Source organism: Streptomyces sp. NPDC047017 (assembly GCF_040644175.1).
GTDB lineage: Bacteria > Actinomycetota > Actinomycetes > Streptomycetales > Streptomycetaceae > Streptomyces.
Genome location: NZ_JBEYVW010000006.1, coordinates 56499 through 171841 on the forward strand (window position 1 = coordinate 56499; position 115343 = coordinate 171841).

At 72.9% G+C, this 115343-nt stretch carries 93 protein-coding genes (1 of these 93 only partly in view); 35 read left to right on the forward strand and 58 right to left on the reverse strand.

Going from position 1 to position 115343, the window contains the following annotated elements:
• Positions 1–27: 27 nt before the first annotated feature.
• From ABZ858_RS12145 to ABZ858_RS12210, 14 genes are all read right to left on the reverse strand, one after another.
• A complete protein-coding gene (locus tag ABZ858_RS12145; RefSeq protein WP_361375426.1) occupies positions 28–1005 on the reverse strand; it encodes an aminoglycoside phosphotransferase family protein in 978 nt (325 codons plus the stop codon).
• Positions 1006–1048: 43 nt separating this feature from the next.
• The gene (locus ABZ858_RS12150; protein ID WP_361375428.1) at positions 1049–2170 is read right to left on the reverse strand and encodes an aminopeptidase P family protein; all 1122 of its coding nucleotides are present in this window, start codon (positions 2168–2170) and stop codon (positions 1049–1051) included.
• Between the two features lie 319 nt (positions 2171–2489).
• Positions 2490–3035: a PDZ domain-containing protein gene (locus ABZ858_RS12155; RefSeq protein WP_361375430.1), complete on the reverse strand. Its 546-nt coding sequence runs from the start codon at positions 3033–3035 to the stop codon at positions 2490–2492.
• 46 nt (positions 3036–3081) lie between these two features.
• Positions 3082–5247, reverse strand: coding sequence for a germacradienol/geosmin synthase Cyc2 (gene cyc2 / locus ABZ858_RS12160; protein WP_361375432.1), 2166 nt, complete (start codon positions 5245–5247; stop codon positions 3082–3084).
• 172 nt (positions 5248–5419) lie between these two features.
• Positions 5420–6067, reverse strand: a complete 648-nt coding sequence (locus tag ABZ858_RS12165) for a ScbR family autoregulator-binding transcription factor (protein WP_361375434.1) — start codon at positions 6065–6067, stop codon at positions 5420–5422.
• A gap of 786 nt (positions 6068–6853) precedes the next feature.
• Entirely contained in the window at positions 6854–7810 is a 957-nt protein-coding gene (locus ABZ858_RS12170; protein ID WP_361375436.1) for an ABC transporter substrate-binding protein, read from the reverse strand.
• A 263-nt stretch (positions 7811–8073) separates the two neighbouring features.
• Positions 8074–8730 (reverse strand): ABC transporter permease, encoded by a 657-nt coding sequence (locus ABZ858_RS12175; protein ID WP_361375438.1) that lies wholly within the window; start codon positions 8728–8730, stop codon positions 8074–8076.
• Positions 8727–9449 carry an ABC transporter permease subunit gene (locus ABZ858_RS12180; RefSeq protein WP_361375440.1) on the reverse strand — a complete coding sequence of 241 codons (723 nt, stop codon included), beginning with the start codon at positions 9447–9449 and terminating at the stop codon, positions 8727–8729. The genes ABZ858_RS12175 and ABZ858_RS12180 overlap by 4 nt, the downstream gene beginning before the upstream one ends.
• Positions 9446–10573: an ATP-binding cassette domain-containing protein gene (locus tag ABZ858_RS12185; RefSeq protein ID WP_361375442.1), complete on the reverse strand. Its 1128-nt coding sequence runs from the start codon at positions 10571–10573 to the stop codon at positions 9446–9448. Before ABZ858_RS12185 ends, ABZ858_RS12180 begins: the two co-directional genes overlap by 4 nt.
• A 222-nt stretch (positions 10574–10795) precedes the next feature.
• Complete coding sequence (locus ABZ858_RS12190; RefSeq protein WP_361375444.1) at positions 10796–11167, reverse strand: DUF6479 family protein; 372 nt, start codon at positions 11165–11167, stop codon at positions 10796–10798.
• 149 nt (positions 11168–11316) lie between these two features.
• Positions 11317–11724, reverse strand: a complete 408-nt coding sequence (gene msrB, locus ABZ858_RS12195) for a peptide-methionine (R)-S-oxide reductase MsrB (protein WP_361375446.1) — start codon at positions 11722–11724, stop codon at positions 11317–11319.
• A gap of 18 nt (positions 11725–11742) precedes the next feature.
• On the reverse strand, positions 11743–13134 hold the full coding sequence (gene murC, locus ABZ858_RS12200) for a UDP-N-acetylmuramate--L-alanine ligase (protein ID WP_361375448.1): 1392 nt from the start codon (positions 13132–13134) through the stop codon (positions 11743–11745).
• Positions 13135–13207: 73 nt separating this feature from the next.
• Positions 13208–13681: an indole-3-glycerol phosphate synthase gene (locus tag ABZ858_RS12205; RefSeq protein ID WP_361375450.1), complete on the reverse strand. Its 474-nt coding sequence runs from the start codon at positions 13679–13681 to the stop codon at positions 13208–13210.
• Between the two features lie 228 nt (positions 13682–13909).
• Positions 13910–14737 (reverse strand): pyrimidine reductase family protein, encoded by an 828-nt coding sequence (locus ABZ858_RS12210; RefSeq protein ID WP_361375452.1) that lies wholly within the window; start codon positions 14735–14737, stop codon positions 13910–13912.
• Positions 14738–14774: 37 nt separating this feature from the next.
• Between ABZ858_RS12210 and zapE the strand changes: the two genes are divergently transcribed.
• The 8 genes from zapE to ABZ858_RS12250 all read left to right on the forward strand — a co-directional run bounded on the left by zapE (position 14775) and on the right by ABZ858_RS12250 (position 22803).
• A complete protein-coding gene (gene zapE / locus ABZ858_RS12215) occupies positions 14775–15878 on the forward strand; it encodes a cell division protein ZapE (RefSeq protein WP_361375454.1) in 1104 nt (367 codons plus the stop codon).
• Between the two features lie 254 nt (positions 15879–16132).
• Positions 16133–16477 carry a hypothetical protein gene (locus tag ABZ858_RS12220; RefSeq protein ID WP_361375456.1) on the forward strand — a complete coding sequence of 115 codons (345 nt, stop codon included), beginning with the start codon at positions 16133–16135 and terminating at the stop codon, positions 16475–16477.
• Between the two features lie 74 nt (positions 16478–16551).
• On the forward strand, positions 16552–17130 hold the full coding sequence (locus ABZ858_RS12225) for a carbonic anhydrase (protein WP_361375458.1): 579 nt from the start codon (positions 16552–16554) through the stop codon (positions 17128–17130).
• Entirely contained in the window at positions 17127–18611 is a 1485-nt protein-coding gene (locus tag ABZ858_RS12230; protein WP_361375460.1) for a SulP family inorganic anion transporter, read from the forward strand. Before ABZ858_RS12225 ends, ABZ858_RS12230 begins: the two co-directional genes overlap by 4 nt.
• A 144-nt stretch (positions 18612–18755) precedes the next feature.
• Positions 18756–19943, forward strand: a complete 1188-nt coding sequence (locus ABZ858_RS12235; RefSeq protein ID WP_361375462.1) for an SPFH domain-containing protein — start codon at positions 18756–18758, stop codon at positions 19941–19943.
• Between the two features lie 147 nt (positions 19944–20090).
• The gene (locus tag ABZ858_RS12240) at positions 20091–21626 is read left to right on the forward strand and encodes an FAD-dependent oxidoreductase (protein WP_361375464.1); all 1536 of its coding nucleotides are present in this window, start codon (positions 20091–20093) and stop codon (positions 21624–21626) included.
• 72 nt (positions 21627–21698) lie between these two features.
• Complete coding sequence (locus ABZ858_RS12245; protein ID WP_361375466.1) at positions 21699–22583, forward strand: polysaccharide deacetylase family protein; 885 nt, start codon at positions 21699–21701, stop codon at positions 22581–22583.
• A gap of 52 nt (positions 22584–22635) precedes the next feature.
• The gene (locus tag ABZ858_RS12250) at positions 22636–22803 is read left to right on the forward strand and encodes a hypothetical protein (RefSeq protein ID WP_361375468.1); all 168 of its coding nucleotides are present in this window, start codon (positions 22636–22638) and stop codon (positions 22801–22803) included.
• On the opposite strand, the gene ABZ858_RS12255 is transcribed toward ABZ858_RS12250, so the two are convergent.
• Complete coding sequence (locus ABZ858_RS12255; protein WP_361375470.1) at positions 22795–23466, reverse strand: ABC transporter; 672 nt, start codon at positions 23464–23466, stop codon at positions 22795–22797. The two genes, ABZ858_RS12250 and ABZ858_RS12255, sit on opposite strands and share 9 nt — an antisense overlap.
• On the reverse strand, positions 23463–24329 hold the full coding sequence (locus tag ABZ858_RS12260; protein ID WP_361375472.1) for an ATP-binding cassette domain-containing protein: 867 nt from the start codon (positions 24327–24329) through the stop codon (positions 23463–23465). The genes ABZ858_RS12255 and ABZ858_RS12260 overlap by 4 nt, the downstream gene beginning before the upstream one ends.
• 45 nt (positions 24330–24374) lie before the next feature.
• Between ABZ858_RS12260 and ABZ858_RS12265 the strand changes: the two genes are divergently transcribed.
• From ABZ858_RS12265 to ABZ858_RS12285, 5 genes are all read left to right on the forward strand, one after another.
• A complete protein-coding gene (locus ABZ858_RS12265) occupies positions 24375–25115 on the forward strand; it encodes a peptidyl-tRNA hydrolase (RefSeq protein WP_361375474.1) in 741 nt (246 codons plus the stop codon).
• Positions 25116–25227: 112 nt separating this feature from the next.
• On the forward strand, positions 25228–26577 hold the full coding sequence (locus ABZ858_RS12270) for a DUF692 family multinuclear iron-containing protein (protein WP_361375476.1): 1350 nt from the start codon (positions 25228–25230) through the stop codon (positions 26575–26577).
• Positions 26578–26788: 211 nt separating this feature from the next.
• Positions 26789–27436: a DUF4142 domain-containing protein gene (locus ABZ858_RS12275; RefSeq protein WP_361375478.1), complete on the forward strand. Its 648-nt coding sequence runs from the start codon at positions 26789–26791 to the stop codon at positions 27434–27436.
• A 97-nt stretch (positions 27437–27533) separates the two neighbouring features.
• On the forward strand, positions 27534–28319 hold the full coding sequence (locus ABZ858_RS12280; RefSeq protein WP_361375480.1) for a TIGR04222 domain-containing membrane protein: 786 nt from the start codon (positions 27534–27536) through the stop codon (positions 28317–28319).
• A gap of 326 nt (positions 28320–28645) precedes the next feature.
• A complete protein-coding gene (locus tag ABZ858_RS12285) occupies positions 28646–30313 on the forward strand; it encodes an alpha/beta hydrolase (RefSeq protein WP_361375482.1) in 1668 nt (555 codons plus the stop codon).
• Here the strand turns inward: ABZ858_RS12285 and hemQ are convergent, their stop codons facing one another.
• Together hemQ and hemG are read right to left on the reverse strand one after the other, a co-directional pair.
• Positions 30314–31045 carry a hydrogen peroxide-dependent heme synthase gene (gene hemQ, locus ABZ858_RS12290; RefSeq protein ID WP_361375484.1) on the reverse strand — a complete coding sequence of 244 codons (732 nt, stop codon included), beginning with the start codon at positions 31043–31045 and terminating at the stop codon, positions 30314–30316.
• A 4-nt stretch (positions 31046–31049) separates the two neighbouring features.
• Positions 31050–32522 (reverse strand): protoporphyrinogen oxidase, encoded by a 1473-nt coding sequence (gene hemG / locus ABZ858_RS12295; protein WP_361375486.1) that lies wholly within the window; start codon positions 32520–32522, stop codon positions 31050–31052.
• Positions 32523–32642: 120 nt separating this feature from the next.
• Here hemG and ABZ858_RS12300 point away from each other — a divergent pair, with 120 nt between their 5' ends.
• Both ABZ858_RS12300 and ABZ858_RS12305 read left to right on the forward strand, forming a co-directional pair.
• Complete coding sequence (locus tag ABZ858_RS12300; RefSeq protein WP_361375488.1) at positions 32643–34055, forward strand: FAD-dependent oxidoreductase; 1413 nt, start codon at positions 32643–32645, stop codon at positions 34053–34055.
• 69 nt (positions 34056–34124) lie between these two features.
• A complete protein-coding gene (locus tag ABZ858_RS12305) occupies positions 34125–34979 on the forward strand; it encodes a rhomboid family intramembrane serine protease (RefSeq protein WP_361375490.1) in 855 nt (284 codons plus the stop codon).
• A gap of 93 nt (positions 34980–35072) precedes the next feature.
• On the opposite strand, the gene hemE is transcribed toward ABZ858_RS12305, so the two are convergent.
• Positions 35073–36143: a uroporphyrinogen decarboxylase gene (gene hemE / locus ABZ858_RS12310; protein WP_361375492.1), complete on the reverse strand. Its 1071-nt coding sequence runs from the start codon at positions 36141–36143 to the stop codon at positions 35073–35075.
• Positions 36144–36268: 125 nt separating this feature from the next.
• Between hemE and ABZ858_RS12315 the strand changes: the two genes are divergently transcribed.
• The 6 genes from ABZ858_RS12315 (at position 36269) to ABZ858_RS12340 (ending at position 43616) form a co-directional block, all read left to right on the forward strand.
• Positions 36269–36943 carry a DUF3000 domain-containing protein gene (locus tag ABZ858_RS12315; protein ID WP_361375494.1) on the forward strand — a complete coding sequence of 225 codons (675 nt, stop codon included), beginning with the start codon at positions 36269–36271 and terminating at the stop codon, positions 36941–36943.
• A gap of 430 nt (positions 36944–37373) precedes the next feature.
• Positions 37374–38030: a response regulator transcription factor gene (locus ABZ858_RS12320; protein ID WP_361375496.1), complete on the forward strand. Its 657-nt coding sequence runs from the start codon at positions 37374–37376 to the stop codon at positions 38028–38030.
• A gap of 245 nt (positions 38031–38275) precedes the next feature.
• A complete protein-coding gene (locus ABZ858_RS12325; protein ID WP_361375498.1) occupies positions 38276–39577 on the forward strand; it encodes a ribonuclease D in 1302 nt (433 codons plus the stop codon).
• Positions 39578–39791: 214 nt separating this feature from the next.
• On the forward strand, positions 39792–41012 hold the full coding sequence (locus ABZ858_RS12330) for an acetyl-CoA C-acyltransferase (protein ID WP_361375500.1): 1221 nt from the start codon (positions 39792–39794) through the stop codon (positions 41010–41012).
• Entirely contained in the window at positions 41009–43138 is a 2130-nt protein-coding gene (locus tag ABZ858_RS12335; RefSeq protein ID WP_361375502.1) for a 3-hydroxyacyl-CoA dehydrogenase NAD-binding domain-containing protein, read from the forward strand. Before ABZ858_RS12330 ends, ABZ858_RS12335 begins: the two co-directional genes overlap by 4 nt.
• 82 nt (positions 43139–43220) lie before the next feature.
• Positions 43221–43616 (forward strand): NTP pyrophosphohydrolase, encoded by a 396-nt coding sequence (locus ABZ858_RS12340; protein WP_361375504.1) that lies wholly within the window; start codon positions 43221–43223, stop codon positions 43614–43616.
• 156 nt (positions 43617–43772) lie between these two features.
• Here the strand turns inward: ABZ858_RS12340 and ABZ858_RS12345 are convergent, their stop codons facing one another.
• The 9 genes from ABZ858_RS12345 to ngcE form a co-directional block, all read right to left on the reverse strand.
• A complete protein-coding gene (locus tag ABZ858_RS12345; RefSeq protein ID WP_361375506.1) occupies positions 43773–45299 on the reverse strand; it encodes an amino acid permease in 1527 nt (508 codons plus the stop codon).
• Positions 45300–45462: 163 nt separating this feature from the next.
• Positions 45463–47394, reverse strand: coding sequence for a 1-deoxy-D-xylulose-5-phosphate synthase (gene dxs, locus ABZ858_RS12350; RefSeq protein ID WP_361375508.1), 1932 nt, complete (start codon positions 47392–47394; stop codon positions 45463–45465).
• A gap of 221 nt (positions 47395–47615) precedes the next feature.
• Complete coding sequence (locus tag ABZ858_RS12355) at positions 47616–48905, reverse strand: sugar ABC transporter permease (protein WP_361375510.1); 1290 nt, start codon at positions 48903–48905, stop codon at positions 47616–47618.
• Positions 48902–49693 (reverse strand): ATP-binding cassette domain-containing protein, encoded by a 792-nt coding sequence (locus ABZ858_RS12360; protein WP_361375512.1) that lies wholly within the window; start codon positions 49691–49693, stop codon positions 48902–48904. The genes ABZ858_RS12355 and ABZ858_RS12360 overlap by 4 nt, the downstream gene beginning before the upstream one ends.
• A gap of 182 nt (positions 49694–49875) precedes the next feature.
• Positions 49876–50976, reverse strand: coding sequence for a sugar ABC transporter substrate-binding protein (locus ABZ858_RS12365; RefSeq protein WP_361376164.1), 1101 nt, complete (start codon positions 50974–50976; stop codon positions 49876–49878).
• A 134-nt stretch (positions 50977–51110) separates the two neighbouring features.
• Positions 51111–52310, reverse strand: a complete 1200-nt coding sequence (locus ABZ858_RS12370; protein WP_361375513.1) for an ROK family transcriptional regulator — start codon at positions 52308–52310, stop codon at positions 51111–51113.
• A gap of 226 nt (positions 52311–52536) precedes the next feature.
• The gene (locus tag ABZ858_RS12375; RefSeq protein ID WP_361375515.1) at positions 52537–53460 is read right to left on the reverse strand and encodes a carbohydrate ABC transporter permease; all 924 of its coding nucleotides are present in this window, start codon (positions 53458–53460) and stop codon (positions 52537–52539) included.
• Between the two features lie 2 nt (positions 53461–53462).
• Positions 53463–54389 carry a sugar ABC transporter permease gene (locus ABZ858_RS12380; protein WP_361375517.1) on the reverse strand — a complete coding sequence of 309 codons (927 nt, stop codon included), beginning with the start codon at positions 54387–54389 and terminating at the stop codon, positions 53463–53465.
• Between the two features lie 91 nt (positions 54390–54480).
• Positions 54481–55926 (reverse strand): N-acetylglucosamine/diacetylchitobiose ABC transporter substrate-binding protein, encoded by a 1446-nt coding sequence (ngcE, locus tag ABZ858_RS12385; RefSeq protein ID WP_361375519.1) that lies wholly within the window; start codon positions 55924–55926, stop codon positions 54481–54483.
• 522 nt (positions 55927–56448) lie between these two features.
• On the opposite strand from ngcE, the gene ABZ858_RS12390 reads away from it, so the two are divergent.
• Positions 56449–60192 (forward strand): GH92 family glycosyl hydrolase, encoded by a 3744-nt coding sequence (locus ABZ858_RS12390; protein WP_361375521.1) that lies wholly within the window; start codon positions 56449–56451, stop codon positions 60190–60192.
• Positions 60193–60258: 66 nt separating this feature from the next.
• Here the strand turns inward: ABZ858_RS12390 and ABZ858_RS12395 are convergent, their stop codons facing one another.
• Positions 60259–63543, reverse strand: a complete 3285-nt coding sequence (locus ABZ858_RS12395) for a GH92 family glycosyl hydrolase (protein ID WP_361375523.1) — start codon at positions 63541–63543, stop codon at positions 60259–60261.
• 389 nt (positions 63544–63932) lie between these two features.
• On the reverse strand, positions 63933–66665 hold the full coding sequence (acnA, locus tag ABZ858_RS12400) for an aconitate hydratase AcnA (protein WP_361375525.1): 2733 nt from the start codon (positions 66663–66665) through the stop codon (positions 63933–63935).
• Positions 66666–67061: 396 nt separating this feature from the next.
• Here acnA and ABZ858_RS12405 point away from each other — a divergent pair, with 396 nt between their 5' ends.
• Together ABZ858_RS12405 and ABZ858_RS12410 are read left to right on the forward strand one after the other, a co-directional pair.
• The gene (locus tag ABZ858_RS12405) at positions 67062–67598 is read left to right on the forward strand and encodes a hypothetical protein (RefSeq protein WP_361375528.1); all 537 of its coding nucleotides are present in this window, start codon (positions 67062–67064) and stop codon (positions 67596–67598) included.
• A 552-nt stretch (positions 67599–68150) separates the two neighbouring features.
• On the forward strand, positions 68151–69680 hold the full coding sequence (locus tag ABZ858_RS12410) for a UDP-N-acetylglucosamine 1-carboxyvinyltransferase (RefSeq protein ID WP_361375531.1): 1530 nt from the start codon (positions 68151–68153) through the stop codon (positions 69678–69680).
• A gap of 113 nt (positions 69681–69793) precedes the next feature.
• On the opposite strand, the gene ABZ858_RS12415 is transcribed toward ABZ858_RS12410, so the two are convergent.
• The 9 genes from ABZ858_RS12415 to ABZ858_RS12455 all read right to left on the reverse strand — a co-directional run bounded on the left by ABZ858_RS12415 (position 69794) and on the right by ABZ858_RS12455 (position 79222).
• A complete protein-coding gene (locus ABZ858_RS12415; RefSeq protein ID WP_361375533.1) occupies positions 69794–70861 on the reverse strand; it encodes a hypothetical protein in 1068 nt (355 codons plus the stop codon).
• A gap of 77 nt (positions 70862–70938) precedes the next feature.
• Positions 70939–71211, reverse strand: a complete 273-nt coding sequence (locus ABZ858_RS12420) for a DNA-binding protein (protein ID WP_361375536.1) — start codon at positions 71209–71211, stop codon at positions 70939–70941.
• The gene (locus tag ABZ858_RS12425; protein ID WP_361375539.1) at positions 71208–71936 is read right to left on the reverse strand and encodes a hypothetical protein; all 729 of its coding nucleotides are present in this window, start codon (positions 71934–71936) and stop codon (positions 71208–71210) included. Before ABZ858_RS12425 ends, ABZ858_RS12420 begins: the two co-directional genes overlap by 4 nt.
• Positions 71937–71948: 12 nt before the next feature.
• Positions 71949–73979: a hypothetical protein gene (locus ABZ858_RS12430; protein ID WP_361375542.1), complete on the reverse strand. Its 2031-nt coding sequence runs from the start codon at positions 73977–73979 to the stop codon at positions 71949–71951.
• Entirely contained in the window at positions 73966–74211 is a 246-nt protein-coding gene (locus ABZ858_RS12435; protein ID WP_361375545.1) for an S-type pyocin domain-containing protein, read from the reverse strand. Before ABZ858_RS12435 ends, ABZ858_RS12430 begins: the two co-directional genes overlap by 14 nt.
• A gap of 226 nt (positions 74212–74437) precedes the next feature.
• Positions 74438–75322 carry a hypothetical protein gene (locus ABZ858_RS12440; protein WP_361375548.1) on the reverse strand — a complete coding sequence of 295 codons (885 nt, stop codon included), beginning with the start codon at positions 75320–75322 and terminating at the stop codon, positions 74438–74440.
• A complete protein-coding gene (locus tag ABZ858_RS12445) occupies positions 75319–77496 on the reverse strand; it encodes a hypothetical protein (RefSeq protein ID WP_361375551.1) in 2178 nt (725 codons plus the stop codon). Before ABZ858_RS12445 ends, ABZ858_RS12440 begins: the two co-directional genes overlap by 4 nt.
• A complete protein-coding gene (locus ABZ858_RS12450; protein WP_361375554.1) occupies positions 77493–78416 on the reverse strand; it encodes a hypothetical protein in 924 nt (307 codons plus the stop codon). The genes ABZ858_RS12445 and ABZ858_RS12450 overlap by 4 nt, the downstream gene beginning before the upstream one ends.
• A 137-nt stretch (positions 78417–78553) precedes the next feature.
• Complete coding sequence (locus ABZ858_RS12455; protein WP_361375557.1) at positions 78554–79222, reverse strand: Crp/Fnr family transcriptional regulator; 669 nt, start codon at positions 79220–79222, stop codon at positions 78554–78556.
• A gap of 717 nt (positions 79223–79939) precedes the next feature.
• Here ABZ858_RS12455 and ABZ858_RS12460 point away from each other — a divergent pair.
• The 4 genes from ABZ858_RS12460 (at position 79940) to ABZ858_RS12475 (ending at position 85496) form a co-directional block, all read left to right on the forward strand.
• Entirely contained in the window at positions 79940–81430 is a 1491-nt protein-coding gene (locus tag ABZ858_RS12460) for an FAD binding domain-containing protein (RefSeq protein WP_361375560.1), read from the forward strand.
• Positions 81427–83838 carry a xanthine dehydrogenase molybdopterin binding subunit gene (xdhB, locus tag ABZ858_RS12465; protein WP_361375563.1) on the forward strand — a complete coding sequence of 804 codons (2412 nt, stop codon included), beginning with the start codon at positions 81427–81429 and terminating at the stop codon, positions 83836–83838. The genes ABZ858_RS12460 and xdhB overlap by 4 nt, the downstream gene beginning before the upstream one ends.
• 1 nt (position 83839) lies before the next feature.
• A complete protein-coding gene (gene xdhC / locus ABZ858_RS12470) occupies positions 83840–84652 on the forward strand; it encodes a xanthine dehydrogenase accessory protein XdhC (protein WP_361376167.1) in 813 nt (270 codons plus the stop codon).
• Between the two features lie 334 nt (positions 84653–84986).
• Positions 84987–85496: a nucleoside deaminase gene (locus ABZ858_RS12475; RefSeq protein ID WP_361375566.1), complete on the forward strand. Its 510-nt coding sequence runs from the start codon at positions 84987–84989 to the stop codon at positions 85494–85496.
• Positions 85497–85588: 92 nt separating this feature from the next.
• On the opposite strand, the gene ABZ858_RS12480 is transcribed toward ABZ858_RS12475, so the two are convergent.
• The 6 genes from ABZ858_RS12480 to ABZ858_RS12505 form a co-directional block, all read right to left on the reverse strand.
• Positions 85589–87019 (reverse strand): MFS transporter, encoded by a 1431-nt coding sequence (locus ABZ858_RS12480; protein ID WP_361375569.1) that lies wholly within the window; start codon positions 87017–87019, stop codon positions 85589–85591.
• A 206-nt stretch (positions 87020–87225) separates the two neighbouring features.
• Positions 87226–88068 carry an alpha-L-glutamate ligase gene (locus tag ABZ858_RS12485; protein WP_361375572.1) on the reverse strand — a complete coding sequence of 281 codons (843 nt, stop codon included), beginning with the start codon at positions 88066–88068 and terminating at the stop codon, positions 87226–87228.
• The gene (locus tag ABZ858_RS12490; protein WP_361375575.1) at positions 88065–89009 is read right to left on the reverse strand and encodes a hypothetical protein; all 945 of its coding nucleotides are present in this window, start codon (positions 89007–89009) and stop codon (positions 88065–88067) included. The genes ABZ858_RS12485 and ABZ858_RS12490 overlap by 4 nt, the downstream gene beginning before the upstream one ends.
• Positions 89010–89199: 190 nt before the next feature.
• A complete protein-coding gene (locus ABZ858_RS12495; protein ID WP_361375577.1) occupies positions 89200–89652 on the reverse strand; it encodes a DUF6299 family protein in 453 nt (150 codons plus the stop codon).
• Between the two features lie 172 nt (positions 89653–89824).
• The gene (locus tag ABZ858_RS12500; RefSeq protein WP_361375580.1) at positions 89825–90223 is read right to left on the reverse strand and encodes a RidA family protein; all 399 of its coding nucleotides are present in this window, start codon (positions 90221–90223) and stop codon (positions 89825–89827) included.
• A complete protein-coding gene (locus ABZ858_RS12505) occupies positions 90220–91395 on the reverse strand; it encodes an acyl-CoA dehydrogenase family protein (RefSeq protein ID WP_361375583.1) in 1176 nt (391 codons plus the stop codon). The genes ABZ858_RS12500 and ABZ858_RS12505 overlap by 4 nt, the downstream gene beginning before the upstream one ends.
• A gap of 268 nt (positions 91396–91663) precedes the next feature.
• Here ABZ858_RS12505 and ABZ858_RS12510 point away from each other — a divergent pair, with 268 nt between their 5' ends.
• Both ABZ858_RS12510 and ABZ858_RS12515 read left to right on the forward strand, forming a co-directional pair.
• Entirely contained in the window at positions 91664–93304 is a 1641-nt protein-coding gene (locus ABZ858_RS12510; RefSeq protein ID WP_361376170.1) for an AMP-binding protein, read from the forward strand.
• A gap of 15 nt (positions 93305–93319) precedes the next feature.
• Positions 93320–94150 (forward strand): PaaX family transcriptional regulator C-terminal domain-containing protein, encoded by an 831-nt coding sequence (locus ABZ858_RS12515; protein ID WP_361375586.1) that lies wholly within the window; start codon positions 93320–93322, stop codon positions 94148–94150.
• Positions 94151–94183: 33 nt separating this feature from the next.
• On the opposite strand, the gene ABZ858_RS12520 is transcribed toward ABZ858_RS12515, so the two are convergent.
• Together ABZ858_RS12520 and ABZ858_RS12525 are read right to left on the reverse strand one after the other, a co-directional pair.
• Positions 94184–96466, reverse strand: coding sequence for a bifunctional salicylyl-CoA 5-hydroxylase/oxidoreductase (locus ABZ858_RS12520; protein WP_361375589.1), 2283 nt, complete (start codon positions 96464–96466; stop codon positions 94184–94186).
• A 7-nt stretch (positions 96467–96473) separates the two neighbouring features.
• Positions 96474–97301 carry an enoyl-CoA hydratase family protein gene (locus tag ABZ858_RS12525; protein WP_361375592.1) on the reverse strand — a complete coding sequence of 276 codons (828 nt, stop codon included), beginning with the start codon at positions 97299–97301 and terminating at the stop codon, positions 96474–96476.
• A gap of 363 nt (positions 97302–97664) precedes the next feature.
• Here ABZ858_RS12525 and ABZ858_RS12530 point away from each other — a divergent pair, with 363 nt between their 5' ends.
• The gene (locus ABZ858_RS12530) at positions 97665–98144 is read left to right on the forward strand and encodes an ATP-binding protein (protein WP_361375595.1); all 480 of its coding nucleotides are present in this window, start codon (positions 97665–97667) and stop codon (positions 98142–98144) included.
• Here ABZ858_RS12530 and ABZ858_RS12535 read toward each other — a convergent pair.
• The 5 genes from ABZ858_RS12535 to ABZ858_RS12555 form a co-directional block, all read right to left on the reverse strand.
• Complete coding sequence (locus tag ABZ858_RS12535) at positions 98104–99573, reverse strand: amino acid permease (protein ID WP_361375598.1); 1470 nt, start codon at positions 99571–99573, stop codon at positions 98104–98106. The two genes, ABZ858_RS12530 and ABZ858_RS12535, sit on opposite strands and share 41 nt — an antisense overlap.
• Before the next feature lie 147 nt (positions 99574–99720).
• On the reverse strand, positions 99721–100728 hold the full coding sequence (gene argF / locus ABZ858_RS12540) for an ornithine carbamoyltransferase (protein WP_361375601.1): 1008 nt from the start codon (positions 100726–100728) through the stop codon (positions 99721–99723).
• Positions 100729–100860: 132 nt separating this feature from the next.
• The gene (locus tag ABZ858_RS12545; RefSeq protein WP_361375604.1) at positions 100861–102087 is read right to left on the reverse strand and encodes an arginine deiminase; all 1227 of its coding nucleotides are present in this window, start codon (positions 102085–102087) and stop codon (positions 100861–100863) included.
• A 136-nt stretch (positions 102088–102223) separates the two neighbouring features.
• On the reverse strand, positions 102224–104827 hold the full coding sequence (locus ABZ858_RS12550; RefSeq protein ID WP_361375607.1) for a polynucleotide kinase-phosphatase: 2604 nt from the start codon (positions 104825–104827) through the stop codon (positions 102224–102226).
• Positions 104824–106419 carry a 3' terminal RNA ribose 2'-O-methyltransferase Hen1 gene (locus ABZ858_RS12555; RefSeq protein WP_361375610.1) on the reverse strand — a complete coding sequence of 532 codons (1596 nt, stop codon included), beginning with the start codon at positions 106417–106419 and terminating at the stop codon, positions 104824–104826. The genes ABZ858_RS12550 and ABZ858_RS12555 overlap by 4 nt, the downstream gene beginning before the upstream one ends.
• A gap of 257 nt (positions 106420–106676) precedes the next feature.
• Between ABZ858_RS12555 and ABZ858_RS12560 the strand changes: the two genes are divergently transcribed.
• Positions 106677–107165: an NUDIX hydrolase gene (locus ABZ858_RS12560; protein WP_361375613.1), complete on the forward strand. Its 489-nt coding sequence runs from the start codon at positions 106677–106679 to the stop codon at positions 107163–107165.
• A gap of 137 nt (positions 107166–107302) precedes the next feature.
• On the opposite strand, the gene ABZ858_RS12565 is transcribed toward ABZ858_RS12560, so the two are convergent.
• From ABZ858_RS12565 to ABZ858_RS12585, 5 genes are all read right to left on the reverse strand, one after another.
• A complete protein-coding gene (locus ABZ858_RS12565) occupies positions 107303–108226 on the reverse strand; it encodes an LLM class F420-dependent oxidoreductase (protein WP_361375616.1) in 924 nt (307 codons plus the stop codon).
• A 136-nt stretch (positions 108227–108362) separates the two neighbouring features.
• The gene (locus ABZ858_RS12570; RefSeq protein ID WP_361375619.1) at positions 108363–108845 is read right to left on the reverse strand and encodes a DUF6099 family protein; all 483 of its coding nucleotides are present in this window, start codon (positions 108843–108845) and stop codon (positions 108363–108365) included.
• A 170-nt stretch (positions 108846–109015) separates the two neighbouring features.
• Positions 109016–109360 carry a nucleotide pyrophosphohydrolase gene (locus ABZ858_RS12575; protein WP_361376173.1) on the reverse strand — a complete coding sequence of 115 codons (345 nt, stop codon included), beginning with the start codon at positions 109358–109360 and terminating at the stop codon, positions 109016–109018.
• A gap of 65 nt (positions 109361–109425) precedes the next feature.
• Positions 109426–110634 carry an ATP-binding protein gene (locus tag ABZ858_RS12580; RefSeq protein ID WP_361375622.1) on the reverse strand — a complete coding sequence of 403 codons (1209 nt, stop codon included), beginning with the start codon at positions 110632–110634 and terminating at the stop codon, positions 109426–109428.
• Positions 110635–110916: 282 nt separating this feature from the next.
• Complete coding sequence (locus ABZ858_RS12585; RefSeq protein ID WP_361375624.1) at positions 110917–111306, reverse strand: cell division protein SepF; 390 nt, start codon at positions 111304–111306, stop codon at positions 110917–110919.
• Between the two features lie 164 nt (positions 111307–111470).
• Here ABZ858_RS12585 and ABZ858_RS12590 point away from each other — a divergent pair, with 164 nt between their 5' ends.
• The gene (locus ABZ858_RS12590) at positions 111471–112841 is read left to right on the forward strand and encodes an MFS transporter (protein ID WP_361375627.1); all 1371 of its coding nucleotides are present in this window, start codon (positions 111471–111473) and stop codon (positions 112839–112841) included.
• On the opposite strand, the gene ABZ858_RS12595 is transcribed toward ABZ858_RS12590, so the two are convergent.
• Complete coding sequence (locus tag ABZ858_RS12595; RefSeq protein WP_361375630.1) at positions 112814–113692, reverse strand: DUF3152 domain-containing protein; 879 nt, start codon at positions 113690–113692, stop codon at positions 112814–112816. The two genes, ABZ858_RS12590 and ABZ858_RS12595, sit on opposite strands and share 28 nt — an antisense overlap.
• Before the next feature lie 173 nt (positions 113693–113865).
• Between ABZ858_RS12595 and ABZ858_RS12600 the strand changes: the two genes are divergently transcribed.
• Together ABZ858_RS12600 and ABZ858_RS12605 are read left to right on the forward strand one after the other, a co-directional pair.
• Positions 113866–114555: a response regulator transcription factor gene (locus ABZ858_RS12600; protein ID WP_361375632.1), complete on the forward strand. Its 690-nt coding sequence runs from the start codon at positions 113866–113868 to the stop codon at positions 114553–114555.
• A gap of 34 nt (positions 114556–114589) precedes the next feature.
• Positions 114590–115343, forward strand: the 5' end (the start) of a protein-coding gene (locus tag ABZ858_RS12605; RefSeq protein WP_361375635.1) for a HAMP domain-containing sensor histidine kinase. 815 nt of this gene lie beyond the right edge of the window; 754 of the gene's 1569 nt are visible here — the first part of the coding sequence; the start codon lies at positions 114590–114592; its stop codon lies off the right edge, out of view.

Genomic DNA, 115343 nt, shown 5'->3' on the forward strand with positions numbered 1-115343 from the left:
GGTGCGGGACCGGGCGGGGGGCGAGGCTCACTCCCCGTCCTCGTCGCCCCGGCCCGCCTCGCCCTCTCCGTCCCTCTCGCCCTCCTCCCGGAACTCCGTGGCCCGCTCCAGGAGGATCGCCTCCCAGGCGTGTCCCAGTTGCGTCCGCAGCAGCGGCAGGGGGCTGTCGTCGCGGCCCGCCAGGCGGTCGGCGAGCCGGATCACGGTGTCGCAGCGGGCCAGCCACAGGCCGCGCAGGCAGGGGCGGGCCCCGTAACCGGCGAGGGTGGCGGCGCGCACCGCGGCGGGCGAGCCGACGGCGAGGGCGAGACCGGCGATGTCCTCGGCGGGGTCGCCGATCACCGCGTCGGTCCAGTCCAGGACGCCCCGCACCCGGCCGTCGGCGGAGACCATCAGGTGCTCGCCCTTGAGGTCGTGGTGGACGAGGACCGCGCCGCCGGGCTGGGCGGCCAGCTGGGCCGCGGCGGGCGCGGTGAGCTGGGCGGTCCTGGCCGGGTCGAACTCGTCGGCCGCCCCGAGGCGTTCGGCGGCGTGCACGGCCATCCGGCGCAGCGCCTCCAGGGAGCGGGGCGCGGCCCGCGGGACGCCGAGCGTCTCGGCCTGGCGGACGGGCACCTGGCGCAGTCCGGAGAGCAGCCCGGCCAGGTCGTCCTCGCCGAGGGCGGAGACCTCGTGTTCACCGGCCGTGCCGCCGGGGATCCTGGTGTCCAGGGTGTACGCCAGTCCGGGCGCCCATTCGCCGTGCGCGACGCTCGCCGGGAGCGCGACCGGCAGGTGCGGGCGGGCCAGGTCGCGCAGGCGCAGTTCGCGGCGCCGGCGCAGGGAGGTGTCCCGGTCGGGGGCGAGGCGCAGCACCTGGCGGGTGCCGACCCACCAGGTGGAGTGCTCGCCGCCCTCGGCGACGGGCCGGACGTCGGGTCCGGCCGCGCCCTGGCGGCCGTCCTGGGTGAGGGTGCTCAGCAGCCGCCGGACGGTGTCCGCGGTGGGTGTCGGTGCCTGGGTCATGGTCGCGCCGTGTCGTTCAGTCGCGGGTGGGGTCGGCCGGTGGTCAGTCCACCATGACCAGCTCCCGGGTCGTGTCGTTGAGGCGGCGGCCGCCGTCCTCGGTGACGGTGACGATGTCCTCGATGCGCACCCCGAAGCGGCCGGGCAGGTAGATGCCGGGCTCCACGGAGAAGCACATGCCGGGCACCAGGGGCTGTTCCTCCCCTTCGATCATGTACGGCGGTTCGTGGGTGGTGACGCCGATGCCGTGGCCGGTGCGGTGGATGAAGTACTCGCCGTACCCGGCGTCCGCGATGACCGCGCGGGCGGCCCGGTCGATCTCCTGGCAGGCGACGCCGGGGCGTACGGCCCGGCAGCCGGCCTCCTGGGCCGCGCGCACGATGTCGTGCACCCGGCGTTCCTCGTCGGTGGGCTCGCCGACGTGCACGGTGCGGGTGGTGTCGGAGCCGTAGCCGTCCTTGAGGCCGCCGAAGTCGAGGACGACCATGTCGCCGCGTTCGATGACCCGGTCGCCCGTCTCGTGGTGCGGGTTGGCGCCGTTGGGGCCGGAGCCGACGATGGTGAAGTCGACCTGCTCGTGCCCGAACCGGCGCAGCAGGGCGGCGAGGTCGGCGCCGACCTCGGACTCGTGGCGGCCGGCGAAGGGCAGCGTGCGGATCTCCTCGAAGGTCCGGTCGGCGGCGGCTCCCGCGGCCGCCACCAGCGCGAGTTCGGCCTCGTCCTTGACGGCGCGCAGCATCGGCAGGGCCTCGGTGAGGGAGGCGTAGGAGCTGTCCGGCAGGGTCTTCTGCAGGCCGAGCAGGTGCAGGGCCCAGGTGCTGTCGCTGACGCCGAACCGGCCGCCGCCGTCGAGGAGGGCCGCGGTGACGGCGTAGGGGTCCTTGCCGTCGGTCCAGTCGCGCAGGGTCAGCGCGCAGGCGCCCGTGGCGCGCTCGGCGTCCGGGGCCTCCAGGGTGGGGACGACGAGGACGGGGTCCTGTCCGGCGGCCAGGACGAGCAGGGTGAGCCGTTCGGTGGCGGCGGTGGGCGCGTAGCCGGTGAGCCACACGAGGTCCGGTCCCGGCGCCACCAGCACTCCGGCCAGTCCCGCGTCGGCCGCCGCCCGGGCGGCGCGGGCCATCCTGGCCCGGTAGTCGTCGGCGGTGAAGGGCGCGGTGCCGGTCATCCGGGCCTCCGTGTGCGGCTGAAGGGGTGTGCGGGACGAGCAGGGGTTCCTGCCAGCATCCTGCCCGCGCGGCGGGGGCCGCGCGAGCCGGTCGGCGGGGGCCGGCCGGGCTACGGGCACCATCCTCGCCGCTCGGCGGCCCGCCGGACCACCGCTTTCCGGGATTCACGCCACCGCCGGAGCCCCGCCCGGGCAGGGGACGCGGCGGCTGATCACCGCCGAGGACCACTGCCGGGCGTAGGGCGCGCCCGGGGCGGGCATGCGGCCGTGCCCGTCATCGGCCGCCTCCGTGTCGTCACCCGTGTCGTCATCCGTGTCGTCAGGTGAGGACGCCGGGGGTGATCCGCACCTGTCGGTAGCCGCCGCGGTGCCGCACGGTGAGGGCCACCTCGCGGCCCGGACGGGCCCCGGCGACCGCGCGGGCGAGGCCCGCCGCCGAGTCGATCCGGGTCCGCCCGAACACGAGCAGGACGTCACCGCGGACCAGCCCCGCCGCGTCGCCGGGACCGGACGTGTCGACCCCGGTGATCCGGGCGCCGGGCCCGGTGTCGTCCACCGCCGCCAGGCCGAGGGTCGGACCCGCAGGCGCGGGGGCGGGCACGGACACCGGGGCCGGTGCGGCCGGTGCCGCGCCCGCCCCGCCCACCGTCTGCCGCTCCAGCTCGGCGAGCCGGCTCACGCCGATCACCGTGGCGCCCACCGCGCCCAGGCCGACCCCCGCCAGCAGCAGCACCAGCCCGGCGCACAGGCCGCACAGCGCGGCGGCGAACCGGCGGCCCCGGTGGTGCCCGGTGTGCGGGCGGGCGGCCCCGCCCGACGTGCCCCCGCCGGGCATCGGCTTGGGACGCAAAGCAGTCTGTTCCATCGTTTCCCTCGCTCTCCTCCGGCTGGTCCCTGCCCGGCGCCCCGGCTCAGCCGGTCGTCAGGGCCGGGGCGGGCGGGTGGTCCGGGAGGAAGGCGTGGGCGCGGCGGGCCAGCCACTCGGCCTTGTAGCGGTTCACGCTCGCATGCCAGTTGAGGATGCCGGCCATCCAGTTCTGCAGGTCGGTGACATAGCCGCGCAGGGCCGCACGGGCTTGTTCCGACAGCTCGAAGTCATCGCACACGATGGGCAGTTCATGGGCGACGACGTGCTGGAACTGGCGCATCCGCTGGGTCGTCAGGTCGTGCACCACGGCGAGCGCGGCCGGGTAGTCGATGCCGAAGAAGTGCTGGACGACGAGGATCGCGTTGTGGATCTCGCCCTCGTACTCGATCTCCTTCTGGTACGAGAAGATGTCGTTGAGCAGGCAGGCGTAGTCGACGGCCGCGTTCTCCAGGGAGCGGACCGGGCCGGTGCGGTAGACCTCCGGCGGGATCGCCGGGCCGTGGCCCGCCCGGCACAGGCTCAGGGTGAGGTCGGAGCCGAAGGTGGCGCGCCGCATCTCCAGGTAGTCGACGGGGTCGGGGACGCGGTTCTGCGATTGGTTGGACAGCTCCCACACCCAGCTCTCGGTCATCGAGTCGACCGCGTGCTTGAGGGTGCGCCGCTGGTCGGGGGTCATCTCCGCGGTGGTCCGCGCCCACAGATCGGTCAGCGCGCGTTCCATGGCGTCGCGCGGGACGACGACCCGCTCCTCGCCGTCCACCGGCATGCAGCCCGACAGGCGCGCGGTGGTCACCCTGGCCGCGACGAGATCACGGCGGTGGCCGTACACCAGGGGGTAGTAGTCGTCGCCGTAGGTGCCGAAGGCCAGCCACTGGGCGCTCAGGTCGAGCGCCTCGGGCGTGGCGTCCGGGTCCAGCCCGGCCGAGCACAGCGCGAGGTCGTAGGCGTCGAGCTTGTCCTCGTCCCACACGCCCTCCGCCAGGATGCCCATGCGGTGGCACCAGTCGAGCAGCGTCCGGCGCGAGCGGTCCAGGTGCGGGCTCAGCCGCAGCTCGTAGGGCATACACATGTCGGGGATGCGGGACGGGCCGACCTTCTCGTAGGGCACGTGGGTGTAGGCCCGCAGGCGTTCGGCGCCGGCCGCGGCGAGCAGCGCGCCCACGTCGGCCGCCGAGGTGCCGGGCCCGGCCGGGCGCTGCCAGGGGCTGGTGGAGCGGGCCCCCTTGTTCATGTAGCGGCTGGAGCGCAGGTGCCATTCATGGCCGCCGGACTGCCAGTCCTGCAGGCCCTTGGCGTAGGCCGCGACCGCGGCGACCTCATCGGGGGTGAGCCCGTTCTCCACGGCGAGGGCGGGCACCTCGGTGAGCGCGGTGTGCTCGAACTGGTGCAGGCGCGAGGTGAGGACGTCGTTGACGGCGTCGGCGGCCTCCTGGGTGGTGCAGCCGAAGAAGGTCTCCAGGACCAGCACACCGTTGCTCAGCTCCCCCTCGTCCTCCACCTCCCGCTGGTAGGAGAACAGGTCGTTGCGCAGGTGCACGGCGTCGGAGAAGGTCTCCATGAGCACCCGCGGCGGCCGGGCCCCGGCGACGCGCGCGGGCACCTCGGCGGTGGCGTACTCCACGAGCCCGGCCGACCAGGGGGCGCCGCCGACCTTGCGGCGCATCTCGATGTACTCGACGGGGTTGGCGATCCGCCCCTCGTTGATGTTGGACAGCTCCCACAGGGACTCGTTCAGCAGGTGCTCGGTGGCGAGCGCGAACCGGCGCCGCCAGTCGGCCGACATGGACGGCACCGTGCGCGCCCACAGGTCGCCGAGGCCGGCCTCGACCGGGTTCTGCGGCTCGGGCACCTCGGTGGCCAGGTCGAGCGGCATGAACAGGGGCAGCCGGTCCAGGTACGCCTTGCCACCGGCGCGGTCCTGGCTGCGCTTGAAGGTCTCCAGGAAGTGGTCGTCGAAGAAGAAGACCCACACGTACCAGTCGGTGATCAGCGAGAGGGCGGGGCCGTCGCAGTCGGGGTGGGTGTAGGCGCAGAGCAGGCCGTAGTCGTGCGCGTCGAGGTCGGACCGCTCCCAGATCCCGGAGCCCTCCAGCATGCCCATGTCGCGCGCCCACCGCGTCGAGTGGGCGCGGGCCTCCTCGACGTGCGGGTTCAGCCGCGCGGGGTACGGCATGTAGAAGTGCGGGAGTTCGAAGGGCTGCTGCGTCATGGCCGGGCCCTACCCGGGACGTTCCGGCCCCATCCTCCGGCACGCATCCGATCACACCATCGCGTGAATCACCGCCGAAGCGGCCCCTGGGCAGCGGCCCGTGCTTCCCCAGAGCAGTGGCCCGTGCTCCCCCGTCCCCTCCCCCGCCCCGTCAGACCGCTCCCCCGCCCCTTCAGACCGCGTTGATCTCGCGTTCCAGCCGGGAGGTGAGTGTCATGTAGGGCGGGCGCCGGTGCACGGGCACCAGGCCACGGAGCAGCAGGTGCCACATCTCGGCGGTGCGGCGGGGCAGCCGGGCCACCGACTCCTGGGGCTTGCCCGTGATCGCCGTGCCGATGAAGCAGGAGACGAGAGAGTGCGCGACCGCCTCCACGTCCGTGTCGGCGCGCACGTCGGACTCCCTGATCGCGCCGTGCAGCCGGACCGCGGCGATGTCACGCCACTCGGTGAAGGGGTGCCGCAGCGGCGGCCGCACCTCCACCTGGCTGGTGGCGAGCCGCAGCCCCGCGCGGGAGATGGGGCCCTGGACGGAGAGCCGGGTGAACGTGAAGGTGATCCGCATCAGGGCCTCCAAGGACGAGTAGCCCTCCCGGTCTATGTCGGCCGCCACCTGGCGCGAGACCCCGGACTGCAACTCCAGGATGGCGTGCGCCAGATCCTCCTTGGCCGCGAAGTGGAAGTAGAGGGCGCCCTTGGTGACCCGCGCGTGCTCGACGATGTCGGCGAGGCTGGTCCCCTCGTAGCCGTACCGGTCGAACAGGTCGGCCGCGGCCGTGATGATCGTCGCGCGCGTCCGCTCGGCGCGTAGCTGTCTCGTCATCGGCGGAACACTCCAGGGTCGTGAAGAAGGGGGTGCGCACAGACGCCCTTCCCCGGGCTCGTCAGTGCGACGCGGCCACCGTGCGCGGGACGTGGTCCGCGTTCCGCGGCGGGCCCGGCCGGCCTGCCCGCGGCCATGAGTCCTCGGCCGGGGCCGGCCGGAAGGCGGCGGACCGCGCCACGACACCGAAGTCGTACGCCGTCACGGGCGACAGCCGGCCGTCGGGTTCCGGTCGCCGTGTAAGAGGGCGGGGACGGCACACGCCGCTCCCCGCGGCCGGGTCAGGCGGCCGGCGCGGGGCGCGCACACCGTACCGACGAGGCGGCGGAGCAAGCTCCACCGCACAGGCACAGGCACAGGCACAGGCACGGGCTTCGGCAGAGTGGAGAAGGCCACGGGACCGGCGGACCCGGGCCGGTGACGGCCGGGTCTGAGGCGCCCGGGCTCGCAGCGGCCGGTTCCGAGGCGGCTGCCGGGGGCGGCCCGCCGGGCGTGCTCCGGCAGGCGGGGTGTGCCACGCCGGCACCGACACCCCGCCAGGGCGACCGGACCCGCTCCGGGGACCCTCCGCGCCCTGCGTCGTACTCCACGCGTCGCCATGCGCAAGATCGTAGCGAGGAGGCCCGGCCCACGGCCAACGGACCCCCGGACCGGTCCCGTTCACGGGTTCTCGGCCGGGGGCCCGCCGTAGGCCGGTACGTCGAGTACGTCGGTGTGCCGGTACGTCGCGCGCCGGTGCGTCAGTACGCCGTACGTCGGCCCGTCAGTACGTCGTGCGCCGGTGCGTCAGGCCAGACCGGCCGACTTCAGCCAGGCCTTGGCCACGTCCAGCGGGTCCTTGTGCCCCGACTGCACCTGGGTGTCCAGGTCGAGCAGGGCGGCCGTGTCCAGCTTGGCGGAGACCGCGTCGAGCGCGGCGGTGCCCTTCTGGTCCAGGCCGCCCTTGCGGACCAGCGGCTGGACGTTCTGGAACCCGAAGAGGTTCTTGGGGTCCTGGAGGACGACGAACTTCTCCTTGGCGATCGTCGGGTCCGTGGAGAAGACGTCGGCGACCTGCACGGTGTCCTTCTTGAGCGCCTCCTGGGTCAGCGGACCGCCCGCGTCCAGCGCCTTGAAGGACTTGAACTCCAGGCCGTACAGCGACTTCAGGCCCGCCAGGCCCTGCTGCCGGGTCTGGAACTCCGGCGAGCCGCCGATCACCAGATCCTTGGCGGCGGCCTTGAGGTCCGCGATGGAGGACTTGGCGGTGAGGCCGTACTTCGCCGCCGCCCCGGCGTTGACGGTGACCGAGTCCTTGTCCTGCGCGGGCGAGGGCTTCAGCAGCGTGAGCTTCGGGTCCAGCTTGGCGTTGATCGCGGCCGTCGTGGCGTCGACCGACTTCGGCGCGGCCTGCTTGTCGAGATAGGCCAGCAGCGCGCCGTTGTACTCGGGCAGCACGGTGACGGCGCCGTTCTTGAGCAGGCCGTACGTGGTCTCGCGGCTGCCGATGTTGGGCTTGTAGGTGACCTTGACGCCCTTGGCCTTGAGGGCCTCGCCGTAGATGTCGGCGAGCAGGATGCTCTCGGCGAAGTTGTTGGAGCCGACGACCACCTCACCGTTCTTCGCCGCACCGCCCGAGAGCGGGTCGCCGCCCGACTTGCCGTCGGAACACCCGGCGACGAGGGCCACGGCGGCGGCGAGTGCGACGGCGGCCACGCCGACGTTCCTCGTGCTGGACCTGATGCTCTTCGCGTAAGAAGTCACAATTCCCGTTCCGGGGTCGGTAAGTTCGCTGGTCAAGGGCGGGGCAGGGGCGCACGGCGCAGGGGACGCCGCACGGTACTGATCCAATCCAGCCACTTCTCGATCGGTCAAGAGCGGCCGGGTCACCGATCGGACTCGATCCCCGTGCGGTGCCCCCGTGCGGTCGGAAGGCGTCTGCCCCGCGCCCGCCGCCTCACACGCCACGCCACCCGCGCCGGGCCTCACACGTCCTGCCTCACACGCCCCGCCGCACCCGGCACACCTCACACACCGCGCCGCACCCCCCGCGACACCGTGGCCCGGGCCAGGGCCCAGAAGAGCGCGAGCGTCACCAGCGCCAGCGCGGCCACCAGGGTGGCCCCGCCCACCACCTTCTCGTAGTCGCGCTGGTAGAGGCCGTCGATGACATAGCGGCCCAGGCCGCCGATGCCGACGTAGGCGGCGATGGTGGCGGTGGAGACGATCTGGATGGCCGCCGAGCGCAGTCCGCTGAAGATCAGCGGGAGCGCCACGGGCAGTTCGACCTGGAACAGGATCCGCGACTCCTGCATGCCCATGCCCCGGGCGGCGTCCACCGGCGAGGGGTCCACGGACCGCACCGACTCGTAGGTGGTGACCAGGATCGGCGGGACGGCGAGGACGACCAGCGGCACCATGACGGGCAGCAGCCCGAAGCCGGCCAGGATGGTCATCAGCACCAGCAGGCCGAAGCTGGGCAGGGCCCGGCCGGCGGTGGCCAGGAAGGCGAGCGTGTTGCCGCCGCGTCCGTAGTGCCCGGTGACCAGCCCGACCGGCAGTGCGACGGCGAGCGCGATCAGGCAGTAGCGCAGGTGCTCGGCCAGGCGCGCGGGGATGCCGTCGTAGCCGTGCCAGTGGGCGCCGTCGCTGAAGAAGGCGTTGACGAAGTGGAGTACGTTCACCGGACGGCGTCCTCCAGAGCGGGCGACGTGGCCGGTTCGGGCCGGGCCCCGGCGTCCGGTTCGGGTGCGCGGCGGCGGCTGCCGCGCGGCATCCAGGGGGTCAGCAGAAGGCGTACGCCGACCAGCGCGGCGTCGGCGAGGACGGCCAGGACGGCGGTGGTGAGCACGGAGTTCACCGCCAGTTCGGGCCGGTGGTAGAGGTTCGCGTCGTTGAGCAGGTTGCCCAGCGCGCCCTGGTTGCCGATCAGCATACCGACGCTGACCAGGGAGATGCTGGAGACGGTGGCCACCCGCAGCCCGGCGATGATGGCGGGCACGGCGATCGGCAGCTGCACCTGGAAGTAGCGGCGTACGGGCCCCAGGCCCAGGGCGGTGGCGGCGGCGAGCGTCTCCTGCGGCACCGAGCGGACCCCGTCGACGATGGCGGGGACCAGCACCACCAGGCTGTAGACGGCGAGCGGGATCATCACGGTCAGCTCGGTCTGGCCGGTGTAGTCGATGAGGACGACGAAGAAGGCCAGCGAGGGGATGGCGTACAGGACGGTCGTCAGCCCCAGCACGGGCGGGTAGAGCCAGCGGAAGCGCACGCACAGCTGGGCGATCGGCAGCGAGACGGCCAGGCCCGCCAGGACCGGCAGCAGCGCCTCGCGCAGATGCAGCCCGATCAGCCCGAACCAGCTGTTCTGCAGGTCGCTGGGGAGGTCGAAGAAGTGGTTCATCCGGCGACCTCGGCGGTCGGCCGGCCCTCGGCGTGGGCGGCGCGGATCGCCTCGCCGATGGTCTGCTGCGAGACCACGCCGACCGCCTTGCCGGTGCCGTCCACGGCGACCGCCCAGCCGGTGGGCGAGAGCACGGCGCAGTCGAGGGCGGCGCGCAGCGACTCGGCGCCGTGCTCGAAGGGGCGTCCGCAGGGCAGCAGGCGGCCGGGGTCCACGGCGCCGGCGGTGAGGCCGTCCGGCTCGGCCCAGCCGAGCGGTCTGCCGTCGGGCCCGGTGACCAGGAGGTAGGGCGCGTCGTCGGCGGCGCGGGCGAGCTGCTCGGCGGTGGCGTCGGCGGTGACGACCGGGGCGGTCAGCAGTTCCAGGTCGCCGGTGCCGAAGAAGGACAGCCGGCGGATGCCGCGGTCGGTGCCGAGGAAGCCCTCGACGAAGGCGTCGGCGGGGGCGGTCAGCAGGTCGGCGGGCCGGGCGTACTGGGCGAGCCGGCCGCCGGTGCGCAGCACCGCGACCATGGTGCCCAGCTTGATGGCCTCGTCGATGTCGTGGGTGACGAAGACGATGGTCTTGCCCAGTTCGTCCTGGAGGCGCAGCAGTTCGTCCTGGAGGCCCTTGCGCACCACCGGGTCGACGGCCGAGAACGGTTCGTCCATCAGCAGCACCGGCGGGTCCGCGGCGAGCGCCCGGGCCACGCCGACGCGCTGCTGCTGGCCGCCGGAGAGCTGGTACGGGTAGCGCTTGGCGAGTGCGGGGTCGAGGCCGACGCGTTCCATCAGCTCGGCCGCCCGGGCTCGGGACTTCTGCTTGCCCCAGCCCAGCAGCCGGGGCACGGTCGCGATGTTGTCGGCGATGGTGCGGTGCTGGAAGAGCCCGGCGTTCTGGATGACGTACCCCATGGCACGGCGCAGGGTGTTGACGGGCTGGGCGCGGATGTCGGTGCCGTCGAGGAGGATGGTGCCCTCGCTGGGCTCCACCATCCGGTTGATCATGCGCAGGGTGGTGGTCTTGCCGCAGCCGGACGGCCCGACGAGGACGGTGATCGAGCGGTCCGGTATCTCCAGCGAGAGTCCGTCGACCGCCACCGTGCCGTCCGGGTACCGCTTGGTGACTGAATCTATCCGTATCAAGGCGCCGCATACCCTTCGGGTCCTGGGACGGCCCGCTCTGGCCACGGTCGCGCGGGCCGATGCCCGGAGAGTCTAGACGGCCGGGGCCCGGACCCGTCGGAGGCACGGTTGCGGGGCGTGCCCCTTTGGCCAAGGACACGCCCCGTGAGGGAGGCCGCACAGGGACCGGCACGGCCGAGCGGTGCGGTCGGGCGATGCGGTAGACCGGTACGGCCGGGCGCGTCAGTGGGCGCCGGGGCCGCCGCTGCCGAAGGAGCCGCTGCCGCCCGGTGCCCAGCGGTGCCGGTGCTGGTCCTGGCTGCGCCGGGTGCCGGCCCCGTGCATCTCGTGCGGCAGGATCCGCTTGCCGTCCTCGCCGCAGTGCACCTCGTCCGGCTCGCGCATCTCGCTGATCTCCTCGACGGCGCCGGTGACGGGGAGGTGCGGCTGCTCGGACGCCTCGGGCCGCTCGGGCTCGCGGCGCATCACGCCGATGCCCATCCCGACGGCCCACACGAGCGCGCACACGACGACGAGTCCGCCGATGAACGCGCCGAGCGTGGCCCATACGTGCGGCGCCGCGGCCAGGACCACGACATGGGAGGCTGTGACCATGTTTTCCACCCGCCTCTGCGGAGATGCGGCGTAAGAACCGGTGCCGTCGGCGACGGCACCTGTGTCCATATTGTCCCACCGCGCCCAGGCCACTGCAAAGCGTCCCCGGGGGTCACGCACCGCTGCCGGCCGCTCCCTGGGGCCCCGCGTCAGCCCTCGGCGGGGGCGAGCCGCAAGGAGATCGAGTTGATGCAGTACCGCTGGTCGGTGGGGGTCGGGTAGCCCTCGCCCTCGAAGACGTGCCCGAGGTGGGAGCCGCAGCGGGCGCAGCGGACCTCGGTGCGGACCATGCCGTGCGAGCGGTCCTCGATCAGTTCCACCGCGTCGGTGTCCTTGGGGTCGTAGAAGGACGGCCAGCCGCAGTGCGAGGCGAACTTGGTGGTGGAGGTGAACAGCTCGGCGCCGCAGGCCCGGCAGGAGTAGACGCCCTCGGTCTTCGTGTCCGTGTACTCACCGGTGAAGGCGGGTTCCGTGCCGGCCTGCCGCAGGACGGCGTACTCGGCCGGGTCCAGCTCCGCGCGCCACTGCTCGTCCGGCTTCTCGACGTCGTAGGACATGAGCCCTCAGCCCCTCACTCAGTTGTGCTGCAGTCGGTCCAGGACGCGCGGTCCGAGGTCGGTGACGTCGCCCGCGCCCATGGTGAGAACGAGATCGCCGGGCTTGGCCATTCCCGCGATCACGTCCGGGACCTCGCTCTTGTCGTGGACGGCGGTGACGTCGGCGCCGGCGGCGCGGGCGGAGTCGATGATCAGCTCGCTGGTGACACCGGGGATCGGGTCCTCGCGGGCCGGGTAGATGTCGAGGACGACGGAGGCGTCGGCGAGGGCCAGCGCCTGGCCCATCTCCTTGCCCAGCTCCTGGGTGCGGGAGAACAGGTGCGGCTGGAAGACGACGAGGATCCGGGCGTCGCCCGCGGCGGCGCGCATCGCCTCCAGGTCGGCGGTCATCTCGGTGGGGTGGTGGGCGTAGGAGTCGATCACCTGGACGCCGGCGGCCTCGCCCTTGAGCTGGAGGCGCCGCTTGACGCCGGTGTAGGCGGCGAGCGCGGGGGCCAGTTCGGCGGCCGGGACGCCGAGGGCGGCGCCGGCGGCCAGCGCGGCTACCGCGTTGTGCGCGTAGTGGCGGCCGGGGACGGAGACCCCGAAGGTCAGCTCGGTGCCGTCCAGCAGGACGGTGACCTCGCTCCTGAGTCCCTGCGGCACCACGGACAGGACCCGCACGTCGGCGTCGGGCGACTCGCCGTACGTCACCGTGCGGACCGAGCCCGCCAGGCGCCGGGCCAGCTCGCGGGCGCCCTCGTGGTCGGCGGAGATCACCAGTGTGCCGCCGGGCACGATCTTCCCCGCGAAGGTCTCGAAGGACTCGTAGATCTCGTCCATCGAGGCGTAGTTGGCGTGGTGGTCGAGTTCGACGTTGAGGACGATGGCGACCTCGGGGGCGTACTTGTGGAAGCTGCGGTCCGATTCGTCCGCCTCGGCGACGAAGATCTCGCCGGTGCCGTGCAGCGCGTTGGAGCCGGGGGCGTCCAAGTCGCCGCCGATCGCGTAGGAGGGGTCCAGGCCCAGCTCGCCGAGGCAGACGGCCAGCATCGAGGTGGTGGTCGTCTTGCCGTGGGTGCCGGCCACCGCGATCGGGCGCAGGCCCTCCATCAGGGCGGCCAGCGCGTCGGAGCGGTGCACGACCGGGATGCCCAGCTCGGCCGCCCGGACCAGCTCCGGGTTGTCGGCGCGGATCGCCGAGGAGACCACGACGCAGCTCGCGTCGCCGGCGAGGTGCCCGGCCGCGTGCCCGATGTGCACGGTGACACCCAGCGCGCGCAGCGCCTCGGCGGTCGCGGACTCCTTGGCGTCGCTGCCGGCCACCTCGGCGCCGCGCTGGGCGAGGATCTTGGCGATGCCCGACATTCCGGCGCCGCCGATGCCGATGAAGTGCGGTCGGTCCATGGCGGTAGGAAGGCCGGGTGCCATGCGCTGTTCTCCCCAGGTGGTGCGGCGTCGGTACGAGCGGGCGCGCACCGCGGGCGCGGGACGCCGCCCCAGCCTAAGCCTTGCTGTGGGAGAACAGCTTCAGCACCGGTACGCCGACCTTGTGCCGGGCCCGCGAGGCCCAGTCGCGGTGGAAGAACTCCTCCACGTAGTGCGGATCGGTCAGCACGATCACCTCGTCCGCGCCCACCTCGGCGACCAGGGACTTGAGGGCGTCCAGCGGGTGCTCCTCGACGAGCCGGCCCGTGGCCTCGCGGCCCGCGGCGTGCAGCGCGGTCAGGGACACCTCCAGCGCCCGCTGCCCCTCCGGCTTGGCCGCGTCGCCCTCCGGGGTGCCGCCCTCGCGGGCCGCCTCGTCGATCTCACCGAGGGCGATGTCGTCGATGGCCCGCAGCAGCCGGTCGGCCTGGTCGCCGCGCGGCTGGAGCAGCACGTGGAAGGAGACCTCCTCCTCCCCGTGCAAGGTGGTGACGAACTCCACGTCGGCGGACGTCAGGGCCTTCTCGATCATCAGTACGCTTGTGAACACCAGACGCCCTTTCTCGTATGAGGTTCTCGGCCGAGGGCCGTACCCTCTCGCTACCTCCAGGTGGGCCGGAAACAGCCCCCGCAGAAACCATCCTGCCCTGTGATCGCACGGGTATCGCCGGAATCGTCGTGCCTTCCACCTCCTGAACGGAATTACCAATTCCGATTACCTGACATCGCCCGCCTCACCTGACACCGCCCGCCGCCCGCTCCGGCGCGCCGCCCGCCGTCAGGTGCGCCGGTAGCGGCTGAACAGGAAGCCCTCCTCCTCCAGGAGCGAGGCCAGGGCGAAGCGGTGCGGAACGGCGACCGAGGGGCCGCCGGCGATGCGCTGGGCGTCGCCCGCGGTGAGCATCGGCGAGACGGTCAGGCACAGCTCGTCGAGGACGCCGGAGGCCGCCAGCTGCCCGAGCAGGCGCGGGCCGCCCTCGGTCAGCAGCCGGGTGTGGCCGAGACCGGCCAGGGCCCGCACCGCGCGCGGCGGGTCGATGCCCATGCCGTCACCGGCGACGACCACGCGGGCGCCCGCCTTCTCCGCGGCGGCGACCCGGTCCGGGGCCGCGGCGGCGCCGGTCAGGACCAGCGTGGGCACCAGCGGGGAGGTGAACAGCGGCAGGGAGAAGTCCAGCTCCAGGCTGGCGGTGACGACCGCGATCGCCGGGGCGGGCGCCTGCCCGGCCGCCTCCCGCGGCGCCGCGAACTCCGCCCGCGCGCGGGCCGGGCGGTACCCCTCCTGCCGTACCGTCTCGGCGCCGACCACCACCACGTCGGCCAGCGCGCGCAGGGTGCCGAAGATCCGCATGTCGGCGGCGCTGGAGATGGGCTGCGAGCGGCCCTCGTGCTGGGCCGCGCCGTCGAGCGTGGAGACCATGTTGGCGCGCAGCCACGGCTCCCGGCCGCCGGGCGCGGGGTCCGGGTACGCGTAGGCGGCGGCCAGCTCGGCCAGGGTCCACTCCCGGTCCGCGAGGGCGCCGGGTACGCCCGGGGCGCCGGTGGCGCGGGTGCCCGGCGGGTCCTGGGCTGGTGTTTCGTCGGTCACAGGGAACAGGCGTCGCATGCCGTGCAGTGTTCCACGCGCCTTACCATGGGGAACCGTGTCGTCCTCCACAGCCGCCTCCCGGCTCAGCCCCGTGACCGGTGCCACCCCGCTCTCCCTGTGCGCCCGCGAGCCCCATGTGCCGGCGGACCGGCTGGTCGCCGAGATGGTGCCGCCGCCGCGGTTCGACTCGGTGCGCTTCGCGACGTACCTCCCGGACCCGAACCAGCCCAGCCAGAGCGAGGCCGTGCGGGTCCTGGCGGACTTCGCCGCCGGGCTCGGCGGGGCACCGGCGGCGGGCGGCAGGCGCGGGCTGTTCGGCTTCGGGCGCGGCAAGGCCCCCAGGACCCCGGCCGGCCCCCGCGGCGTCTACCTGGACGGCGGCTACGGCGTCGGCAAGACCCACCTGCTGGCCTCCCTGTGGCACGCCACCGAGGCCGAGCCGGCGCGCAAGGCGTTCGGCACCTTCGTGGAGCTGACCAACCTCGTCGGCGCGCTCGGCTTCCAGAAGACCGTCGAGACCCTGTCCGGCCACCGGCTGCTGTGCATCGACGAGTTCGAACTGGACGATCCGGGCGACACCGTGCTCGTCTCCACCCTGCTCGGCCGCCTGGTCGACGCGGGGGTCGCGCTGGCCGCCACCTCCAACACGCTGCCGGGCAAGCTCGGCGAGGGCCGCTTCGCCGCCGCCGACTTCCTGCGCGAGATCCAGGGTCTGTCCGCGCACTTCCGCGCGCTGCGCATCGACGGCGAGGACTACCGCCACCGCGGCCTGCCCGAGGCGCCGGCGCCGTTCTCCGACGAGCAGGTCACCCGGGCGGCGCAGGCCACCGACAACGCCTCGCTCGACGACTTCACGGACCTGCTCGATCACCTGGCCCGCGTGCACCCCAGCCGCTACGGCGCCCTCGCCGACGGCCTGGGGGCCGTGTGCCTGACCGGGGTGCGGCCGGTGCCGGACCAGTCGACCGCGCTGCGCCTCGTCGTGCTCGCGGACCGGCTCTACGACCGCGAGGTGCCCGTCCTGGCCTCCGGGCTGCCCTTCGACCGGCTGTTCAGCGAGGAGATGCTGAAGGGCGGCTACCGGAAGAAGTACTTCCGGGCGATATCCCGGCTGACCGCGCTCGCCCGGGACGCCAAGGGGCTCGTCGAGACCGACTGACCGACCGGCCGGCCGACCGACCCGAACGACCGGCTGACCGGCCCGGACAACCGGCTGACCAGCCCGAACAGTCGAGCGACCGATGCCCGGCCAGGCATCGGTTCACGCCAACCAGCCGCCCTTTTCGGGCACACTTCGCCGCGTAACGTGCCGTTAACCCTGCGCACACCTCCACCCGGCTACCGTATCTCTTGACCATTCCTTGACTTGTCATTGGCGTGCAGTAGAGATACCTGCGGTGGGGAGGGGGGCGCATGTTCCCGGGTACCGCGGTCCGGGCCGGACTCGGCCCCCTGGTGGCCGCCCTGTTCGCCCTCCTCTTCCTCGCGTTCCTCGCGCCCTCCGCTTCCACCGCGTTCGCGCGCGACGAACGGGCGGCCCACCACGAACGCACCCCCGCCGGCGGTACCGCCGGCCCCCTGCGCACCCGGGACCGCCAGCGAGCCGACGACGGGGCACCCGAGCCGTCCGTCCGGCCCGCGACCGGACAGGAGCCGCCGGCCGCCCACGAAGCGGCCGCGCCCTGCCCCGCGCCCTGCCCCGGACCGAGACCGGCCCACAGCCGCACCCCGGCCGCGCTCCAGGTCTTCCGCCACTGAGCGGCGCCACGCCGCCGCCCCCTCACCATGCCGTGCCGGCCCGACGCGCCTTCGCGCGCCAGGAGGAATCACCCATGCAGCCCCTCATCGACCATGCCCGTACGTTCGGACAGCGGCCCGAGGAGTTCGCCCGACTCGCCGCGGGCCAGTCCCCCGAGGTCCTGTTCATCACCTGCTCCGACTCCCGGGTCGTCCCGGCCCTGATCACCGGCGCCCGCCCCGGCCAGCTGTTCGAGCTGCGCACCGCGGGCGACATCGTGCCCCCGTACGACTCCGCGCACCCGAGCGGCGAGGCCGCCACCATCGAGTACGCCGTCGAGGTCCTCGGGGTGCGCGACATCGTCGTCTGCGGCCACTCGCACTGCGGTGCCGTGGGCGCGCTGGTCCGCGGCGACGACCTCGACGCGGTGCCCGCCGTGCGCGACTGGCTGGCCGGCGCCACCCCCCGGCCGCGGGGACCCGCCGAGGACCCCTGCGTCGCCGCCGCGGTGCAGAGCCACGTCCTGACGCAGCTGCTGCGGCTGCGCTCCTACCCGTGCGTCGAACGGAGACTGGCCGCGGGCTCGCTGGCCCTGCACGGCTGGTACTACGAGGTGCACACCGGGGCCGTGCTCGCCCACCGCCCGCACTCCGACACCTTCACGGCCCTGTGAGCGCCGCCGTGCCGGGCGCGATAGCCAGGTTCCCGTTCCTGCGGCAGGACGTCGCCGCCTCCCTCGTCGTCTTCCTGGTCGCGCTCCCGCTGTGCGTCGGCGTGGCCGTCGCCTCCGGGGTGCCGGCCGAGCTGGGGCTCGTCACCGGGATCGTCGGTGGCCTGGTCACCGGGCTGCTCCCCGGCAGCAGCCTCCAGGTGTCGGGTCCGGCCGCCGGACTGACCGTGCTCGTCTTCGAGGCGGTCCGGGCCTTCGGACTGCCCGCGCTGGGCGTGCTCGTACTGATCGCCGGGCTGCTCCAGCTCGTCACGGGGGCGCTGCGGCTCGGCCGCTGGTTCCGGGCCATCTCCGTGTCGGTGGTCGAGGGGATGCTGGCCGGCATCGGGCTGGTGATCATCGCCGGCCAGCTGTACACGGCGGCGGGGCTGACCGCCCCGGCGTCCGGCACCGGCAAGCTCGCCGGGCTGCCCGGGGCGTTCGTCCGCGCCGTGGGCAGTACCGAGGCGCTGGCCTCCCTCGCGCTCGGCGCGGGCACCGTCGCCGTGCTGGTGCTCTGGCGGCGGCTGCCCCCGCGGGTGCGGGCCGTGCCGGGCGCGCTGGCCGCCGTGCTGCTGGCCGCACTCGCCTCGCTCACGCTCTCGCTGCCGGTCGCCACGGTCGAGGTGCACGGCCTGCTCGGCGCCGTCCGGCCGCCCGGCGCCGCGTCCTTCGGCCTGCTGACCGATGCCGCGGTCTGGGGCACCGTCCTCGCCTTCGCGCTCATCGCGTCGGCGGAGAGCCTGTTCAGCGCGGCGGCGGTGGACCGGCTGCACGACGGGCCGCGCACCCGCTACGACCGGGAACTGATGGCGCAGGGCGTGGGCAACACCGTGTGCGGGCTGCTCGGCGCGCTCCCCATGACCGCCGTGATCGTGCGCAGCTCGGCCAATGTGCAGGCCGGCGCCCGCACCAAGACCTCGCGGGTGCTGCACGGGGTGTGGCTGCTGGTGTTCGCGGCGCTGCTGCCCGGCGCGCTGGCGCTGATCCCCCTGCCGGCGCTCGCCGGCGTCCTCGTGCACGCGGGCTGGAAGCTGATCCCGTTCCGCCAGGTGGCCGCCCTGTGGCGCACGCACCGGGGCGAGGTACTGGTCCTGGTGGTGACGGCCGTGTCCATCGTGACGGTGAACATGTTCGAGGGCGTGCTGATCGGCCTCGCCCTGTCGGTCGCCAAGACCGCCTGGGACGCCTCGCAGACCAGGCTGGAGGTGGCCGACCGGGGCACGGGCCCGGTCCGGGCGTACCTGTCGGGCAACGCGACCTTCCTGCGGCTGCCCCGCATCCTCGACAGCCTGGAGGCGCTGCCCCAGGACCGGCCCGTCGAACTGCACCTGTCCGGCCTGCACCACGTGGACCATGCCTGCCGTACGGCGCTGGAGAGCTGGGCCGAGCGGCACAGCGCCACCGGTACCGCGCCGGTCAGGCTCGTGGCGCCGGCCCCGTAGCCGACCGGGACGGCCGGACCGGACCGGACCGACCTCGCGGCGGCCGGCCCGGTCCGGTCCGGGGACTCGACCGTGTTCTCGGGCCGGGCCTATCGTTGAAGCAGGCGCCCCACGGGCGCACCGACGACCGGTCGAGGAGTCGTCATGCTTGAGGACGTACTGACCGCCGTGATCGCCGCGGGCTGCGCGGGCCTGGTGTACCTGTCGGCGGCGGCGCGGGTGATCAAGCAGTACGAGCGCGGCGTGGTGCTGCGGCTCGGACGGTTCACCGGCGGGGAGCGCCCGCCCGGGTTCACGGTGATCGTGCCGTTCGTGGACCGGCTCTACAAGGTCAACATGCAGATCGTGACGCTGCCGATCCCGGCCCAGGAGGGCATCACCCGGGACAACGTGACGGTACGCGTGGACGCGGTCGTCTACTTCAAGGTGGTGGACGCGGCCAACGCGGTCATCCAGGTGGAGGACTACCGGTTCGCCGTCTCCCAGATGGCGCAGACGTCGCTGCGCTCGATCATCGGCAAGAGCGACCTGGACGACCTGCTGTCCAACCGGGAGAAGCTCAACCAGGGCCTGGAGCTGATGATCGACAGCCCGGCCATCGGGTGGGGCGTGCAGATCGACCGGGTCGAGATCAAGGACGTCTCCCTGCCGGACACGATGAAGCGGTCCATGGCCCGGCAGGCCGAGGCCGACCGGGAGCGGCGGGCCCGGATCATCAACGCCGACGCCGAGCTGCAGGCGTCCAGGAAGCTCGCCGAGGCCGCCCAGCAGATGGCGGACACGCCCGCCGCGCTGCAACTGCGGCTGCTGCAGACGGTGACCGCGGTCGCCACCGAGAAGAACTCCACGCTCGTGCTGCCCTTCCCGGTGGAGCTGCTGCGGTTCCTGGAGAAGGCCCAGCAGCCGCCGGCCGCCGCGCCCGCGCCACCGCCGCCCCCACCGGTTCCGCCGGCACCTGAGCCCCCGAGGCCCCTGGACCAGGGCACGCCCGGCCCGCCCGCACCGGACGACCGGCCCCCGCCTCCGGCGGACGGGCCGCCCACCACGCCGGACGGCCCACCGGCCGGGGACCGCCCACCGGCCGGGGATCGGCCAGCGGCCGCGGACGGCCCGTCACTCGCGCACGGGGCTCCGGCCGCGAACGGGACTCCCGCCGCCGGCCCCGCCCCGGGCACCCCGATCGACGCGCCCTTCGACCCGCCCGCCGACCCCGCCTCCGTGACCCCGGTCAGGGCCGCCGCCGACGCCGCGTCCACCGCGCCGCCCGGGGCGCGGACCCGGCCCGAGCACGAGCGCCCGGCGCCGGGCACGAACCCCGAGGATGAGCACTGAGCCCAGGGGATGAGCCCCGGGCATGACCACCGACCCCGGGCACGACCACTGTCCCCGGGCCCGGTCGCTGAGCCCTCCGCGCCGGGCGCCCGCACCTTCACCCGGGCGCCCGCGGTCGCTCCGGGCCGGGTGGGGTACCCGGCGGCCATGAGCGAACAGCACCAGCAGGGACAGCGGCGCGTCACCGGTTCGTACTGGGTCGAGACCGCGCCGGGGCCGCGGCGCCCCGCGCTCACCCGGGACCTGGACGTCGACGTGGCCGTGATCGGCGCGGGCATGGCCGGGCTGAGCACGGCGTACGAACTGACCCGGGCCGGGCTCGGCGTGGCGGTCCTTGAGGCGCGCCGGGTGGCCGCGGGCGTCACCGGGCACACCACCGCCAAGCTGACGGCGCTGCACACGCTGATCTACGACAGGCTGCGCCGCACCCGCGACGCGCAGGCCGCGCGGCTGTACGCCCGCTCCCAGTCGGAGGCGATCGAGCACGCCCTGGAGCTGGTGGACGAGCTGGGCATCGACTGCGAGTGGGAGACCCGCAGCGCGTACACCTACGTCCGGGACGCGGACCGGGCGGACGAGCTGCGCGCCGAGGCGGAGGCCGCGCGGGAGGCGGGGCTGCCGGCGAAGTTCGTGACCGAGACCGGGCTGCCGTTCCCGGTGGCGGGCGCGGTGCGGGTGGCCGACCAGGCGCAGTTCCATCCGCGCAAGTACCTGCTGGCGCTGACCGCGGATCTGGTGGCGCGCGGCGGGCAGGTGTACGAGGACACGGTGGTGCGCGGGCTGACGGAGGGCGAGCCGTGCCGGGTGACGACGGCGGGCGGCGCGACCGTGCGGGCCCGGCACGTCGTGGTCGCCACGCACTACCCAATCTTCGACCGCGCGCTGCTGTTCGCCCGGCTCTCCCCGCGCCGGGAACTGGTCGTCGCCGGCCCGGTGGACGCCGCCCTGGACCCCGGCGGCATGTACATCACGCCCGAGGAGGACACCCGTTCGGTGCGGACCGCGCCGTACGGCGAGGACGGGCGGCGGCTGCTCGTGGTCACCGGGGAGCACTTCACGCCGGGCACCGGCGACACCCGGGCACGCTTCGACAAGCTGGCCGGCTGGGCCCGTGAGCACTTCCCCGGTGTGAACCTCGACCATGCCTGGGCCACCCAGGACATCGACCCCACCGACACCGTGCCGATGGTGGGCCCGATGCACGCGGGCGCCCGCAACACGTACGTGGCGACCGGGTTCGGCGGCTGGGGACTGAGCGGCGGCATGATGGCGGGACGGCTGCTCGCGGCACTGGTCACCGGGCGGGACTGCCCGTGGCAGGAGCTGTACGACCCGCGGCGGATGCGCACCGCGGTACGGGAGGCGCCGACGTTCCTGAAGAACCAGGCGGAGGTCGCCCGGCACTTCGTGGGCGACCGGCTGCGGCCCGCGCCGCCCGTGGAGGCCGTCCCGCCGGGTGAGGGCGCCGTGGTCCGCTCGGGCGCCGACCGGGTCGCGGTCTACCGCGACGAGGAGGGCGGCGTGCACGCGCTGTCCGCCCGCTGCACCCACCTGGGCTGCCTGGTCGCCTTCAACTCCGCCGAACGGGCCTGGGAGTGCCCGTGCCACGGCTCGCGCTTCGACATCGACGGCTCGGTGCTCCAGGGTCCGGCGACGCGTCCGCTGGAGCGGCGGGAGCTGTGAGCTGCCCGCCGGGCGGGTGACCGCACGGCCGCGCTGCCGTTCATATGACTGGTGATCACCTACGTTCGTAGGGTGATCCCATTTGTACGACGTATCACCGCAGCCTGCGCCCTGGGCGCCGCGCTCACCACGCTCGCCGCCTGCGGCACCGGAACCGGCACCCCGCAGGCCGCCCGCACCGGGCACCCGGCCGGCGCCACGTCCCCGTCCGCGGCCGAGCCGTCCGCGACCGCCCCCTCCAAGCCGCCGGTCCTCACCCCGGGCCCCGGCGGCCTGACGCCCGTGTTCACCAACGGGCCGCGGGACAAGGGCAAGATCGTCGCGTTCACCTTCGACGCCGACATGACCGCCGACGAGGGGCGGCGGGCCGCCTCGGGCGAGCGGTTCGACAATCCGCAGCTCATCGCCACGCTCCGCTCCCTCAAGGTGCCCGCCACGGTGTTCATGACCGGCAAGTGGGCCGAGACCTACCCGGACGAGGCCCGCTCCATCGGCACCGACCCCCAGTTCGAACTCGCCAACCACTCCTACAGCCACTACGCGTTCACCGGCGACTGCTACGGCCTGCCGACCGTCTCCGAGGACGAGGTCCGCTCCGACGTGGAGCGCGCGTACACGGCGTTCGCCAAGGCGCGTGTCCCGCATCCGATGCCCTACCTCCGCTTCCCCGGAGGCTGTTACGACAACCAGGTGCTGCGCACGCTCAGCCCGCTCGGTCTCACCGCGATCCAGTGGGACGTGGTCAGCGGCGACGCGTTCGCCACGGACGCGGGCGCGGTGGCCCGGCAGGTGCTGGACGGCGTGAAGCCCGGCTCGGTCGTGGTCATGCACTGCACCCGCAGCGCCGCCCCGACCACCGAGCAGGTGGTGCGCACGGTCGTGCCGGAGCTGCGCAAGCGGGGCTACCGGTTCGTGAAGGTCTCCGACATGATCGCGGCGACGACCGGCCGCTCCTGACCCGGCGGCCGGTTCCGGCCGGGCGCGCCGGGGCCCGTCCTACGCTGGGGTCATGAGCCAGGACGACACCCGCGACGACCGCCCGGCCGGAGCCGCCCCGCCGTACGCGGAGTGCGTGCTGTGCCGCGAGCCGACGGAGTATCCGCCGACCCACAAGGGGATCACCCTCTGCCCCGTCTGCGAATGGCAGGAGGCGCAGCGCACGGCCTGCTCAGGGTGATCTGCGGGCGGTGAGCGCGCAGCTCGCCGCGATCGCCGCCGCCGCGACCAGGGCCGCCGCGGCCGGCGGCAGCAGCGGCAGCGGGACGCGGCCCGAGTGCGAGCCGGTGACCAGGCCGCTGACGGCCGCCCGGGCCGGAGAACCGCCGGCGACCATGGTCAGTACGGCCGCCAGCAGCATCGCGGGCACCGCGCGGCCCCGCGTCAGCAGCACCGGCCGGTTGGTGACCGCGCCGACGGCCGTGCCGAGCAGGGCGCAGGTCAGCATGGCGAGCAGCCCCGCGCCGGTCGCCGGGAGCAGCGGTACCCGGACGCGGTGACCGGTGTCGGCCGGGTCGCTGACCAGCGCGACCACGGCGGTGGCGGCCGTGCCCAGGGTCACCGCCGTGCCCAGCGCCACCAGCACACAGGCCAGGTGCGCCCGGGCCGGGCCGGCCGTGGCGGCGACGCAGGCGCGGGCGGCCGGCGGCTCGCCGGTGACGCACACCCGCACCAGCCAGGCGGCGACGGGCAGCAGGAACGCGGCCGCGTAACCGAGCGAGTCGAGCACCGGCTCGCCGCTGCGCACCCCGACGGCCAGCACGGCCGCGTACAGGATGAACGGCGGCAGCCAGCGCTGCGAGCGGACCAGCAGCGCGGCCTGGTAGCGGATCAGGGCGGTCATCGGGCCCCTCCGGGGTGCGGGCCGGGGCCGACGCGGACCACGTGCCACGGCGGCCGGGCGTCCAGCAGGGCGCGCAGGACGGTGTCGGAGCGGGCGGCGGGCACGGCGAGCCGGTACACGCCCGGTCCGGCCTCCTCGGCCGAGGCCGCGCAGCGCAGCGCGGCCTCGGGCGGCCGCCCGTCCGGCGGTCCCTGCGCCTCCACGACGACATACGGTCCGGACGGCACGGCGGTGTCCTCGCCGCCGCGCCGCTCCAGGGTGCCGTCGCGGACCGTGTGGACCGCGCGGGACGCACCGGCGAGGCGCTGCGGGTCGTGGTCGACGAACACGACGGCCCCGCCCTGCGCCCGCCGCTCGGCCACCGCGCGTTCCAGCTCGGCCCGGGCGGGGCCGTCCAGCCCGGTGAAGGCCTCGTCCAGCACGAGCAGTTCCGGCGCGGCGAGCAGGGCCTGCGCCACGGCGACCTTCTGGCTGCTCCCCTTGGACAGCCGGGTCATGGGCGTACTGGCGTATCCGGCGGCCCCGAAGCGCTCCAGCCACCGGGCCGCGGCGCGGGCGGCGGCCGGCCGGGGCAGGCCGTGCACGGCGCCGAGGTGGGCGAGATAGCCGGCGGCGGTGAACGGCAGCGCGGCCGGGAAGCGTTCGGGCACGAACCCGGTGCGCGGCCGACCGGTGATCCGGCCCTCGGTGGGCGCGTCGATCCCGGCCAGCAGGCGCAGCAGCGTGGACTTGCCGGTGCCGTTGGCGCCCTCGACGCGGGTCAGGGTGCCGGGCGCGATCGTCAGGTCCACGCCCCGCAGCACCCACGGGCCGCGCGGCCCGTAGCGGCGGCCGACTCCGTCCAGTCGCAGATCGCCTCGCACAGGGGCCGTCCTCTCGTCCACGCCGCCCTTGGCACACTGGGTCCCGTGACCCACAAGACGCCTGTCCCCGAGAGCCCGTTCCGCGCCGAGCCCGGCGACCGCGACCTTGCCCCGCAGTATGTGCTGCCGCTGGTCGTCCGGATCGAGCGGGCCGCACCCCCGGCCCGCACCGACGCGCTGGAGACGGCGGCCCGCGCGGTGCTGGTGCTGCTCTGCGACGACCGCGCCCTCGGCGACGGCGCGTGGGCGCGGGCGGTGCGGGACTGGCAGGACGCCCGGATCCGCAAGGTGGTGCGGCGGGCGCGTGGCGCGGAGTGGCGGCGGGCCGAGGCGCTGGACGGCATCACGGTCACCGGCGGGAGCGCCGAGGTACGGGTCTTCCCGCCGATCCCCCTGGACGGCTGGCCCAAGGATCTCGCCAAGCTGCAGGTCTCCGGCACCGAACTGGACGACCCCGAGCCGCCCGCCGCCCCCGGTCCCGGCGCCCCGGTGCTGTGGCTCAATCCGCGGCTGGAGATGACCGCCGGCAAGTCCATGGCCCAGGTCGGCCACGGCGCCCAGCTCGCCTGGTGGGACCTGTCGGACGCGCGGCGCGCCGCCTGGCGCGCGGCCGGTTTCCCGCTGTCCGTCCGCACCGCCGCCCCGGACCACTGGGACCGCCTCACCGGCACCGACGGCCTGCCGGTGGTCCGCGACGCGGGGTTCACCGAGATCGCCCCCGGGCCGACCGTGGCGGTCGAGGGCGTCGACCGGGTCGCCGCCCTCCCGGTGCCGCACCGGCCGTAGGGCCGAACCTCAAATGTTCCTCTGAGAGGGCGGCGGGCGCGGTTCGCGGCCCGGCGCCCGGGCCATACCCCTGACGCACCGGGGGGTCCGGCTGGAGGGGGACGGGGAAACGATGGAGCGGCTGGGGACGGGGATCGGCTGGCGGCCGGAGATCGCGGACGCCGTGGAGCGCATGCCGGGCGTCGACTGGGTCGAGGTGGTGGCCGAGAACGTGTGTCCCGGGCATCTGCCGGACTCGCTGGCCCGGCTGCGGGAGCGCGGCGTGACCGTCGTACCGCACGGGGTCTCGCTCGGCCTGGGCGGGGCGGAACGGCCGGACGAGGACCGGTTGCGGGCGCTCGCCGAGCGGGCGCTGGCGCTGGGCTCGCCGCTGGTGACCGAGCACATCGCGTTCGTGCGGGCGGGCGGCCCGCTGACCGCCTCGGACCGCATCGAGGCGGGGCATCTGCTGCCCGTGCCGCGCACCCGCGACGCCCTCGGCGTGCTGTGCGAGAACATCCGCGTCGCGCAGGAGGCCCTGCCGGTGCCGCTGGCCGTGGAGAACATCGCGGCCCTGCTGTCCTGGCCGGACGAGGAGCTGACCGAGGCGCAGTTCCTGTACGAGCTGGCCGACCGCACCGGCGTACGGCTGCTGATCGACGTGGCCAACCTGCACACGAACCACGTCAACCAGGGCGAGGACCCGGCCGAGGCGCTGGCCTGGCTGCCGCTGGAGGCCCTCGCCTACGTCCATGTGGCGGGCGGCTACGAGCGGGACGGCGTCTGGCACGACAGCCACGCGCACCCGGTGCCCCGGCCGGTCCTGGACATCCTGGCCGGCCTCGCCTCCCGGGTGTCCCCGCCGGGGGTGCTGCTGGAGCGGGACGAGAACTTCCCCGGGCCGGCCGAGCTGGAAGGGGAGCTGGACGCGATCCGCAGGGCGGTGGAGCGGGGCCGTACGGCCACCGGGGGGCGGGCGGACGGCCGTACCGCCCCGGACGGCCGTACCGCCGCCCCGGCCGGCCGGACGCCCGCGCCGACGCCGGTCCCCGTGGCGGCCGGACCCGGGCCCGACCGCCGCCCGCTGGCCCTCGCGCAGACCGCGCTGCTGTCCTCGCTCGTGGCCGGCACCCCCGCGCCGGAGGGCTTCGACCGGGGGCGGCTCGCGGTGCAGGCCAGGGCGCTGGCCTCGAAGCGGGCGGACGTGGTGGCCAAGGTGGCGCCGGAGCTGCCGGTGATCCTCGGTGCGGAGTACCGGCCCGCGTTCCTCGCGTACGCCCGGCGGCACCCGATGCGCGGGGGCTACCGGCGTGACGCCATGGAGTTCGTCGAGTCGCTGCTGCTCGCCGCCCGGCCGGCGGACGCGGCGGCCCGGCGGGAACTGCGCGGGTGGTGGCGGGAGCGGTCCGGGCCCGCGCCGAGGTCCGGCAGACCTGCGGTACGGGCGGCCCGGGCGGCCCGCCGGGTGCTGCTGCGCCGCTGAGGCCGCCGCCGTGCCGGTGGGCGGCCTCCGGCTCGGGTACGGCCTGGTGTACGCCCATGCGCACGGCCTCGGTGTGACTGTTCTCACACCCTGCTCCCGGGGCCTTCGCCCACCCCTTATCTCCCTGTTCGCCCGGCGCCGCAGTACGATGCCACACCACCCTCACCCCACCCGACGAGCACTGACGCGCGGTGCCGCGACAGGAGGCACCATGCGGCCACGGCCCCCCGTCAAGGGGCGCGGCGTCCTCAGCGGGACCGGTGTCATCGTCGCGGCGCTGGCCGGGACCGTCGCGGCCCTGGTCGTCCCGCTGTGGCTGTACGCCCACCGGCCCGCCGCCCCGGCGAGCGCGCCGGGCACCCGGGCCGTGGCGGCCCCGTACGGGGCGCTGTCCGGGGCCGACCGGGACTTCCTCACCGGGACCCGGCTCGCCGACCTGTGGGAGCTGCCCGCCGCACAGCAGGCGCAGGAGAAGGGCACCACCGACGCCGTACGGGCGGCCGGCCGGCAGCTCGTGCAGGGGCACACCTCGCTGGACCGGCGGGTGCGCGACGTGGCCGCCCGGCTCGGCCTGCGGCTGCCCGACGAGCCCACCGCCGAGCAGCAGCGGTGGCTCGACGGCCTGGGCTCGGCGCGGCCCGGCGACTACGACCGCACGTTCACCGGCCTCGCCCGGAACGCCGAGGGCAAGGCGCTCCCGTCGGCCGCCGAGGTGCGCGCGAGCACGCGCAACGCGCTGGTGCGCGCGCTGGCCGCCGAGGCGGACACCACCGCGCTGGACGACCTGGAGTCCCTGGAGGCCACCGGACTCGTCGACGACGCCGTGCCGTCCCCGCCGCCGCCGACACGGGAGCCCTGACCTCGAAAGACAAACGGAACGTCACATACCGGCGACCCTCCGTCCGGTATGTGGATAAGGCATGGAGTTTCCCGGGTCGTTGGCATAGAACGACGTCATGTTCTGGGTCCTCTTTCTCCTTCTCGCCTGGGTCGTCGCCGGTGTGGCGTGCGCGCGGCTGTGCCTGGCCGCCGTCCGCGCGGCGGCCGTGGGCGGCCGCGCGACGACCGCGGACCCGGAGCACGATCTGACGCTGTACGAGGCGGCCTTCCTGTCCGGCGGTCCCGCGCGGGTCGCGGACGTCACCCTCGTCGCCATGGCCCGCCAGCGCCGGCTGCTGCTCGCGCACACCGGCTGGGCCACCGTCGTCGACCCGCGCGGCCGGGACGAGATGGAGCGGTCCGTCATCGGGGCCATCGGGCCCGAGGGGCAGTCCCGGATCGCTCCGGTGCGGGCCGCCGCGGCCGCCGCGGACCCGGTGCGGGGGCTGGCCGACCGGCTGGTGAGCGCGGGGCTGGCCGTGCCAGAGGGGTCGGGTGCGTCGGTCGCGGCCGGGGTCCGCCGGGTGCGGGCCGCCTCGCTGGCCGTGCTGGTGCTGGGCGCGACCGCGCTGCTGCTGCCCGGTCCGACCGGGATGCCGCGCGGCCTGATCGCCCTCTGGTTCGCGCTGCCGCTGACGCTCACCGTGAGCTGCCTGGCCATCGCCCGGGCCGAGATCCACCCGTACTCGCGCTGGGCCTCGCCGGCCGGGCAGCGGCTGCTCGGCTCACTGGCCGGGCGGGTCCGGGGCGCCGGTGACGAGCGCACCTTCCTGGCCTCCGTGGCCGTCCGCGGCATCCGGGCCATCGGCGAACCGGGACTGCGCGCGGCCTTCACCCACCGCGACCAGCCCTGGCGGGACTGACCGGTCCACACGGGGAACCGACAGTCCCACACGGGGGGCTGACCGGTCCTGGCGGGGGGCTGACCGGTCCCGGCCGGAGGGGGACCGACCGGTCCCGGCCGGGGGGGACCGACCGGTTCACCCAAAGGGGCGGTGCCGGAGCGCCCGGCCGGAGCAGGCGCCCGCTCGGGGCGCATCGGGCGCATCCGCGCCGACACCGGCCCCGCGGTGCTTGCCTTCGCCCGGAGGCGCACGAAACATCCCTTGTGCCGCCGCCGTGCCGCCCCGCCGCCCCGCGGCGGGCCGCCGCCGCGCGGTGAAGCGACCGTGCGCCGAAGGGATACGCCATGAGAGCAGCCGCCGTCCGCACGGTCGCCGGGTCCTTGGTCCTGACCGCGCTCGCCGCCGCACCGTCCGTCGGCGCCCCGGCGGATCTCCAGCTTCCCGGCGGCACCGCGGAGCTGCGCGGCACCGTGCGGGCCGCCGCCCGGGCCCGGGTGGCCGGCATCGACTTCGGCGCCTGCCCGGGCGTGCCCGAGGCGCCCGCCACCATGGAGTGCGGCACGGTGTCCGTGCCCCTGGACTACGCCCGCCCCGAGGGCCGGCACATCGAGCTGACCGTGAGCCGGGTCCGGGCCACCCAGCGGGACCCGCGCAACAGCAAGCGCAGGGTGCCGCGGCAGGGCGCGCTGGTGTTCGATCCGGGGGGTCCGGGCGGCGACGGGATGTCCTTCCCGCTGATCGGGCTGCTGCCCGAGTGGAAGCCGGTGGCGGCCGCCTACGACCTCGTCGGCTACGCCCCGCGCGGCGTGGGCCGCTCGGCCCCCCTGTCCTGCGAGGACCCGAAGGACTTCTTCAAGGCGCCCACCCCCGCGCCGACGCACCCCTCACCGGCGTACAAGAAGCAGCGGATCGCCGCGGCCCGGGCCTACGCCCAGGGGTGCGCCCGGCGCTCGGGGGCCGGCCTGCGCTTCTACACCTCCCTGAACAACGCCCGGGACCTGGACGTGCTGCGCGCGGCGCTCGGCGAGGACCGGCTGACGTATCTGGGCGCCTCCTACGGCACCTACTTCGGCGCGCTGTACGCGACGCTGTTCCCCTCGCACGTGCGGCGGATGGTGCTGGACTCGGCGGTGAACCCGGACCCGGACCGCGTCTGGTACCGCGACAACCTCGACCAGTCGGCGGCGTTCGAGAGCCGCTGGGCGGACTTCCGTGACTGGGTCGCCCGGCACCACGACGCGTACCGGCTCGGGCGGACGGCGAAGGCGGTGCAGGGGGCCTACGAGACGGCGCGGCGGCGGCTGGCCGCGAAGCCGGCGGGCGGCTCGGTGGGGCCGGGGCAGTTGCAGGGCGCGTTCCTGAACGCCGGGTACTACGACGACGCCTGGCCGCTCGGCGCCGCGGCCCTGTCGGCGTATCTGAAAGGCGATGACAAGCCGCTGGTCGCGCTGGCCGCGCCGTACCGGGAGGGGGCCGCCGAGGCGGAGAACAGCGCCGCCGTCTACACGGCCGTCGAGTGCAACGACGCGCCCTGGCCGACCGACTTCCGGACCTGGGACCGCGACAACACCCGGCTGGCGCGCCGGGCGCCGTTCGAGACCTGGAGCAACGCGTGGGCGAACCTGCCCTGCGCCTACTGGCCGGCGCCCCGGCAGCGGCCGCTGGACGTGCGCACCGGGCCGGGCGAGCTGCCGCCCCCGCTGATCCTGGCCGCCGAACGGGACGCGGCCACCCCTTACGAGGGCGCGCTGGAGCTGCGCCGGCGGCTGTCCGGCGCGGCGCTGGTGACCGAGCGGGACGCGGGCACGCACGGCGTCGCGTACGGGCCGAACGCGTGCGTCAACGCGTACGTGGACGCCTATCTGCTCCAGGGCCGCCTGCCGGACCGGCACGCGGCCTGCGCCCCGCACGCCGAGCCGCGGCCGGACCGGCCGACCTTCCAGGAGCTGCGCGCGCGGCAGCTGCGCGCCGCCCTGGAGGAGACGGCCGGCCGGCCGGCGGCCGGGAAGTGATCAGGCGAGCCCGGCGACCAGATCCGCGATCTCCTTGCGCCGACCGGTGAAGAAGGGCACCTCCTCGCGGACGTGCCGGCGGGCCTCCGAGGCGCGCAGGTGGCGCATGAGGTCGACGATGCGGTGCAGCTCGTCGGCCTCGAAGGCGAGGATCCACTCGTAGTCGCCGAGGGAGAACGAGGCGACGGTGTTGGCGCGCACGTCCGGGTAGCCGCGGGCCATCTTGCCGTGGTCGGCGAGCATGCGGCGGCGGTCCTCGTCGGGCAGCAGGTACCAGTCGTAGGAGCGCACGAACGGGTAGACGCTGACGTAGTCGCGGGGCGTCTCGTCGGCGAGGAACGCCGGGATGTGCGAGCGGTTGAACTCGGCGGGGCGGTGCAGCGCCATGTTCGACCAGACCGGCTCCAGGGCGCGGCCGAGCCTGGTGCGGCGGAAGAGGTTGTACGCCTCCTGGAGCTGGTCGCTGGTCTCCGCGTGCCACCAGATCATCAGGTCGGCGTCGGCGCGCAGGCCCGAGAGGTCGTACGTGCCGCGGACGGTCACGTCCTTGGCGGCGAGCTGGTCGAACAGCTCCTGGACCTCGTCGGCGTGGCCCGCCCGGTCCTCGGGGAGCGTGTCCTTCAGCTTGAAGACGGACCAGAGCGTGTAGCGGATGACCTCGTTGAGGTCCTTGGCCAGCTTGCCCTTGTTCGGGATCCTGCCGGGCTCGGTGGTGGAGGCGTCGTCACTCATGGGGCTATTCTCCCGCTCCGCCGTGCGGGCTCTGCACCGGGTGGGCGGTGAGTTCCCGCACGGCGCCGAGGTCGCCGCGCAGCTGGTCCACGGCCGCGTGGGCGCCGGCGACGCACGCCGGGACGCCCACTCCGTCGTAGGCCGCGCCGCACACCGCGAGGCCCGGCAGGGCGGCGACGTGCTCGCGGAGGCGGCGCACGCGCGCGTGGTGGCCGACCGGGTACTGGGGCAGGCCGTCGGTCCAGCGGGTGACGCGGGTACGCAGCGGTGCGGCGTCCAGGCCGGTGGCCTCGCGCAGGTCGTGCCGGGACAGCCGGACGAGGTCGGCGTCCTCGCGGTCCAGGATCTCCGTCTCGGCGTACCGCCCCACCGAGGTGCGCACCACCGTCACGTCCGGGTCCTCCTCGGCGATCCAGCCCCACTTGCGGGAGGCGAAGGTCGACGCCTTGATGGTGCGTCCGTCGACCGGGGGGACGAGGAAGCCGCTGCCCTGGGGCAGGGCGGCGGTGTCGGCGGTCCGGTAGGCGAGGGTGATCAGGGCCATGGAGGCGTACTCGACCGCCCGCAGCTCGGCGGCGGCCCGCGGGGACTCCGCGGCCAGCAGCGCGGCGGTGACCGGCGCCGGGGTGGCGAGGACCACCGCGTCGGCGTGCAGGACGCGGTCCCCGGCGGCCACCCGCCAGCCGCCTCGGGCCTCCCGGCGCAGCTCGGCCACGGGGGTGCCGGTCAGGATCTCGCCGCCGCGCGCCCGCACCGACTCGGCGACCGCGAGCGGCAGCCGGCCGACGCCGCCGCGCAGGCCCATGAAGACGGGGCCGGCCGCCTGCGCGGCGGCGGCGCGGGCCTGGATGCCGCGGACCGCCTCGGTCAGCGAGGTGTGGGCCTGCGCGGCCTCGAAGAGCTGGGGGACGGCCGAACGCATCGAGATGCGGTACGCGTCGCCCGCGTAGACCCCGCCGAGCAGCGGCTCGACCAGCCGGTCGACGACCTCGCGGCCGAGGCGGGCCGCGACGTACGCGCCGACCGCGACGTCCTCGCCGGTCTCGGTGCGGGGCAGTTCGGCGTCGCGCCCGATGCGGGCCAGACCCTCGTCGGAGAGCACTCCGGCGAGCGCGGCGGCGGTGCCGGGGACGCCCATCACATGGCCCTTGGGCATGGGGCGCAGGGCGCCGCGGGTCCAGATCGAGGCGGTCGCGGTGGCGGGCGGCTGGAGCGCGTCCGCGAGTCCGACCGCGCGGGCGAGGGCCACGCCCTCGGGCCGGCGGGCGAGCATCGACTCGGCGCCCAGGTCGACGCGGACGCCGGCGATCTCGCCGGGCAGCAGCTTGCCGCCGACCCGGTCGGCGGCCTCCAGGACGGTCACCCGCGCCCCGCGCTCCAGCAGCCGGTGCGCGGCGGCCAGCCCCGCGATCCCGGCCCCGATGACGACGACCCGTCCCCTGCCCGTCGTGTCCTGCCCCGTGCCCGTTGCGCTCATGTCCCCCACTCTCTCAGACCCCTCTGACACCGCCGCCGGCCCCCGGGACTCGCGGCCGCGGCCCGCTTCCGGTGGCCGGGAGGCGGGCGCGGCGCGGCGGGCGCCCCGTAGCGTGTCGGCATGGATTCGGACGGAAGCAGCGGCGCCGTGCGGGGCGCCCGGGAACGGCTGGTCGTGATCGGCGGCGACGCCGCGGGGATGTCCGCGGCCTCGCAGGCGCGCCGGATGCGCGGCCCTGGCGAGCTGGAGATCGTGGCGTTCGAACGCGGCCACCACAGCTCGTACTCGGCGTGCGGCATCCCCTACTGGGTCGGCGGCGACGTGGACGGCCGCGACCGGCTGATCGCGCGCACCCCCGAGGAGCACCGCGCGCGGGACATCGATCTGCGGACGCGCACCGAGGTCACGGAGATCGACGTGGCCGGGGGCCGGGTCCGCGCGCGGGACCTCGACGCGGGGACGGAGTCCTGGACGTCGTACGACAAGCTCGTGATCGCGACCGGGGCGCGGCCGCTGCGCCCCGACATGCCCGGCGTCGACGCGCCCGGCGTGCACGGCGTGCAGACCCTGGACGACGGCGAGGAGCTGATCGCCACGCTGGAGGGGGTGCGCGGGCGGCGGGCGGTGGTGGTCGGGGCGGGCTACATCGGCGTGGAGATGGCCGAGGCCCTGATCAAGCGCGGCTACGAGGTGACGGTCGTCAACCGCGGCACGGAGCCCATGTCCACGCTCGATCCCGACATGGGACGCCTGGTGCGGGACGCCATGGTGGGGATGGGCATCACCATGGTCGGCGAGGCCACCGTGACCAAGGTGCTCACCGGGTCGGACGGCCGGGTGCGGGCGGTGGCCACCGAGGACGCCGAGTACCCGGCGGACGTGGTGGTGCTGGGCATCGGGGTCCGCCCCGAGACCTCGCTCGCGCGGGCGGCCGGGCTGCCGCTGGGCGCGGACGGCGGCCTGCTCACCGACCGGGCGATGCGGGTGCGCGGCCACGAGAACATCTGGGCCGGCGGGGACTGCGTCGAGGTGCTCGACCTGGTGTCCGGGCAGCAGCGGCACATTCCGCTGGGCACCCACGCCAACAAGCACGGCCAGGTCATCGGCACCAACGCGGGCGGCGGTTACGCCACCTTCCCGGGCGTGGTCGGGACCGCGGTGAGCAAGGTGTGCGACCTGGAGATCGCGCGGACCGGGCTGCGCGAGAAGGACGCCCGGCGCGCCGGGTTCCGGTTCGAGACGGCCGTCATCGAGTCGACGAGCCGGGCGGGCTACTACCCGGGCGCCTCCGCCATGACGGTGAAGATGCTCGCCGAGCGCCGCACCGGCCGCCTGCTGGGCGTGCAGATCGTGGGCCGGGAGGGCGCCGGCAAGCGGGTGGACGTGGCGGCGGTGGCGCTGACGGCCGGCCTGACCGTGGAGCAGATGACGGGCCTGGACCTGGGCTACGCGCCGCCGTTCTCACCGGTGTGGGACCCCGTCCTGGTGGCGGCGCGGAAGGCTGCGGCGAAGGTGCGCGACGGCGCCTCCTGACGCGCCGCGGCGGCCCTGCCGGTGCCGCGCCCGCCGGTTCGGCGGGCGCGGTGCGGGCAGTACTTCCCTGTGGTCATCCCCGTCCATGACGTGAACCCGGTGCGGCGCACCCCCTGGGTGACGTACGCCCTGATCGCCGCGAACGTCGTCGTGTTCCTCGCCACCCCCGGCCTGGCCGGCTCGGTGACGGGCGGCGGCACGCTCGCCCAGCTGTGCCACCTCCAGGCGTTCACGGAGCACTACGCGCTCGTCCCGCGCGAGCTGATCCAGCACCGGATGCCGTCGCTGGTGCCGACCGGCGCGGTCGGGGTGGGCGCGCACGGGCCGGGCTGCGTGCTGGGCCCGCCGGGGTACGGCAAGTCCGCCGAGCTGTCCGTGCTGACGGCGATGTTCCTGCACGGCAGCTGGCTGCACCTGTTGGGGAACATGCTGTTCCTGCTGATCTTCGGCAACAACGTCGAGGACCGGATGGGGCACATCCGCTTCACCCTGTTCTACGTCGTGTGCGGCTACGCGGCCGGATACGGCTTCGCGCTGCTGAACGCGGGCTCCGGGCAGCCGCTGATCGGGGCGTCGGGGGCGATCGCCGGGGTGCTCGGCGCGTATCTGGTGCTGTATCCCAGGGCCCGGGTGTGGGTCCTGGTGCCGTTCCTGATCTTCCTGCCGCTGCGGCTGCCGGCCTGGATCGTGCTGGGGTTCTGGTTCGTGCTCCAGGCGTTCTACTCCGCCGGGGAGGGCGTGTCCCAGGCGGGCACCGTGGCGTACGCGGCGCATGTGGCCGGGTTCATCGTGGGCATGCTGATCGCGGTACCGCTGCGCCCCGGCACCCCTCCCCCGCCGGAGCCGCGCGGTCTGCTGTTCGGGCGGCGGGCACGGCCGGGCCCCGGCGGCTGGGACGGACGGGCGAGCGGCCCGCGCTGGTGAGCGCGGGGCGCCGCACCGCTCCTGCCGCTCGCGGCGCCCACCGCCTCGCGGCCGGGCAGGGCTCGGGGCGGGCGGCCGGACGGGCCGGCCGGGTCAGCGGGCCGTGCGCGTGTGCACGTACTCCACGAGCCGGGTGAGCGCGTCGGGGTCGGTGGCCGGCATGACGCCGTGCCCGAGGTTGAAGACGTGCCCCTCCAGGCCGGCGGCGGCCTCCAGCACCTCGCGGGTCTTGGCCTCGACGGCCTCGCGGGAGGCGAACAGCACGGTCGGGTCCAGGTTGCCCTGGAGCGCCTTGCCCGGGCCGATCCGGCGGGCGGCCTCGTCCATCGGCACCCGCCAGTCCACGCCGACCACGTCCGCGCCGGCCTCGCTCATCAGGCCCAGCAGCTCGCCGGTGCCCACGCCGAAGTGGATGCGCGGGACGCCGTACCCGGCGACGGCCTCGAAGACCTTCGCGGAGGCCGGCAGCACCGAGCGGCGGTAGTCGGCGGGGGCCAGCGCCCCGGCCCAGGAGTCGAAGAGCTGCACGGCGCTCGCGCCCGCCTCGATCTGCACCTTCAGGAAGGCGCCCGTGACGGCGGCGAGCCGGTCGAGCAGGTCCCGCCACAGCTCGGGGTCGCCGTACATCATCGCCTTGGCGTTCTCGTACGTGCGCGACGGGCCGCCCTCGACGAGGTAGCTCGCGAGGGTGAACGGGGCGCCGGCGAAGCCGATCAGCGGGGTGGCGCCCAGCTCGCGGGTGAGCATGCCGATCGCCTCGGTGACGTAGGGGACGTCCTCGGGGGTCAGGTCGCGCAGCCGGGCCAGGTCCTCGCGGGTGCGGAACGGACGCTCGACGACCGGGCCGATGCCGGGCTTGATGTCGAGGTCGACACCGATGGCCTTCAGCGGCACCACGATGTCGCTGAAGTAGATCGCCGCGTCCACGTCGTGCCGGCGCACCGGCTGGAGGGTGATCTCGGTGACGAGGTCGGGGCGCATGCAGGAGTCGAGCATCCCGATGCCCTCGCGCACCTTGCGGTACTCGGGCAGCGAGCGCCCGGCTTGCCGCATGAACCACACCGGGGTGTGCGGCACCGGTTCACGCCTGCACGCCTTGAGGAAGGCGGAGTCGTAGGTGGCGGTCGGCGGCTGGTGACTGGCGGGCGTCTCGTTGGCACTCACGGTGGCAAGTCTCGCACGGCGCCGGGGGCGCGGGGGCCGCGGTGTGCGGCCCCCGGACGGCGCCGCTGCCTGCGGCGGGGTGTCTTGCCCTGCACGAAGGCCCGGTTCCCCTTAATCTTCCCGGCATGGCTGCGGCACAGGGACGACGGTCGGACGGCACTGGCGGAATGGACGACACGAAGGAGGGGGACGGTGATGCAGGCGGGAAGGACCACGTTCCCTTGCCCTTCCGGGCCGCCGTCGACGCGCTGAGGGCGGCGCGGCTGCGGCCGCAGGTGGAGATCGAGCAGGTACCGGCGCCGCAGCGCCTGGCGCCGTTCGCGTACGCGCTGGAGGCCACGGTCGTCGACGGCGACCAGGACCTCGCCGACGGGAGGCTGGTGCTGCTGCACGATCCGGCCGGGCACGACGCCTGGCGGGGCACCTTCCGGCTGGTGACCCTGGTGCGGGCGGAGCTGGAGCCGGAGATGGCCGCCGATCCGCTGCTGCCGGAGGTGTGCTGGTCCTGGCTGACCGGGGCGTTGCAGGCGCGCGGCCTCGGGTACGGCGAGCCGAGCGGCACCGTCACCCGCGCCTCCTCCCACTACTTCGGCGGGCTGGCCGCGCGCCCGGCCGCCTCGCAGATCGAGATCCGCGCCTCCTGGACGCCCCGCGAGGGGCTGGGCGGGGTGCCGGACACCGGGGCGCACCTGGCCTCCTGGTGCGATCTGCTGGCCCAGGTCGCGGGCCTGCCGCCGGCCGGGCCCGGTGACGCGTCCGTGGTGACGCTGCCGCAGCGGCGCGGCCCCCAGTCCCGCTGAGACCCACGAATCCTCGAAGGACCTCTCCACCGAACGACCTCTCCGGCGAACGGCCCGGGCGGAACACCGCCCGGGCCGTTCGCCGTGTCCGGCCTCCCTGCCCCCGCCCCCCTTGCCCCCCCAACCGCCCCGGCCATCCCTGCCACCGCGACCGCACACACGTCCGGCGTCTTACCCGTCCCTTGCGATGTCTTTGTCGATACGGCCACTTTCGCGCATCTATCGACCTCGAACGGCCCTGAGTGAACCGATTCGACCTTCGGATGATCGACAGTCTGTCCGAATTGAACGCATTGTTACTCACCAGATAGTGATCATTCTCTAAAGGACAAGGGGTTTGATGCCGAAGACGACTGTGACCTTGCAAGCACGGTTAGTCCCGGCTTCCTCCCCACAAGCCGGCCCCGTCCCCCCACCCCCAGGAGGCCTGGTGTCCGTTCTCCTTGAGCAGCCCGCAAGCCTGGTCGCCTACCGCCCGAACAAGCCGACCGCCATGGTCGTCGTGGCCGACCCGCGTGTCCGTTCCACCGTCACCCGTCATCTGTGGGCGCTCGGAGTCCGGGACGTCATCGAGGCGTCGTCCGTCGCGGAGGCCCGCCCCCGCATCGGCAACCCGCGCGACATCTGCGTCGCCGACGTGCACCTGCCCGACGGCTCCGGGCTCACCCTGCTGTCCGAGACCCGGGCGGCCGGCTGGCCCAACGGCCTGGCCCTGTCGGCCGCAGACGACATCGGCGCCGTCCGCAACGCCCTCGCGGGCGGTGTGAAGGGCTACGTCGTCACCGGCACCCGCACCAACCTCGGACTCCCCACCCGGCCGGGTGCCGCCCCCATCGGCGCCACCCGGCTGCACCGCCGTCCCCCGGGTGCCCCGAGCCACCCGGGTGGCTACCGCGAGCTGTCCGGCCGTGAGGTCGAGGTGCTGCGGCTGGTCGCCGAAGGACAGTCCAACAAGGCGATCGGCGTCTCGATGGGCCTGTCCGCGCTGACCGTCAAGAGCCACCTCGCCCGCATCGCCCGCAAGCTCGGCACCGGCGACCGCGCCGGAATGGTCGCCGTCGCCCTGCGCACCGGCATCATCCACTGACCCGGCCCCGCACCCCGGCCGCCGCATCCCCCGTTTGCCGACTTTCCCGCCGCACGTTCCACCGTCCCCTCCCCGTCCCCCTCCCCCGCCGCGCCGAGCCCTGTCCCACCGAGGTGCCCGGCCCCTTCCCCCCTGCCGGCCGTGCACCGGACGCGTCCGCGACCTGACCGGTTCACGACCCCACGGCGCCCGCCGACGGAACGTTCCGTCGGCGGGCGCCGCCCATCCACCGATACCCTTGACATGTGACCGACGCCCAAGAAACCGCAGCAGACAGCTCACTGCGCACCACCGGAGGCGCCCCTCCGGACGACAGCGGAACTTCTGACACCGGGGCGCCGATCCCGCTGCTCGAACCGCGCGAGGGCATCCCGCCCGTGATCGCCGACGCCGACGCGCTCGCCGAGGTGGTCGCCGCGTTCGCGGCCGGCTCCGGGCCCGTCGCCGTCGACGCCGAGCGCGCCTCCGGCTACCGCTACGGGCAGCGCGCCTATCTGGTCCAGCTGCGCCGCGAAGGCGCCGGGACCGCGCTGATCGACCCCGTCGGCTGCCCGGACCTGTCCGGCCTCGGCGAGGCGCTGTCCGGCGTCGAGTGGGTGCTGCACGCCGCCACCCAGGACCTGCCGTGCCTGCGCGAGATAGGCATGGTCCCCACCCGGCTGTTCGACACCGAGCTGGCCGGCCGGCTCGCCGGCTTCCCCCGGGTCGGGCTCGGCGCGATGGTCGAGAACGTCCTCGGCTTCGTCCTGGAGAAGGGCCACTCCGCCGTCGACTGGTCCACCCGCCCGCTGCCCGAGCCGTGGCTGCGCTACGCCGCCCTCGATGTGGAACTCCTCGTCGACCTGCGCGACGCCCTGGAGAAGGAGCTGGACCGGCAGGGCAAGCTGGAGTGGGCCCTGCAGGAGTTCGACGCCATCGCCTCCGCGCCGCCGCCCGAGCCGCGCAAGGAGCCCTGGCGGCGCACCTCGGGCATGCACAAGGTGCGGCGCAGGCGCCAGCTCGCCGTCGTGCGCGAGCTGTGGGAGGCCCGCGACCGCATCGCCCAGCGCCGGGACGTCTCGCCGGGCAAGGTGCTCTCGGACGCGGCCATCGTGGAGACCGCCCTCGCGCTGCCGCCGAACGTGCACGCGCTCGCCGGGCTCAACGGCTTCGGGCACCGCACGAGCCGGCGCCAGCTGGAGCAGTGGCAGGCCGCGGTGGACCGGGCCCGGACCCTGCCCGAGTCGGCGCTGCCGCCGCAGGGCCAGCAGCTCACCGGCCCCCCGCCGCCGCGGGCGTGGGCCGACAAGGACCCGGTGGCGGCCGAGCGGCTGTCGGCGGCCCGGACCGCGGTCTCCGCGCTGGCCGAGCAGCTGAACATGCCCCAGGAGAACCTGATCGCGCCGGACACGGTGCGCCGGCTGTGCTGGGAGCCGCCGAAGCCGGCCGACCGGGAGTCCGTCGGCGCGGCGCTCGCCGGGTTCGGGGCGCGGGCGTGGCAGATCGAGCAGGTGACGCCCGTACTGGTCGCCGCGCTGGCCGGCGGGGGTGACGCTTCGGCGCCGTAGGGCGTGGGGTCGTGCGGCAGGTGCCGGTGCGTGGTGGGTTGCTCGCGCAGTTCCCCGCACCCGTTTCGGGGCACGTGGTTCCGGGTGTGACCTTCGCCGCTTGGGGCGGGGGGACTGGGCAGCAACATTACCCGCGAGTAGCATGAACGCTGAGCGCGCGCTCAGCGAGTGTGCGCCGCAGCAGTGCCACCCCGCACCCTGGAGGAGAGCCATCGTGCCTCGTACCGTCAGGGACGTCGTCTTCGTCGACGGCGTCCGCACCCCGTTCGGCAAGGCGGGCCCGAAGGGCATCTACCACGAGACCCGCGCCGACGACCTCGTCGTGAAGGCGATCCGGGAGCTGCTGCGCCGCAACCCGGGTCTCGACCCGAAGAAGGTCGACGAGGTCGCCATCGCCGCGACCACGCAGATCGGCGACCAGGGCCTGACCCTCGGCCGCACGGCGGGCATCCTCGCGGGCCTGCCCACCTCGGTCCCCGGCTACTCCATCGACCGCATGTGCGCGGGCGCGCTGACCGCCGTCACCTCGGTGGCCGGCTCGGTCGCCTTCGGCGCGTACGACATGGCCATCGCGGGCGGTGTCGAGCACATGGGCCGCCACCCGATGGGCGAGGGCGTCGACCCCAACCCGCGGTTCGTCAGCGAGAAGCTGGTCGACGAGTCCGCCCTGTTCATGGGCATGACGGCGGAGAACCTGCACGACCGCTACCCGCACATCACCAAGCTGCGCGCCGACGAGTACGCGGTCCGCTCCCAGGAGAAGGCCGCCAAGGCGTACGCCAACGGCAGGATCCAGGCCGACCTGGTGCCGATCTCGGTGCGCCGCACCACGCCCGAGGGCGGCGAGACCGGCTGGGGCCTGGTCACGGCGGACGAGCCGATGCGCCCGGGCACCACGCTGGAGAACCTGGCGGGTCTCAAGACGCCGTTCCGCGTGCACGGCCGGGTCACCGCGGGCAACGCGGCCGGCCTGAACGACGGCGCCACCGCCTCCGTCATCGCGAGCGAGGAGTTCGCCCGCGAGAACGGCCTGCCGGTCAAGATGCGCCTGGTCTCCTACGCCTTCGCGGGCGTGGAGCCGGAGGTCATGGGCTACGGCCCGATCCCGGCCACCGAGAAGGCGCTCGCCAAGGCGGGTCTGTCCATCTCCGACATCGGCCTGTTCGAGATCAACGAGGCCTTCGCCGTGCAGGTCCTCGCCCTGCTCGACCACTACGGCATCGCGGACGACGACGAGCGCGTCAACCAGTACGGCGGCGCGATCGCCTTCGGTCACCCGCTGGCCTCCTCCGGCGTCCGGCTGATGACCCAGCTGGCCCGCCAGTTCGAGGAGCAGCCGCAGGTCCGCTACGGCCTGACCACCATGTGCGTCGGCTTCGGCATGGGCGCGACGGTCATCTGGGAGAACCCGCACTTCGACGGAGGCGACAAGTGAGCACCACCGCTGAACTCCTGAAGGGCGCGGCCGAGCTGTTCCCGGACGAGGTCGTCACGCAGGCGCACGTACGCCACTTCGACCTGCCGCTCGGTGCGGGCCGCTTCGCGCTCATCACCCTGGACAACGGCTTCGACCACACCAAGCCGACCACCTTCGGCCCGCAGTCGCTCGCGAACCTGAACACCGCGATCGACCGGGTCGAGAAGGAGGCCGCGGACGGCGAGATCACCGGCGTCGGCATCACCGGCAAACCGTTCATCTTCGCCGTCGGCGCCGACCTCAAGGGCGTCGAGCTGCTCAAGCAGCACGACCACGCGCTGGCCATCGGCAAGGGCGGTCACGAGGTCTTCAAGCGCCTGGCGCAGCTGGCCGTGCCCACCTTCGCGTACTACAACGGCGCGGCGATGGGCGGTGGCGTCGAGGTCGGCCTGCACTGCACCTACCGCACGGTGTCCGCGGCCCTCCCGGCGTTCTCGCTGCCCGAGGTCTTCCTCGGCCTGGTGCCGGGCTGGGGCGGCTGCGCGCTGCTGCCGAACCTGATCGGCGCGGACAAGGCCGTCTCGGTGATCATCGAGAACAGCCTCAACCAGAACCGCCAGCTCAAGGGTGTGCAGGTCTACGAACTGGGCATCGCCGACGCCCTGTTCGAGGGCGCGGACTTCCTGGAGCAGTCGCTGATCTGGACGGCGTCCGTCCTCAAGGGCGAGATCGCCGTGGAGCGTCCGGCGATCGACCGCGGCGAGGGCTGGGACCAGGCCGTCGCGCGCGGCCGGTTCATCGCCGACTCCAAGGTGCACGGCGCGGCCCCGGCCGCCTACCGCGCCCTGGACATCATCGCCGCCGCCAAGGACGGTGACCTGCAGGCCGGTTTCGACGCCGAGGACCAGGCCCTGGCGGACCTGATCATGGGCGGCGAACTGCGCGCCGGCATCTACTCGTTCAACCTGGTGCAGAAGCGCGCCAAGCGGCCCGCCGGCGCGCCGGACAAGAATCTGGCCCGTCCGGTGACCAAGGTGGGCGTGGTCGGCGCGGGCCTGATGGCCTCGCAGCTGGCGCTGCTCTTCCTGCGCCGCCTCGAAGTGCCGGTCGTCCTCACGGACATCGACCAGGAGCGCGTCGACAAGGGTGTGGGCTACGTCCACGCCGAGATCGAGAAGCTGCTGGGCAAGGGCCGTATCAACCAGGACAAGGCCAACCGCCTCAAGGCGCTGGTGACCGGCGTCCTGGACAAGGCCGAGGGCTTCGCGGACGCCGACTTCGTCATCGAAGCGGTGTTCGAGGAGATGGGCGTCAAGCAGAAGGTGTTCGCGGAGGTCGAGGCGGTCGCCCCGGCGCACGCGATCCTCGCCACGAACACCTCCTCGCTCTCGGTGTCGGAGATGGCCTCGAAGCTGAAGCACCCCGAGCGGGTCGTCGGCTTCCACTTCTTCAACCCGGTCGCGATCCTGCCGCTCCTGGAGATCGTGCGCGGCGAGCAGACCGACGACGCCTCGCTGGCGACCGCGTTCGCGGTGGCCCGGAAGCTGAAGAAGACCGCGGTGCTGGTCAAGGACGCCCCGGCGTTCGTGGTCAACCGCATCCTGACCCGCTTCATGGGCGAGATCCAGAACGTCATCGACGAGGGCACCCCGGTGGAGGTGGCGGAGAAGGCGGTCGAGCCGCTCGGCCTGCCCATGTCCCCGCTGGTGCTGCTGGAGCTGGTCGGTCCGGCGATCGGCCTGCACGTCTCGGAGACGCTCAACCAGGCGTTCCCGGACCGCTTCACGGTCTCCCCGAACCTCAAGGCGGTCGTCGAGGCCGGCAAGCGCGGCTTCTACGTCTACGACAGCGGCAAGCCCGAGCTGGACCCCGAGGTCGCCGCGCTGCTCAAGCAGGGCGATGTCGTCCTGACGGAGGAGCAGGTGCGGGCGCGGGTGCTCGACGCGGTCGCGCAGGAGATCGCCCTCATGCTGGAGGAGGGCGTGGTCGCCGAGGCGCAGGACATCGACCTGTGCCTGATCACCGGCGCCGGCTGGCCCTTCCACCTGGGCGGCATCACGCCGTACCTGGACCGTGAGGGCGTGTCGGAGCGGGTGGCCGGCAAGAAGTTCCTGGCTCCGGGCGTGGCGTCGGTCCCGGCGTAACCGGCCCGCCGCCGCAAGGGGGTGTGCCGCACGGTGGCTTCCGTGCGGCACACCCCCTTCCCGTGCGTGGCAGGCTGGGCGCATGACGGAGAACGGGAGCGCGGCGGCGTCCGTGCCGCTGCTGGTGGTGGACGGCGCCAACGTGGTCGGCTCGGTGCCCGACGGGTGGTGGCGCGACCGGCAGGGGGCCGCCGAACGGCTGCGGGACCGGCTGGCGGCGTACGCGGAGCCGGGGCTGCCCGGGCTGCCCGGGCCGGTGGAGGTCGTCCTGGTCGTCGAGGGCGCCGCCCGCGGGGTGGCGCCGGTGGCGGGCGTACGGGTCGAGGCGGCGCCCGGCAGCGGCGACGACCGTATCGTCGAACTGGTCGAGCAGGCCGCCGGACGCAGCGTGCTGGTGGTGACGGCGGACCGGGAGCTGCGGCGCCGGGTCACCCGGCGGGGCGCCGAAGTCACCGGGCCGCGCACGGTACGCGGCTGAGCCGACGGGAGCCTAGGGCCTGTCCGACCCTTCCCGTCTGCCGCGCGACGCCATGCACGCTCCCCCAAGCTCTTCGAGCAGGGGGGACCCCCAGAAGCACGCACCTGACCCCGCGCGGTCGCCCTCCGGGCGACGACGGGAACGGTCAGACAGGCCCTACGCCGCTCCCCCGGTGCCCGCGCCCGGTGTCCCGGTCGCCGTGCGGGTGCGTTCGCGCTCGGCGAGGCGGCTGTGGGTGCGGCCGTAGCAGAAGTAGACGACGAAGCCGATCGCCATCCAGACGGCGAACCGCAGCCAGGTCTCGGCGGGCAGGTTCAGCATCAGCCACAGCGAGGCCAGCACCGAGACGATCGGCACGACGGGCACCAGCGGGGTCCGGAAGGAGCGGTGCAGGTCGGGGCGGGTCCTGCGGAGGATGATCACGCTGATCGCGACCACGATGAAGGCGAACAGGGTGCCGATGTTCACCAGTTCGGCCAGTTCGCTCAGGCTGGTGAAGCCCGCGACGATCGCGATGATCACGCCGAGCAGGATGGTCGGCCGGTAGGGGGTGCGGAAGCGCGGGTGGGTGTGGGAGAAGAACCGGGGCAGCAGGCCGTCGCGGCTCATCGCGAAGAAGACCCGGGACTGGCCGAGCAGCAGGATCATGCACACCGTGGTCAGGCCGACGGCGGCGCCGAAGCTGATCAGGCCCGCGAACCACGGGTGGCCGGTGGACTTGAAGGCGTCGGCGAGCGGCGCGTCCACGGACAGCGCGCTGTACTTCTGCATGCCGGTCACCACGATGGACACGGCGACGTACAGCGTGGTGCAGATGACCAGGGAGCCGAGGATGCCGCGCGGCACGTCGCGCTGCGGGTCGCGGGTCTCCTCGGCGGCGGTGGCCACCACGTCGAAACCGATGAAGGCGAAGAAGACGACGGAGGCGGCGGTGAAGATGCCCATGACGCCGAAGTTCGAGGGCGCCCAGCCGATCATGAGCTGGATGAGCGGCGCCTTGAGGTTGCCGCCCGCCGCGACCGGCTGCTGCTTCGGGATGAACGGGTCGTAGTTGCCGGACTTGACGAAGAAGGCACCGGCGATGATGACGACCAGCACGACCGCCACCTTGACGGCGACGACGACCGTGGTGACCCGCGCGGACAGCTTCATGCCGACGACGAGGATGGCGGTGAGGACCAGGACGAGCGCGGCGGCGAGGATGTCGAAGCCGAACCCGGAGGCGCCGTCGCGGCCGCCGAGGTAGGCGGGCAGGTGCCAGCCCGCGTTGTCGAGCAGTGAGTGGATGTACCCGGACCAGCCGACGGCGACCACCGCCGTGCCGAGCGCGAGTTCCAGGACCAGGTCCCAGCCGATGATCCAGGCGGGGAACTCGCCGAGCGAGGAGTAGGAGAAGGTGTAGGCCGATCCGGCGACGGGGACCGTGGAGGCGAACTCGGCGTAGCACAGGGCGGCCAGCGCGCAGACCACGCCGGCGACGACGAACGCCAGGGACACGGCGGGTCCGGCGGTGTTCCTGGCGGCCGTGCCGGTGAGGACGAAGATGCCGGTGCCGATGATGACGCCGACGCCGAACACGGTCAGGTCCAGGGCGGACAGGGACTTGCGCAGCGCGTGCTCGGGTTCCTCCGTGTCCTGGATGGACTGCTCGATGTTCTTCGTCCGGAACAGCGAATTGCTCACGGCCTGCCTCCCACGCTTGTCGCCTCCGCCTGGCTCGACGTGATCAAGAGGGCTGGGGACGCGTATGCCCCGGCACTGGCAGGGTCACGCAGAAGGGCCGGTTCCGCCACCCGTGGAAGGTGACGGAACCGGCCCTTTTCCGCATCGGGACGGTGACGGCCGCTCAGTCGCGCGCGGGCTGCACCGCCGGGTCGACGGCGGCGGCCGTCCGGGCGAACCGGCCGTCCAGCTTGGAGACCAGACCGGTGACCTGGCGGGCGATGTCCGGCGCGGTCAGGCCGATCTCCGCCATCACCTCGGCGCGCGAGGCGTGGTCGAGGAAGCGCGGCGGAATGCCGAAGTCGCGCAGCGGTACGTCCACCCCGGCGTCCCGCAGGGCCTGGGCGACGGTGGAGCCGACCCCGCCGACCCGGGAGTTGTCCTCGACGGTGACGACCACGCGGTGCCGTTCGGCCAGCGGGGCCATGGCCTCGTCGACGGGCTTGACCCAGCGCGGGTCGACGACGGTGGTGGAGATGCCCTGCTTGTCCAGGAGGGTCGCGATCTCCAGGCACATCGGGGCGAGCGCGCCGACGGAGACGAGCAGCACGTCGGGGGTGTCGGTGCCGGGCTCGCGCAGCACGTCCATGCCGCCGACGCGGCCCACGGCCGGTACGGCGGGCCCGACGGCGCCCTTGGAGAAGCGGACCACGGTCGGCGCGTCGTCGACCGCGACGGCCTCGCGCAGCTGGGCGCGGACCTGGTCGGCGTCGCGCGGCGCGGCCAGCCGCAGCCCGGGCACGACCTGGAGGATGGACATGTCCCACATGCCGTTGTGGGAGGCGCCGTCGGTGCCGGTGACACCGGCCCGGTCCAGCACGAAGGTGACACCGCACTTGTGCAGGGCCACGTCCATCAGCACCTGGTCGAAGGCGCGGTTGAGGAAGGTGGCGTACACGGCGAAGACGGGGTGCACGCCGGCGTGGGCGAGGCCGGCGGCGGAGACCGCGCCGTGCTGCTCGGCGATGCCGACGTCGTACACCCGGTCGGGGAACGCCTTGGCGAACTTGTCCAGGCCGACCGGCTGGAGCATGGCGGCCGTGATGGCCACGATGTCCGCGCGCTCCTTGCCGAGCCGGACCATCTCCTCGCCGAAGACGGAGGTCCAGTCGGCGCCGGAGGCGGCGATCGGCAGGCCGGTGTCCGGGTGGATCTTGCCGACGGCGTGGAAGCGGTCGGCCTCGTCCTGCAGGGCGGGCTGGTAGCCGCGGCCCTTCTCGGTGAGGCAGTGCACGATGACCGGGCCGCCGAAGCGCTTGGCGCGGGTCAGCGCGGACTCCAGGGCCTCGATGTCGTGGCCGTCGATCGGGCCGACGTACTTCAGGCCCAGGTCCTCGAACATGCCCTGCGGGGTGATGAAGTCCTTGAGGCCCTTCTTCGCGCCGTGCAGCGTCTCGTACAGCGGCCTGCCGACGACCGGGGTGCGCTCCAGGACCTCCTTGGTGCGGGCGAGGAAGCGCTCGTAGCCGTCGGTGGTGCGCAGGGTGGCCAGGTGGTTGGCGAGGCCGCCGATGGTGGGCGCGTAGGAGCGCTCGTTGTCGTTGACGACGATGACCAGCGGGCGGTCCTTGGCGTCGGCGATGTTGTTGAGCGCCTCCCAGGCCATGCCGCCGGTCAGCGCGCCGTCGCCGATGACGGCGGCGACATGGGCGTCGCGCCGCAGGATCTCGTTGCCCTTGGCGATGCCGTCGGCCCAGCCGAGCACGGTGGAGGCGTGGCTGTTCTCGATGACGTCGTGCTCGGACTCCGCCTGCGAGGGGTAGCCGGACAGGCCGCCCTTCATCTTGAGCTTCGAGAAGTCCTGGCGGCCGGTGAGCAGTTTGTGCACGTAGGACTGGTGGCCGGTGTCCCACAGCACCTTGTCCTTGGGCGAGTGGAAGACCCGGTGCAGGGCGATGGTCAGCTCCACCACACCCAGGTTGGGGCCGAGGTGACCGCCGGTCTTGGAGACGGCGTCGACCAGGAAGGTCCGGATCTCCTCCGCCAGCCGGTCCAGCTCCTCCATGCTGAGCCGGTCCAGATCGCGCGGTCCCGTGATGCGGGTCAGCAGCGGCACCCGTGCCTCCTTGCAATAGAGCTGATCGAGCTTTCGGCGGGCTTGTCGAGTCTAATGTTCCGCCCGGGCGGCCGGGGCCCGGGCGGTGGGTCGTTGGTCACGCGAACGGCTGTACCCCGTGGCGGCGCGGTCATGGCGGCCCGGCCGGCGCGGCGCGGCCCGGACGCGGCTGTGCCCGGCACCGCCGACGGCGCCGGGCACAGGCTCTGGGTCGGCCGCCGTCAGGCGCGGCCGGCCGTCTTCTGGGTCTTGCGGGTGACCGCGTCGATGACGACGGTCGCCAGCAGGACACCACCGGTGATCATGTACTGGACCGGGGAGGCGACGCCCTGGAGGGCGAGGCCGTACTGGATCGAGACGATCACCAGCACACCGAGCAGCGCGTTCCAGGTGCGGCCACGTCCGCCGAAGAGGGAGGTGCCGCCGATCACGGCCGCCGCGATCGCGTTCATCAGCAGGTCGCCGCTGCCGGCGCTCTGGTTGGCGGCGGCGATCTTGGAGGCGATGAACAGGCCGCCGACGGCCGCGAACGTGCCCGAGATCGCGAAGACCGAGATCCGGACCATGTCCACGTTGATACCGGCGCGCCGGGACGCCTCGACGCTGCCGCCGAGCGCGAAGACCTTGCGGCCGTACGCGGTGCGGCGCAGCACGAAGTCGGTGACGAACAGCACCGCGACGAAGATCAGCACGGCCAGCGGCAGGCCCTTGTACTGGTTGAAGACGATCGCCGCGGCGAAGGAGACGACGGCCAGCAGCACCGTGCGCAGGATGGTCTCGCTCAGCGGCCGGGAGGGCACGCCGGCGGCCTCGCGGCGCTTGTTGGCGAAGAAGGCGCTGAGGAAGTACAGGACGGTCACCGCGAGGGCCAGCCCGTAGGCGGCGGCCACGTCGGAGAAGTAGTACGTGGTCAGCTTGGAGACCAGGCCGTCGTTGAGGTTGATCGTGCCGTTGTCGCCGAGGACCTTCAGCATGAGGCCGTTCCAGAACAGCAGGCCGGCCAGGGTGACGGCGAACGCCGGCACACCGATCTTCGCGAAGAAGAAGCCGTGGACGGCTCCGGCGACCGCGCCGGTGAGGATGGCCAGCACGAAGGCCAGCACCTCGTTCATGCCGTGGGTGACGTTCAGCACCGCGAAGGTGGCGCCCGCGACACCGGAGACCGAGCCGACCGACAGGTCGATCTCGCCGAGCAGCAGGACGAAGACGATGCCGACCGCGATCATGCCCGTGCCGACCATGGCGACGGAGATGTCGGAGAGGTTGCCCGCGGTGAGGAAGTTGGAGTTCAGGCTCTGGAAGATGATCCAGATGATCACCAGGCCGATGACGACCGGCAGCGAGCCGAGGTCGCCGGCCTTCATCTTGCGCTTGAACTCGGTGAGGTAGCCCGCGAAGCCCTGCTCGCGCACCAGCAGCCGGGGGTCGACGACACCGGCCGCGCCGGCCGCCGCCTCGGTGTTCGCCACGGCGCCGTCCTCGGGGGGTGTGGAGGTCTTGTCGATGCTCACTTCTTGATCTCCCCGTTGCTGCGCGCCGCACGGCGGGTCACGGCGTTGTCCGTGGCACCGGTGATGGCGGAGATGATCTCTTCCTGGGAGGTCGACTTGACCTCGAAGACGCCGTTGTTGCGGCCGAGCCGCAGGACGGCCACCTTGTCGGCGACGGCCTTGACGTCGGCCATGTTGTGGCTGATGAGGATCACGGCGTGGCCGCGCTCGCGCAGCCGCTCCACCAGGTCGAGCACCTGTGCGGTCTGCTCGACGCCGAGGGCGGCGGTGGGCTCGTCGAGGATGACCAGCTTGGGCTCGCCGAGCATGGAGCGGGCGATGGCCACGACCTGGCGCTGGCCGCCGGAGAGCGAGGCGATCGGGATGCGGACACTGGGGATGCGGATCGAGAGCTGGTCCAGCAGCTCGCGCGAGCGGCGCTCCATCTCCACCTCGTCCAGGACGCCGACCCGGCGCAGCTCCCGGCCCAGGTAGAGGTTGCCGACGACATCGATGTTGTCGCACAGCGCGAGGTCCTGGTAGACCGTCGCGATGCCCAGGCTCTGGGCGTCGTGCGGCTTGTTGACCTGGACGGCCCTGCCTTCCCACTCGATGACGCCCTCATCGATGGGGTGCACGCCGGCGATCGTCTTGACCAGCGTGGACTTTCCGGCGCCGTTGTCGCCCACCAGGGCGACCACCTCACCGGCGTGGACCTCAAGCGTGACATCGGTGAGCGCCTGAACGGCACCGAACCGCTTGGAGACCCCGCGCAACGCCAGCACGGGCGTAGCGGACACGTGAACCATCTCCTTCGCCGCCTGACCCGGCGGGAGGTTGTGCAGAAGTTTGGGGGGTTGTTCCGTCCGGCGTCCCGCACGAGCTTGCGGGGCTGTCGAGAGCGGGACGCCGGCGGAGCCTGGGGACGTGACTACGTCCGGGCCCAGGGGACGCGGGTACGCGCTCCCCGGGGGATGGGCACGCGTGCGGCCTACTTCAGGCCGATCTTGTCGCAGGCGGCCTTGTACTGCGCGGCGCAGATGTCGGCGACCGTGTAGATGTTCTCCTTGATGACCGTGTCCTTGATGTTGTCCTTGGTCAGGGAGACGACCGGGACCAGCTGCGTCGGAACGCCCTTGGTGGTCGGGCTGTCGGTCTTGGTCTTGGCCACCGAGTCGAGCGGCTTGCCCTGGGCGAGGTCCACGGCCATCTCCGCGGCGACGTTCGCCTCCTGCGGGTAGGACTTGTAGACGCTCATGTACTGCTCGCCGCTGACGATGCGCTGCACGCCCGGGAGTTCGGCGTCCTGGCCGGTGACCGGGACGGTGATGCCGGCCGCCTTGAGGGCGGTGATGATGCCGCCGGCCATGCTGTCGTTGGCGGAGTAGACGCCGACGATGTTCTGCTTGCCGAGGGCGGAGATGGCGCCCTCCATGTTGGCGTTGGCGTTCTCCGCCTTCCACTCCTTGGTGTCGTACTCCTTGCCGATGTTCACCTTGCCGTCGAGCACGGAGTGCGCGCCCTGCTTGAACTGCGCGGCGTTCGGGTCGGTGGAGGAGCCGTTCATCATGACGATCTTGCCGGACTTGGCCTTGTCGCCCAGCGCCTGCAGCAGCGCCTGGCCCTGGGTCTTGCCCACGGTGACGTTGTCGAAGGACGTGTAGGCGTCGATCGGGCCCTGCGCGAGGCGGTCGTAGGCGACGACCGGGATGCCCGCGTCCTTGGCCTTCTGCACCGAGTTCTTGATGGCCGCGGCGTCCACCGGGTCGACGATGAGGACGTCCACCTTGTTGGTGATCATCGTCTCGACCTGCTGGTTCTGCTGGGTCGCGTCCTGCTTGGCGTTGGCGTAGACGATCTTGCCCTTGTTGTGCGTCAGCTCCGCGACCTTCTTCTCGATCAGCGGGCGGTCGAACTTCTCGTACCGGGCGGTCTGGTTCTCCGGGAGGAGGAGGCCGACCTTGATGTCGTCGCCCTTCTTCTCGCCCCCGGGAGACTTGGAGGAGCCGCCACCGGACTCCTTGGCGCTGCCGCAGGCGGCGAGCGAGACGGCCATGGCACCAGCGGCAACGGCGAAGGCCGCGCGACGCATACGCGTGTTCACTTCTTCAAACCTCCCTGACGAGGCCGCGACGTTGCGGCCGAGGTGGCTGGAAGTCAACTCGGCCACACGTGCGACGTCAAGAAGTAAATCCTTAACGAGATGGCAACGGTGCCATCCGTTCTCTAAGTGAAGGCAGGGGCGGGGGCGTGCAGTGTACCGTCCAAAAGGGTGGAATCGCCCATCTCGCTGAGCGCCAGGGCGAGTGCGCCCAGCACCTCGGCCCGGCCGCCAAGTGCCCCGGGCAGCACCGAGAGTTGACGGGCGGCGCTGGGGATGGCGTAGCGGCTCACGGACTCCCTGATGGGCCCGAGGACCAGCTCGCCGGCCTCGGCGAGGTCGCCGCCGAGGACCACCCGGCTCGGGTTGAGCAGATTGCACAGATTGGCGACGCCGCTGCCGATGTGGCGGCCGACGTCGGCGATCACCCGGCGGCAGCCCGGGTCGCCGTCCCGGGCCAGCCGGACGACGCCCTCCATGGTCAGGTCGCTGCCGTGGCTGGGCTGGAGCAGCGGCAGCACATAGCGGGCGGCGGTGAAGGTCTCCAGGCAGCCCCGGTTGCCGCAGCGGCACACCGGGCCCGACTCGTCGAGGGTGATGTGCCCGATCTCCCCGGCCGTGCCGCCGGGGCCGCGGTAGATCGTCCCGTTGATCACCAGGCCGGCGCCGACCCCGCTGGCGATCTTGATGTAGGCCAGGTCGCGCACCCCGCGCCCGCTGCCCCAGACCAGCTCGCCCAGGGCGCCCAGGTTGGCGTCGTTGTCCACGTGCACGGGCACGCCGAGCCGGGCGCGCAGTTCCTCGGCGGGCTTGATGCCGCTCCAGCCCGGCAGGATGGCCGTGGAGCCCAGGGTGCCGGACTCCACGTCGATGGGTCCGGGCACGCCGAGGCCCACGCCGGCGATCTTGGAACGGTCGACGCCCGTTGCTGCGATCAGGCGATTGACCAGCTCCTCGGCCCGGTCGAAGCCCTGGCTCCAGGAGGCGTCCACGTCCAGCGGCTCGGACTCCTCGGCCAGCACCTGGTGGGCCAGGTTCCCGATCGCGACCCGCAAATGGGTGTGCCCGAAGTCGACGCCGATGACGACACCCGCGTCCCCGCTCAGGGACACGCTGCGGGCCCGGCGGCCGCCCGCCGAGGTGGGGATGACCTGGACCGTTCCCCCGTCCTTCAGCTCCCGCACGATGTTGGAGACCGTCGCGGCGGACAGACCGGTGGTCCGCGCGATCTCCGCCTGCGTGAGGGAACCGGCAAGGCGCACGGCGCGTACGACCCGCTCCAGGTTGGCTCGGTGCAGCGACGACTGCGACCCTGGAGTCTCCACGACGACCTCCTGAGCGCGGGGCCGCTCCGGTGAGGCCCCGTCCATGTCCAACAAGTGAACTCTAAGATGAGCCGTTCGGGTTGCCTCCCGTCAAGAGGTTGAACCATTTCCGGCCCCTTGGATGACCGGGGGCCGCCGTGGTACAGGTCTGCACGGGCATGCCGATGCCGCCCCCCGGGAGACCGGGGAGCGGCACGCGGAGCAGCAGGGGCGCGCGGCCCGGGGGCTACTTCAGGGCGCCCGCCGTCAGGCCCTGCACCACTTGGCGCTGGAAGATGATGTACGCCGCCAGGACCGGCAGCATCGCCATCACCAGGCCGGCGAAGAGCCCGGACCAGTCACCCTTGTAGCCCTGGCTGACGGCCAGCTCCACCAGTCCCTGGGTGAGCACGTGCTTGTCCGGGTCGGTGTTGAGCACCGTCGGCAGCATGTACTGGTTCCACTGGCCCAGGAAGTTGAAGATCCCCACGCTGATCAGGCCGGGCTTGGCCATCGGCAGCATGATCTGGAAGAAGGTCCGGGTGTGCGAGGCGCCGTCCACGAAGGCGGCTTCCGCGACCGAGGCCGGCAGGGTGCGGAAGAACGCCGTCAGGAAGAACACCGTGAACGGCAGCGAATAGGCGATGTAGACCAGGATCAGGCCATGGATGGTGTTCAGCAGCCCCATGTTGTTCACGACATAGAACAACGGGACCAGCGCCAGCATGACCGGGAAACTCATGCCGCCGACGAACAGGTAGTAGATGAACCGGTTGCCCGGGAAGTCGAAGCGGGCCAGCACATAGGCCGCCATCGAGCCGAGCACCAGGGTGCCGATGAGCGAGCCGCCGACCACCAGGACGGTGTTCAGGAAGTACTCGCTCATATGGGCGTCGTTCCAGGCCCGCCCCCAGTTGTCGAAGTGCAGCTTGTCGGGCAGCGCCCAGGGCGAGGCGAAAATGGAACTGTCGGTCTTGAAGGAGGTCATCACCGCCCACACCAGCGGCATGACGACCATGATCGCCCAGATGATCAGGACGCCGTGCGAGAAGACGTTGAGGACACCGCCCTCTTTCTTCTTGCGGGGCTCCTGGCCGGCCGGGGCGGCCGCCTTGGTGACGGTGACGCCGGGCTCGGCCGGAACGGGGGCGGGGGTCTCGGTCGTTTCCATGATCAGAACTCCAGCCGCTCGCGCCGGCCCAGCTTCATCACGAGGCCCGCGAAGAGCAGCGTGACGACCAGCAGGGCGACGCCGATCGTGGTGGCGTAGGCGGCCTGGCCGTCACGGAACGCCTTCTGGTACACGTACAGGACCATGACGGTGGTCGAGTAGTCGGGGCCGCCCGGGCCGGTCGTCATGATCTGCACGACCGCGAACGACTCCGCGCCGAGCGCGAGGATGCCCATGTAGACCCAGCCGGACTGCACGGTGTCCCACAGCAGCGGCAGGGTGATCCGGAAGAAGGTGGTGGCCCGGCCGGCGCCGTCCAGCAGCGCGGCCTCGTACAGGTCCGCCGGGATGGAGGCCATGCCCGCGGAGAAGAGGACCACGAAGAAGCCGACCTGCGACCAGACCAGCACGGCCATCACGCACCACAGGGCGAGGTTCGGGTCGCCCAGCCACAGCGGCTGCACCCCGTCCAGCCCGATCCCGCGCAGCAGGGAGTTGAGCGCGCCGCTGTCCGGGTTGTACGCGAAGGCGAACAGCAGGGCGACGATCGCGATCGACAGCACCTGCGGGAAGAAGTAGACGATCTTGTAGAAGGCGGAGCCGCGGACACCCGAGACGACCGGACCGCCCTTCCTGTGCCGCCCGCCCACATTGATCATGAAGGCGAAGAACAGCGCGAGGCCGAGCGTCACCACCGGCAGCAGCAGGGCGAACAGCAGACTGTGCTGCAACGACTTCCAGAAGATGTCGTCGTGGAACATCCTCGTGTAGTTGTCGAACCCGACCATCTTGAAGTCGGGACTCAGGCCGGTCCAGTCCGTGAACGAGTAGTAGATCGACTGGACGAACGGCCAGATGACGAAGAGCGCGTACAGCCCGAGGGGTACGGCCAGGAACCCCACGATGAACCGGTACTTGCCGTGCTGCATTGCTACCGACCCCGATCTCTGGGCGGGCGGTGCCGCCGGGGCTCGCGCGGCGGCCGGCCCGGTCCGCCGCGCGAGTCCCGGTGACGGACCCTCACTGGTGCTTGTAGTGCTTGATCGACGTGTCCTTGGCGGCCTCGTCGGCGAAGCCCTGGATCTTGCTGATGGCCTCCGCCGGGGTGAGGCGGCCGGCCATCATCTCGCCGAGACCGGCCACACCGATCTTCTCCTTCTGCAGCTGCACGTACCAGTCCTGCATGCGCGGGTTCACCACGTTGGAGCCGGCCTTCTCCAGCGCCGCCACGCCGGACTTCAGACCGGGGGTCAGCTCGACGCCGGTGGTGCCGCCGTTGTACGCGGTCAGCGACTTCACCTTGCCGGTGAAGTTCTTGGAGGACGCCTCGCTGAGCATGATGCGCAGCTGCTCCATGCCGCCCTCGGGGTTGGCTGCCTTGGCCGGGACGATGAAGGGCTCGCCGCCGGAGGCCCAGATGGTGCCGAAGGGCATCTTGTCGGAGCTGTCCAGGCCGCTGGGCGCGGAGACCGCGAGGTTGAAGTCCTTCGGGATCACCGACGCCGACTCGTTCTCCACCCAGGAGCCGTTCGGGATGAACAGCGCCTCGCCCTTGGCCCAGGCGGTCTGCGACTGGATGTGGTCGAGGCCCGGGGTGCCCTTGAGGATGTAGCCCTTCTTGTACAGCTCGTAGTACGCCTCGAAACAGGCCTTGACGGCCGGGTGCTTCCAGGCGTTCGGCTCCAGGTTGTCGATGGCGTCCAGGACCTCGCGGCCGCCGACCTTGCCGATCATCGGGTACAGGGAGAACGGGAGGTAGTAGGGGTACTTGCCGGCGTAGGTCCAGCCGGCCATGCCCTTCTTCTTGGCCTTCTCGCAGACCTTGAGCATGTCGTCCCAGGTCTGCGGGTACGTCGCGTCCAGCGAGTCGAGGGCCTTCTGCGAGTACCAGACGCCGTAGACGGTGTAGGCGTAGTAGAGGATCCAGACCGGCTTGCCGTCGAACTGGCCCATCTCCACGATGCCCGGGCGCAGCGTGTCGCGGACCTTCTTTTTCGGGTCGTCGTAAGAAGGCGCGTCGAGCAGCGGGGTGAGGTCGGTGAGCTGGTTCTTGCCGACCAGGCCGCCCATGTCCATCTGCTCGGCGCCGGAGTTGTCGATGAGGTCCGGCGGGGTGCCCCCGTTGAAGCGGGGCCCGAGGGTGGACTGGATCTTCTGGGTGGCGCTGAACTTCACCGTCGCCTTGGGGAAGGCCTGCTGGTAGATCTTGGTGGCGTCCTCGGCGTACTCCTTGCCGAAACCGCCGTCGAACAGGACGAATTCCATCTTCGCGGTGTCATTGACACCGAGCGGGTTCTTCGCCGTCTTCTTGCCCGCCTTGGCCTTGTCCTGGCCGCTGTCACCGCCGCTGGCGCACGCGGACAGGAAGCTCATCGCGGGTACGGAGATCAGCCCGAGGGCCGCCGACCGCTTGATCAGGTCACGGCGGCCGACGCCCCCGTGGTTCTCGGCGGAAGTGGATCCCATGCGCAAGTCCTCGCCTTCTCCAGGACTCAGGCGGTGAACCGGATCCTCCCCGGCACCGCGGTAGGCCAAGCTGGGTCGTGCAGAAATCACTTCGTGCGTCATCTACCGGGATCGCTGGGAAAACAAGGAAGCCGACGCGTTTCGCACGTCGAACCACCTTTCCGGCTCCCCCCGGGCCCGCCGCCGGCCGGTCGAACGGCTGCGCGGACGCCGACAGGTATAGTCCACTTACCGCCGACGGAGCAAGATCGGACGCAAGGTTCCCTGTCGGTCTTATCCGAGTTGAGACCTCGCGGAAATATGAGCCCCCTGTGGGCACCTTGACGGATATATCCGGGACTTCACGCCCGAATGCCGTGCCCAACACCCTTGACATCACTGGTCACTTGACTCCCTACTGGTGCTTGCGCCGAATTTGACAACGTTGTCCGGCGCTCGGAGAACCAGGGAGGGTGCTCTCGTATGCAACGCAGAGTACGGCACAGATGGGGTCCGGCGGCCGTTCTCACGGCCGCCTTCGTCATGGCCGTCGCATCCCAGGGCGCGGCCACCGCCCTGCCCGGCAGGGCACCGGCGGCCGGCCGGGAGTTCACCTCGTCGTTCGAGGCCGGTGATCCGGCGCCGGACTGGGTGAGCACCGTGGACACCGCGCCGGACGGCACCAAGCGCGCCTCGGGCGTGGACGGCGGCTACAGCAGCGGAATTCCCGGGAACGTGGACGACCACGTCACCGGCCTGCGGGCCAGCAGTGAGAACACGGCCGGGGGCGAGGTCAAGGAGAATCTGGTCGACGGCGAGCCGGGCACCAAGTGGCTCACCTTCGAACCCACCGGCTGGGTGGAATTCGATTTCGACAAAGCCGTGAAAATCTCCCGATACGCCCTCACCTCCGCAAATGACTCCGCCGAACGGGACCCGAAGGACTGGACCCTGAAGGGCTCGGCCGACGGCAAGGACTGGAAGACCGTCGACACCCGCTCCGGCGAGTCCTTCACCGAGCGCTACCAGACGAAGACGTACGACCTCGCCGAGGCGGCCGAGTACCGGCACTTCCGTCTGGAGATCACGAGGAACAACGGCGCCTCGGGCATACTCCAGCTGGCCGACGTGCAGTTCTCCACCGGCGGCGACGGCGGGACGGTACCGCCCGACATGCTCTCCGCCGTCGACCGCGGCCCGAGCGGCTCGCCGACCGCCAAGTCCGGCGCCGGCTACACGGGCGAGCGGGCGCTGCGCTACGCCGGCCGGCACACCGCGAAGGGGCGGGCGTACTCGTACAACAAGGTCTTCGACGTCGACGTCAAGGTCTCCCGCGACACCCAGCTCTCCTACCGGCTCTACCCGGCGATGGCGGACGGCGACCGCGACTACGACGCCACGAACGTCGCCGTCGACCTGGCCTTCACCGACGGCACGTACCTGAGCCGGCTGGGCGCCACCGACCAGCACGGGTTCGGGCTGAGCCCGCAGGCGCAGGGCGCCGCCAAGACGCTCTACGTCAACCAGTGGAACAACGTCGTCTCGCGCATCGGCTCGGTCGCGGCCGGCAAGACGGTCGACCGGATCCTGCTCGCCTACGACTCCCCCGCGGGACCGGCCAAGTTCCGCGGCTGGCTGGACGACGTGTCCCTGAAGCGAGCCGCGCCCGAGAAGCCCAAGGCGCACCTGTCCGACTACGCGCTGACCACCCGCGGCACCAACTCCAGCGGCAGCTTCTCGCGCGGCAACGACTTCCCGGCCACCGCCCTGCCGCACGGCTTCAACTTCTGGACGCCGGTGACCAACGCGTCCTCGCTGAGCTGGCTGTACGAATACGCACGTGCGAACAACGCGGACAACCTGCCGACGATCCAGGCGTTCAGCGCCAGCCACGAACCGAGCCCCTGGATGGGTGACCGGCAGACGTTCCAGGTGATGCCGTCCGCCGCGGCCGGTACCCCGGCCACCGACCCCACCGCCCGCGCCCTCGCCTTCCGGCACGACAACGAGACCGCGCGCCCCTACTACTACGGCGTGACGTTCGAGAACGGCCTCAAGGCCGAGATGACGCCGACCGACCACGCCGCCGCCCTGCGCTTCACCTACCCCGGCGACGACGCGAGCGTCCTGTTCGACAACGTCACCGGGCAGGCCGGCCTGACCCTGGACAAGGAGCACGGCGTCGTCACCGGCTACTCGGACGTCAAGTCCGGGCTGTCCACCGGCGCCACCCGGCTGTTCGTCTACGGCGTGTTCGACAAGCCCGTCGAGGACGGCTCGGCCTCCGGCGTCAAGGGCTACCTGCGCTTCGACGCGGGCAGGGACCACACGGTCACCCTGCGCCTGGCCACCTCCCTGATCGGTGTCGACCAGGCCAAGGACAACCTGCGCCAGGAGATCCCGGACGGCACCTCCTTCGGCACCGTCAAGGCGCGCGCCCAGCGCACCTGGGACAAGCTGCTCGGCAAGGTCGAGGTCCAGGGCGCCACGCCCGACCAGCTGACCACGCTGTACTCCAGCATGTACCGGCTGTACCTGTACCCGAACTCGGGCTCGGAGAAGGCCGGCGGGAAGGACCGGTACGCCTCCCCGTTCTCGCCGATGGTCTCGCAGGACACGCCGACGCGGACCGGCGCGAAGATCGTCGACGGCAAGGTGTACGTCAACAACGGCTTCTGGGACACCTACCGGACCACCTGGCCGGCGTACTCCCTGCTGACGCCCTCGCAGGCCGGTGAGATGGTCGACGGGTTCGTGCAGCAGTACAAGGACGGCGGCTGGACCTCCCGCTGGTCCTCCCCCGGCTACGCCGACCTGATGACCGGCACCTCCTCGGACGTGGCGTTCGCCGACGCGTACGTCAAGGGCGTCCCCATGGACGCGAAGGCCGCGTACGAGGCGGCGGTGAAGAACGCCACCGTGGTGCCGCCGTCCTCCGGCGTGGGCCGCAAGGGCATGGCCACCTCCCCCTTCCTCGGCTACACCAGCACCGACACCGGCGAGGGCCTGTCGTGGGCGATGGAGGGCTACGTCAACGACTACGGCATCGCCCGGATGGGCCAGGCGCTGTACAGGAAGACCGGCCAGAAGCACTACCGGGAGGAGGCGCAGTACTTCCTCAACCGGGCCCAGGACTATGTGAAGCTCTTCGACCCGAAGGCGGGCTTCTTCCAGGGCAAGGACGCCAAGGGCGCCTGGCGCGTGGACTCCGCGAAGTACGACCCGCGCGTGTGGGGCTACGACTACACCGAGACCGACGGCTGGGGCTACGCCTTCACCGCCCCGCAGGACAGCCGGGGCCTGGCGAACCTGTACGGCGGGCAGCGGGGCCTCGCGGACAAGCTGGACACCTACTTCGCCACCCCGGAGACGGCCTCCCCCGAGTTCGCCGGCTCCTACGGCGGGATCATCCATGAGATGACCGAGGCACGGGACGTGCGGATGGGCCAGTACGGCCACTCCAACCAGGTCGCCCACCACGTGGCGTACATGTACGACGCGGCCGGCGAGCCCTGGAAGGCGCAGGCCGCGGTCCGCGAGGTGCTGTCCCGGCTCTACACCGGCAGCGAGATCGGCCAGGGCTACCACGGCGACGAGGACAACGGCGAGCAGTCGGCCTGGTACCTCTTCTCCTCGCTCGGCTTCTACCCGCTGGTCATGGGCAGCGGCGACTACGCCATCGGCTCCCCGCTGTTCACCAAGGCGACCGTCCACCTGGAGAACGGCCGCGATCTGGTCGTCAAGGCCCCGAAGAACAGCGCGAAGAACGTCTATGTGCAGGGCGTGCGGTTCGACGGCCGGGCCTGGAACTCCACCGACCTGCCGCACTCGCTGCTCTCCAGGGGCGGGGTGCTGGAGTTCGACATGGGTGCGCGGCCCTCGAAGTGGGGCAGCGGCAAGAACGCGGCGCCCGTGTCGATCACGACCGGCGACAAGGCGCCCACCCCCCGGGCGGACGTGCTGAAGGGCGCCGGCCCGCTCTTCGACGACACCTCCGCCACCGAGGCCACCGTCACGTCGGTGGACCTGCCGGTCACCGGGTCCGCCCGGCCGGTGCAGTACACCCTGACCTCGCCGGCCGATCACACCGAGGCGCCGAAGGGCTGGACACTCCAGGCCTCGGACGACGGCATCCACTGGCGGACGGTGGACCGGCGCTCGGGCGAGTCCTTCGCCTGGGACAGGCAGACCCGCCCGTTCACGATCGCCTCGCCGGGCACGCACCAGAAGTACCGGCTGGTGTTCGACGGGCCGGCGACGCTGGCGGAGGTGGAGCTGCTGGCCTGACGCGCGGCGCGGAGTGACGAAGGGGCGGGCCCTGACGGGCCCGCCCCTTCCTGCCGTTCGGGCCGGTCAGCTCACGGCGAGGGTGAACACATGCAGCTCACCGTCGTCCGGCAGCCGCACCGACGCGATCCGCTTGCCCGCCGGGGCCTGGAAGGGCCTGGTGGCGAAGACGTACGTGGCCACCGGGTCCTTGCCGGCGCCGGCCACGTTGCGGTACGCCGTCCTGGCGACGACCTCGTTGCCGTACTGGACGCTGCCGCCGCCCCCGCCCACCGTCCAGTCGGTGAAGGCCAGCTCTGCGCTGCCGGTGGTGCCGTCGGTGTAGGTGACGGTGGCCGCCGCGCGCTGGTCGCCGTCGACCGCGCTGCCGACGAAGGACAGCCGCTCGGCCGGGGTGCTCAGGGCGATGGTCTGCCCCTTGGCCGAGGCGTTGTCCGGGCGGCCGTCCGGCGAGGCGGGCCAGGTGAAGCCGAGGCCGTCCACCGTGCCGTGGCCGCCCGGGGTGAGGCCGGCCGCGGCGAGGGCCTGGCGGGAGTAGCTCCAGCCGCCGCCGTCGTAGTCGGCCTCGGCGTGGTCGCCCTCGTCGTCGGAGACTCCGGTGGTGTCGTAGGCGGCCAGCAGCGAGCCGGGTGCCGCCACCGTCAGGGACACCGGCTGCACATAGGCCGAGTCGCCCGAGGTGACGGTGACCTTCGCGTCGTAGAAGCCCGGCGCGGTGTCCGCGCCCGCGGTGAGGGTGATCTCCTGGGTGCCGCCGGTCACGGTGCCCTCGGCGGGGCTCGCCGTGATCCCGGCCGGGGTCCGGACGCGGAAGCGGACCCCGGGCCCCTGCCCGCCGCTCAGCGACAGCGCCCGGACCACGGTCCTGGTGCTGCCGCCGGGCGCGAGCGTCGCCGTGGTCGGACCGACGCCGATCTGGTACGGCTGCTCGCCCTGCCGGAAGGAGGGCGGCGCGGCCGAGGGGGCGCTGCCCCAGGCGCGGTCCGGCGTCGCGGACAGGGTGTAGTCCAGGCGTCCGCCGTCCCGGACGAAGGAGGCGGGCAGCCACGGCCGGTCGCCGGTACGGCCGTTCACCTTGAGCGACCGGACGTACGGCGCTCCGGCCGCCGCTCCCCGCGCGTGTACGGAGATGTCGCCGCCGGTGGGCCGGTGGATCTCGGCGCGCTCGAACAGCGGTGAGGCGAGGACGAGTTCGGCCCGGGAGGGGACCTGCGGGTACATGCCGAGCGCGGAGAAGACGTACCAGGCGGACATGGCGCCGAGGTCGTCGTTGCCGGGGATGCCGCCGGGCCCGGCCGACCACAGCTGCCGCATGGCGGCGCGGACGGTCTCCTGGGTCTTGTAGGGCGCGCCCGCGTAGTCGTACAGGTAGGGGACGTTGATCGAGGGCTCGTTGTCCATGGCGGCCTTTTCGCCGCCGGCGCCGGTGAACGCCCAGCCGCCGCCGGCGGTGTGGAAGAAGGCGTCGAGGCGGCCGAGGGCCTTGTCCCGGCCGCCCATCGCGGCGAACAGGCCCGCCGGGTCGTGCTGGACCATCCAGGTGTACTGGGCGGCCGTGCCCTCGACGAAGCCGCTGCCGGTGGCCGGGGTGAAGCCGGTGGCCCAGCTGCCGTCGGCCTTGCGGTCGGCGATGTAGCCGGCGTCCGGGGTGGCGGCCACGTCGAAGTTGTTCTGCCACCACTGGGCGCGGCGGGCGAAGGCGGCCGCGGTGGACTTCTGCCCGGCCGCGGTGGCGAGCTGAGCGAGGGAGAAGTCGGCCGTCGACATCTCCAGGGTCTCGGCGGCGCCGCCCCAGGCGTTGGAGACGGACGGCATGTAGTGCAGCTTCAGGTACTTGTCCAGGGAGGGCCGCTGCCCGGCGGACAGCACCGGCTTGCCGGCCGGTGACAGGTCCTGCGCGGTGGGCACGGTGGCCGCCTTCACCAGGGAGGCGAGCGCGCCCTTCAGGTCGAAGCCGGTGCCGCCGAAGGCGCGGATGCCGGCCAGCGCGGTGGGCGAGGGGTCGCCGTTCATGACGTGGGTGCCGCTCGCGCCGTGCAGCCAGCGGTCCCAGACGCCGCCGTTCTGCCGGGCCAGCTCGTACAGCGACTGGGCGATGTCGGAGCCGGTGCGCGCGTCGAGCAGGGTGAGCAGCTGCACCTGGTCGCGGTAGACATCCCAGCCGGAGAAGGTGCCGTACTGCGCCCGGTGGCCGCGGCCGACGGTGTGCGTCCTGCCGTCGGGGCCGCGGTAGCGGCGGTCGGCGTCGCTGATGACGTTGGGGTGCAGCAGGGCGTGGTAGAGCGCGGTGTAGAAGGTGGTGAGGTCGGCGTCGGTGCCGCCGCCGACCCGGATCGCGGACAGCTTGTCCCGCCAGGCGCGGCGGGCCGCGTCGGCGACCGAGGCGAAGGAGCGCCGGGGCGGGTTCTCGGCGGCGAGGTTGGCCGCGGCGCCGGCCTGGTCGACGTAGGAGATGCCGACCTTGACGCCGACCGGGCCGGTGCCGGGCGCGAACTCGACGTAGCCGCCGGCGCCCTTGCCCGCCACCGGCCAGCCGTTCTTGGCGAAGCCGCCGGTGCCGCCGGCCGCGGTGGTCGAGCCGGGGTTCAGCTTGTCGTCCTGCCAGGTGCCGGTGGCCTTGAAGGCGCGGTCGAAGCGGGCGGTGAAGTAGAGGGTGTAGTAGGAGCGCTGCCCCTCGGGGTCGAGGTAGCCGCAGAAGTTCCCGGAGGTGACGGAGCCGGAGACGGTCCGCCGGGCCGGGTCGATGGTGAGGGCCGAACCGGCCGAGCCGACCTCGGAGTTGGCGGTGCGGATCAGCAGCGAGGCGGGCTTGCCCGCGGGGTAGGTGAAGCGGGCCGAGCCGGTGCGGGCGGTGGCCGTGAGGTCGGCGGTGACACCGGAGGCGAGGCCGACCTTGTAGTGGCCGGGTCCGGCACTCTCGTCGGCGTGCCGGAAGTCGGAGGCGTAGACGGCGTCCTTGGTGTCGCTCGCCGGGGAGCTGGTGACCTCGCCGGCGTACGGGAAGAGCGGGATGTCACCGCCGCCGCCGGCGCAGCCGGTGCCGGACATGTGGGTCAGGCTGAAACCGCGGACGCGGGTGGCGTCGTACTGGTAGCCGCCGGGCGCGGCCGTGCGCGTGGCGTCGCCGCGGGTGTTCTCCGGGCTGAAGGAGAACATGCCGAAGGGCGTGACGGCGCCGGGGAAGGTGTCGCCGCCGTTCTTGGTGCCGATCAGCGGATCGACGTACGGGGTCGGGCCCTTCACCAGGGCGGGCGAGGGTCTCGCGGGTGCGGCGGGCGCCGCGAGGGCGGGGGTGGCGCCGGCGGCCGCGAGTACCGCGGCCAGCAGCAGGGACAGGGGACGGAAACGCATACGCGGCCCTTCCTCCTCCGGACGGGTCGCGCACCACTGATCGCACAAGCCGCCAGGACAGTAGCGTGCGCCGGGGGTACGGCGGAAGAGCGCGCACAACTCCTTGACATCGTTGTCGGCAACGGCGGTACAGTCATGTACAGACCATTCAGACAACGTTGTCGCATCCTGGTCGTCACAAGCCGGCACCATCCGGGCAGGCGCATGTCCCTTCGCCCGCCCGTCCCCGTCCCGTCCCCCGTCACCGTCCCGCGGACAGCCGCGAGCACCGTCCCGCCGGACAGCCGCGAGGCCGCACCCCCGTCACCGGGGATGCGGCCCGACCGCCCTGTGCGGCTGATCCGTTGCTCGCGCCGCTCGCGCTGTCTGCGCTGCTCGCGTTACTTGCGTTACTTGCGGATCAGGCTGCGCAGCACGTACTGCATGATGCCGCCGTTGCGGTAGTAGTCCGCCTCACCGGGGGTGTCGATGCGGACGACCGCGTCGAACTCGACACCGGTGTCGGTGGTGACCTTCACCGTGCGCGGGGTGGTGCCGTTGTTCAGCTCCTCGACGCCGGTGAAGGAGAAGGTCTCCTCGCCGGTCAGGCCGAGGGAGGCCGCGGACTGGCCCTCGGGGTACTGCAGCGGCAGCACACCCATGCCGATCAGGTTCGAGCGGTGGATGCGCTCGTACGACTCGGCGATGACGGCCTTGACGCCGAGCAGCGCGGTGCCCTTCGCGGCCCAGTCGCGGGACGAGCCGGAGCCGTACTCCTTGCCCGCGAGGACGACGAGCGGGATGTCCTGCTCGATGTAGTTGCGCGAGGCGTCGTAGATGAAGGCGACCGGGGCACCTCCCTCACCTTCGGCGGCCCGGGTGAAGTCGCGGGTGTAGCCGCCCTCGGTGCCCGGCGCGATCTGGTTGCGCAGGCGGATGTTGGCGAACGTGCCGCGGATCATCACCTCGTGGTTGCCGCGGCGCGAGCCGTAGGAGTTGAAGTCGCGGCGCTCGACGCCGTGCTCCGTGAGGTACTGGCCCGCGGGCGTGTCGGCCTTGATGGCACCGGCCGGGGAGATGTGGTCGGTGGTGACCGAGTCGCCCAGCTTGGCGAGCACCCGGGCGCCGGTGATGTCCTCGACCGGCTCCGGCTCCTGGCCCATGCCCTCGAAGTAGGGGGGCTTGCGGACGTACGTCGACTCCGCGTCCCACTCGAAGGTGTTGCCGGTCGGGATCGGCAGCGACTGCCACTGGGCGTCGCCGGCGAACACGTCGGAGTAGGACTTGGAGAACATGTCCTCGCCGATGGCGTTGGCGACGACGTCGTTGACCTCGGACTCGGAGGGCCAGATGTCCTCCAGGTGGACCGGCTTGCCGTCCTGGTCCACGCCGAGGGCGTCCTTGGTGATGTCCACCTTCATGGAGCCGGCGATGGCGTAGGCGACCACCAGCGGCGGGGACGCCAGGTAGTTCATCTTGACGTCGGGGTTGATCCGGCCCTCGAAGTTGCGGTTGCCGGACAGCACCGAGGTGACGGCGAGGTCGTGGTCGTTGACGGCCTGGGAGACCTCGTCCGGCAGCGGGCCGGAGTTGCCGATGCAGGTGGTGCAGCCGTAGCCGACGAGGTTGAAGCCCATCTTGTCCAGGTACGGGGTCAGGCCGGCCTTGTCGTAGTAGTCCATGACGACCTTGGAGCCCGGCGCCAGGGTGGTCTTCACCCACGGCTTGCGGGTCAGGCCCTTCTCCACCGCCTTCTTGGCCACCAGCGCGGCGGCGACCATGACGTACGGGTTGGAGGTGTTGGTGCAGGAGGTGATGGCCGCGACGGTGACCGCGCCGTGGTCCAGCTCGTAGGTGCTGCCGTCGGGGGCGGTGACCTGGACCGGGTTGGACGGGGCGCCGTTGGGGGCGACGGCCGGGGCGTCGGAGGCCGGGAAGGACTCCTTGCCCGCCTCGTCCACCACGTCGACGTAGTTGAGGACGTCCGACTTGAACTGCTGGGCGGCGTTCGCCAGGACGATGCGGTCCTGCGGGCGCTTGGGGCCGGCGATGGACGGCACGACCGTGGACAGGTCCAGTTCGAGCTTCTCGGAGTAGTCCGGCTCGGCGTTCGGGTCCAGCCACAGGCCCTGCTGCTTGGCGTACGCCTCGACGAGCGCGAGCTGCTGCTCGGGGCGGCCGGTCAGGCGCATGTAGTTGATGGTCTCCGCGTCGATCGGGAAGATCGCGGCGGTGGAGCCGAACTCCGGCGACATGTTGCCGATGGTGGCGCGGTTGGCGAGGCTGGTGGCGGCCACGCCCTCGCCGTAGAACTCGACGAACTTGCCGACCACACCGTGCTTGCGCAGCATCTCGGTGATGGTGAGCACCAGGTCGGTGGCGGTGGTGCCGGGCTTCAGCTCACCGGTGAGCTTGAAGCCGACCACGCGCGGGATCAGCATGGAGACCGGCTGGCCGAGCATGGCGGCCTCGGCCTCGATGCCGCCGACGCCCCAGCCGAGCACACCGAGGCCGTTGACCATGGTGGTGTGCGAGTCGGTGCCGACCAGGGTGTCCGGGTACGCCTTGCCCTCGCGGACCATGACGACGCGGGCCAGGTGCTCGATGTTGACCTGGTGGACGATGCCGGTGCCGGGCGGGACGACCTTGAACTCGTCGAAGGCGGTCTGGCCCCAGCGCAGGAACTGGTAGCGCTCCTTGTTGCGGCCGTACTCCAGCTCGACGTTCTGCTTGAAGGCGTCGTTGGTGCCGAACTTGTCGGCGATGACGGAGTGGTCGATGACCAGCTCGGCCGGGGCCAGCGGGTTGATCTTCGCCGGGTCGCCGCCCAGCTCCTTGACGGCCTCGCGCATGGTGGCGAGGTCGACGACGCAGGGCACGCCGGTGAAGTCCTGCATGATCACGCGGGCCGGCGTGAACTGGATCTCCTGCGACGGCTGTGCCTGGGAGTCCCAGCCGCCGAGGGCGCGGATGTGGTCGGCGGTGATGTTCGCGCCGTCCTCGGTGCGGAGCAGGTTCTCCAGCAGGACCTTCAGGCTGTAAGGCAGTCGGGCCGAGCCCTCGACCTTGTCAAGCCGGAAGATCTCGTACGACTCGTCGCCCACCTGCAGCGTGCTGCGGGCGTCGAAGCTGTTCGCCGACACGACAGTCTCCTTCATTGATGTGCGCGTACCACCACGATCCTGCCGCCACGGCATCCCGGCCAATCCGCTAAGGTAGGGCTAAGTTAGGTAACCCTTACCAGGGTGGCGGCTGTGGTGCTCCTCGGCAGATATCTCGATGTCGAGATAACTCTAGTACATGGGGGGCGGTAGGTCATGTGCGGCCCCGGTGTCCGCTGCCAATGAATCCAGTCCGTTTGTCACCGAATCCAGTCGTTGCGGCGAGGGCGAGCGGCCCTTCCGGGCACATCCTCTCTGAGGATGACGGAGCTTCCGATGCCTGGCTGATCATGCTGAGCAGGTCTCCTACCGGCGGCTCATACGAGTCCGCCGTACAGGCTGACGCAACACATCGGAGGGTGCCTGAGGATGCGTCGTATGAGCTTCCACTCGACTCCCGCCACATCCGCAGCGGCACCACCCCATTGGGCGGACTGGGCCGCGCACCTGGCAACGCTGGTGGTCCTGCCCAGCGGGCTGTGGCGCATCGCCGTGGTGCTCGGATACCCCGCCGGTTACACAGAGACGGGCTTCAGGTCCTTCGAGACATGCGGAGCCAAGGTGTGGATGCTGACGCTCAGTGTGCTCTGTGAGGTGGTCGCCTTCCTGACGATCGGCCTCGTGCGGCCATGGGGCGACGTCGTGCCGCGCTGGATACCGCTGATCGGAGGGCGAAGAGTTCGTCCCATGGCCGTCGTCGTCCCGGCTGCCCTCGGCGCAGCGGCTCTGACCCTGATCTGGTCCACCATCCCCTGGTGGTGGACCTATCCGCACGAGAACATGACACCCACCGGAAACCTTGTCGTCGGCATCCTCTACCAGCCGTTGGTCCTCTGGGGCCCGCTGACCGCAGCCGTCACGATGTCCTACTACCGCCGTCATCGCGTCGCACGGCGCCGGGCATCGGCCGGCTGAGGGGCCCGACGGCTGGCGGGAGACCGGATTCAGCGGCAGACGGACTGGCTTCATTGGCAAGGGACACCCGGCGGGGCGGGGGGTGACGAGGGCGCGGGGGCGGGGGCGGGTGGGCGCCGGGGCGGGGTCCGGCGCGTCTGGGCGCGGCCTTCGGTGGGTCTGGGTGCGGCCTTCGGTGGGCCCGGGTGCGGTCTTCGGTGGGTCTGGGTGCGGCTGAAACCGGTGGCGGCCGGTGGCTCTGACAGCCGAGTGAGGGCGAGCGCCGGACGCCGCGCCACGCCACGCCGGGCCTGTCGGCCCGCGCCGTGGCCCCGCTTGCCCTTTTCGTCGCCCTTGTCGCGTGAACGCGGACCGGCGCGGACCGGCTCGGTGTACGGAAATCCGGCCAACGTCGCGGAGGGTGAGGCGAGTCGACCGGCAGCGGATGAAGACGACCGGCATCGATCGCCGCCCACCGGGCACCCGCCCTGTCCGGGCAGGTCACTGACGGTGGCTCACTCGAATGGCCCCCCTTGACGGGTCCCATCTCATATCTGAGATAACCTCAACCTCATGGCAGACGACTACCTCGTACGCATCGGCAAGCTCATCCGTGACGCCCGGCAGCACCGCGGCTGGACGCAGGCGCAGCTCGCCGAGGCGCTCGGTACCAGCCAGAGCGCCGTCAATCGCATCGAGCGCGGCAACCAGAACATCAGCCTTGAGATGATCGCCCGGATCGGTGAGGCCCTGGACAGCGAGATCGTGTCGCTGGGTTACGCGGGCCCGATGCATCTGCGGGTGGTCGGCGGCCGCCGGCTGTCCGGCGCCATCGACGTCAAGACCAGCAAGAACGCGTGCGTGGCGCTGCTGTGCGCCTCGCTGCTCAACAAGGGGCGCACGGTGCTGCGCCGGGTGGCCCGCATCGAGGAGGTGTACCGCCTGCTGGAGGTGCTGGGCTCCATCGGCGTCCGCACCCGGTGGGTCAACGACGGCGTCGACCTGGAGATCGTGCCGCCGGCCGGCCTCGACCTGGACTCCATCGACGCCGAGGCCGCCGTCCGCACCCGCTCGATCATCATGTTCCTCGGTCCGCTGCTGCACCGCCTGGACCGCTTCAAGCTGCCGTACGCGGGCGGCTGCGACCTCGGTACGCGCACCATCGAGCCGCACATGATCGCGCTGCGCCGGTTCGGCCTGGACGTGGCCGCCACGGAGGGGCAGTACCACGCGGCGGTGGACCGCGCGGTCCGCCCGGACCGCCCGATCGTGCTGACCGAGCGCGGCGACACCGTGACGGAGAACGCGCTGCTGGCGGCGGCCCGCCACGAGGGGGTGACCGTCATCCGCAACGCCTCCTCCAACTACATGGTCCAGGACCTGTGCTTCTTCCTGGAGGCGCTGGGCGTGCGGGTCGAGGGCATCGGCACCACCACGCTGACCGTGCACGGCGTGCCGGTCATCGACGTCGACGTGGACTACTCCCCCTCCGAGGACCCGGTGGAGGCGATGAGCCTGCTGGCCGCCGCGGTGGTCACCGAGTCGGAGCTGACGGTGCGCCGGGTGCCGATCGAGTTCCTGGAGATCGAGCTGGCGGTCCTGGAGGAGATGGGGCTCGACCACGACCGCAGCCCCGAGTACTTCGCGGACAACGGCCGCACCCGGCTGACGGACCTCACCGTACGGCCCTCCAAGCTGGAGGCGCCCATCGACAAGATCCACCCGATGCCGTTCCCTGGCCTGAACATCGACAACGTGCCGTTCTTCGCGGCGATCGCGGCCACCGCCCAGGGCAAGACCCTGATCCACGACTGGGTCTACGACAACCGCGCGATCTACCTGACCGACCTCAACCGCCTCGGCGGCCGCCTCCAGCTGCTCGACCCGCACCGCGTCCTCGTCGAGGGCCCCACCCGCTGGCGCGCCGCCGAGATGATGTGCCCACCGGCCCTGCGCCCCGCCGTCGTCGTCCTCCTCGCCATGATGGCCGCCGAGGGCACCTCGGTCCTGCGCAACGTGTACGTCATCAACCGCGGTTACGAGGACCTCGCGGAGCGGCTGAACTCGATCGGGGCGCAGATCGAGATCTTCCGGGACATCTGAGCGCCCGGAGTCGGGCTCCGTCCGGCCCGCCGTGCCGTAGGCCGGGTCGAAGAGGCCGCCAGGAGTGGTGTCTCCTGGCGGCTCTCGGCCGGTTCGTGGATCCTGGCGGCGGCTCAGGACTTCTTCAGCGCCACAGCCATCCTCTGCAGTTCTTCGAGCACGGACACGCTCCGGAAGATGGTCTCGAAGGACGTGGTGATACGCCGGGCAGGTCGGCGCAGGTGGCGACTGGCGGTGCCGAGCAGGTTGATCAGTGCCATGCCCTCCTGGAAGGAGGCTGCTGTGGCCTGTACCTCCCAGGGGCCCATCGCCACCTGGTCCAGCAATTCCTCCGCGCCCTCCGGCCATTCGGAGCGTGGCGTGTTGCCCGCCCATTCCAGGAACACCCGGAACGCGGTGAAGCTGGCACCCATGCGCTCCGCGAAGCGTTCGGCCGCCGCCGCCAGCTCGTCGGCCGGTCCGTCGATGGCCTTGGCCAGACGGTTCAGCACGGCCGCCTTCATGCTCATCGAAGCTCCGGGATGACTGACACGGTCCATGTCCTCCCCGATCAGCTTCATCATCTCCCCGAGGTCCGTCACGGCGGCCTCCACGTCGGCCATGTCGCCGGAGAGAGCTTCCAGCTGCGCCTCGGCTTCGACGACCAGGTCGAACAGACCTGGGCCGTCCTCGGCGCCCGCCGTGCCCTCGGCCATGGTCTCCGTGGTGGTCCGGGCCGTGAGCTCCGCCGGCAGGGACGGGGCACTGTCTCCGCACAGCGCCTCCGCCGCCAGTACCTTCGCCAGTTGCTGCCGGGCGGTGACGGCGCCGCCGGGGTGTGACGGGAACGGGAGACGGTGCGTCGTTCCGGAAGCCGGGGACTGGTCGCTTCCCTCGGTGACGTGGACGGTGCACCGGCCGAGCGCGTGTCGCACCCCGAGGCCGAAGGACAGTTCAGCGTCGGATCCCCCGAGTTCCGCGATGACGACCTCCACTTCGGTGAGCATGCGCAGCAGCTGTTCCCTGGGCAGTCCGGCTTCCGTGAGTTTGTCGGCTCGCAGGAAGGTGAGACCGAGCTGTTCACAGGCGGGGCGCACCACGTCCTCGTAGAGGATGGTGGACCGGTGCCGTTCCTCCGGGAGGGACCGGCCAGGGGGGCGGGAGGGGGTCGTGCTCTCGCAGACGACGAGACAGGTGGGCATGGCGGACTCCTTCACGGTCGGTCACAGGGGGCCCTGTCGGCGGCCGGGCGGCCGACAGGGCAGGGCGAGGGCGGAAGTCAGTCGAAGAGAGTGAGCGCCACGCCGTCGGCGACCTCGTCGGCGAAGACCGGGCGTTCCTCGATGCCCAGCGCACAGAGGAGTTCGACGGTGAGCACCCGGTGGCGCCGGCCGACCCGGACCGTGCGGCAGGGGAACGTCTCCTGGGCGATGAGCCGGTAGGCGGTGCCGAGGCACATGCCGAAGGCCCTGGCCGCCGTTCGCAGATCTACGCTGACCGGAAGATCGAAGATCTCGCGGAAGGTGAGGGGCGTCTCGGCGCGGTCGGTCATCCGTTCCTCCCCGCCCGGCGCAGGGAGATCCTGGCGACCTGGCGGCCGCGGCCCGAGTAGCCGACGCTCGTGGCCGTGTCGGCCAGGCCCCAGGCCTGGGCCAGCGCGCCGAGCCGCACTCCCTCGGCCCGATGGGCGGGGACCGTGATCCGCAGGGTGGCCGAGAGTCCCCGGTGGCGTGGCGGCGGGTCGTAGTCCGCCGTCCAGAAGCCGTCCGCGTCCCTTTCGGCGAGAGCGTCCCGGGCGCTCTCCACGTCGTCCACGGCCATTTCGCGGCGTGCCTTGGGCCACGCGTCCCACGCACGCGAGCAGGCCGAACGCAGCACCTTTCCACCGGGATCGGTGTCCTGCGCGCCGACCTCCGCCAGCGCTTCGAGGTAGCAGGCGGCGAGTTCGGCTTCCACGTCTCCTCGTTCGGCACCGGACCACCGCCTGATCTTGAAGGCGGTGCGGCGAAGCCCCGGCAGCCCCAGCCATACGACGGCGGTCGGCCAGTCCTGCCCATCGGCATCGAGGTGCAGGCGCTCCGCGATCTGGCGCCACAGGGCCGATCGCGCGGCGGGGCACGCGGAACGGTCGTACAGCAGTTGGCGGGCCTGCACCAGGGTCAGCGGCGCACCGGTGCGTTCCGAGCCGTCGAAGAGGCGTAACGGGGGCATCGGGTCGATGTCCGCGCACTGGCGCTCGACGGTGGTGAAGATGCCGGGATGAGGGGGAAGTGCCATCGATCCTCCTGGTCAATCGGTGTTCGAGGCGGGGGTTTCGTCGCGCCACGCCGCCAGTGCTCGGGCCGCCAGTTCCTTGCCGGGCATCGTGTCCGGGCCTCTTCCGACGGCCAGAAGCCAGCGAAGGAATCCGGGCTGCCGCGCGGCCACCAGGCCGTCGGTCAGCCGGCTCAGTGCCCGCGTCCGGGGCTCCGCGCCGTCCGCCTCGGAACACCAGCGGACGAGTACGTCCCGCATGGCCGCGAAAGTGTCCGGGTCGTTGAGGGCATGGCCGGCCAGCTGGACCGTGTGCGACGCCGTCTCGGCATGGGCGAGGATCTGGTCGCTCCACCACCCGGGGTCCGTGTTCGCCAGTCCGGGGAAGGCGAGGGCCGTCAGAAAGCCGGGGACGCCGTCGGACTCCGTCCAGTCACGCATCCCGCGCAGGACGATCGCCCTGGCTCCGGAGTCGCCGGCTTCGAACCGCTGCGTCAGCGCTGCCGTGATGACGGGAACGACGGCCAGGTCGTCCTTGTCGTCGCTCAGCGTCTCCATGAGCCGTCGCAGCAACGGCAGGGCCTGCGCTTCCGTGACCTGACCGTGGTCCGGACGGCAGGCATGTGCCACTGCCGTGCGCAGCGGGGCCTCGGTCGCGACACTCCATCGTTCGAGCAGGTCAGCCACCGCGCTCCCGGCTGCCGGGTCGTGTACAGCCGTTCCCAGGCACCATGCGGCCACCTGGGGAGCGGGCGAGGACGGGACCGCCACCAGGTCCCGCAGATGGTCCAGGGACCGCCCGCCCGTCGCCACCGCCATGGCCGCGACCGCCCGGCCGGCCCGTTCGATCTGTTCCGCGGCGTCGTCCGGTCGGGCGAGCCAGGTGTGCAGCACCGGCAGCAGATCCGTGTGATCACGGCACAGGACTTCCCACACGGTCCCGCTCACCGCAGGCCGGAAGAAGGACACCGTGTCCGTGGTCTTCTCCCCGGCGCGTTGCACGCGGTGCGCGCCGAGGACGCGCAAGGTCTCGGACAGGGGCCGCTGACGGGCGTCACCGGCCGGACGGTCCTGCGCATCCCGCGCCAGGGGGTCCTGCTCTCCTGCCGGCCCCGTCAGGCGCAGCAGATCCCCCGCGCGCGCCGTCACGACGCCGCGGTGCAGTCCTCCGTAGACGCAGAGGGACAGCAGATGGGCGAGGAGAGCGGGATCCGTCTGGGCCCGGGCGAGGATCTCGGAGCCTTCGGCCTCGGCCAGGTGGTGCAGGACCTCGGTGGCGGAGGCTCCGCCCGCGATGCCCAGGCGTAGTACGACATCGGCCGCCTGTGCCGCGTGGCGGGGCGGAAGCCCGTCGGGCAGCAGTTGGTCGCGCCGGCCGGGTTCCAGGGCCCGCAGCCAGCGGGCGCGCGCCTCCTCGTCAGGACAGCCGTCCGAGAGACGGGCGGTGAAGACCTTCCATGGGTCCGGTGGCCGGTGCCGCACGACCGGCATGCCCAGGTGATCCTCCAAGGTGGCGACCAGCCCCGGGGCATCCGCCAGCACGATGACCAGCCGCGCCCCCGCCTCGGCCAGGCGGGCCTCCAGGCGGGACAAGTCCCATGCCCGGAGCGCGAACGGGTCCGGGGGCTCCATCACCAGATATCCGTGTACGCCGTGAGCGCGGGGCTGCCATCGGGAGATGTTGACCGCACCGTCCACCTGGACGAGCACGGGCTCCTCGCTGCCGTGGGCCAGCAGGTTGAGGGCGTGCGTCTCACGGCCGGTGCCCTGTTCACCGACGAGCACGGCGATGCCGGAGCCGAGCGCGGCGAGCGCTTCCTCGAAGCCGGGCGGCGCCACGAAACACCGCCTCGCCGACTTCAGGTAGCCGGCCCGTACGGGGCCTTGCCGCATCGGCCCCGCGCCTCCACCGCCCTCCTGCGCGGGAGAAACGCCGTGCCGTTGACCGCCCGTCATCACGCCCGTGTTGACGGTGCCGTGCGGGGCCACGACGACCATGTCCCGACCGGCCAGCGCCGCCATGAGGGCTTCGACGTCGCCTGCCAGGGGAAGCTCAGATGTCACCATCGGCTCCCCCGCCGAAGTGACCGGGAAGCTCGATGGCGGTGACGTGCTGGCCACCGTGGACCGTGCCGGTGTTGATGACGCCGCGATCGGCCCGCAGGACCGTCGCGGGAGGAGTGTCCGCCTCGTGACCGGCGTCCGGCGCCGCGGGGCGGCTCCCCACAGGCTCGGCAGCCTCCTGCGGTCGACGGAACGGAATGACATCGGCCGTGCTGGAATTCTCTTCTGGTCGCATGTCGCCCTTCAATGAACGGAACGCCCTGAAGATTGGTCGGGCGCTCGCCTCGTGGACGAATCGAGATTCCCGCACATCTGTCTGCGGAGCTGTTCCCGAGGCCCAAAAAAAGGGTGACCGCCGTCACATTTTCAGAGGTGGTTCGAAGCAGCGCACGCAAAGGGCGAGGTGCTGCCGGAAAGCAGCACCTCGCCCTTTGATTCACCTGCCGGGAAAATTCGTCGAGTCAGAATGACTCACCGGGTACCGGGCGGCCGAGCACGGAAAGCCGATCGCGCAGGAGATAAGAAATCTCCTTGCGTTCCTGATCGGTCAGCGTGCCCAGCAAACCGGCCAGTTCCTCCTGCCAGTCGGTGCGCGGAGGGCTCAGCAGGCTCTGGTGATCGACCGCCCAGTCCAGCACCTGACGCACCTGGTCGGGGTGTCTGAGCAGCCAGAGTGCCGCCAGTGACACAGGACCGGCGTGGAGTGCCTGGAGGCAGAACTCGTACTCGCCCCGGCGGCTGGGCGTCCAGGAGTAGCGGACCCCCTCGCCTTCCTCCTGGCCGAGCAGCAGTTCCTCACCGGTTTCCCGGAGCCTGACGTCGAGCACCCGATAGCTCAGGCCGGTGTCCTCCATGCGCTGCGGAGTCCCGAGACACTGCATGATCTCCGGTGCCCCGAGACCGTTGCCGGCCACCGCCTGGGCCTCGGCCAAGTGGTGCAGGACACCGGTGAGATGGGTGCGCACCACGTGCCAGCCGTGCACGGTCCTCGTGCGCACGACGCGCACCGGATCGTGGACCCACCACGAAACCCACAGGTCCACCGATTCCGTGCCGTAGACCGTGGGAAGCCCGACCGCCCTCGTGTCCACGTGCTCGGTCGCGTCCACCCGGAAGACGTCGGTGTAGTTCCCGCCCAGTACGGGTGCTGCGGCCTCGTCCGGCACGGGCACGTGGGCTCCGGTGGCTTCCGGGTCCCCGCGGCGGCCGAGGAAGAAGTAGTCCCCGGCCGCGTCCCTGAGCACCAGCGACCAGTCTCTCGCCGTGGACCAGCGATGGCTGAGGATTTCCCGCCAGGGCGGCCTGACGATCGGGACATAGAGACGTTCGGTCGACTCGTCGTTCATGCTGCCTCCCACCTCTCGCCGGCCCGCCATCTGCTCAGCGCCCTCCGCGCCACGTCCAGCCCTGCCCAGCCGTCCGAGCCCCTCTCGTCCATTTCCACGAACAGCCGGAATTCGCCGGATCGCATGGAACGAGCCAGGGCGGCGAACAGGTTCTCCACCGCGCTGAAGGATGTCTCGTCCCACTGCACCCGTTCGGCCCAGCGCAGCAACGCCGAGCAGGTCGCCTCGAACGAGCCTTCCTCGTTCAATGCGCGGCTGATCACCTCCACTGCCCGTCTCCCATCCGGAGTCCGCTCGGCAAGTTGCCGCATGAACCATTGCGGGGACTGCAGCAACTGGCTGAACAGCGAGAGCACCTGCTCCGTGTCGCCTTGCTCGGCCGCCAGCCATTCGATGACACGGCCGAACACCTGAGCCTCGTTGCCGGACCGGAACAGGCTCAGGACCGCCACGCGCACGGCCAGCAGGACGCGGCCGTCGCCCTCGGCCTGTTCGGCGCCATGACTGTCCCGCACACCGAGGAGGAGGGCGTGAAGGAGGTGCAGAGCCAGGTCGGGACGGGACAGTCCGAACTCCGCACCGCACGCGTAGGCCACCGTCGTCCGCAAGCGGAAGTCGGCTGCCGTGCTCCACCGCTGGAGGCGATAGCGCACCTCCGCGACGAGCACCGGGTCCTCGGCCGCGATGCTCAGCGCGTTCGCCGCGATCAAGCGGCTGTTCACCCGCTCGGACTCAGCGAGGGCCTGAATGTGCCGCAGTGCGCGGCGTCCGCCTCCCCACGATGCCGCCTTGCCCATGAACTGGCCTACTGGCCGGGCGAGTTCACCGGGCCGGCTCACTTCCCGCAACCATTCGACCAGGAGGTCCGACAGCTGTCCGTACTCACGCCACACGTGCCGGAGCACGGCCTCGGCCTGCCGGTGCCTGACGAACACGACCGCTTCCACGCTGTGTGTGTAGGAAGCCGCCGTGAGGATCTCGCGTTCGCGCCGGACCGCGCGGACGGCGTGCAGCAACTCCGTGAGGGACCGGCGGAAGACGAAGCCCGGGTTGGGCCGCTCGGACGTCTCGGCTCCTTGAGGGTCCTTGCCCGGCAGTACGGCCGTCAGGCGATCCTCCGACAGCCGCAGCAACCGGTCGGCTTCCTCCCTGATGAGTCGATGGTCCAGGCCCTCGTACACACAGGCGGCCAGCAAGAAGGCCAGGGCGTCGGGGTCACCGCGCAGCTTCGCCACGAGTTCGGGCACTTCCTGCTCGGCCCGGTAGCTCAGCCTGCTCTCCAGGTCACCGAGGGCATCCGGGTTCCCGTCGGCCGCCACGATGGCTGTCACCAGCTCCACCACATCGGCCGGGACCAGCTCCGGAGCCAGCAGGTCGCCCAGCTCATGGCGTCCCTCCAGCGCCGACAGCAGACGCTCCCGTTCCTCCTGCACAGGCACCACCGCCTCGAAGTAGCTGCCGAAGACCAGGGCGGGAGGCGGCGGCACGCACATCGTGGGAGTGACATGAAGGTCCTGTTCGAGGCGGCGCAGCAAGGCCGCGTCGTCGGGCAGCACGATCACCATGCGAGCCCTGGCCTTCGCCAGGAGCGAGTGCACATGTCCCAGGACACCGGGACTGAGCGGCCGGGACGGGAACAGGCCGTCCATCAGATAGCCGCGGGCCGACGCGTCGGTGGGCTGCCAGCGGTCCAGTTCGATCACGCTGTCCAGCGCGCGCAGTGGCGCTCCCTCCCCGCAGCTCGCGCGCAGCAGGTTGAGCGCCGCGGTGCGACGACCGGTTCCCGGCCTTCCGGCCAGGAAGAGCGGTCCTTGCTTCAACCGCCCAAGGGCCGTGCCGAACCAGTCGGGCCGCGCGTAGCCGAAAGCGGCGGCCCGCACCTCCGCCTCCGGAACCGGGCCTTCGCGCACCCGGCCTTCCCTCGGCCCGCGCCCTTCGTTCGCCGACCCGTTGTGGACGCGTTGCCCGCCGTGGACGGAGCCGGCGTTGATGTTCCCGCCCGGGGCGTAGACGAACGGACCGGCGACTCGCGCGACGCGGCCGATGGCGTCGATCAGTTCGGGGACGTCCTGTTCGGCCTCCGCACCGAGCGGCTGATCCCCGGGCTGGGGTCCCGGCCCGGCCGCAGGGTGGCCGGGCGGCTCCGGCGGCCGCACCCCTTCCTCCGGTGTCACCGCCGCCCCTGGTTCTTGTCGCCGCGGACCTGGTCTCCCTGGAACCCGCGGACACGGCCGGCCTTGTTGCCTTCGACGTGATCACCGGCGACGTGGTAGTTGCCCACGCTCTGCCCGCCGTGGACGGTGCCGGTGTTGATGTTGCCGTTGGGGGCGCTGTTCCTCGTGTGACGGACCTGAGTGCCGTCGCCCTTGAGGGGACCGTCGGCGTCCCGCGCCGGCTCCTGAGCGGTCTCGATGCGCGGGACCTCCTCGTACAGGGGTCCGGACGGCTGCGGCACATAGATCCAGGCCCGCTGCGAGAACGGTTTGCCGTCGACCGTCGCGGCCACTTCCACGAAATGGTCGGGGTGGCGCCCGGTGTAGCCACTGGCGACCGCGTCTTCGTAGCAGCGGTCGGAGAGGATGGCCGCGACGTGCGTGATGCTTTCCTTGTGGGAGGCGAGCACGGCTTTGACGGGACGGGAGTCGAGCAGCCGGTGCGTGTCGTTCCGCGGCGTCCCGTTGCCCCCGAACTCGTCTCCGGTGTCGGGCAGCGGACCGACGTGCAGGCTGGCCCGGAGCCTGATGGGCACCGCCCCGTGGGACAGGACGTTGTAGTCGGTCAGCACGTCCTGCAGCGTGAGCAGCAGGGGGTGGATCACGAACGGCATCCGCATGGGGTCGAACCCGAAGACGTAGCCGTCGCCGGTGGAGGCGGGGAACTTGCGGTCGTCCCAGATGTCCCGCAGCTCCGCCCTGACCAGTGCGGTCCTGAGAAGTTCGGGTACGACACGGCTGACGGCCTCGTGCTGGATCGCCGGGCGTCCCGTGAAGTCCTTGGCGTCCACGGCCAGGACACCCCGGTAGGAGGGCAGCGGACGGCTGCGGGTGTACGGGCCGGTGATCCGCTCGGGCAGCTCGCTGTTGAACTCGCGCATGTCACTCCTCTGTGAAGCCCGCCCGACCACTCGGAGACCGGGCGGGAACGCTGGTGCCTGCGGTGTTGCGCATCTGGAGCTTCACAGTGGGTGCGGAAGTGTTCTGTTCCGCAGGCCCAGAAAACGGGTGACGCGGGTCACACTTTGCTCACGTGCCCTCGCGGGCCGGTGATCGCCTTGCGCAGTCGTTCGACACTGACCACGTCGATCCGCCTGTTCCCGGCCCGCACCATGTCCGGCCCCAGCTCGTCCAGCGCTTTCGTCACGGCCTTGCGCCCCACGTCGATGTGCTGTGCCAACTGCTCCCTGGTGAGAGGGAAGGAAGCCCGTCCGCCGGACACCTCTACGAGACGAAGCAGAGCCATGGCCAGGCGTTCATGCACAGCCCCGTCGTGGACCTCGGTCTGCTCCCGTAAGCGATGGGTGGCCATCACCGCGAGCCGATCTGCGAGCTTGTGGTCGCTCACGAAGCGCCGGAACTCTTCCGGGAGGACCACCGATGCTTTGCATTTGCTCATGGCCCACACGCTGGCCAGGCGCTCGCCTCCACACTGGAGGGCCATCTCGCCGAGGATCTCACCCGGGCCGCGGAAGGCCAGCAGCCGCTTGCGTCCGTCCCGGTCACTCCGGACGACCTTCACCAACCCCTCGACCAGTGCGAGTACATGGGTTCCCTCGTCCCCCTGCGTCAGCAGCGCTTCACCCGGCAGGTACGTCTGCAACCGGTGAGACGTCAGGCCGGCCCACTCCTCGCGCGACACCAGGGCACGGAAGGGCGACACCGAAGGGATGTGATCTTCGCTCATGCGATCAAGCTAAGGGTGGATCTTGCCCCATTGGTACGGAACCTTGCATTCCGCGCTTGCGGCCACACAAAGAGGCCGGAATCTTTCCATTCGGCGAGATCGTGCCGACGGCGGGTGAACGCCCGCTCTGCGCCATACCGACGCGACGCGAGCCCTCGGCGTGGTGCTCCGGGGCGGGGGGCGTCGCTGTCCGTGACTGAGGGGGTCGGCGAGGGCTCCGGGGTGGGGGTGGGTCAGGGCGGGAGTGGGGGTCGGGTTCGGGGGGCGTGGAACAGGGGTTCGCATCTGCGGCTTAGTTCGGCTGATTTGCCTTGCAGATAAGAGGCGGGATTCCGCGTGGTGCTCTTTGTGGCGTTACCGGGCGGCCCGGCATCGGCTTGACCGAAGGTCGAGGGCGACGTATTTTCGAGCGAACCGACTCGTAAGCTGCTGGAAGGAGGCGAAGTCGGATGTCGATCATCTCCGACCTGCATCGCCTCGCGCAGCGGACCGCCTGGGTCCCGGGTCGCGTCGCACACGGCTGCTGAGCAGCCCTCTTCCCGGCGTGCCTGAAAGCGGCCCCGGTGTTTTCTGATTTTCTCGCCCGCCTGCGGCACGCTGTCGCGTGCTCATTTCCGCTTCGGGTTCTCACGCTTCAGCTTCGCCACCGAAAGAGAAAGTCCCTGAAATGGCGACTAGGATAATTTGTACGACCGCGCTCCGAAATGAGGATGTGCCATGGTAGCGGCGCGGATCACGGTCAATGGGGAGAGCACGCCGATCGCCCCGGCCGCACCCCACACAACGGTGCTGGATTTCCTGCGCGATCGCGGCCTCACCGGGACCAAGGAAGGCTGTGCCGAGGGCGAATGCGGTGCGTGTTCGGTCCTGGTTGCCCGGCCCGGGGTGAACAAGCCCACCGACTGGGTGGCGATCAATGCCTGCCTGGTCCCGGTCACGGCCCTGGACGGTCAGGAGGTCATCACCTCCGAGGGGCTCGCCACCGCCGGTGCGCCCGGCACGCCGCCCACGCTGCACCCCGTGCAGGAGGAGATGGCGGTGCGCGGCGGCTCCCAGTGCGGTTACTGCACGCCGGGCTTCATCTGCAGCATGGCCGCCGAGTACTACCGGCCCGACCGCTGCGCGCACGCGGACCAGCACGCTGACCAGGCCGAGCCGGCCGACGGCGAGGGTGCCGACGCCGAGCACGGGCCGAACGGGTTCGACCTGCACTCGCTGAGCGGCAACCTGTGCCGCTGCACCGGTTACCGCCCGATCCGCGACGCCGCGTACGCCGTCGGCGCGCCCACCGAGGACGACCCGCTGGCGCTGCGCCGCGAGCAGTCCCCGCCCGAGCCGGTCGCCACCGAGTACACCCAGGACGACAGCGTGTTCCTGCGGCCGGCCACGCTGGCCGAGGCGACGCGGCTGCTGCGCGAACGGCCCGACGCGGTACTGGTCGCCGGCAGCACCGACTGGGGCGTGGAGGTGAACATCCGCTCCCGCCGCGCCGGTTGCGTGATCGCCATCGACCGCCTGCCCGAACTGCGCGGCCTGAGCGTCGGGTCCGACCACATCGAGATCGGCGCGGCGCAGACCCTCACCGAGATCGAGCGCCGTCTCGACGGTGAAGTCCCGTTGCTGGCCGAGCTGTTCCCGCAGTTCGCGTCCCGGCTGATCCGCAACAGCGCGACCCTCGGCGGCAACCTGGGGACCGGCTCCCCCATCGGTGACAGCCCGCCGGTGCTGCTCGCCCTCGAGGCGTCGGTGGTGCTCGCCGACGCCGACGGGGAGCGGGTGGTCCCGCTGGCCGACTACTTCACCGGCTACCGGCAGAGCGTGCGCCGCCCCGGCGAGCTGATCCGCGCGGTGCGTGTTCCGCTGCCGCTGTCGCCGGTCACGGCCTTCCACAAGATCGCCAAGCGGCGCTTCGACGACATCTCCAGCGTCGCGGTCGCGTTCGCGCTCGACATCGAGGACGGGATCGTCCGCAAGGCGCGCATCGGCCTGGGCGGCGTGGCCGCCACCCCGATCCGCGCGCTGGCCACCGAGGCGGCCCTGGAGGGCAAGCCGTGGGTGACGGAGACCGTGGCGGCCGCGGCGCAGGTGCTACAGGCCCAGGGCACTCCGATGAGCGATCACCGAGCCAGCTCCGAGTACCGCGCCGCGATGCTCGGCCAGAGCCTGCTGAAACTGTACGCACAGACCACTGAGGCGGTGTCGTCATGAGCCATCTGTCCGAGCGTCCCGAGAAGCCCGTCGTCGGCGTCTCCATGCCGCACGAGAGCGCCGGCCTGCACGTCACCGGTGCCGCGCTCTACACCGACGACCTGATCCACCGCACCAAGGACGTCCTGCACGCCTACCCGGTGCAGGTCATGAAGGCCCACGGCCAGATCATCGGGCTGAACACCGAGCCGGCGCTCGCCGTGCCCGGCGTGGTGCGCGTGCTGACCAAGGCCGACGTGCCCGGCGTCAACGACGCCGGCATGAAGCACGACGAGCCGCTCTTCCCCGACGAGGTCATGTTCCACGGGCACGCGGTCGCCTGGGTGCTCGGCGAGACCCTGGAGGCGGCCCGGATCGGCGCGGCCGCCGTCGAGGTGGAACTCGACGAACTGCCCTCGCTGGTCACGCTCCAGGACGCGATGGCGGCCGGCAGCTACCACGGCGCCCAGCCCGTGATGACGCACGGCGACGTGGACGCGGGCTTCGCCGACTCCGCGCACGTGTTCACCGGCGAGTTCCAGTTCGCCGGCCAGGAGCACTTCTACCTGGAGACGCACGCGGCGCTGGCGCAGGTCGACGAGAACGGCCAGGTGTTCATCCAGAGCAGCACCCAGCACCCCTCGGAGACCCAGGAGATCGTCTCCCACGTGCTCGGCGTGCCCGCCCACGAGGTGACCGTGCAGTGCCTGCGGATGGGCGGCGGCTTCGGCGGCAAGGAGATGCAGCCGCACGGGTTCGCGGCCATCGCCGCGCTCGGCGCCAAGCTGACCGGCCGGCCGGTCAGGTTCCGGCTCAACCGGACCCAGGACCTGACGATGTCCGGCAAGCGGCACGGCTTCCACGCCGACTGGAGGATCGGCTTCGACGCGGACGGCCGTATCCAGGCCCTGGACGCCACCCTGGTCGCGGACGGCGGCTGGAGCCTGGACCTCTCCGAGCCGGTGCTGGCCCGGGCGCTGTGCCACATCGACAACACGTACTGGATCCCCAACGCGCGCGTCGCCGGCCGGATCGCCAAGACCAACACGGTCTCCAACACCGCCTTCCGCGGCTTCGGCGGCCCGCAGGGCATGCTGGTGATCGAGGACATCCTGGGCCGCTGCGCGCCGCTGCTCGGCCTGGACCCGCTGGAGCTGCGGGAACGCAACTTCTACCAGCCGGGCCAGGGCCAGACCACGCCGTACGGGCAGCCGGTCACGCAGGCCGAGCGGATCTCCACCGTCTGGCAGCAGGTCCAGGACGACGCCGGTATAGCCGACCGCAGGCGCGAGATCGCCGCCTTCAACGCCGCGCACCCGGACACCAAGCGGGCGCTGGCGATCACCGGCATCAAGTTCGGCATCTCGTTCAACCTCACCGCCTTCAACCAGGGCGGCGCCCTCGTGCTGATCTACAAGGACGGTTCGGTCCTGATCAACCACGGCGGCACCGAGATGGGCCAGGGCCTGCACACCAAGATGCTCCAGGTGGCCGCGACCACGCTCGGCATCCCGCTGCACAAGGTGCGGCTGGCCCCGACGCGAACCGACAAGGTGCCCAACACCTCCGCCACCGCCGCCAGTTCCGGGGCGGACCTCAACGGCGGCGCGGTGAAGAACGCCTGCGAGCAGCTGCGCGACCGGCTGCTCCAGGTGGCCGCCAGCCGGCTCGGCGCGAACGCCTCGGACGTGCGCATCGTCGAGGGTGTCGCGCGTGCCCTCGGCAACGACACGGAGCTGGCCTGGGACGATCTGGTGCACACCGCGTACTTCCAGCGGGTGCAGCTGTCGGCGTCCGGTTACTACCGGACCGAGGGGCTGCACTGGGACGCGAAGACGTTCCGGGGCTCGCCCTTCAAGTACTTCGCGCACGGCGCCGCCGCGACCGAGGTGGAGGTCGACGGGTTCACCGGCAAGTACCGCATCCGGCGGGTGGACATCGTGCACGACGTCGGCGACAGCCTCTCCCCGATGATCGACCTCGGCCAGGTCGAGGGCGGTTTCGTGCAGGGCGCGGGCTGGCTGACGCTGGAGGACCTGCGCTGGGACACCGGTGACGGGCCGCACCGCGGCCGGCTGCTGACCCAGGCCGCCAGCACGTACAAGCTGCCCAGCTTCTCGGAGATGCCCGAGGAGTTCAACGTGACGCTGCTGGAGAACGCCACCGAAGAGGGCGCGGTGTACGGGTCCAAGGCGGTCGGTGAGCCGCCGCTGATGCTGGCGTTCTCGGTGCGGGAGGCGCTGCGGCAGGCCGTCGCGGCGTTCGGCCCGGACGGCGTCAGTGTGGAACTGGCCTCCCCGGCGACGCCGGAGGCCGTGTACTGGGCCCTGGACGCGGCCCGCAAGGGCGGCGCGCGGCACGACGGCGACGCCGCCGCCGGCCCGGGCGACGAGGTCCGCACCGGCACCAGCGTTCTGAGCAATGCCTGACATGACCTGGGTGGCCGCGGTCGCGCGGTTGCGGGCCCGCCGGGAACCCGGCGTGCTCGTGACCGTCGCGACCGTGCGCGGTCACGCGCCCCGCCGGGCGGGTGCCAAACTCGTCGTGGGGCAGCCCGAGACGTGGGGTTCGATCGGCGGCGGGAATATCGAGGCGGTCGCGATCGACCGGGCCCGCGAGCTGATCGGCAAGCCCGATGCGGAGCCGGAGCTGATGGAGTTCGCCCTCAACGACAAGGTCACCAACCGGCACGGCGTGCAGTGCTGCGGCGGGGCCGTCACCGTGCTGCTCGAACCGCTGCCGGTGGTCCCGGCGGTGGCGGTCTTCGGCGTCGGGCACGTCGGTCTCGAGCTGGCCCGCATCCTGGCCCGCCACCACCTCGACCTGCACCTGATCGACACCCGCCCGGACATGCTCACCGACGAACGGCTCGCCGTGCTGCTCGCGGACGCGGTGGCGCAGGTCTCCGTGCACCACACCCCGCTGCTCCCGGAGGAAGTGCTCGCGGAGCTGGCGCCCGGCACCCATGTGCTGATCATGACGCATGATCACGCCGAGGACGCCGCGCTGGCCGACGCCGCCCTGCGCACCGAGGGGCTCGGCTCGATCGGGCTGATCGGCTCTTCCGCCAAGTGGGCGCGGTTCCGGCACCGGCTGTCCACCGAGGGCGGGCACGACGCCGCCACCATCGACCGGATCAAGACACCCATCGGGCTGACCGAGATCACCGGCAAGGAACCCGCCACGATCGCGGTGAGCGTCGCGGCGGACCTGCTGCGGACCTTCGAACAAGGCCGTCCGTGAGCGGTGCCTGAGCGCTGTCCGGGCGCTGTCCGAGTGGCGCCTGAGCGCTGTCCGGGCGCCCGCCCGGGCGCTGTCCGTGCCGCCCGCGAGTGCTGCCGGACGCGGTGGCCGCGGCCCCGCCGGCCGGCCCGAGCGGGCTTGTAGGAGCCTACGAAGAGCCGGTTCCAGCCTGCGGGGTTTTCATGTCTTCCGCCCCTGGCTGACTTCCGCCGGTTGGCTGTGTACTCCTCACAAGGCGGCGCTGCGGGGCTCCACTGTCACTTCGGGTGCAGTGTCCCGCGCAGGCAGGGCAGGCAGGGCATCCGGGGGTCTCCCCCACCGTTTCCTACAAGGAGTGACCGTGACGGCGCACATCGAAGAGACGAGCATCCAGGACCTCAAGGTGGTCTGGATGGAGCAGGCGATCGGGCTGGCCACCCGGAGTGTGATGAACGGCGGCGGCCCCTTCGGCGCCCTGGTCGCCAAGGACGGTGAGGTCGTCGCGCTGGGGAACAACCAGGTCACCTCGAACCTGGACCCGACGGCGCACGCCGAGGTGAGCGCGATGCGCGCCGCCTGCAAGGAGCTGGGCACCTTCTCGCTCGACGGCTGCGTCCTGATCACGTCGTGCGAGCCGTGTCCGATGTGCCTGTCCTCCGCGCTGTGGGCGCGGGTCGACGGGATCGTCTACTCCGCCGACCGGCACGACGCCGCGGTGGCCGGTTTCGACGACCGCAAGTTCTACGACCTGTTCGACAAGAAGCCGCAGTCCGCCTGGCCCACCCGGGTCGAGCACCTGGACCTGCCCAACCGCACGGCGCCGTTCGACGCGTGGCTGGCCAAGGCCGACCGCATCGACTACTGAGCACCCCCGGTCACCCGGCTGGAAACAGTCGTACGGCCGATGCCCCGGCGGCCTGCCCGCCGGGGCATCGGCGTGTCCGGACCCCCGAGGGGTCATCGGTCACCAGTCGTCATCCGCCGGACGGCGACGAAGGCCACCGCCACCAGTGCGGCGGCGGCCCAGAAGGCGGTCTGGACGGCGTGCGGCGCGGCCGCGGGGCCGCCGGGGCGGGCCAGGCCGAGGTAGACGCTGCCGAGGACGGCGACGCCGAGGGTGGCGCCCAGTTGCTGGACGGCGTTCAGCAGGCCGGCGGCCGAACCGATCTCCTGGGGCCGCAGCGGTTTCAGCGCGAGGGTGAAGAAGGCCGGGGTGAACAGCCCGGCGCCCAGGCCGACGACGGCCAGCGCGACCAGCAGGTACGTCGGATACGCCGTGGGGTCGGCCGCGTGCAGGACGGCGACGGCGGCGAGCGTGCCGAGCAGCAGCACCGCGAGTCCCACGGCCATCAGGCGGTGCCCGTGCCGCCGTACCAGATGGGCGCCGGCCGTCCATGACGCCACGGCCAGGCCCGCGGACCAGGGAGCGAGGGTGAGTCCCGCGGTCAGCACGTCGGTGCCCAGTCCGAGCTGGAGGTGGAGCACGACGACCGTCGTCAGGCCGGTCGTGGCCGCGAAGAACACCGCCGAGGCCACCAGCGCGGCCGGGAAGCCGCGGTGCGTGAAGAGGCTCGGTTCCACCAGCGGGCTCCGGCCGGCCGCGGCCGTCGCGCGCTGGTGCAGCACGAAACCGGCCAGGACGGCCGCTCCGGCCGCGATCGTCGCCCAGCCGGTCGCCGACAGCTCGGTGATGTCGGCGCCGATCAGCGGCTGGACGACGAGTCCGGTGCCGAGCACGGCCAGCAGGGTGCCGACCGGGTCGAGCGCGGGGCGGCGCGGGGCGCGGTTCTCCGGCAGCCCGGACGCGAGGACGAGCACGGCGACGGAGAGCGGCACGTTGACGAGGAACGCGGCGCGCCATGACGAGCCGAACAGGTCGGCGTGGGTCAGGACGCCGCCGAGCACCGGCCCGGAGACCGCGGCCAGGCCCATCACCGGGCCGATGCCGCCCAGCGCCCTGGACAGCTCGTCGCCGGTGAACATGGCCCTGATCAGGCCGATGGTCTGCGGAATGATCATCGCCGCGGCCGCTCCCTGCACCGCGCGGCAGGCGATCAGGACGCCCGCCGACGGGGCCAGGGCGCAGGCGGCGGAGGCCAGCATGAACCCCGTGACACCGAGGACGAACAGCCGCCGCCGGCCGGCGATGTCGCCGAGCCGGCCGCCGGTGAGCAGCAGGACGGCGAAGGGCAGGGTGTAGGCCGCCGTGAACCACTGGATGTCCTGGACGCTTCCGCCCAGGTCGTCGTGGATCGCGGGCGCGGCGACCTGGACGATGGTCGCGTCCAGCAGGTTCATCGCCTCCCCGATCAGCAGGGCGGCGAGCGCCGGCCACCGCCCTCGGTAGGGCGTCGGTGCGGCGGGCGCGTGCACGGATTCAGCGGTCATCGGAGTTCCTCGGTTCCTCTCCACCGTCGTCGGCTCGGTCGCGAGTCAGGGTGGGAGCAGGGGGCGGGGGAACTCCAGCGCGAGGGCTTCGGCGAGGGTTTCTCTCCAGCGGAGACGGGTTTTACGACGGATCGCCACACGCCGGGCGAGTACACCCGCGGCTGCCGCGCGCGGCAGCCGTACGCGGCTGCCGTACGCGGCCCCGGTCAGCGTCGAACCGGTGCGGGTGCGGCCCTCTCCGCCGGTGGCCGGGTGCGTGCGCCGTCCGCCCTGGACAGGGCGAGTGCCGCCAGGGTCTCCGGGGCGCCGGCCTGGCCCCGGATGCCGGGGAAGGCGTTGATGTCGACGATCAGCGCGGTGCCGTCGCCGCGGTCGACGATGTCGACGCCGTAGACGTCGAGCGCGAAGACCTCGCCGGCCCGGTGGACCAGGGCGGCCCAGCCGGGCGGCAGGTCGCCGGGGGCGAGGGGCAGGGTGGGGCCGCGGCCCTCCGGGGAGAGTTCGGAGCGGCGCAGGGCGGCGAAGATCCGGTCGCCGATCGCCCAGAGTTTGCGGTCCCAGCCGTCGTTGGGGGTGAAGTCCTGGACCACGACGGGCTCGTGCGGGTGGGCGGCGGCCAGTTCCCGCAGCTGTGCGTCGTCGTCCACCCGGGCGACCACGTCGTGGCGGCGGCTGTGGCGGCTCTTGACCACGACGGGACCGGGGAGCGGCGGCCCGGCGGCCAGCCGGGCGAGCGTGCCGGAGGCGCGGGTGGCGGCGAAGGGGAGGCCGGCGCGCAGGGCGTGTGCGGCCATCGCCGTGCGGTCCTGGCACAGCGCGGTGGCCTCGGCCGAGTTGAGCACGGGGGCACCGCGCTCCTCCAGGCCGCGGGCGAGGGCGAGGGCCCGCGGGGTGCGCGCCTTGAGCAGGTAGAGGTCGGCGAGCGGTCCGGGGACGCGGCCGGCCGTGTCCGGGTCCAGCACCCGCACCTCGTGCTCGGCGGCGAGCAGGGCGGTGGTGGCGGCCAGCAGCGGGTGGCCGGGCTCGGGGGTGATCAGGCCGATTCTCATCCGGTCTTGCCGACCGCCGCGGCGACCTGCGCCGGGATCTGCGGGCGGGGCAGGGCGGCGCGTCCCTCGGCGGTCGCGAGGACCCCGGGCGCCGGGTGCGCTTCCAGGGCGTCGCCCGGGACGGTGGCCGTGCCCGCGCGGGCCAGGGCGAGGACGGCGCGGGCCACCCGGGCCGCCGCGTCGGGGACCTGACGGAAGCTCGGGAAGTCGTTCACGTCGACGACCACGGGGCCGTCCGGGCCGAGGACCACGTCCACGCCGTACAGATCGAGGCCGTAGACCAGGCCGACCCGGGCGGCTATCGCGGCCACCTCGGCGGACAGCCGTACGCGGCGTTCGCGTACCGCGTGGTCCGGGTGGAGCGGGGAGCGGCGCTCGGTGGCGTACAGCTCGCCGGCGACGCTGTACACCTTGATGTCGACGCCCGAGTTGGCCACGTACGGCTGGGCGATGAGCATCGTCTCCCCCGCCAGCAGGGTGAGTGTGGCGGCGAGCTGGTCCGGGGTGGGCACGAGGTGCACGCCGCGGCCCGAGCTGCCGTCGGCGGGCTTGACGACGAGCGGGTACTCCGACTCCGGTATCTCGGCGAGGAGTTCGGGCCGGGCGGCGGCGTAGGTGGGGGGCAGCGGGAGTCCCCGGCCGCGGCCGATGGCGGCGGCCAGGGCCTTGTCGCGTACGCCCCGGATCGAGCGGGCGTCGTTGACGGTGGTCATCCCGGCCGAGGCGGCGGCTTCGAGCAGGGTGAGTCCGGGGCCGCCGGAGACCGTCTTGAGCACCCAGGCGTCATGGGCGCCGGTGCGCACCGTCTCCGTCATGCGCAGCAGGGAGCCGCCCGGCCGCACCACGTCCACCTGATGCCCCCAGGCGGTGAGCCGCCCGATCACCTCGACCGGCATGCCGTCGTGGCGGTACTGCTCCTCCACCAGAAAGCAGAGCTTCATCGTTCTTCCCCGTAACCGCCGGGCGTCGCCCGCCCTTGTCGTCTGCCGTCCGGCACCCTGTGACCCTGTATGGCGTCACAGGATGTCATGAACCGTCGTGGGAACCGCCGGTGCGGGCCTGACGGCCCCTCCGGGCGGTCCGGTGCCGGACGGGCGGACGAGCGCAGCGGCGGGCGGCCGGGCGGCCGGGTCAGTCCCGGGCGAGGGTGACGTCCTGCTGCCGTACCGCGTGGAAGCGGGGGATCAGCAGCAGGCCGGCCTGGGGGGAGAGTTCCATGAGGGTGGCCTCGACGTGGGCCGTGCCGGGCTTGAGCGCGTCCGAGGGCAGGCCGGTGTTGGTCCAGCGATGCTCTGCGCCGTCGCACACGGCCCGGGTGCCACCGATGCCGTAACGGGTGAGGGAGTCGCTCGGGCTGATGGAGGAGCTGACGAAGACCGCGCCGGCCGCGTCGGTGCAGCGGTAGGTGCCGGAGAGGGTGACGGTGCCGTCGGCCGCCAGGCGGGCCGCCGGGTCGACGGTCACCGTCTCGGTCGCGGCGCGCGGGGCGGCGGCGGCCGGGGTGGCCGGTGCGCTGAGCAGCAGCGCGGCGGCGGTCGCGGCGAGGGCGCCGAGGACGGGGCGTACGGGGATGCGGAGAGTCATGGTGTCTCCCGGTGCGGTACGGGCGGGTGAGGGGTGAGCGAGCGGGTGGGTGGGCGGGCGGATGAGCGGGCGGATGGAATGGGATATTCCACTCGTACCGGGCGGCCGTACCCGTGGCCGCGATCATCACCCCTTCGGTGGCGCGTCCGCCTCCGACACCGCACGGTGCGCGTCAGGCGAGGACCGCGAAGCCGTCCAGCTCCACTAGTGCCGCCTCGTCCCACAGGCGGACCACGCCCACGACCGCCATCGCCGGGTAGTCGCGGCCCGCCGCCCGGCGCCAGAGCCGGCCGAGTTCGACGGCGTGGGCGCGGTAGGCGGCGACGTCGGTGGTGTAGACGGTGACGCGGGCGAGGTCGGCGGGGGTGCCGCCGGCGGCGCGCAGGGCGGTGAGGAGGTTGGCGAGGGCGCGGGCGAACTGGTCGGGGAGGGTGTCGCCGACGACCTTGCCGGCCGCGTCCAGGGCGGTCTGGCCGGCCAGGAACAGCACGCGGGAGCCGGTGGCGACGACGGCGTGCGAGAAGCCGGTGGGCGGGGACAGCTCGGGCGGGTTGACGCGCTCGGTGGTCACCTGGCTTCCTCCCCGGATTCCTCGCCGGTGTGCTGCCGGGCGTACAAGTCCTTGGCGATGACCGCGCGTTGCACCTCGCTGGCGCCTTCGTAGATCCGGGGGGCGCGCACCTCGCGGTAGAGGTGTTCGAGGAGGTGGCCGCGGCGCAGGGCGCGGGCGCCGTGCAGCTGCACGGCGGTGTCGACGACGTACTGCGCGGTCTCGGTGGCCAGGAGCTTGGCCATGGCGGCGCGCCGGGGCACGTCCGGGGCCGCCTGGTCGTACGCCGTCGCCGCCGCGTACACCATGAGGCGGGCCGCCTCGGTGCGCAGGGCCATCTCCGCGACCTGGTGGGCGACGGTCTGCAGGCCGCTCAGCGGGCCCCCGAAGGCGTCCCGGCGGGCGGTGTGGGCCACGGTGGCGTCCAGCGCGGCCTGCGCCATGCCGACCGCGAAGGCGCCGACGCTGGGCCGCAGGAGGTTGAGCGTGCCCATCGCCACCCGGAAGCCGCGGTCCACCTCGCCGAGCACGTCGTCCCCGGTGACGGGCACGCCGTCGAAGTCCAGGGTGCCGATGGGGTGCGGGGAGAGCATCTCCAGCGCACCGCCGGTCAGCCCCGGCCGGTCCGCGGGCACCAGGAAGGCGGTCACTCCCCGGGACCCGGCCCCGGGCGTGGTGCGCGCGAAGACGGTGTAGAAGTCGGCCTCGGGGGCGTTGGAGATCCAGCACTTGGCGCCGGTCAGCCGCCAGCGGCGGGCGGCGGGGGCCGCACCGCCCCCGCCCCCGCCCCCGTCCGCCCGCAGGGTCAGGGCCGCCGCGTCCGAGCCGGCGCCCGGCTCGGACAGGGCGAAGGCCGCCACCGCGTCGCCTCGCGCGACCGCCGGCAGCCAGCGGTCGCGCTGGGCCGGGGTGCCGTGGGCGTGCACCGGGTGGGCGCCCAGGCCCTGGAGGGCGAGGGCGGTCTCGGCCTCGGTGCAGGCGTACGCCAGGGACTCCCGCATCAGGCACAGGTCGAGGGCGCCCGAGGTGAACAGCCGCTCCAGCAGGCCGAGTCGGCCCAGTTCGGCCAGGAGCGGGCGGTTGACGCGGCCCGGCTCGCCCTTCCGCGCGAGCGGGCGCAGCCGGCCGGCGGCCAGGGAGCGCAGCTCGGCGCACCAGGCGGACTGCTGGGGATCGAGCGAGAATGCGGGCATCCGCCGGTCCTCCCTCCCCGGGCGACCGGGACGGCCGGGCGGCCGGGGTCCTCCGGGGGGCTCCCCGTCACCGTATCGCGCCCCGTTGACTGCCGTCACCAACACGATACGCTCCCTGTGCGAGCCCACCACGGCAAGGGGGCGAACCGCCATGGACCCGACGGACGCGAGAGACGCGACGGACCCTACGGACCCGAGAGACGCGAGAGTCCCGAGGGGCCCGGCGGACGCGATGAGCGCGACGGACCCGATGGGCGCGCCGGACCCGATGGGCCCGGCCAGGGAAGACCTCCGGGACGGCACCCGGCCGCCGGCCCCCTCGGCCCACGTGGACACCTTCGCGCGCGACCGCCTCCCGCCCCCCGACCAGTGGCCGCGGCTGCGCTTCGACCTGCCGGACCTGCGCTATCCGGCCCGCCTGAACTGCGCCGCCGAACTCCTGGCCGGGGCCGGTCCCGACGCCTCGCGCCCGGCCTTCCGCACACCGGACGGGCGGAGCTGGAGCTACGGGGACCTGCGCGCCCGGGTCGACCGCGTCGCGCACCTGCTGACCGGCGACCTCGGTGTGGTCCCCGGCAACCGGGTGCTGCTGCGCGGCCCGACCACCCCGTGGCTGGCGGCCTGCTGGCTGGCGGTGCTCAAGGCGGGCGCGATCGCGGTGACCGTGCTGGCCCAGCAGCGCCCGCGGGAACTGCGCACGATCTGCGAGCTGGCCCGCGTCCGGCACGCGCTGTGCGACGTCCGCGCCGCGGACGACCTCGTGAAGGCGGAGGTGCCGGGGCTGGCCGTCACGGTCTTCGGCGGCGACGCCCACGACGACCTGCTGCGCCGCCCGGCGCCCGAGGCGCCCTACCCGGCCGTGGACACCGCCGCCGACGACGTGGCGCTCATCGCGTTCACCTCCGGCACCACCGGGCGGCCCAAGGGCTGTGCGCACTTCCACCGGGACGTGCTGGCGATCGCGGACACCTTCTCCCGGCATGTGCTCAGGCCGCGCGCCGACGACGTCTTCACCGGCAGTCCCCCGCTCGGATTCACCTTCGGCCTCGGCGGTCTCGTGGTGTTCCCGCTGCGCGCGGGCGCCAGCGCCCTGCTGCTCGAACAGGCGCATCCCCGGCAGCTGCTGGCCGCGATCGCCGAGCACCGTGTCTCCGTGCTGTTCACGGCCCCCACCGCCTACCGCGCGATGCTCGACGCGCTGGACGCCCACGACGTCTCCTCGCTGCGGCGCTGCGTGTCGGCCGGCGAGAACCTGCCCGCGGCCACCTGGCACGCCTGGCACGCACGCACCGGGGTGCGCATCGTCAACGGCATCGGCGCCACCGAACTGCTGCACATCTTCGTCTCGGCGGCCGACGACGCCGTACGCCCCGGCACGACCGGGCTGCCCGTGCCGGGCTGGTCCGCGCGCGTGCAGGACGCGGACGGCCGGCCGGTGCCCGACGGCGAGCCCGGACTGCTCGCCGTCCAGGGCCCCGTCGGCTGCCGCTACCTCGACGATCCGCGCCAGCGGGTGTACGTCCGCGACGGCTGGAACGTCACCGGCGACACCTACGTCCGCGACGGGGACGGCTACTTCCGCTATGTGGCCCGCGCCGACGACATGATCATCTCGGCCGGGTACAACATCGCAGGCCCGGAGGTCGAGGACGCGCTGCTGCGCCACCCGGACGTGGCGGAGGCGGCGGTGGTCGGGCGGCCCGACGCGGCGCGCGGACAGGTGGTGGTGGCCTACGCCGTGCTGAGGGAGGGCGCGGCGCGGGACGCGGAGGCGCTGCGCGCGTTCGTGAAGGCGGAGCTGGTGCCGTACAAGTGCCCCCGCGAGATCGTGTTCCTGGACGCCCTGCCGCGCACGGCCACCGGCAAGCTCCAGCGGTTCCGGCTGCGCGGGCGGGGCGAGGGGCAGTGATGCCGACGACCTAAAATGATCAGTGTGTCCGAGCAGCCCGCGCAGCCCGCCCCCCGGTCCCTCATCGTCACCCTGTACGGCGCGTACGGCCGTTTCGCGCCGGGTCCGGTGCCCGTCGCCGAGCTGATCCGGCTGCTGGCCGCGGTGGGCGTGGACGCGCCGTCCGTGCGCTCCTCGGTGTCCCGGCTCAAGCGCCGCGGGCTGCTGCTGCCGGCCCGTACCGCGCGGGGCGCGGCCGGTTATGAACTCTCCGCCGAGGCCCGGCAGCTGCTCGACGACGGCGACCGCCGGATCTACGCCGGCGCGCCGCCCGCGGACGAGGGCTGGGTGCTGGCCGTGTTCTCGGTGCCGGAGTCGGAGCGCAACAAGCGGCACGTGCTGCGCTCCCGGCTGGCCGGGCTCGGCTTCGGCACGGCGGCGCCCGGCGTGTGGATCGCCCCGGCCCGGCTGCACGAGGAGACCCGGCACACGCTGCGGCGGCTCGGCCTGGACGCGTACGTGGACTTCTTCCGCGGTGAGCACCTGGGGTTCGCGCCGACCGCCGAGGCGGTCGGGCGCTGGTGGGACCTGGCCGCGATCGCCGAGCGGCACACGGCGTTCCTCGACCGGCACGCGCCGGTGCTGGCCGTCTGGGAGCGGCGGACCGGCACCCCGCCCGAGGAGGCGTACCGGGACTACCTGCTCGCCCTGGACTCCTGGCGCCACCTGCCCTACGCCGACCCCGGCCTGCCCGCGCGGCTGCTGCCCGCCGACTGGCCGGGGGCCCGTTCGGCCGCCGTCTTCCGGGGCCTGCACGAACGGCTGCGGGACGCGGGCGCGGCCTTCGCGGGCGTTCCCGGCCGGTGAGCGGTTCTTGTCCGCGCCGCGCCCCCGGGCAGGTCACTTCCGCAGCGTGAGCCGGGGGCCGGGCGCGTCCGTGCGGCCGGTGCGTGGGGGGCGGCTGCCCGCACGGTAGGGGGCCGGCCATGGCGCGGCGGGCCCCTCGTAGCCCTGTTCGGCGGCGGCGTGCAGGGTCCAGTGCGGGTCGTACAGGTGCGGCCGGGCGAGCGCGCACAGGTCGGTGCGCCCGGCCAGGATCAGGGAGTTGACGTCGTCCCAGGAGGAGATCGCGCCGACGGCGATCACCGGGACGCCCGCCTCGTGCCGGACCCGGTCGGCGAACGGCGTCTGGTAGGAGCGGCCGAACTCGGGCCGCTCCCCGGACACCACCTGCCCGGTGGAGACGTCGACGGCGTCGGCGCCGTGCGCGGCGAAGGCGCGGGCGATCTCCACGGCGTCCTCGGCCGTGGTGCCGCCCTCGGCCCAGTCGGTGGCGGAGATCCGCACGGTCATGGGCCGTTCCTCGGGCCACACCGCGCGTACGGCGTCGAAGACCTCCAGCGGGAAGCGCAGCCGGTTCTTTGGCGATCCGCCGTAGGCGTCGGTGCGGTGGTTGGTCAGCGGGGACAGGAAGCCGGAGAGCAGGTAGCCGTGGGCGCAGTGCAGTTCGAGCAGGTCGAAGCCGGCCCGGGCGGCCCGCCAGGCGGCGGAGGCGAACTGCTCGCGGAGGTCGGTGAGCTGCGCCCGGGTGAGCGTGCGCGGCACCTGGCCGCCGTCCCGGTACGGCAGCGGGGAGGCGGCCACCAGGGGCCAGTTGCCCTCGGGCAGCGGTTCGTCCATGCCCTCCCACATGCGTTTCGTGGAGCCCTTGCGGCCGCTGTGGCCGAGCTGGACGCCGATCGCGGTGCCGGGCGCCTGCCGGTGCACGAACTCGGTGATCCGCCGCCAGCCCTCCGTCTGCCGGCCGGTCCACAGGCCGGCGCAGCCGGGGGTGATCCGGCCCTCCGCGCTGACGCACACCATTTCGGTCATCACCAGTCCGGCGCCGCCCAGGGCGCGGGCGCCCAGGTGGACGAGGTGGAAGTCGCCGGGGACGCCGTCCACGGCCGAGTACATGTCCATCGGGGAGACCACGACCCGGTTGCGCAGGGTCAGCCCGCGCAGCCGGAACGGGGTGAACATCGGCGGCGTGCCGGGCGGGCAGCCGAAGTCGCGTTCCACGGCATCGGTGAAGCGGGCGTCGCGCAGCCGCAGGTTGCCGTGGGTGACGCGGCGGCTGCGGGTGAGCAGGTTGAAGGCGAACTCGCGGGGCGGGCGGCCGAGGTAGAGGCCCAGGTTCTCGAACCACTCCAGGCTGGCCCGCGCGGCGCGCTGGGTGGAGGCGACGACCGGCTTGCGCTCCTGCTCGTAGGCGGCGAGCGCGCCGGGCAGGGACGGCTGTTCGTCCAGGCAGGCGGCGAGCGCGAGGGCGTCCTCCACGGCGAGCTTGGTGCCGGAGCCGATGGAGAAGTGGGCGGTGTGCGCGGCGTCGCCGAGCAGCACCAGATTGCCGTGCGACCAGCGGTCGTTGACCACCGTGCGGAAGGTGGTCCACGCGGACTTGTGGGAGCGCAGCGGCCGGCCGCCGAGCGCGTCCGCGAAGATCTTGGCGCACCGCTCGACGGACTCCGTCTCCTCCAGGCCGGCGAGGCCGGCGGCCCGCCACACCTCCTCGCGCATCTCGACGATGACCGTCGAGGCGTCGGGCGCGTAGGGGTAGCCGTGCAGCTGCATCACGCCGTGCTCGGTCTCGGCGGTCTCGAAGCGGAAGGCGTCGAAGGCGAAGTCGGCGGCGAGCCAGATGTAGCGGCAGCGGTGCCCGGTGATCCGGGGCCGGAAGACGTCGGCGCGGGCCTGGCGGGTGGCGCTGTGCACGCCGTCCGCGGCGACGACCAGGTCGTACGCCGCGGTGAGCCGGGCGGTGTCCGGCGCGGCGGTCCTGAAGCGCAGGTCGACGCCGAGGGCGCGGCAGCGCTCGTGCAGGATCTCCAGGAGCCGGCGCCGGCCGAGGGCGGCGAAGCCGTGGCCGCCGCACGTGTGCCGGACGCCCCGGTGGACGACGTCGATGTCGTCCCAGCGCACGAACTCCTCGCACAGGGCCCGGTGGACGACCGGGTCGGCGTGCTCGATGCCGCCGAGCGTCTCGTCGGACAGGACGACTCCGAAGCCGAAGGTGTCGTCGGGGGCGTTGCGCTCCCAGACGGTGATCTCGCGGGCGGGATCGAGCCGTTTGAGCAGGGCCGCCGCGTACAGGCCGCCGGGGCCGCCGCCGATCACCGCGACCCGCGCGGCACCGCCGGTCATGCCCGTCTCACCTGCCCTGCCACTTGGGCGGGCGCTTCTCGGTGAAGGCCGCGTGGAACTCGGCGTAGTCCTCGCCGTGCATCAGCAGGGCCTGGGTGGCGGCGTCCAGCTCGACCGCGGCGGCCAGCGGCAGGTCCAGTTCGGCGGTGAGCAGCGCCTTGGTCTGCGCGTGGGCGAGGGCGGGGCCGTCGGCCAGCCGGCGGGCCAGGGCGGCGGCCTCCGCGTCGGCGTGGCCCTCGTCGGTGAGGAGGCTGACCAGGCCGATCCGTTCGGCCTCGGGCGCCCGGACCGGCTCGCCGAGCATCAGCAGCCGGGTGGCGTGGCCGAGACCGACCACCCGGGGCAGCAGATAGGCGGCACCCATGTCGCCGCCGGACAGGCCGACGCGGGTGAAGAGGAAGGCGAAGCGGGCGCTGGGGTCGGCCACCCGGAAGTCGGCGGCCAGCGCCAGCACGGCACCCGCGCCGGCCGCCACGCCGTGCACCGCCGCGATCACCGGGAACGGGCACTCCCGTACGGCCCGGACCACCTGCCCGGTCATCCGGTTGAAGTCCAGCAGCGCGGCGGTGTCCATCGACAGGGTGGCGCCGATGATCTCCTCGACGTCGCCGCCCGAGCAGAAGCCGCGCCCCTCGCCGGCCAGCACCAGGGCGCGCACGGCGCGTTCCCGGGAGAGTTCGGCGAGCAGGTCGCGCAGGTCGGCGTAGGCGCCGAAGGTGAGGGCGTTGAGCTTGTCGGGGCGGGCGAGGGTGACCGTGGCCACGCCGTCGTCGAAGGTGACGCGCAGGTGGCGCCAGTGCGGGGTGCGGGTGGCGGAGCCGGTGAAGGGACTCATGACGTACGGCCTCCTCGGCGGACTGCCTCGGTCGCTGCGGTGGCTCGTTCAGGTCGGTCTGTTCCGTCTGTCTGTTGTTCCGTCTGTCTGTCTGCCTGCCCATCGGAGCTGTCTGCCGTCGAAGTTATCACTCATCTGTGACCGCCGTCACGAGTGCGCGATAGAGCGCGTGACAATGTGGCCGGGACCCGCCGCTTCGTCACAGGTCGTCGATGGCGCGGTAACGGGGGGCGCGGCCGGGCGGGTCGCGGCCGGCGCGTGGGTAGGGGCGTGGGAGCCGGGCCGCGCGGTCCGGGACGGAGGGCGCCGGGGACCGGTCACGGCGTCCCCCGTACCATTCCTCGTCGAAAGCAGGTCAGCCTCATGGTGACCACTGGGACGCCCTGCGCCACGAACGGACCCACGGTGTACGAACGCCCCTCAGCCGGCGCCTCCTGGCGTGTCGCGCTGCCGCACACGGCCGCCGCAGTGCCGGTGGCGCGTGCCCTCGTCCGCGCGGCGCTGGCCGAGCTGGAGCACACCGCCGACGGCGACACGGCGGAGCTGCTCACGGCCGAGCTGGTCGCCAACGCCGTGGAGCACACCGCGGGCAGCGGCCCGATAGAGCTGGTGGTCCGGCTGCTGCCGGGCGGCTGTCACATCGAGGTGCACGACGGGGACCCGGCGCCGCCCGACGGTCTCGCCCGGCCGGGCCTCACCCCGCCCGATCCCTGGCAGGAGGACGGGCGCGGGCTGCTGCTGATCCGCGCGCTCAGCTCGTCCTGCGGGCACCGCCCGACCGGGACCGGCAAGGCGGTGTGGTTCAGGCTGTCCGCAGCTCCTCGCGGGCCGCGTCCGGCGTGAGGGCCGGGGCGTCCGGGCCGTCCGGGGTCGCCACCTGGTGGGCGAACCGGGAGTTGCGGCGCCCGTAGAGGACGTAGAGCAGCGCTCCGGCGGCGAGGAACGCGGCGAACTGGAGCCAGGTCCTCCAGCCCGTCTCGTACATCAGGTACAGGCAGCAGCCGACGCCGAGCAGCGGGACCGCCGGGTAGAGCGGCACCCGGAAGCCGCGGGGCAGGCCCGGGGCGCGGCGGCGCAGCGCGATCACGGCGATGTTGACGACGGCCATGACGGCGAGGGTGCCGATGGTGCACAGGTTCATCACGGCGCCGAGGGAGGCGAAGGCCGCCGGGAGCGCGAAGACGACGGCGACGATCAGGGTGCCGGCGACCGGGGTGGAGGTCTTCGGGGAGACCTTCTCGAAGACCGGCGGGATCAGGCCGTCCCGGGACATCGACATCAGGATGCGGGTCTGGCCGTACATCACGGCGAGCACGACGGAGGCGATGGCGACGACCGCGCCGAAGGCGATGACCCCGCCGCCGGCACCCGAGCCGGTGACCTCGTCGACGACGTAGGAGAGGGCCGCGGGGCGGCCGGCCACCTGGGTGCCGCCGATGGCGCCGATCGCCGCGAGGGCGACCGCGCAGTACAGCAGGGTCACGATGCCCATGCAGACCATGATCGCGACCGGGATGTCCCGGCGCGGGTTCTTCGCCTCCTCACCGGCCGTGGTGATCGCGTCGAAGCCGATGTACGAGAAGAACGCGGCCGTGGTGCCCGCGCCGATGCCGCCGAGACCGGCCGGGGAGAACGGGGTGAGGTTGCCGTCCTTGAAGGCGCTGTAGCCGACGGCGCAGAAGGCCAGCAGGATGACGAGCTTCACGGCGGCCATGGCGGCCGTGGCCCGGGCGCTCTCGCGCACCCCGCGCACCAGCAGCACCGAGGCCATGGCGATGACGATCACAGCCGGCAGGTTCATGATGCCGCCGTCGCCGGGGCCCTGGGACAGGGCGGCCGGGAGCTGGACGCCGGTGAGGCTGTGCAGCAGTTCGTTGACGTACTGGCTCCAGCCGACCGCGACCGCCGAGACGGACACGCCGTACTCGAGCAGCAGGCACCAGCCGACCAGGAAGGCGGTGGACTCGCCGAGTCCGGCGTAGGCGAAGGAGTACGACGACCCGGACACCGGGATCGCGCCGCCCAGCTCCGCGAAGGAGAACGCGGTGAAGACGCAGGTGATCGCGGCGAGCACGAAGGAGACGACGACGGCCGGGCCGGCCTGGGCGACCGAGTCGGAGAGACCGACGAAGATGCCGGTGCCGACGATGGCGCCGACGCCGAAGCAGATGAGCTGGAAGAGGCCCATGGTGCGCTTGAGGCCGTGGCCCTCGCGGTCGGCTCCGGATTCGGCGACGAGCAGGTGCGGGGACTTGATGCGGGGAGCGGGCATGCGGGTGGTGCTCGTTTCTGATGGTGCGGGCGCCCGTCGTGGGAGCGCGGCGGCGGCCGCGGAAGGGGTGGTTCCGGGCCGCCGGTCAGGATAGTGCCTGGTCGGGTGGTGGGGACAATGCCTGGTCGGGCGCTGTGGGTAGGGCCGTCAGGCCAGCGTGGCGACCAGGACCGCCTTGATGGTGTGCAGACGGTTCTCCGCCTCGTCGAAGACGATCGAGTGGGGCGACTCGAAGACCTCGTCGGTCACTTCCAGGGAGGTCAGGCCGTACTGCTCGTGGATGCCGCGGGCGACCTTGGTGCCCAGGTCGTGGAAGGCGGGCAGGCAGTGCAGGAACTTCACGTCCGGGTTGCCGGTGGCGCGCAGCACGTCCATGGTCACGGCGTACGGGGCCAGCGACTCGATGCGCTCGGCCCACACCTCCTTGGGCTCGCCCATGGAGACCCAGACGTCGGTGGCGACGAAGTCGGCGCCGCGCACGCCGTCGGCCAGGGACTCGGTGAGGGTCAGGCGGGCGCCGCTGAGCGCGGCCAGTTCGTGCGCCCGGTCGACGATCTCCTGGGCGGGCCAGTAGCTCTTGGGCGCGACCAGGCGTACGTCCATGCCGAGCAGGGCGCCGGTGATCAGGTAGGAGTTGCCCATGTTGAAGCGGGCGTCGCCGAGGTAGGCGAAGGCGATCTCGCGCAGCGGCTTGTCGCTGTGCTCGGTCATGGTGAGCACGTCGGCGAGCATCTGGGTGGGGTGCCAGTCGTCGGTGAGCCCGTTGTAGACGGGCACGCCGGCGTGGGCGGCCAGTTCCTCGATGTCGCGCTGCCCGTCCCCGCGGAACTCGATCGCGTCGAACATCCGCCCGAGCACCCGGGCGGTGTCCCGCACGGACTCCTTGTGCCCGATCTGCGATCCGGACGGGTCGAGATATGTGGTCGAGGCGCCCTGGTCGGCGGCGGCGACCTCGAACGCGCAGCGGGTGCGCGTCGAGGTCTTCTCGAAGATCAGCGCGATGTTCCTGCCCGTCAGGTACCGCGTCTCCGTCCCGGCCCGCTTGGCCGCCTTCAGCTCGGCGGCCAGCTCGATCAGGCCGCGGAACTCCTCCTCGGTGAAGTCCAGCTCCTTGAGGAAGTGGCGGCCGGCGAGGGCGGTCGGGACTGTCGCCATGGGGGCGCTCCAAGACGGGTGGAATACAGGGACTGTGGAATTATATACGACTCCTAGAATTTCTATACGACCGAGGTCTGGAGGTCTCTACGAACGGCTTCCACGCGAACGAGGTCCACGCGCGGACGAGGTCTACGCGATCGCGTCGCGCTGCACCGGGCAGCTCATGCAGCGCGGCCCGCCCCGGCCCCGCCCCAGCTCGCTGCCGGGGATCTCGATCACCTCGATGCCCTGCTTGCGCAGGTGCGTGTTGGTGGTGACGTTGCGCTCGTAGGCGACGACGACGCCCGGCTCGACCGCGAGCACGTTGCAGCCGTCGTCCCACTGCTCGCGCTCGGCCGCGTGCACGTCCTGGGTGGCGGTGAGCACCCGGATCTCGCTCAGGCCCAGCGCCGCGGCGATCGCGCGGTGCATGTGCTCGGGCGGATGGTCGGTGACCTTCAGCTCCTTGTCGCCCGAGCCCGGTTCGATGGTGTACGAGCGGAGCATGCCGAGCCCGGCGTACTGGGTGAAGGTGTCCGCGCCGACCATGGTCATCACCGTGTCCAGGTGCATGAACGCCCGCCGCTTGGGCATGTCGAGCGCCACGATGGTCCGGGCCGACCCGGCGGCGAACAGCTTGTGCGCGAGCATCTCCACGGCCTGCGGAGTGGTCCGCTCGCTCATCCCGATGAGCACCGCGCCGTTGCCGATGACCAGCACGTCCCCGCCCTCGATGGTGGACGGGTAGTCGGCCTGGCCCTCGGACCACACATGGAAGGTCTCGCGGCGGAAGACGGGGTGGTAGCGGTAGATCGCCTCGAAGTGCACGGTCTCGCGCTGCCGGGCGGGCCAGCGCATCGCGTTGATGGAGACGCCGTCGTAGATCCAGGCGGAGGTGTCCCGGGTGAACAGGTGGTTGGGCAGCGGGCCGAGCAGGAAGTCGTCCAGGTCCATCACATGGAACCGCACCGAGGACGGCTCCGCGTACGCCCGCAGGAACTCCCGTTTGGTCATGCCGCCGACCAGCGCCTGGGCCAGCTCGGGCGCGGACAGCGTCTCGAAGGCGGCTCTGAGGTGGTCGGTGGCGAGCGGGCCGTACTCCTTCTCGTCGAAGACGCGGTCCAGGACGAGCGACCGGGCCGACGGGATCTCCATCGTCTCGGTCAGCAGGTCGCCGAAGAGGTGCACGGCGACCCCGCGGTCGCGCAGCACGTCGGCGAACCCGTCGTGCTCGGCGCGCGCCCGGCGCACCCACAGCACGTCGTCGAAGAGAAGGGCGTCCTTGTTGCTGGGGGTGAGCCTTTTGAGCTCAAGATCCGGCCGGTGCAGGATGACGCGGCGCAGCCGCCCGGCCTCGGAGTCGACGTGGAATCCCATGCCTCCATCCTGACCACGGATGCGCGCCTTCACCCTCCCTTGCCGGTTTCCGTGCGGTTCCGTCGTGCGGTTCCGTCGTGCGGTTATGCCGCCGGGCCGGCCGTGCCGGACGCGGGGTCCGGCACGGCCGGGTGCGTCACAGCCGCGGGTCGACCGGCTCCGACTCCAGGGCCAGCACGGCGAACACCGCCTCGTGCACCCGCCACAGCGGTTCGCCCTCCGCGAGCCGGTCCAGAGCCTCCAGGCCGAGGGCGTACTCGCGCAGCGCCAGCGAGCGCTTGTGGTTCACGAACCGCTGCCGCAGCCGGGCGAGGTTGTCCGGACGGGTGTACTCGGGACCGTAGATGATCCGCAGGTACTCCCGGCCGCGGCACTTGACGCCCGGCTGGACCAGGCGGCCCTGCTCGGTGCGGACCAGGGCGCCCAGCGGCTTGACCACCATGCCCTCGCCGCCGCGGCCGGTCATCTCCAGCCACCAGTCGACGCCCGCCCGCACCGACTCCGGGTCGGCGGTGTCGACGTACAGGCGGCGGGTGATCTGGAGGAGTCCTGTGGTGTCGTGCTCCACCAGCCGGTCGATCAGCGCGAGCTGTTCGTCGTGCGGCAGCCCGGCGAGGCTGCGGCCCTGGACGGCGAGGATCTGGAACGGCGCCAGGCGGACGCCGTCCAGGCCCTCGGTGGTCCAGCAGTAGCGGCGGTAGGCGGCCGTGAACGCGGCGGCGTCCGCGGCGCGCTCCCGCTGGCGGCCCAGCAGCCCGGCCACGTCCACCCCGCGGGCCGCGGCGCCCTCCAGCGCGGCCAGCGCACCGGGGAACACCGCCCCGGAGGCCGCGCCCACCGCCGCGTACTGCGCGCGCAGCAGGCCCGACGCCTTCAGCGACCACGGCATCAGCTCGGCGTCCAGGAGCAGCCAGTCGGTGTCGAGTTCCGCCCACAGGCCGGCCTCGGTCGCCGCCGTGCGCAGCCGGCCGAGGATCTGCTCGGCGACCTCCGGGTCGTCGAAGAAGGGGCGCCCGGTGCGGGTGCAGAGGGAGCCGGTCGGCCCGTCCACGCCGAAGCGCTCGCGCGCGGTCCGCGCGTCCCGGCACACCAGGACCACCGCCCGCGAGCCCATGTGCTTCTCCTCGCACACCACCCGGGCCACGCCGTCCTCCCGGTACTGGGCGAACGCCTCCTTCGGGTGCTCCAGGTAGCCGTCCTCCTTCGAGGTGGCGGTCGGCGCCATGGTGGGCGGCAGGTAGGGCAGCAGCCGCGGATCGATCGCGAAGCGGCTCATGACCTCCAGGGCCGCCGCCCCGTTCTCCTCGCGCACCGCGACCCGGCCCGCGTGCCGGGTCTCCACCGCCCGGCGGCCGGACACGTCCCCGAGGTCCAGCGGCCGCCCGTCGTGTCCGCCGGGCGCCTCCGAACGCAGCGGCTTCACCGGCTCGTACCAGACCCGCTCGGCCGGTACGTCGACCAGCTCGCGCTCCGGCCAGCGCAGCGCGGTCAGCTTGCCGCCGAAGACGGCGCCGGTGTCCAGGCAGAGGGTGTTGTTGATCCAGGTGGCCTCCGGGACGGGAGTGTGGCCGTAGACCACGGCCGCCCGGCCCCGGTAGTCCTCCGCCCACGGATAGCGCACCGGCAGGCCGAACTCGTCGGTCTCGCCGGTGGTGTCGCCGTACAGCGCGTGCGAGCGGACCCGGCCGGAGGTGCGGCCGTGGTACTTCTCGGGCAGCCCGGCGTGGCAGACCACCAGCCGGCCGCTGTCCAGGACGTAGTGGCTGACCAGGCCGTCGATGAACTCCCGTACCTCGGCCCGGAACTCCTCGCTCTCCTGCGCCATCTGCGCGACGGTCTCGGCGAGTCCGTGGGTGTGCTGGACGGTGCGGCCCTTGAGGTGGCGGCCGTACTTGTTCTCGTGGTTGCCCGGGACGCACAGCGCGTGGCCGGACTTCACCATCGCCATCACGCGGCGCAGCACGCCGGGCGAGTCGGGGCCGCGGTCGACGAGGTCGCCGACGAAGACCGCGGTACGGCCCTGCGGGTGGACGCCGTCGGCGTAGCCCAGCTCGGCGAGCAGGGTTTCCAGTTCGGCGGCGCAGCCGTGCACGTCGCCGATGATGTCGAAGGGGCCGGTGAGGTGGGTGAGGTCGTTGAAGCGCTTCTCGGTGACGACCGAGGCGTGCTCGGCCTCCTCGGTGCCGCGCAGCACGTGCACCTTGCGGAAGCCCTCGCGCTCCAGGTGGCGCAGGGAGCGGCGCAGTTCGCGGGTGTGCCGCTGGATGACCCGGCGGGGCATGCCGGCGCGGTCGGCGCGGGCCGCGTTGCGCTCGGCGCACACCTGCTCGGGCACGTCGAGCACGATGGCGATGGGCAGCACGTCGTGCCGCTTGGCCAGCTCGATCAGCTGCCGCCGGCCGTCCTGCTGCACGTTGGTGGCGTCGACGACGGTACGGCGGCCGGCCGCAAGCCGCTTGCCGGCGATGTAGTGCAGCACGTCGAAGGCGTCGCGGGAGGCGCTCTGGTCGTTCTCGTCGTCGGCGACCAGGCCCCGGCAGAAGTCGGAGGAGATGACCTCGGTGGGGCTGAAGTGGCGGCGGGCGAAGGTGGACTTGCCCGAGCCGGAGGCGCCGACCAGGACGACGAGGGAGAGGTCGGTGACGGGCAGGACGCGGCCCTGCCGGGTGGTCGTGGTGCTGGTGGTGCTGGTGCCGCTGGTGCTGGTGGTGGTGTTCGTGTTGGCCGGGGTCTCGCTCATGCTGCCTTCGCCTCCTTTGTGCGCGTGTGGGTGCGGCCGTGGTGGTCGGGGGCCGTGCGGGTGAACACGGCCATCTGGGTGGGCGGGCCCACCTCGGGGTCGTCCGGGCCGACCGGGGTGTGGCCGACGGTGTACCCGTGGCGCCGGGCCACCGCGTCCGCCCAGGCGCGGAACTGGTCGCGCGTCCACTCGAAGCGGTGGTCGCCGTGCCGGACGTGCCCGGCGGGCAGGGTCTCCCAGCGGACGTTGTACTCGGCGTTCGGGGTGGTCACCAGCACCGTACGGGGGCGGGCGGCACCGAACACCGCGTACTCCAGGGCGGGCAGCCGGGGCAGGTCGAGGTGCTCGATCACCTCGCTCAGCACGGCGGCGTCGTAACCGGCCAGCTGCTTGTCGGTGTAGACGAGGGAGCCCTGCCGCAGGGTGACGCGCGCGGCCTGCCGCTCCCCCATCCGGTCCAGCTTCAGCCGCCGGGCGGCCATGGTGAGGGCGCGCACCGACACGTCCACAGCGACGATCTCGGTGAACCGCGCGTCCTTCAGCAGCGCCTGCACCAACTGGCCCTCGCCGCAGCCGAGGTCGAGCACCCGGGCCGCGCCGGACTCCGTCAGGGCCGCGACGATCGCCTCGCGGCGTCGCACGGCGAGGGAGACGGGCTTCTCCCCCGGCACCTCTTCGGTGCCGGACTCCCCGGACGCCCCGGACGCCCCGGACTCCCCGGACTCCCCGGACTCCCCGGTCTCGGCGGTCTCGTCGGACTCGCCGGTCTCATCGGTCTCGGTGCGTACCGCGTTGTCGATGTCCTCGACCGCGCTGTCGTCCGTCTCGGCCAGCCGGATCAGCTCCAGGCGTTCGATCGCCTGCCGGGTGAGCGACCAGCGGCGGGACAGATAGCGGCTGGTGATCAGCTTCTGCTCCGGGTGCGCGGGCAGCCAGCCCTCGCCGGCCCGCAGCAGTTTGTCGACCTCGTCGGCGGAGACCCAGTAGTGCTTGGCGTCGTCGAGGACGGGCAGCAGGACGTACAGGTGGCGCAGGGCCTGGGCGAGGGTGTTCGTCGCGGACTCCAGCACCAGGCACACGTAACGGGAGTCGCCCCACTGGGGGAACCCGGTGTCCAGCGGGACGGGTTCGGCGGTGACCGTCCACCCGAGCGGCTCGAAGAGCCGCCCGACGAGCGCGGGGCCGCCGCGGGCGGGCAGCGCGGGTATCTCGATACGCAACGGGCGGGTCTGGCCGGGCAGTTCGGGCCGGGTAGCGCACGCGCCGCGCAGCGCGCTGGAGAACACCGCGCTCAGCGCCACCGCGAGCAGTGAGGAGGCGGCGTAGGGGCGGTCGTTGACGTACTGCGCGAGCGCCGCGCCGGGTGCGCCGCCACGGCCCTTGCCCTTGCCCCGCCGCACCAGCGCCACCGCGTCGACCTCCAGCAGCAGCGCCGCCGTGCAGCGCTGTTCGTCCGCCTCGGGGTAGAGGACGTGCGCCGTGCCGTAGGACGTGGAGAACGCCTGCGCCTTGCCGGGATGCTTGTGCAGCAGGTACCCGAGGTCGGTCGCGGGGCGCTCGGCGGTGCCGGTGGTGGTGATGGTCAGGAACATGGGTGGGCCTCTCCGGCCGGACGGACGACTGCGGTGCCGCACACGCACGGGCCCCCGGGACGGTTCCCGGGGGCCCGGCAGGACGACGCCCCCACCCTGGCACAGAGCGCATCGGCAACGCCCGCGTTTATTTGCCGTATTCCCCGCCTTCGGCGGCCCGGCCCGCGTCCCGGCGGCGCGGACCGTCGTTGTCAGGGGGGCCGGTACGGGACCGGTCCCCGGGTGAACGGCAGGGGAGGCGGCGAGTGGTGGACTGGATGCCCCGTGAGCAGTGGGTGAAGACGCAGCCGCAGGCGCTGGTGGCGGCGTGCGTGGTGGTGCTGGACGACGACGGCCGTGTGCTGTTGCTGCGCTACGGCCCCGGCCAGCCGGGCGCGGGGAGCTGGTGGCTGCCGGGCGGGATGGTGGACCACGGCGAGGACCCGTGGACGGCGGCGCGGCGGGAGACGCGCGAGGAGACCGGCATCGAACTGGGACCGCTGCCGACGCTGATCGGGGTGGACCATCGCGTGGACGTCCTGGGCACCGGGCCGGTCCTCGACTGCTTCTTCCACGGCGGCACGCTCCAGGACGGCACGCGGACGGCCGTCCGGCTCAGTGCCGAGCACGACCGGTTCGGCTGGTTCGACCCGGCGGAACTCCCGGGCACCCGGCTCACGGCACCGCTGGCCGCCCTGGTGGCGCTGCGGCAGGCGGCACTGGACGGTGCGGTGGTGTGCCTGCGCGAGAGCCTGCCCTGGCAGTGAGCGGGCGCCGTCCGGGCCGTTCCGGCGGGGAGCAGGGCGGCGGCCGGGCCGACCGGCTCCGCCGCCGACCGGCCGGGGCGGAGACGACCGGCCGGGGCGGAGACAGGCGGCCGGGGCGGAGGCGGGCGGCGCGGCGGCTACGCCAGCTGTGACTGGACCTGGCTGGAGATCAGCTCCAGGTGGTCCAGGTCGGAGAGGTCGAGGATCTGCAGGTAGATCCGCCGGGAGCCGATCTCGGCGTAGCGGCCGATCTTGTCGACGACCTCGGCCGGGGTGCCCGCCAGGCCGTTGGCCCGCAGTTCGTCGGGTTCGCGGCCGATCGCGGCGGCGCGGCGGGCGATCTCGGCCTCGTCGCGGCCGACGCAGGCGACCAGGGCGTTGGAGTAGGTGAGGTCACCGGCGGCGCGGTCGGCCTCCTCGGCGGCGGCCCGGACCCGGTCGAACTGCCGGGCGCTGTCCTCGACCGAGGCGAAGGGCATGTTGAACTCGTCGGCGTACCGGGCGGCGAGGCGCGGGGTGCGGGTCGCGCCGTGCCCGCCGATGAGGACCGGGATCTTCGCCTGCGCGGGCTTGGGCAGCGCGGGCGAGTCGGTGAGCTGGTAGTGCGCGCCGCGGAAGTCGAAGGTCTGGCCGGTCTCGGTCGCCCACAGGCCGGTGACGACGGCCAGCTGCTCCTCCAGCCGGGCGAACTTCTCCTTCGGGAACGGGATGCCGTACGCCTTGTGCTCCTCCTCGAACCAGCCCGCGCCCAGGCCCAGCTCGACCCGGCCGCCGGACATCTGGTCGACCTGGGCGACCTGGACGGCGAGCACGCCGGGCAGCCGGAAGGTACCGGCGGTCATCAGCGTGCCCAGGCGGATGCGGCGGGTCTCGCGGGCGAGTCCGGCGAGGGTGATCCAGGCGTCGGTGGGGCCGGGCAGGCCGTCACCGCCACCCATCCGGAGGTAGTGGTCGCTGCGGAAGAAGGCGTCGAAGCCGAGGTCCTCGGTGGCCTTGGCGACGGTGAGCAGGGTGTCGTAGGAGGCGCCCTGCTGGGGCTCGGTGAAGATACGCAGATCCATGCCTCCATCCTGCACGCCGGAGCGCCGTACGGCCCTGCCGACCCCACGGGCGGCGGCCGACGGCGTACGTCATCACCGCCCGCGCGACCTCACCACCGCATCCGCCGGACGGCTCGGGCCGCCCCCGCCGGACGGCTCAGCCCGCTTCGCGTTCCGGCAGGTCCGGCAGGATCGTCGCCTCCCGGGCCGCCAGTTTGCGCAGCATCTCGCGGACCCGGTCGCGGGACTCGTCGGCCGCGTCGATCGCCTCCACGCACTGCCAGTACGTCCGCTCGTCGGCCGCCGCGCTGGCGATGCCGACCAGGGCGATGCCGACCTCGCCGAGCAGGCCGCCCAGGCACAGCAACGTCCGTCGCGCGTCGGTCAGTTCGGTCAGCTGGGCGGCGCGCAGCTCATCGGGGGCGAGGTCCGGCGCGTCCAGGACTCCGCACCCCCTGCCCGCCAGCTCGGTCAGCCCCAGTGCCTCGCCGCGCAGTTCCGGCGGGCCGCTGACGGCGAGGCGGCTGCCGACCGCCTGCGCCAGGGCCTGTGCCTGCCACACCTCCGTCAGGACGGCGGGGGCCTCGCCGCATCCCGCCAGGGCACGCCTGCTCGCCACGATGAGCCGCATCGCGTCCATGCGCCGCCCCCGTCCTCTCCCGACGTACTCCTCGCACGTCAGCCCGAACTACCTTGTTCACTACCCAGAGTGAAGGCGCGGAAGCAAAAAAGCCAGAGCAAGGCGGAAATCTGCGGACAACAAATCGATTTCGACCGGGTGAACGACTCCGGAGAGTAATAGCGGATTGGTCAATTCCGTTCTGGTGACGGCGGGTTGCGCGTCCCGTCCGGGACCGGGAACCTCCGCTCGTTCCGGTCGATCTTCGCGGCCAGCGCCGCCAGCGGATCGACGCCGAGCACCTGGCACAGCTGCAGCAGGTACGCGAGGACGTCCGCGACCTCGTCGGTCACCCGGAAGGCGGTCTCCGGATCGGCCATCACGCGGGCCGACTCCTCGGGGGTCAGCCACTGGAAGATCTCGACCAGTTCGGACGCCTCGACGCTGAGGGCGGCGACGAGATTCTTCGGCGTGTGGTACGGCTGCCAGGCGCGCGCTGCGGCGAACTCGGCGAGCCGGCGTTGCAGCGCGGCCAGGTCGGGGGCGCCGGGCGGCGGTTCTCCTCCGGGGGCGGCGGTCTCGTGGGGCTCGGGGTAATCGTTCACGGCATCAGGTCTACCACCCGCGCCGCGCGTACCCGGCCCGCCCAGGAGCCGTCGTGCACCGCCCCGGCGAGCCGGATGTGGCCGCGTGCGCACATGCGGGCCGCGAGCCGCAGCAACGCGTCGCGCTGCCCCGGGTCCAGTCCCAGGTCGAAGCCGTCGGCGAGGACGGTCAGGGTCTGCAGGGCCGCGGGCACCTCGCCCGCCGGGTCGACCTCCAGCACGCCGGGACCGGTCAGCAGGACCAGGGCGAGCGCCGCGTACCGCAGTTCGCCGTCGCCCAGCCGCTCGAAGCCGGTGCGGGTGCCGTCCCCGCGGTCCAGCACCGCCCGTACCCGCCCCGGGCCGGCCGGTTCGGCGAGCACGTCCGCCACCGGCCCGGCGCATCCGGCGCGCAGCGCCTCCACGAGCAGCCCGTGCCGGCGCCCGCACTCGGCGCGGGTGCGTTCCAGTACGGCGGCGAGGTTGTCGCAGCCACGCACCAGCCGGCCCGCGCCCGCGGGTGCGGGCACGCGCATCCGGGCGGGGCGCGGTTCGCACACGAACACCGACCGCAGGGCCACCACCAGCTGCTCGGCGGCGGCGAGGACCTGCCGCTGCCCGTCGGTCGTCCCGGCCACCCGCAGCGGCAGCAGCGCGGTGCCGAGCCGGTCGTCGGGCAGCGTCGCCCGGGGGGTCCGCGCGGCGCCGGCCGTGGCCCGGGTCGCCCCGGGCCAGGACGCCTCGACCGTCCCGCGGCCCGGCTCGCGCAGGGCGGTCTCCAGCAGGACCAGGCCGCCCGCGGTCAGCCGCTCCCCCATGACCCGCAGCGCCGGTTCGGTCTGCACCGCCACGTCCAGCCGGACCGGGCCCTGGGGTCCGTCGGCCGTGCAGCCGATCCGGAAGCCGCGGCGGCGCTGGGCGTCGGGCCGGGCGTGTTCGGGCACGCAGGCGGCGGGATCGGAGAAGACCTCGCCCAGCGTGGCGCCGCCGCCGAGCCGGGCGAGCGCCTCGTACGCCCGGACCGCGCTGGTCTTGCCGCAGCCGCTGGCCCCGGCCAGCAGGGTGAGCGGCCCGAGCGGGAGCCGGGCGCGGCGGTGCCCGGCGAAGGCGGACAGCCGCAGCTCGGTGATGCACGGCCGGGACGGGCGCGGCCAGTCGGGCGAGTCGAGGTCGGGCGAGTCGGGGCCGGGCGGGCTGGACGGGGCGGGGGCCGGGAACGCGGTCATGGGCGGGACCGTAGGACGCGACCGGGAGGGCGAACCGTTCCGCCGGGGCCGCCTTCGTCCGAACGGGGGACGCGGCGGCCCCCGTTCCATGACGACCCGCATGACGGCCCGCTGTCGCCGCCGCCCGCCGACGCCCTCTGCCCGCCGACGCCCTGCGCCTGCCGGCGACGCTCGACCGGCACGGACGGCCCCGGTTCACCGGTCGCGGGTCACCCGTCGCGGGTCACGCGCGCCACCGGCCGCCGGGCACCGGGCACCGGGCACCGGGCACCGGGCACCGGCTCACACTCCGGGGACGGCCGCGCTCTCCATCAGTCCGCTCACCTCGGTGCCGGGCGGAGTGAGGAGGAACACATTGCGGTCCACCCGGTGCATCCCGCTGGCCAGGCCGAAGACGACGCCGGTGCTGAAGTCCAGGACCCGCTTGGCGACCTCGGTCTCGGCACCGGTGAGGTCCAACAGCACCGGCACGCCCGCCATGATCGTCTCGGCGACGTCGCGGGCGTCCGCGAACACATTGACTCTCAGGACGACGAAGCGGCGGCGCAGTTCGGTCGCCGCTTCCGGGAGCGCGCGGTGGTCGACCGCGGACGGCCACGAGTCGCGGCCCCGCAACGGGACGACCTGGGCGAGCCCCTCCCACTGTTCATCGGTGACGTCGTGGCTGTTCACCGGCTCCCCCCGACCTGAATCGCACTCATCGCCTGCACCAGCCAATTCTTACGCCATGTCACCTGTTCGGCCCAACACCGACACGGTCCGGGGCGGCGGGCGGCCCTGGCGGCCGGACCGTTTCGGCGGCGGGGGCGGCCCGGCGGCGCGGGGATAATCCGGGGATGACTTCCGCCCGCCGCCCTGCGCGTCCCGCGTATTCCGCGTATCCCGCGCGTCCCTCCTGGGCCGGGCGCAACTATCTGCTGCTGACCGGCGCCGCCGTCGTCTCCGGGCTCGGCAGCTCCGGCGCGCTCGTCGCGGGGGCGTTCGCGGTGCTCGCCGCCGGGGGTTCGGCGACCGACGTGGGGCTGGTCGCGGCGGCGCGGACGGTGCCGCTGGTCGTCTTCGTGCTGATCGGCGGGGCGCTGGCGGACCGGCTGCCCCGGCACCGGGTGATGGTGGCGGCCAACACGCTGAACTGCCTGTCGCAGGGCCTGTTCGCGGTGCTGGTGCTGACCGGGACCGCCCGGGTGTGGCAGATGGCGCTGCTGGCCGCGCTGGGCGGCACCGGGCAGGCGTTCTTCTCCCCGGCCGCCGAGGGCATGGTGATGGCCTCGGTCTCCGGCAGTTCCTCGGGGCGCGCGTTCGCCGTGTTCCGGATGGGGATGAACGGCGCCAACATCCTGGGCACCGGTCTGGGCGGGGCGCTGGTGGCGGCGGTCGGGCCGGGGTGGGTGCTGGCGGCCGACGCGGGCGCGTTCGCCGTCGCGGCCGGGCTGCGCGCCTTCCTCGACGTACGGGCCGTGCCCGTGCGGCCGGGCGGGGCCGGGCTCCTCGCGGATCTCCGGGACGGCTGGCGGGAGGTGGCCGGGCGGCGCTGGCTGTGGGCGATCGTGGTGCAGTTCTCCGTGGTGAACGCGGTGATCGCGGCGGCCGAGACGGTGTACGGGCCGCTGGTCGCGCGGGAGCGGCTGGGCGGGCCGCAGCCGTGGGGGCTCGCGCTGGCGGCGTTCGGCGCGGGCACCGTCCTGGGCGGCCTGCTGATGACCCGCTGGGCGCCCCGCCGGCTGCTGCTGGCCGGGATGGCCGGGGTGCTGCCGCTGGCGCTGCCGTCCGCGGCGCTGGCCGTGCCGGTGGCGACGCCGGTGCTGGTGGCGGTGATGCTGGTGACCGGGGTGAGCGTCGAGGTGTTCTCGGTGGCCTGGATGTCGGCGCTGCACCAGGAGATACCGGAGGAGAAGTTCTCCCGGGTGTCGTCGTACGACTGGCTGGGCTCGCTGGCCCTGGTGCCAGTGGCGACGGCGCTGGCCGGTCCGGCGCAGGACGCGGTGGGCCGTCCGGCCGCGCTGTGGGGGTGCTCGGCCGTGGTGCTGGCGCTGACGCTGGCCGTGCTGTGCGTACCGGACGTACGCCGCCTCACGCGGCGTACGGAACCGGTGGTCGCCGCGGCGGGCGGGCCGGGCGACGCGGTGAGTCAGGACCCGGGTGCGGCCGAACAGGGGGCTGCGGGCCGGGGCCCGGCGGTTCACGGTACGGGCGGGCCGCTGAGGTAGTGCCCCTTGGCGTCGTAGGGCCAGGCGTTGGGCACGCATCCGTGCAGGCCGTCTATCTGCTGCATCATCGCCGGTGCGGGCCGCCCGGGGCCGGGGCACGTCTCGTGGCCGTGGCCGATGCGGTGGCCGACCTCGTGGTTGACGATCAGCGCGCGGTACTCGTGGATGGGCCCGGGGAACTGCGGTGAACCCAGGTTCCAGCGCTTGAGGTTGACGAGCACCTGCTCGCCGACGTCGCAGTTGACCTCGCCGTGGGTGTGCAGTCCGGCGGCGCCGCAGAGCCGGTCCACGGTCCCCGGCGTGGCGATCTTCACCACGAAGTCCACCGGCCCCTGGGAGACGAGCTGGAAGGCGTCGTGCCCGTCGGCGGTCCAGCTCCGCGGGTCGGCGAGGATGCCGGCGATCTCCTGGGCCGCGGCGTCGGGCGAGACGCCCGTGCCCTCCTCGACCTGGACCTCGTAGCGGCGTACGGTCCCGGAGCCGGCCACACGGCCGGACGCCTGCGCGATGTGGAAGACCCCGTTCCCGGGCTTCGGGGAGGACGTCGGCAGGCCCTTGCCCTTCCCGGACCGCCCCGGCGACGGTGTGGGGGAACCGCCGTCCGCGCGCCGGGTGACGTCCGCCGACTCGGTGTGCCCGCTGCCCCGGGTCGCCGCCGGGCTCCTTCCCCCGGAGGCGGTCGTACCGCCCCCGTCCGGCTGCCGCCCCGCACCCGTCAGCAGCGCCGCCGCGCCGAGCGATCCGGCCGCCGCCAGCGCGCACAGGAAGTAGATCCGGCGTCGGCGGCGGGCGCGGCGTCGGCGGGTGGCGATGGTGCGCCGTGACGCGGCGGGCGGTGTGGTTCCTGGCATGGCGACCAGGCTGGGGAGCGCGTGTGATGCCCCCTGGACCGCATGGTCACGGAACCATAACGGTGACCTCCGGGGCGTGGACACGGCGCGCTCATATGATCCTTCCGTAACAGTTCCCCCGAGGGCGGGCCCCCGTGGACCGGCGCCCGCCGCGACCCGCACATACTGGGCCGATGCCCCGGATCCTGCTCATCGAAGACGACGCCGCCGTGCGCCAGGGCGTCGGACTCGCCCTGCGCCACCAGGGGCACGACGTCTGCGCCGCCGCCACCGGCGAGGAGGGCCTGGAGCAGCTCGGCCCCTTCCGCCCGGACGTGGTGGTCCTGGACCTGATGCTGCCGGGGCTGCCCGGCCTCGACGTGTGCCGGCGGATCAGGGAGCGCGAGCAGGTCGGGATCATCATGATGACCGCCAAGGGCGACAGCGTGGACATGATCGTCGGCCTGGAGGCGGGAGCCGACGACTACGTCGTCAAGCCCGTCCAGGCCCGGGTCCTGGACGCCCGGATCCGCGCCCTGCTGCGCCGGCTGGACGCGTCCGCCTCCGGCACCGCCCGGCCCCGGGCCGAGGCGCACGGCGAGCTGGGCATCGACCGGGCGGGCCTGCGGGTCACGCACCGCGGGGAGCCCGTCGACCTCGCCCCCTCCGAACTGCGGCTGCTGCTCGCGCTGTCCGCCTCCCCCGGGCAGGTCCTCAGCCGCCAGCAGCTCCTGGAGGCGGTCTGGGAGCACAGCTACCACGGGGACATCCGGCTGGTGGACGCCTGCGTGAAGCGGCTGCGCGGCAAACTCGGCGAACTGGGCGGCGCGCCCCGGTACGTGCACACCGTGCGCGGCTTCGGCTACTGCTTCCGGGCGCCGTGAACCGGGGGACGGGCAGGCCGTGGACGGGCGAGCCGTGAGGGAGGGACCGGAGAAGGCGCGCACCGCCCTGCTCGGCGGGCTGCGGCTGCGCCTGGTGGCCGGTTTCGCGGTGGTCGCCGCGGTCAGCTGCCTGAGCACCGGCGTGCTGACCTTCCGCGAGGCGCGCACCGGTGTGCTCCAGCAAAGCCAGGACGCGGTGGTCAAGCAGTTCCGGGACAGCGTCGACGCCCGGGCCCCCGGGTTCCCCGACCGGCCCGGCCGGTCGGACCTGGACCACATGGTGGCCGACCTCGCCTACACCCACCGCTCGCAGCAGTGGCGCTTCCTGGCCACGTACGGCTCCCTGCGGGCCGTGTACGGGCCGCGGGACAGTTTCGACGCGCTCAGCCCCGAGCTGGTGCGGTCCGTGCGGACCCGTTCCGCCGCCGTCTTCCAGCGCGTGCGCCGCGACGGCCAGGCGTTCCTCGTCGTCGGGCTGCCCGTCGCCTACGCCGCCTCGGCGACCCCGTCCGGCCTGGTGCTCTATCTGGTGGTCCCGCAGGAGACCGAACAGCTCTACGTACGGGCCCTGATCACCGCCATCGAACGCGCCACCCTGCCCGCGCTCGGCCTCGCCGTCGTCGTCGCGCTGCTGGTCGCGCGCGGTGTGCTGCGCCCCGTACGGGCGCTGGGACGGGCCACCCGGCGGATGGCCGCGGGTCATCTGGACACCCGGCTGACCGTGCACGGCTCCGACGAACTGGCCGAGCTGTCGCGGACGTTCAACGACACCGCCGCCGCGCTGGAGG

Coding starts and splice junctions, on each gene's coding strand:
- ABZ858_RS12550 (WP_361375607.1), bottom strand. CDS start 104,827: ATGAGCGAGACCCCGGCCAACACGAACACCACCACCAGCACCAGCGGC.
- ABZ858_RS12530 (WP_361375595.1), top strand. CDS start 97,665: ATGGTGACCACTGGGACGCCCTGCGCCACGAACGGACCCACGGTGTAC.
- ABZ858_RS12480 (WP_361375569.1), bottom strand. CDS start 87,019: ATGACCGCTGAATCCGTGCACGCGCCCGCCGCACCGACGCCCTACCGA.
- ABZ858_RS12435 (WP_361375545.1), bottom strand. CDS start 74,211: ATGCGACCAGAAGAGAATTCCAGCACGGCCGATGTCATTCCGTTCCGT.
- murC (WP_361375448.1), bottom strand. CDS start 13,134: ATGGCACCCGGCCTTCCTACCGCCATGGACCGACCGCACTTCATCGGC.
- ABZ858_RS12360 (WP_361375512.1), bottom strand. CDS start 49,693: ATGGTTCACGTGTCCGCTACGCCCGTGCTGGCGTTGCGCGGGGTCTCC.
- ngcE (WP_361375519.1), bottom strand. CDS start 55,926: ATGGGATCCACTTCCGCCGAGAACCACGGGGGCGTCGGCCGCCGTGAC.
- ABZ858_RS12545 (WP_361375604.1), bottom strand. CDS start 102,087: ATGGGATTCCACGTCGACTCCGAGGCCGGGCGGCTGCGCCGCGTCATC.
- ABZ858_RS12450 (WP_361375554.1), bottom strand. CDS start 78,416: ATGCGCGAGTTCAACAGCGAGCTGCCCGAGCGGATCACCGGCCCGTAC.
- ABZ858_RS12520 (WP_361375589.1), bottom strand. CDS start 96,466: ATGACCGGCGGTGCCGCGCGGGTCGCGGTGATCGGCGGCGGCCCCGGC.
- ABZ858_RS12145 (WP_361375426.1), bottom strand. CDS start 1,005: ATGACCCAGGCACCGACACCCACCGCGGACACCGTCCGGCGGCTGCTG.
- ABZ858_RS12565 (WP_361375616.1), bottom strand. CDS start 108,226: ATGGATCTGCGTATCTTCACCGAGCCCCAGCAGGGCGCCTCCTACGAC.
- ABZ858_RS12515 (WP_361375586.1), top strand. CDS start 93,320: ATGATCAGTGTGTCCGAGCAGCCCGCGCAGCCCGCCCCCCGGTCCCTC.
- argF (WP_361375601.1), bottom strand. CDS start 100,728: ATGGCGACAGTCCCGACCGCCCTCGCCGGCCGCCACTTCCTCAAGGAG.
- ABZ858_RS12495 (WP_361375577.1), bottom strand. CDS start 89,652: ATGACTCTCCGCATCCCCGTACGCCCCGTCCTCGGCGCCCTCGCCGCG.
- xdhC (WP_361376167.1), top strand. CDS start 83,840: ATGACCTGGGTGGCCGCGGTCGCGCGGTTGCGGGCCCGCCGGGAACCC.
- ABZ858_RS12595 (WP_361375630.1), bottom strand. CDS start 113,692: ATGCCAGGAACCACACCGCCCGCCGCGTCACGGCGCACCATCGCCACC.
- ABZ858_RS12220 (WP_361375456.1), top strand. CDS start 16,133: ATGTTCCCGGGTACCGCGGTCCGGGCCGGACTCGGCCCCCTGGTGGCC.
- ABZ858_RS12505 (WP_361375583.1), bottom strand. CDS start 91,395: ATGCCCGCATTCTCGCTCGATCCCCAGCAGTCCGCCTGGTGCGCCGAG.
- ABZ858_RS12460 (WP_361375560.1), top strand. CDS start 79,940: ATGGTAGCGGCGCGGATCACGGTCAATGGGGAGAGCACGCCGATCGCC.
- msrB (WP_361375446.1), bottom strand. CDS start 11,724: ATGTCCTACGACGTCGAGAAGCCGGACGAGCAGTGGCGCGCGGAGCTG.
- ABZ858_RS12375 (WP_361375515.1), bottom strand. CDS start 53,460: ATGGAAACGACCGAGACCCCCGCCCCCGTTCCGGCCGAGCCCGGCGTC.
- hemQ (WP_361375484.1), bottom strand. CDS start 31,045: ATGAGTGACGACGCCTCCACCACCGAGCCCGGCAGGATCCCGAACAAG.
- ABZ858_RS12415 (WP_361375533.1), bottom strand. CDS start 70,861: ATGCCCACCTGTCTCGTCGTCTGCGAGAGCACGACCCCCTCCCGCCCC.
- ABZ858_RS12225 (WP_361375458.1), top strand. CDS start 16,552: ATGCAGCCCCTCATCGACCATGCCCGTACGTTCGGACAGCGGCCCGAG.
- ABZ858_RS12165 (WP_361375434.1), bottom strand. CDS start 6,067: ATGACGAGACAGCTACGCGCCGAGCGGACGCGCGCGACGATCATCACG.
- ABZ858_RS12490 (WP_361375575.1), bottom strand. CDS start 89,009: ATGAAGCTCTGCTTTCTGGTGGAGGAGCAGTACCGCCACGACGGCATG.
- ABZ858_RS12270 (WP_361375476.1), top strand. CDS start 25,228: ATGGAGCGGCTGGGGACGGGGATCGGCTGGCGGCCGGAGATCGCGGAC.
- ABZ858_RS12300 (WP_361375488.1), top strand. CDS start 32,643: ATGGATTCGGACGGAAGCAGCGGCGCCGTGCGGGGCGCCCGGGAACGG.
- ABZ858_RS12570 (WP_361375619.1), bottom strand. CDS start 108,845: ATGGACGCGATGCGGCTCATCGTGGCGAGCAGGCGTGCCCTGGCGGGA.
- ABZ858_RS12285 (WP_361375482.1), top strand. CDS start 28,646: ATGAGAGCAGCCGCCGTCCGCACGGTCGCCGGGTCCTTGGTCCTGACC.
- ABZ858_RS12555 (WP_361375610.1), bottom strand. CDS start 106,419: ATGTTCCTGACCATCACCACCACCGGCACCGCCGAGCGCCCCGCGACC.
- ABZ858_RS12340 (WP_361375504.1), top strand. CDS start 43,221: ATGACGGAGAACGGGAGCGCGGCGGCGTCCGTGCCGCTGCTGGTGGTG.
- ABZ858_RS12235 (WP_361375462.1), top strand. CDS start 18,756: ATGCTTGAGGACGTACTGACCGCCGTGATCGCCGCGGGCTGCGCGGGC.
- ABZ858_RS12455 (WP_361375557.1), bottom strand. CDS start 79,222: ATGAGCGAAGATCACATCCCTTCGGTGTCGCCCTTCCGTGCCCTGGTG.
- ABZ858_RS12535 (WP_361375598.1), bottom strand. CDS start 99,573: ATGCCCGCTCCCCGCATCAAGTCCCCGCACCTGCTCGTCGCCGAATCC.
- ABZ858_RS12180 (WP_361375440.1), bottom strand. CDS start 9,449: ATGAACCACTTCTTCGACCTCCCCAGCGACCTGCAGAACAGCTGGTTC.
- ABZ858_RS12430 (WP_361375542.1), bottom strand. CDS start 73,979: ATGGTGACATCTGAGCTTCCCCTGGCAGGCGACGTCGAAGCCCTCATG.
- ABZ858_RS12525 (WP_361375592.1), bottom strand. CDS start 97,301: ATGAGTCCCTTCACCGGCTCCGCCACCCGCACCCCGCACTGGCGCCAC.
- ABZ858_RS12150 (WP_361375428.1), bottom strand. CDS start 2,170: ATGACCGGCACCGCGCCCTTCACCGCCGACGACTACCGGGCCAGGATG.
- ABZ858_RS12410 (WP_361375531.1), top strand. CDS start 68,151: ATGGCAGACGACTACCTCGTACGCATCGGCAAGCTCATCCGTGACGCC.
- ABZ858_RS12425 (WP_361375539.1), bottom strand. CDS start 71,936: ATGGCACTTCCCCCTCATCCCGGCATCTTCACCACCGTCGAGCGCCAG.
- ABZ858_RS12485 (WP_361375572.1), bottom strand. CDS start 88,068: ATGAGAATCGGCCTGATCACCCCCGAGCCCGGCCACCCGCTGCTGGCC.
- ABZ858_RS12190 (WP_361375444.1), bottom strand. CDS start 11,167: ATGGTCACAGCCTCCCATGTCGTGGTCCTGGCCGCGGCGCCGCACGTA.
- ABZ858_RS12280 (WP_361375480.1), top strand. CDS start 27,534: ATGTTCTGGGTCCTCTTTCTCCTTCTCGCCTGGGTCGTCGCCGGTGTG.
- ABZ858_RS12420 (WP_361375536.1), bottom strand. CDS start 71,211: ATGACCGACCGCGCCGAGACGCCCCTCACCTTCCGCGAGATCTTCGAT.
- ABZ858_RS12155 (WP_361375430.1), bottom strand. CDS start 3,035: ATGGAACAGACTGCTTTGCGTCCCAAGCCGATGCCCGGCGGGGGCACG.
- ABZ858_RS12560 (WP_361375613.1), top strand. CDS start 106,677: ATGCCCCGTGAGCAGTGGGTGAAGACGCAGCCGCAGGCGCTGGTGGCG.
- xdhB (WP_361375563.1), top strand. CDS start 81,427: ATGAGCCATCTGTCCGAGCGTCCCGAGAAGCCCGTCGTCGGCGTCTCC.
- ABZ858_RS12390 (WP_361375521.1), top strand. CDS start 56,449: ATGGCCGTCGCATCCCAGGGCGCGGCCACCGCCCTGCCCGGCAGGGCA.
- ABZ858_RS12510 (WP_361376170.1), top strand. CDS start 91,664: ATGGGCCCGGCCAGGGAAGACCTCCGGGACGGCACCCGGCCGCCGGCC.
- ABZ858_RS12255 (WP_361375470.1), bottom strand. CDS start 23,466: ATGACCGCCCTGATCCGCTACCAGGCCGCGCTGCTGGTCCGCTCGCAG.
- ABZ858_RS12210 (WP_361375452.1), bottom strand. CDS start 14,737: ATGCGACGCCTGTTCCCTGTGACCGACGAAACACCAGCCCAGGACCCG.
- ABZ858_RS12240 (WP_361375464.1), top strand. CDS start 20,091: ATGAGCGAACAGCACCAGCAGGGACAGCGGCGCGTCACCGGTTCGTAC.
- ABZ858_RS12315 (WP_361375494.1), top strand. CDS start 36,269: ATGGCTGCGGCACAGGGACGACGGTCGGACGGCACTGGCGGAATGGAC.
- hemG (WP_361375486.1), bottom strand. CDS start 32,522: ATGAGCGCAACGGGCACGGGGCAGGACACGACGGGCAGGGGACGGGTC.
- ABZ858_RS12600 (WP_361375632.1), top strand. CDS start 113,866: ATGCCCCGGATCCTGCTCATCGAAGACGACGCCGCCGTGCGCCAGGGC.
- ABZ858_RS12275 (WP_361375478.1), top strand. CDS start 26,789: ATGCGGCCACGGCCCCCCGTCAAGGGGCGCGGCGTCCTCAGCGGGACC.
- cyc2 (WP_361375432.1), bottom strand. CDS start 5,247: ATGACGCAGCAGCCCTTCGAACTCCCGCACTTCTACATGCCGTACCCC.
- ABZ858_RS12580 (WP_361375622.1), bottom strand. CDS start 110,634: ATGACCGCGTTCCCGGCCCCCGCCCCGTCCAGCCCGCCCGGCCCCGAC.
- ABZ858_RS12380 (WP_361375517.1), bottom strand. CDS start 54,389: ATGCAGCACGGCAAGTACCGGTTCATCGTGGGGTTCCTGGCCGTACCC.
- ABZ858_RS12405 (WP_361375528.1), top strand. CDS start 67,062: ATGAGCTTCCACTCGACTCCCGCCACATCCGCAGCGGCACCACCCCAT.
- ABZ858_RS12395 (WP_361375523.1), bottom strand. CDS start 63,543: ATGCGTTTCCGTCCCCTGTCCCTGCTGCTGGCCGCGGTACTCGCGGCC.
- ABZ858_RS12590 (WP_361375627.1), top strand. CDS start 111,471: ATGACTTCCGCCCGCCGCCCTGCGCGTCCCGCGTATTCCGCGTATCCC.
- ABZ858_RS12440 (WP_361375548.1), bottom strand. CDS start 75,322: ATGAACGACGAGTCGACCGAACGTCTCTATGTCCCGATCGTCAGGCCG.
- ABZ858_RS12365 (WP_361376164.1), bottom strand. CDS start 50,976: ATGCGTCGCGCGGCCTTCGCCGTTGCCGCTGGTGCCATGGCCGTCTCG.
- ABZ858_RS12250 (WP_361375468.1), top strand. CDS start 22,636: ATGAGCCAGGACGACACCCGCGACGACCGCCCGGCCGGAGCCGCCCCG.